Here is a 113,134-nt window from a genome sequence, read left to right as displayed (position 1 = left end):
CGAAGCTGACGCTGTTCTTCTTCGCGTTCCTCCCCCAGTTCGTCCCGGCGGGCGAACCCGGTTCCGTCCCCCGGATGCTGCTGCTGAGCGGGGTGTTCATGCTGGCGACGTTCGTGGTGTTCAGCCTGTACGGCGTCCTCGCCGCCGGCGTGCGCCACCACGTGATCTCCCGGCCGCGCGTCCTCGCCTGGATGCGGCGGATCTTCGCCGGTTCCTTCGCCGCGCTCGGCGCCAAGCTCGCGTTCACCACCCAGTAGACAGGTCTCGTATGCGACTCCAGCATCATCCCGACGTCCGCGCCGAGCACCCCGGCCTCGCCGTCGGCACGCTCCTGGCCACCGGTATCACCCCGGAACTACCCGTCGACCTCGAGAAGTTCATCGCGCGGGCGACGCGACGGCTCGCGGACGGCCCGGAATCGGAGTTCCCCGAGATCCAGGCCTGGCGCCGGGCGTTCGCCAAGATGGGCCTGAAGCCGACGCAGTACCGTTGCGCGTCGGAGTCGCTGCTGCGCCGGCTGCGGAAAGAGGGCGCGCTCCCCCGGATCCACCCGGTGATCGACCTCTGCAACGCGGTTTCGGTCGCCTACGCCATCCCGGTCGCGGTACTCGACGTCGCGAAGATCAGCGGTTCGCTCGAAGTCCGCCACGCACGGGGCGACGAGAAATACGTGACCTTCGCGGGCACTGTCGAGCATCCGAACCCGGGCGAGGTGATCTTCGCCGACGAAGACGGTCAGGCCCACGCACGGCGGTGGACGAACCGGCAGAGCGGGCACTCCGCGGTCTCCGCCACGACGTCCGACGTGCTGATCGTTTCGGAGGGGCTGCACGCGACGGCCGCCGAGGACGTCCGGCTGCTGATCGAGGCGATCGCGGGCGAACTCGCGGGGTTCACGAAGCCTTGAGCGCCTTTTCCAGCTTGGCGCGCGTCATCTTCGAGCGTCCCTTGATGTCGCGCTCCCGCGCCAGCTTGTCCAGGTCCGCCTTCGACAACGAGGACAGGTCCTTCTTCTTGGCCTTCCCGCTCTCCACGCTCTTCGAAAGCGCCTCGAACAGGTCGACGACCTTCGTCGGCTCACCCGGTTCGGTGGCGGGCGTGATGGTCTTGCCCTTCTTCTTGGCCTTGATCAGCTTCCGCACGCGATCGGTGTAGGTGTCGCGGTACTCCTCGGGCCGCCAGTCGTCGCTCATCGCGTCGATCAGGTTGACGGCCATGTCGAGTTCCTTGCCGCGCGCCTTGGCCTTGGCGGGCAGGTCCGGCAGCTGTTCGGCGGGATCCCGCAGGTCTGCGGCGAAGTGCAGGGTGTTGAGCACCATGACGCCCGCACCCGACCGGACGAGCGCCAGGTACTCGCGGCCGCGCATGACGAACTTCGCGATCCCGGCCCTGCCCGACGAGCGCATCGCTTCGAGCAGCAGCGCGTACGGACGTTCGAACTCCTCTTTCGCGGGCGCGAGCCAGTACGTCTTGTCGAAGAACATCGGGTCGATGGCGTCCAGTTCGACGAAGCTCTCGATGTCGAGCGACTTCGACCGGCCTGGGGCGATCTCGTCGAGTTCGTCGGATTCGACGACCACGTACTCGCCGCTGTCGAGCTCGTAACCCTTGACGATGTCGTCGTAGTCGACTTCCTTGCCGGTGCGCTCGTTCACCCGGCGGTACCGGATGCGGTCCTCGGTGCCGCGCTGGAACTGGCGGAAGTGCACCGTGTGGTCCTCGACCGCGCTGTACAGCCGGACCGGGACCGTCACCAGACCGAGCGAAAGCGAACCACTCCAGACCGGGCGCATGGGCGCACTCCTCTCCTCCACCCCGCTGGTACCCGGAACCACGGCCGATCACACCTGGTCAGAGGCTGAACGCGACACCATCGGCTCACACCGGGCGGACCGTTCGTTCCAGTGCCGCGCTTTGCCGGGAGCTACCGGGGAAAGAAAAAAAGGGGGCTACCAGGGCGGTTGGCCACCCCCAGTTCGAAGGCCAACCGCCGCGGAGCCCCTACACGGTTCGGCGCGCTGCCCCGTCGCGCCGATCCCGCCAGCTGATGTCTTCAGCTTTCCAAGGCCCTGCATCGGAATTACATCGGCTCGCCACTGCCTGGTATCCGCGCAGTTCAGGGGCTGCCGGGCGTAGAATCGGACCGGTTTCGAAGCAGGAACCCGCCCGCCTGTTAGGCCGAATGCAGCAAGGCGAACCCGCGCTGATCCGGCTGGAGTGGGTTAGGGTGCCGGACACCTGGCGAACGGACTGGGAGGTAGTGCGTGAGCACGCTCACGGTCTCGGACGACATAGTCGCATATGACCGCCGATCGTTTATCTGAATCGGCGGGATCGCCCGAGACGGCCGGCGATCCGAGACACCCCGGCCAGCGATCCCAGCTCGGTTTCTCCGTACTCGGCCCGCTCGAAGCCGAGGTCGACGGCGTCCCCGTCCGGCTGGGCGGACGCCGTGAACAGCGCCTCCTCGCCTCCCTGCTGATCAACGCGGGCAGGCTGGTACCGGTGTCGTACCTGATCGGCACGATGTGGCCGGAAAGGCCGCCGAAGACCGCGGTACGCCAGGTCAGCAACGCGATCGCGCGGCTGCGGCACGATCTCGGCGTGGCGCGGTCCGCCGTGGTCACCACCGGCTCCGCCTACCGTGTCGTGATCAGCAGCGCCTCGCTCGACTCGGCCCGGTTCGAAGCGGACTATCGCCAGGGCGCCGAACTCTTGGCCGCCGGGCTGCTCTCCCAGGCCGCGGCCAAACTCGCGGAAGCGCTCGCGCTCTGGCGGGGCCCGGCCTTCGACGGTCTCGAGGGCGATGCCATCGAGCAGACGGCTCGACGGCTCGACGAAGAACGCCTCGCCGCCTGTGAACTCCTGATCGGCGCCAGGCTCCGGCTCGGCGAGACCGAAGCGGCGGCCCGCGAAGCTTTCGATCTCGCCGCCTGGCATCCCACGCGCGAGACCCTCCAGGTCCTCACCATGCTGGCGCTCTACCGGGCAGGCCGCGGCGCCGACGCGCTCCGCGCGTTCGACCGGACCAGGACCGCGCTCGCCGAGGAACTGGGCGTCGACCCGAGCGCCGAGCTGAGCGCGCTCCACCAGCAGATCCTGCGCACCGACGCCGAACTGGTGCAGGACGGCGCGCTCGTCCGGTACGGCGTCGGCGGGCTCCGGGCCGGAATGGACACCGGCGGGCGGCGCGAGGACGCGAACGCGCAGAAGGCGCTGTTCCCCCGCCCCGCACAGCTTCCCGCCGACCTGCCCGCGTTCGGCGGGCGCGCGGCCGAACTGCGGACGGTCCTCGAAATCGGCCAGGACGAATCCTCGGCGGGGCCGAGGCTGATCGCGATCGACGGCATGCCAGGTGTCGGCAAGACCGCGCTGGCCGTCCACGCCGCGCACCGGCTCGCACCGCTGTTCCCCGACGGGCAGCTCTTCGTGAACCTCGAAGGCTTCTCGCCGGCGGGTGATCCTGTCGACCCGGCGACCGCGCTGGAGGCGCTGCTGCGGTCGCTCGGCATCCAGGGTTCGGACATCCCCGCCGGGACCGGGCAGCGCGCGGCGTTGTTCCGCAGCTGCCTCGCGGGCAAACGCGTGCTCCTGGTGCTGGACAACGCCATCGGGGCCACTCAGGTCGGCCCGCTGTTGCCCGGTTCGGTGAGCTGCTGCGTGCTGATCACCAGCCGGACCCGGCTCGCGGACCTCGACGGCGCCGAACTGCTCTCCCTGGAACCGTTCAGCCGGGCGGACGCGGTGGACCTGCTCGGCCGGATCGTCGGGCCGTCCCGGCTGAAGCGGGAATCCCCCGACGCGGCCGACAGGGTCGCGAGCCTGTGCGGTGATCTCCCGCTCGCGCTGGCCGTGACGGCGAGCCGACTGCGGGCCCGGACGTCCTGGACGCTCGACTTCGTCGCCCGGCAGCTGCGCGACGAACGGAACAGGTTCGGCGAGCTCACCGCCGGGGAACGCGACGTCGCGGGCGCGTTCCGAGTGTCCTATCTGAACTTGTCCGAAGCCGAACGCCGGGTGTTCCGGCGGTTGAGCCATCATCCCGGCGCCGCGTTCGACCTCCATTCGACGGCGGCCTTGGCGGAAGTGGACCTCGGCGAGGCCCGCCGCCTCGCCGAACGCCTCGTCGACGTGAACCTGCTGCGGCAGCCGTCGATGGACCGGTACGAGATGCACGACCTCCTCCGCAGCTACGGCCGGGAACTCCTGCTCGCGGAGGAGCCCGAACACCAGCGTGAAGCGATGATGCGGCGGCTGTTCGACTACTACCGCAGCACCGTCGCGGCCGCGATGGACTTCATCGACCCGGATTCCGAAGAGGAGCCGGGCGGCCTCGAAGTCCCGAAGAGCGAGTTCGGACAGTCCTTCGCGGACTACGACCAGGCCGCGCACTGGATGGACGCCCAGTGGCAGAACGTCCTGCCGGTGGCCGTCGCGATGAACAACCACCAGCACTACTCGGACCTCGTGCCCTTCTGCTCGGCGGTGTGGCGCTACTTCGACAACCGCGGCTATTACCGCCAGGCCAGGGAACTGGAGACCCTCGCCCTGTCCGCCGCGCGGGTGACCGGGAACGTGGTCCTCGAGTACCAGGCCCTGCACATGTACGCGCTGACCCTGTGGCGGCTCAACGAGTTCACCGAAGCGAACCGGCTGTTCAACGAGGTGTTCGAACTGGCCTCGACCACCGGCGACGTCCGGATGCAGTGCCGGGCAAGGGGCAATTCGGGCGTCACTCACTGGCTCAAGGGCGAGTCGGACGAGGCGATCGAACATCTCGGCTGGGTACGCGAGACCGCCCATGCCCACGGCAGCGTGCTCATCGAAGCCCGCGCCCGGCATCGCATCGGACTGATCCACACCGAGAACAGGCGATATCCGGAAGCCGCCGCGGAACTCGACCAGGCACTGAGGCTGGCACACGAGAACGAATCGCCCGATCTCGAGGCGGAATGCTTTCTGGCGCTCGGGATCAATTCGCGCGAACTCGGCGACGCCGCACTCGCGGTCGGCCAGTTCACCACCGCGGTGGAAGTGCTCGAATCGACCGGGAATCGCAGCATGCTCCCCATCGCCCACAAGGAGATGGCGACCGCTTTCGACATTCTCGGTAAGCACCTGAATGCGGAACGTCATCGCCGGTTCGCTTTGCGGCTGTACACCGATCTCGGCGTTTCGGAGTCCCCCGAGGTACACGAACTCAAACAGCACTTGGACGATTACTCGGCGTAATTTGTCGCCCCTCTCCGGTACTCTGTTGGCGTAGGCATATTCGCTTGACCGGAGTAACCGCTCACGGAGAGGATTGGGCGCATGCACGATGAGGACGAAGACGAGTTCTTGTACGAGCTTGAAGCCGAGTACAAGGCACAGAGCACCTGGGGCGGGTTCGAGCCGCCGCCGAACGGCGGGCCTCCTTTCCGTTCGCGACGCTGAATGACCTGACGTATTCGGAAAGTATTACTGGGGACTGGGGCGCAAGACATTCGATGCTGGTAAGGGTTTCCACCTGCGGAACGCTCTATTGGTCCGATGGTGACGTCGTCTGGGACGACCACCTGGGGCACCGCCAGCTCAAACTCGCCGAAGGAACCGAACGCGTCCTGCGATGGTTCAGTTCTTGGCGAGAACCGGAATCGATCCGCGAAGCGGGCGAAAACCCCGAGACCGGGGAAAGACTCGTCCGAATCGCGCGAGCGATGATCCGGTACGACGTGCTGGTGGTCAAAGGTTCTTCCCGGCAACAGCGGGAAGAAGAGATCCTTCGGGATTGGGGTCCTTGGGGAACGTCCGCGCGGGCGTTTCACTTCGGCACCCGATCCTTGCGTGAGACCGAGTTCACGACCAGCGAAATGACCGCGAAAACCTTGCTGGAGAAGGCGAAGGCGAGCCCTCCGCCTTCTCCGGTGAGGCCATCGGGCGAGTACGAAGCGATAGCGCTACCCGAGCCGTCGTCGGAACCGCTGAACGCGATCGGGCTCGGCGACGCGCTGAACCAGCGCAGAAGCACCCGCGAGTTCGGCGAAGAACCCTTGCGGCTAAGGGATTTGAGCACGCTCCTTACCGCCGCCCGCCCGACAAGGCCGGAAACGCATCCCGACATCCCGGCCACCGGCAACGTCTTCAAGACGAGCCCGTCAGGCGGCGCGAGGCATCCGACAGAGGTGTACGTCTACGCGAGGAACGTCGAGGGCCTGGATCAGGGGATCTACCACTACGACGGATTCCGGCACGGGCTCACCCCACTGGACGGCAAGATCGACGACGACGAACTCGTCGCGCTCGCCGGCGACCAGCACTGGACCGGGAACGCCGGCGCGCTGCTGATCTACACCAGCGTCATCGAACGGAACCAATGGAAGTACCCGGTGAGCCGGACTTACCGAGTGCTGCTGATGGATGTCGGACATCTCAGCCAGACCGTGTACCTGCTGGCGACCGCACTCGGGCTGAACGTCACCTTCACCGCGGCACTGCGCGACGAACTGGTCGAGGACCTCCTCGGCTGCGACCCGGCGAACGAACTGGTGCTCGGCATGTCGGTGGTCGGCACCCGCTTGTGAGGCCTGCTCTGTCAGTTGCGCGCCGCGATGGCAGTCACCACTACGCGACCTCCGCGGGGAAGCCCGACCCCACAACCAGGCCGTAGCCGTTTTGCGGTAATGAGTGCCGGGAAGCCCGGGTGCGGGGTCGGGTTGCAGCGACGCCAGTCGCCACTGCGGAGCTTCGGATGAAGGCTCCACTAGGGCAAGGCATCGCCGCTCAGCGGCAACGGCTCGGAACAGCGGCGGGCTCACACGCCAGTCGCCACCAGGCGGCCCCATGGAGAAGCCCGAACCCACGATCAGGCCGTAGCCGTTTTGCGGCGACGGCTCAGAACGGCGGTGGTTCGTCAGCCGGGCGGGGTTCATGCAATGGCGGCGGCGTGCTGTCGTAGGACTGCCCGGTAGGCGTGGTGATGGTCAGGGTGCCGTCAGCCGCAAGCCGATAGACCCACTCAGGCTCATCCTTCAACCGATGATCACGACGGCACAGATCGATCAGCTCATCGGCATCGGTATGGCCCCCGAATTCCCACGGCACCGCATGATCGAGATCGCAGGCCTGCGCCGGACGGTGACAACCAGGTCTTCGGCACTCACGGTCGCGAACCCGGACGAACTCGTCGAGGCCCGCAGTGGGACGGTATCGGTCGCGGCCGAGGTCGAGTACTTGCCCGGACAACGGATCGGTGATGATCCTGCGCAACACCGTGCCCGCCCCGGTCGCGATCTCCCGCGCCAACGTGGCCGGAAGATGACCATGCCCAGCCAGCTCCGCCGGATCATCCTTCACCCCCAGATACGTGAACAAATCCATGTACAGGAACACTTCCGCCCGTTCACTCTTCCCGCCCTGACCACCCAACAGCAGATCGAGCGCCACATCCGCCCGCAACTGGTCCAGAGTGCGAGTCTCACCACCGGTCTTCAACGCCCGAGCCTCACGATCAATCCGCACATAGGCGGCGGTGACCTTCTCCACCGGGCCGTCCTCGACCTCGATCGACGCCACCCCCGTCTCACCCTGCCTCACGGTGAGACGGCGCCCCTCACGATGCCGCTCCACCCGCCGAGCAGCACCGTCACGATCGACCGACAACGCCGCATGACCCGCAGCCTTCCGAATCTGATCGGAATTCTTTCCCGGCAGCCGATCCTCCAACAACGCATCGGCGGCGAGCGCGTTCTCGTCCGATAGCCACGCCGTCGCCGCCGCGACCTTCATCGCCCCGGACCCACTCAGCTTCCCCTGATCCATCAACCCCAAGGTCCGCGGAAGACGGGTAGTCAAGGCTTCGGCCGCAGCGACCATCGCACCCGCATGACCGTCCACAACAGACAACGCGAAAGCGACCTCCTGCACCACACTCCGCGCACCCTCCCGATGCCGAGACAACTGCGCGACCGCCCGAAACCGCACCGCCTCCAACCGCGCGATATCAGCCGACACAGCCTGCGCCAACGCGACACACTCCTCGTCACCCAACGTGCGAGGATCAGGAAATTTCTTCAAGGGAGCCATAAAGGCTTCAGCAGTAACCACCCGACGAACCTACAACCAGCCACCGACAGTTTCCGGAAACCGGAAGCACCAAGCAACAAATCTTCGAACCACCCCAAGACAAGAACTGCGTCACCGCAACAGAAGCCTCACCCGAAAACTGCTCCCCCCAACCAATATGCCTCCCTGTCAAGGAATCCGACGACCCCTTCCACCGAAACCTCGCGAACCCCGCTCCCTGCGAGCAACCTCCGAAACCCGCGCGCCGCCCGGGGCGCGGTGATCGCCGAAGCGCGGGCACGCACGATCTCCCGTGTCAGTGCCGGATGCACAGAATCGATCACCAGCGCCTCCCATTCGTGCCCGGACAGCACGATCCGGCCACCCGGAACCAGAACCCGCCGCGCCTCCGCGAGAGCGAGCTCCGGCTCCGCCAGTTCGTGGAAACCTTGTCCGCCCGGTACCCCGCGAACCCCGCCGTCCACGGGCAGCGCGTAAGCGTCTCCGACCCGAAAGTCCGCCTCAGGAGACCGCCGTCGGGCCTCGTCGACCATCTCGGGAGAAAGGTCGACACCGACGACGGAATCCGTCGGCCTCCGCAAGCCCGCGCGGAACAAGGATTTCACCCGGTGCGCGCACTTCCGGGCGGCGGTGGCGCGGGCCGGCTGACCCGCGCCACCGTCTTACTCAGCCGAGCAGTGCCCGCATCTCGGTGATCTCGGCCTGCTGACCGTCGATCACCTTCTGCGCCAAGGCTTTGACCTCGGCGTCGCTGCCCTGCTGCAGCGCGGTCTTCGCCATCGCGAGCGCACCCTCGTGATGCTTGACCATCATCTCCAGCCATTGCTTGTCGAAGGCGGCATCTTTGGCTTTGCCGAGTTCCGCCAGATCGTCGTCGGCCATCATGCCGTGCCCGGAGTGCCCGCCCGACGGCGTCACTCCCCAGCCTTTCAGCAATCCGGTCAACTGCTGGATCTCCGGGTCCTGCGCCTTTTGGATCCTCGCGGCGAGATCGACGATCTTCGCGTTGCGAGTACGTCCGTCGACGAGTTTCGCCATCGAGAGCGCCTGTTCGTGGTGCGGGATCATCCCTTGCGCGAAGGTGACGTCGGCCTCGTTGTGCCCCGCTTGCTGCGGGTTCGGCACATTCATCGTGGACATGGCGTGCCCGCTGGAGGCGGTGTCGGAACTGGCGCATCCGGTGAGCACGACAAAGGAGGCCAGGGCGGCGAGCGCCGCCCCGACCAGTTTCCTGCTGGTCATGGTTTCTTCCTCGAGTAAGTGTCGGGCAGGGCGAGACGTGCTCGCCTGTCACACCCGCAGCACGCAGAGGAAGGACAATCGCTGAGGAACCGGTCTCCAGCGCGGAGGATCACGCCCCGGCGCCGCACCGCCACCCGGCCGCGAACTCCACGTCGCCATGGTCCGTCCACTTCGGACGAGCAGCCAGGTGACGATCAGCAGCGCGGCCGCGGCGAGCACCGCGAGACACAGGTGCAGTCCACTGTGTCCACCGTCGTCGTGCGAAGGCGTGTCCTCGCAACAGGGATCCGCCATCGCGACGGCGGAGTGCCCCGCGCCGTGACCGGTCTCGGCGATGACGTGATGCATGCCGACCAGTCCCAGCGCCACCACGCACAACAACAGCCACCGCAGGGCGGCCGGGTACGAGGACTGGGTCACGACCCCACCGTAGCCGGATTCAGCGTGCCGCCGGCCGGTGGGGTTTCCCCGCCGAATGCAGCGCGGGGATGTCGCGGTCGATGTGGTCGGCGTGGAACAACGCCTGTGCGAGCAGGCCGCGGACGTGGTCGTTGGCCGCCGAGTAGTAGACGAACGTCCCCTCGCGACGCCCCTTGACCAGCCCGGCGAGCCGCAGTTTCGCGAGATGCTGGCTGACCGCCGTCGGCGCCGCGCCCGCCAGTTCCGCGAGGCAGGCGACCGAGGACTCACCTTGCAGAAGCGCCCAGAGGACCTTGATCCGAGTCGGATCGGCGAGCAGCCGGAACGTCTCCGCGGCCAGGTGGACCTGTTCCTCGGTGGGCATCTCGAAATCCGGAACCGACTCGTGCATCCCCGGAGGATACCCGTTACCCTTCTACCTGCGTATCTGCATGACTGCGCAGGTAGCATGACAGTGAGGCGGGGAAATGACCGGGCACGGACACAGTCATGGCCACAAGCCGGGGAAGAGCCGTCTCCGCCATCTGCTGACCCCGCACAGCCACGACAGCGCCGACCGCGTCGACACCGCGCTGGAGACCAGCAAACGTGGTGTCCGGACGCTGATCTGGTCGTTCGCCGCCCTGTTCGTCACCGCCGTCGCCCAGCTCGCGCTCGTGCTGGTCACCGGTTCGGTGGCGTTGCTCGGCGACACGATCCACAACTTCGCCGACGCGCTGACCGCGGTCCCGCTCGGCATCGCCTTCCTGCTCGGCCGCCGCGCGGCCACCCGCCGCTACACCTACGGGCTCGGGCGGGCCGAAGACCTCGCCGGAGTGCTCGTCGTCCTGCTCATCGCCGCCTCGGCCGTCCTCGCCGGGTACGAGTCGATCGAGCGGCTGCTCGATCCTCGCCCGGTCCGGCATCTGTGGGTGGTCGCCGCGGCGGGGGTAATCGGCTTCGCGGGCAACGAACTGGTGGCCAGGTACCGGATCACCGTCGGCCGAGAGATCGGGTCCGCCGCGCTGGTCGCCGACGGGCTGCACGCGCGGACGGACGGCTTCACCTCGCTCGCGGTCGTGCTCGGCGCCGTCGGGGTCGGCTTCGGGTTCCCGCTGGCCGACCCGATCATCGGCCTCGCCATCACGGTCGCGATCCTGTTCGTCCTGCGTGACGCCGCCAAGGAGGTCTTCCGCCGCCTGATGGACGCCGTCGACCCCGCCGACGTCGATCGCGCCGAACGCGCGGCCGCCGAGGTACCCGGCGTACTCGGCACGCGCGACCTGCGGATGCGCTGGATCGGCCACAGCCTGCGCGCGGAGCTGGCGATTTCGGTCGGGGCGGAACTGACCGTCACCGAGGCGCATCACCTCGCCCATCTCGTCGAGCGACGACTGCGCCAGGTGCTGCCGCGGCTCGCGGAAGCGGTCGTGCACACGGAACCGGCGCACGCTCATGAGATCGTCAGCGGGTGACGCTGTCCGACAACGACATCCGCGCCGTCCGCGCCCGCGCGCAACGGCTCGATTCCCCCGCCGGCGACCTGCTCGCCGTGGCCAGGTCCCTCGCCGCGATCCAGGCGCAGTCGAGTCCCGCCGCCAGGCTCGCGGTCCGGGTCCGCAGCCGGGGCCTGATCGCGCCGGACGTCGACGCGTCCCGCGAAGTGGCGCGCACCTGGCTGATGCGCAAGACGCTCCACCTGGTCCCGGCGGCGGATCTCCGCTGGCTGAACCGGCTGTTCGGCCCGCGCAACGCCCAGTCCGGCCAGGGACGCCGAACGCAACTGGGCCTCACCGGAGAACTCTGCGAACGCGCGCTGAAACACCTCCAGGATCTCTTGCGAGGCAAGGCACTCACCCGCCGGGAGATCCTGGACGGCCTGGCGTCCGACGGCATCGCGCTCGACGCGAAATCCCAGGCGCCCGCCCACCTCCTGGCGTACGCGGCCAACCGCGGGTTGCTCTGCCGGGGCCAGGACGTCGGATCGGAACCGACGTACGTGCTCCTCGACGAGTGGATCACCGAGGACGACACCCCGGACGACCCGCGGGCGGAACTCGCCCGCCGGTACCTGACCGCGTACGGCATCGCGACGGCCGAGGACTTCGGCGCCTGGTCCGGGTTCCCGCTCGGGCTCTGCCGCGAGGCTTTCGACGCGCTGGATCTCGTACCCGCCGGGAGCGGCTTCGCCCTCGCGGAGACCGAGCTGACCGCTCCCCCGTGTCCCCCGCGCCTGCTCGGCGCCTTCGACACGTATCTGCTGGGCTACCGCGACCGCGATCTGCTTCTCGACCCGGCCGAAGCGAAGCGCGTCAACTCCGGCGGCGGGATGATCGCGCCCACCGTGCTCGTCGACGGCCGGATCGCCGGAACCTGGCACACCAAACGGACCGCGAAGCAGACGAAGGTCGTCATCGAACCCTTCGCCGCGCTTTCGCGATCCGCCATCACCGGGTTGGAGTCCGAAGTGGACGATTACGGCCGCTTCCTCGGGGAAGCGGCCGTCCTCGTCATTTGAGCGACCGGAAGAACTCCCGCACGTCCGCGACCAGGATCTCGGGCGCCTCCAGCGCCGCGAAATGCCCGCCGCGATCGACGTCGGTCCACCGCACGATCGTGTGCGCGTCCTCCGAGTACCGCCGGATCCCGACGTCGTGCGCGAAGATCAGCGCCGCCGTCGGCACCCCGGAGTTCTTCTCGACGGCTCCCCAGGTTTCCGCCTGCGCGTACCCGACGTACGCGGACGACGCGGCCGTGCCGGTGAGCCAGGTGAACATGACGTTGGTCAGCAACCGGTCCCTGTCGATGATCTCCTCCGGCAGCGTCGGGCGCGGATGGGTCCACTCGCGGAACTTGTCCATGATCCAGGCCAGCTGCGCGACCGGGGAATCGATCAGCCCGTAGCCCAAGGTCTGCGGACGCGTCGACTGGATCGAGATGTACCCGAACTCCTCCTGCATAAAAGCGCCGATCCGCCCGAGGCGATCGCGTTCGATGTCGGTGAGCGAGGCGAGTTCCTCCTCCGGCAACGACATCGGGGGCATCGGGCTGAGTCCGCCGTTGACGTGCACTCCGATCACCTTGTCCGGCGCCACCCGGCCCACCTCCGGCGAGACGGAAGCGCCGAGGTCGCCACCCTGGACGCCGTAGCGTTCGTAGCCGAGCCTGCGCATCAGCTCGGCCCAGGCCCGGCCGATCCGCGGCATGGTCCAGCCGGAATCCGAGACGGGGCCCGAGAAACCGAAGCCGGGCAGCGACGGGATCACGAGGTGGAACGCGTCCCCGCTCTCGCCACCGTGCGCCTTCGGGTCGGTGAGCGGGCCGATGACGTCGAGGAATTCCACCACCGAACCCGGCCAGCCGTGCGTGAGGATCAGCGGTGTCGCGCCGGCTTCGGGCGAGCGGACGTGCAGGAAATGGATGTTCTGCCCGTCGATCTCCGTCGTGAACTGCGGGAACCGGTTGATCTCGCGTTCGGCGGCGCGCCAGTCGTAGCCGTCGCGCCAGTACTCGGCGAGTCCGCGCAACCAGGACACCGGCACCCCTGTGTCCCAGCCGTCGCCGGGGAGCGGAGCCGGCCAGCGCGCGCTGTCGAGCTTCGCGCGCAGTTCGTCCAGCTGCGCCTGGGGGACGTCGAGGCGGAACGGGCGGATCTCGGTGTTTTCCATGACTCCTACGCTAAAGAGCATTGCGGACAGGTTCTGTCCTCGATCGAAAAGGGTTCACGGATACGGGAAGATGCGCGGGTGAAGGACAAGTACTTGGCCTACGGCAGGCTCATCCGCGACGGGAAGATCCTGTTCATCCGGCGACGGCCCGGCTCTTTCCTCGGCGGTCATTGGGAACTGCCGGGCGGCACCGTCGAGCCGGGCGAGCGGCAGGCGGAGACCGTGGTCCGGGAGTTCGCCGAGGAGACCGGGCTGACCGTGCGGGTCACCGGCGAGAACGGTGCTCACAGCTGGGACGACGTCGAGGGCAGGCCGATGCGGATCCACGCCACGGTGTTCTCGCTCGCCGAAGAGGAACCGCGCGAAGTCGTGCTCGATCCCGAGGAACACGACGCCTTCACTTGGTACACCAGGGAAGAAGCCGCCGGGCTCGACCTCGCCGAGCACTTCCGCCGGGCGATCGAGGACTGAGGCCGGGACCCGTCCCGGGTGGGCCTCCCTACCCTGCCCGGCATGCTTCGACGCCTTGTAGTGCCCCTCGCCACCCTCCTTCTCGTGGCGGGCTGCGGTCCGGACTCACCCGAGCCGCCGAAACCCGCCGACGGCGGTGATCTCGCCGCCTGCTCCGACGGGATGTGCGAGGTCAGCGCGCCGGTGGGCGGCAAGATGACGCTTCCCGAGCGGACGAGGGTCGAATCGGTGACCGTTCAATCAGTCGAAGGCGACACCGTCGTGCTGGTCGCCCGCGGTATCGGGCCAAGGCAAGGCGGAAGCTGCACCGGCAAGAGGTGTGAAGCCTCAGCCAAGGGCCCCGACTTCAAGGCCGCGCTCGGGCCGGGCAGCGGCGTCACCTACAACGACCTCGCGATCGACCTGCTGGGCATCGGTGACGGCGCCGCCGTTCTCCGGATCAAACCGCTGTGAGCTCCGCTCCGCCCAGCGGACCGCTGGCGCGGTGAGCGCGCCCGCCAGCAGGAACAGGCCGCCCAGCACCACCCAGCCCGCCTCGCCGCCCACCAGGATCAGGCTGGTGAGCAGCACCGGGCCGAGCATGCGGGCGATGGCCGTCCCGGCACCGAAGAGCCCTTGGTACTGGCCCTGTCTGCCCTCGGGCGCCAGGCCGAAGCCGATCTCCCACGAGCCCGCCGCCTGAGCCATTTCCCCCACCACCTGCAAGGCGGCACCCGCGAGCAGGACCAGCGCCGCCGTCCAGGCGGAGGCGCTCATCGCGGAGAACGAGAAGACCAGACAGGAGACGAACAGCAGCGAACCCGCGTACCGGGCGTACCGGGAGGCACTGCGCAGGCCGGTCACGCCCCGCGCCACCCGCACCTGGAAGACCACGACGCTCGCCGTGTTGAGCACCAGCATCGCCGACACCAGCCAGCCGGGGGCCGCGGTCCTCGTCGAGATCCACAGCGGCAGGACCAGGCTGAACAGCGGCATGTAGAGCAACATGATCATGTTGAGCAGCGCCAGCAGCGCGTACGGGCGGTCGCGGAGAACGGCCACGGACGGCTCGCCGGTCCGCACCGGCGCCGGGGCCACCGATGGCAGCTTGCGGAGCACGAGAGCCGCGGTGACGAAACTCAGCGCGTCGATGACGAAGACGGTCAGGAAGGCCTCTCGCGTCCCGAGCGCCAGCGCGATTCCGCCGAGTGCCGCGCCGAGCGCGATCCCCGCGTTGGACATCGCCTGCAGCCGGGCGCGGAACGTCGTGCGCCCGGCCGGGTCGATCAGGCCGGCGAGCAGCGCCTGCCTCGCCGCGCCGAGACCGCATTGGAAGCAGGCGTAGACGCAGGCCGCGATCACGAACGCGACCACCGAGTTGACGAAAAGGAAGGCCGTGACCGACGCGGCCGTGCCGAGTCCCAGCACGACGGCCGTTCCCTTCGGGCCGCGACGGTCGGCCAGCTGCCCCAGCGCGACCCCGGCCACCGAGCCGACCGCCCAGCCGACGGTGAGGCCGAGGCCCACGTGCGCGGGCGAAAGCCCGACGATCAGGGTGAAGTACAGGGCCGAGCTGACGTAGTAGGCGCCGTCGCCGACGGAGCTGATCAGCTGGGCCAGCGCCAGTCTCTTCGTGGACTCCATGGAGCCAAGCTAAGCGCCGGATTGGCCACATCCCAGTTCCAATAACCGGCATTCTGATTGGGCCAATATAGGCTCGGAGCGTGCCGTTCCACATCAGCCTCGACGGTCATACCGACCTGGCCGCGCGGATCTACCGCCAGCTCCGCGACGGCATCCTCGACGGGCGCCTGCGCTCTGGAGAACGCCTGCCGCCGACCAGGGAGCTGGCCCGCGAACTCGATGTCTCGCGCAACACCGTCGCGGTCGCCTACGAACGCCTCACCGCGGAGGGCTTCCTGAGCAGCCATGTCGGACGCGGGACGTTCGTCAGCGCCGATCCCGTGGGCCGGGCGGATCGCGCCGCGCCGTCGGGCGCCGGAGTGTTGCCGTCCGCGCACTGGCGTTCGCTTCCGGCCCCGCTCGGCGCCGACCGCTCCGCGCCCGCCTTCGACTTCCGCGTCGGCGTCCCCGACCCGGCCCTGTTCCCGCTGAGCACCTGGCGGCGGCTGGTCAGCCAGGCGCTTCGGCCCTCGTTGCTGCCGCCGTCGGGCTACGCCGACCCGGCCGGGCTCGAAGGCCTGCGGGTGGCGATCGCCCGGCACATCGGCGCCGCCCGGTCGGTGCGGGCGAGCGGGGAGGACGTCCTCGTCACCCAAGGGGCGCAACAGGCCCTCGACCTGATCGGCCGGGTCCTGATCGAACCCGGCACGCGGGTCGCCGTCGAAGACCCCGGCTATCCGCCTGCGGAACGGCTTTTCGCCGCCCTCGGCGCCCGGGTCGTGAAGGTGCCGGTGGACGCCGAAGGCCTCGACGTCACCGCCCTCGCGCCGGGCATCCGGCTGATCTACACGACGCCCTCGCACCAGTTCCCGCTCGGCACGCCGATGTCACTCTCCAGGAGGACGGCGTTGCTGGCGTGGGCGGAGCGCCACGACGCGGTGATCGTCGAGGACGACTACGACAGCGAGTACCGGTTCTCGGACCGGCCGCTCGAGCCGCTCCAAAGCCTGGACCGCGACGGCAGGGTGCTCTACGTCGGGTCGTTCTCGAAGACCTTGCTTCCCTTGCTGCGTCTAGGTTTCCTCGTCGCTCCCGCTTCGCTGCGGCCGGCGTTGCGGCAGGCGAAGCAGCTGATGGACTGGCACGGTGACCTCGTCACCCAGTCGGCGTTGGCGAGTTTCATCGACGAGGGCCTGCTCTCCCGTCACGTACGCAAGGCCACCCGGGAGTACTCGGCGCGGCGGGACCGGATCCTGGCCTTCGTCCGCGACGAACTGCGGGACGAGCTGGAGATCGTTCCTTCGAGCGCCGGGCTTCACCTGTGCGCTCTCCTCTCTCCACATGCGACGGTCACTGTGGACGGTGTCGTCGCGGAAGCGGCGCGAGCCGGGGTGGCCGTCGAAAGCCTTTCCACGTACGGGGGAACGCGCGGCGGGTTGGTCCTCGGCTACGGACTGGTCGGCTCCGATCGGATCGACGAAGGGCTTTCCCGGCTCGGGGAGTGCTTTCCGGCCGACGGGATGTCATGAAAGGGGCTTTCAAGACAGCTTTCGTCTTGAAAGCCCCTTTCATGACATCCGATCGCCACGGGACGCCCGAAACTGTCGTACCCCGGTGGTCTCCTTTTCCCCGGCGACAGCGGGCCCCGGCCGGGGCCCGCGCGCGGAAGCGAGGAGGCAAGTCCCATGGCCGGAGAAACGGTGCTCACGGTGGTCGGAAACCTGACGACCGACCCGGAGCTGAGGTTCACCCCGTCGGGAGCGGCGGTCGCGAACTTCACGGTCGCGTCGACGCCGCGCGTGCTGGACCGCGAGAGCGGGGAATGGCGCGACGGCGACCCGCTGTTCCTGCGCTGCTCACTCTGGAAACAGGCCGCGGAGAACCTGACCGAGTCACTCACCCGCGGCACCAGGGTGATCGTGCAGGGCCGGTTGAAACAGCGATCCTTCGAAACGAAGGAAGGCGAGAAACGGACGGTGGTGGAACTCGACGTCGACGAGATCGGCCCGTCGCTGCGCTATGCCACGGCGAAGGTGAACAAGGCGGGCCGCAGTTCGGGCGGCACCCCGGCGGACGGCGCGTGGGAGCGGACGCCGGTGGCCGCCGGGAGTCCGGAACCGCCCTTCTGAACCGGCGATTTCCCTCTCGGGAGGGACCGGTCTCCCCCGCCCGCGCCATGCGGTCCCGTGCCCTCGGCTCGGATGCTGGAGGTCGTGAACACGACCACGATCATCACGGAACTCGGGCTGGATCCGGCCGACGAGCGGCACTCGGCCTTCTCCGCCGAGCTCCGCTCCGGCCTGTCCCTGGTCGAAGACAGACTTCAGGAGGTGTTGCGCAGCCCCGGTTATCCGTATCTCACCGAAGCGGCCACCCATCTCGTCCGCGCGGGCGGGAAGCGGCTCCGGCCGTTGATGGCGCTGGCCGGAGCGTCGTTCGGCGACGGGCGGGACGAGGCGATCTCGGCGGCGGTGCTCGTCGAGCTCGTCCACGTCGCGACGCTCTACCACGACGACGTCATGGACGAGGCGCCGATGCGGCATGGGGTGACGAGTGCGAATTCCCTGTGGGGCAACAAGAAGGCCGTCTTGATCGGAGACTACGTGCTCGCTTGCGCGGCGCGGGTCGGTGCCGGGCTCGGCGATTACGCGTTGCGGTCGCAGGCGAAGACGTTCGGCAGGCTCGTCCGGGGCCAGTTCCTCGAAACGACCGGGCCGTTCGAGGACTGCGGCCGTCACGCGCCCTACGAACACCACATCCAGGTGATGGCCGACAAGTCCGCGTCGCTGATCGCGATGGCGGGACGGCTCGGCGGCCAGGTGGCGGGCGCCGACGAGCGGATCATCGAAACGTTGGGCCAGTACGGCGAACTGATCGGCGTCGCGTTCCAGATCTCCGACGACGTCCTCGACATCTCCGCGTCCACCACCGACCTCGGCAAGTCGGCGGGCACCGACCTCCGCGAGGGCATCGTCACCCTGCCGATGCTCCACGCGCTCGACGACGAGGGTCCCGGCGCCGCGCGTTTGCGGGAGATCATCGGGCACGGGCCGGTTCCCGACCCCGCGCTCCGGGACGAGGCGCTCGGGCTCCTGCGCGGCTCCGCCGGTGTCGATCGCGCCCTGGCGGAAGCTCACGGTTACGCCGCCAAAGCACGGGACCTCGCGCTCAGCCTCCCCGACCGTCCGGCCCGAGCGCTGCTGATCGGTCTTTCGGCGTTCGTGGTCGACCGCGGCGAATAGGCCCACGGCGGCCGTGACCGGGGTCAAGGTGGCGGGATGACCAGCGACCATTTCATCACCGAGTGGCTCGAATAAATTCTGTCGGACGCAAGAAAACCCTTTCCGGGGCTAGAATCCGACGATGTGCTCGTGGCCGGCGGGCACCCGAGACGACGGGAACCGGGAACTGTGACCGACGTGGCGGACCGCAGCGGTGACCACACCCGCCAGGTGGACAGATTCGATCAACGGCGCGCGCAGCTGGCGATGTCGGCGCTGGTCACGCTGTCCGAACTGGGCTACGCGCGCACGAGCCTCCGGGAGATCGCGCAGAACTCCGAGTTCTCCCACGGGGTCCTGCACTACTACTTCCGGAACAAGGTCGAGCTGATCACCTACTGCGTCAAACAGTACAAGGCCGAATGCGTCACCCGGTACGACCGGATAGTCGAGACCGCGGAAACGGCCGAAGAACTGAAACAGGCCTTCGGCGCCGCGTCGGCGTCCACCCTGCGCGAAGACGCCAGGCTGCATCGGCTCTGGTACGACCTGCGCAACCAAAGCCTGTTCGAGAAGGTGTTCCGGGCCGACGTGCTCGCCATCGACGAGACACTCGAACTGATGATCTGGCGGATCGTCGCCCGGTACGCGGAGCTACTGGACAAGCCGCTGGATCTCACGCCGTCGACGACGTACGCGCTCTTCGACGGCCTGTTCCAGCAAGGCCTGCTGAAACACCTCGCCGGCCGGGAGGACGCGGCGAGGTGCCTTCAGGATTCGGTGGAGCAGGTACTGGCGCGCCTTTTCACCACGTGATCGTCGGGTACCAGATGACGCCGGTCCGGCCCAGTACCCGCAGGTCCCAGTACAGCAGCGTGAACGTGCCCGCGACCAGCAGCGCGGCGCCGGTCACCACGGCGATCCTGGCGGGCTTCGCGAGCATCCACCGCTGCAGCCGCCCGCCCGTGCCGTGCGTGAGCAGCAGGAACAACAGCGCCATCACCAGGATGTTGCCGACCGACTGGAGGGCGAACGCGGCAGCGCCGTAGAAGACGTTGTGGCTTTCGGCGGCGCTGCGGAACATCATCCGGAACAGCGGGAACGGCCTGCCGATGAGGAATCCGCCGATGAGCACGCCCATCAGGACGAGCGGCGCCGGCGGGAACCGGCGGGTGAGGCCGGCGATCGGGTTGCGGACGATGCCGACGGAAGCGAGGCCCAGCACGATGAACACGATCCCGATCACGCCGTAGACGATCATCGACTGGATGTTCCGCGGTGTGAGCCCGCCCGGCGACGAAGCGGTGGAGAACTGCGGCATCCGGGTTCCGACGAGGGCGACGATGACGCCGTACACCACGGAAACGGTCAGCATGCCCGCCGCGATCCAGGCCAGCGGCTTCAAGGTGTCGACGAACTTCGGCCGCCCGGAGGTCTCTCCGCCGACAAGCGGGGCGACCGCACCGAACGCGGCGATGTTGCACGCGGTGAACGTACCGGCGAGCCCCGAAACGAACGCGAAGAACGTCCCGGCGAGCACACCGCCGATCGGGGTCTCCTTGGCGTTGTGCCCCAGGAGAGTGTTGGCCACGCTGTCACCGATCACACTGTCCACAAAGGGTGCCGACCAGATCACCGTCAGCGCGAAACCGGCGAGGACGGACCAGCAGACCACACGCCACCGGTGTTCCGGATACGGTCCGGAGCCGAGAAAGGTCGATCGCGGGGAAACGGGGACGCGTTCGGTGATCGACATTCGTACCTCCAGCGAAGGACTCCCCCAGGACTCGTGCTCATCGTTGTTCCGCGGAAGGGGGTGCGCCACCTCCAAAGTGCCGATCCACCCTTGGTCCGATCGGCTCCGGGTAATCCGGAGTGCGGGCGGCTCCGCTCGTGCGGCGTCGATCCATCGGATCCTGACAAACAACCTCGAAAAGATGAGAGCGCCGAAGTTTCGTGGGATCCTCGTCGGACGAGGTTTTCGGCTACGGACCCAGCGGAGGACGATGGAGTTCGACGAGGTCGCGGACGAGCTCTACGCGGGCGATCCGGCCGTTTTCGTGTCGGTGCGCAATCAGCGGGCGAAGGAGGCCAAGGTCGCGGGCGACGCCGCCTTGGCCGAACGTATCCGCGCGCTCCGGAAGCCCACGCTCGCGGCCACCATCCTCAACCGCCGGGCCGGTTCCCCCGAACTGGAGGAGCTGGCCCGACTCGGCGAGGATCTGCGGCGCGCGCATTCGGCGCTGGCGGGCGCGGACCTGCGCAAGCTCACCCGGCAGCGTCAGGACCTGGTGAACCGGATCCTGCGGGGCGAACGCGCGATGAGCGAGCCCGTCGCCCGTGAAGTCGAAGCGACCCTCGAAGCCGTCGTCGCGGATCCCGAGGTGGCCGCGCTCGCGCTGGCCGGGCGGTTGAGCAGCGGCGCGGACAGTGCCGGCGACCAATGGCTGACCAGTGGGTTCACCCCGCAACCGAGGCGAGAACCCGCGCCGGAGCGGGAAAAGCCCGCCACCGTGTCGCATTTGGACGATCGGCGGAAGGCGAAACGGAAGGCCGCCGAAAAGGCCGAGCAAGAGCGCACCGCCAAGGCTCGAGAGGAGGCCGAACGCGAGCAGAAGCGGGTGGCGGAGTTCAACCGGCTCCGGCGCGAGGCGGCCGATCTCGCGAAGGCCTGCAAGCAGGCCGAAATCGACCTCGCCCGCGCAGAACGCCGGGCCGAGAAGGTCACGGAGAAGGCGAACGATCTCCGGCAGCGGCTCGCCGACGCCGAACTCGAGGAAGAGGCGGCGAACGGTGACACCGCCGCCGCCCAGACCACCCTGGACGATCTGCGCGGCGAAGCGGCGCGGATCGACGAGGCCCTCGAACAGTTCTAAACAGGCTGGCGTTCGCGGACCCGCGTGGCGGTCACCCGGCGTCCGTAAGCCGTCTTCCCGCCTGGCTTGTACACCGACAGGACGGTCATGGTCAGGTACATCGTCGTGGACACGATGATCGGATAGAACCCGTCCACGCGACGGCCCAGGTCGACGAACGCACCGTCCATAGTGGACTCGGCGGCCGCCGCCAGTTCCCGGAGTCCCGGCAGCAGGGAGAACACCGTCAGCCCGACCGCGATCAGGGTCAGCACCAGTTTGATCGCGACCCACTTGTACCGGACCAGCCCCCACTTCGTGCCGACGCCGAGCACGATCCCGCTGACCAGGGCGGTCAGGCTGACCGGCAGCAGGAGATAGCCGCCGACCTGGTCCATCATCAGGATGGCCGCGTGCTGGCGCCGGGGATCGTCGGTGAACACGGAGGTGAAGGTCAGCACCGTGTTCACCATGGTGATCCCGAGCCAGCCGAGGGACGAAACGACATGGACGACGAGGACGAGTTTCCGCCACCGCGGGGTGAGCGTCGTCGGCGGTCGCCGCACTGTGGAAGTACTCATGCGACCAGTGTTTCCGCGCGCGGCGCTCCCGTCGTCCGTCGAGGAGCGGCACCTCGCCTACGTATCGCGGAGTACGAGCCCCCGGACGTACGCGGCCTGCCCGGCGTGCTGGAGGTCGCCGGAAAGCACGCTGACCAGGCGAACCCCGAGGGTGACGGGCGGATCCCACGCGTCGTCGACGATCCGGTCGAGGTCGGCTTCGCCGAGGACGGCGGCCCAGGACGTCGTCGCTTCGTGCACCGCGTCGTAGTACCCGGTCAGCAGTCCGGCGGAGTCGGCTCGCGACCAGTTGCCCGGCGTCCAGGCCCTCGACCGCCTCGTGCACGACCTCCTGGACACGGCCGAATCCGTCGGCCACCACTTCGGCCGGTTTCATCGATTCCCCTTCCGACGTCTGGGGCCCGCGATGCCACCGCGAGGTGACCTCAGCCTTGCAACCTTGACTTATATAAGCCCAGGCCGTGATAGTTGCCGGATGCACGCGTTCGACGTCCTGGGGGATCCGGTGCGCCGCCGGATCCTGGAACTGCTGGCGGGCGGGGAACTGAGTTCCGGCGACGTGACCTCGGTGGTCCGCGCCGAATTCGGGATCTCGCAACCCGCGGTCTCCCAGCATCTGCGCGTCCTGCGCGAGAACGGCTTCACCACCGTCCGCGCCGAGGGCGCGCGACGGCTGTACTCGGTGGATCCCGGCCCGCTCAAGGAGATCGACGGCTGGCTGGAGCAGTACCGGCGATTCTGGACCGGTCCGCTCGACGCGCTCGCCACCGAGATCGCGCGCGGTCGCCGCGAACGACGCAAGGCCGCCGAAGAGACCGGATAGTCTGCCGCCCATGCGCAAGGGCCGGGGGCGCGCGGCGGTGATCGCCGTCGCGAGCATCGTCATCGTGCTGAGTCTCGTTTTCGCGGTCACGGCGCGGAGCGGGCATGGCAAGGCGACGACGCTGTGGCTCTCCTCGGAGCCGCCCCCGTGGATCACACCGACGACACCGGCGATGCCGTCCTATTCGACCGCCGCGCCCCCGCCCACGACGCGGCCGACGTTGACCGTCGACAGCGGTTGCCGTCCCGGTCGGGGCCCGGCCCTCGAACCGGTCCCCGAAGCCGTCACCCGCCGGGTGGATGCCGCCTGGGACCGTGTCGAACGGTGGCTCAGGGCCAAGGCGCCGACGTCGGCAGCGAGCCTCCGCCCGCCCGCGACGATCGAGCGGATCGCGGAGACGCAGAAGCGGGTCGGCGTCACCCTCCCCGCCGAGCTCATCGCCTCGCTTCTGCGGCACGACGGCGTCACGGACATCGGCGAAAGCTTCAGTCTTCCGCCGTTCAACTACCCCGCTTCCACGGAAACCGTCGCGGGCCAGGCGAAGGTCATGTGCGAGGTGCTGCAGTCGACCGGGGACGAGAGCGTCGGCCACTGGTGGCACGGGCGATTCGTGCCCGTCGCCGTCAGCGGCGGCGGCGACGGGCTGTTCCTCGACCAGCGCGCCGGCACCGGTCGGCTCGGCGAGTGGGACCACGAGGGATCGGTGAACTTCGACCGGTGGCCCGCCACCCTGACCGAACTGCTGGAGCAGACCGCGACAGCACTCGAAACCGGCGGGACGGTCGTGGGCGGCTACCGGCCGGTCGTCACCGAAAACCGGGCGCTGGACTGGGACTTCCCCCGCTGAGGTGCGCGGCCGCGTCGACTGTCGGACCCCGCCCCTAGAATCGTCCGGGTGGCAGCCCCCGACATCGGTACCTCGGAAGCCCTCGAAACGCTGAACCGCGTCTTCGGCTATGACGACTTCCGCGGTGACCAGCACGCCATCGTCGAACACGTCATCGCAGGCGGTGACGCGCTCGTTCTCATGCCCACCGGCGGCGGGAAGTCACTCTGCTACCAGATCCCCGCCCTGGTACGGCCGGGTGTCGGCGTGGTGATCTCACCCCTGATCGCGCTGATGCAGGACCAGGTCGACGCGCTGCGGAACCTCGGCGTGCGCGCGGGATTCCTCAACTCGACGCAGGATTACGCCGAGCGCAACCGGGTCGAGGCCGCGTTCCTCTCCGGTGAGCTGGATCTGCTGTATCTGGCGCCGGAACGGCTTTCGGTCGAAGCGACCGTGCGGCTGCTCGACCGCGGCAAGATCTCGCTGTTCGCGATCGACGAAGCGCACTGCGTCTCCCAGTGGGGCCACGACTTCCGGCCCGACTACCTGATGCTGTCCGCGGTGCACGAGCGCTGGCCGGACGTGCCGAGGATCGCGCTCACCGCCACCGCCACCGCCACGACACACGCCGAGATCGCGTCCCGGCTCAACCTCGAGGACGCGCGGCACTTCGTCGCGAGCTTCGACCGGCCGAACATCCAGTACCGGATCATCGGCAAGAACTCGCCGCAGCGCCAGTTGCTCGAACTGCTGCGCACCGAGCACAAGGGTGACGCGGGGATCGTCTACTGCCTGTCCAGGAACTCGGTCGAGAAGACCGCGGATTTCCTGGTGGAGAACGGGATCCCGGCGGTGCCCTATCACGCCGGGCTGGACGCGCGGACACGCGCGAAGCATCAGTCGCGCTTCCTGCGCGAGGACGGGCTGACCGTCGTCGCGACGATCGCGTTCGGCATGGGCATCGACAAGCCGGACGTGCGCTTCGTCGCGCATTTGGACCTGCCGAAATCCGTCGAGGGCTACTACCAGGAGACGGGCCGCGCGGGCCGTGACGGGCTGCCGTCGACGGCGTGGCTGGCGTACGGGCTCCAGGACGTCGTCCAGCAACGCAAGATGATCGACATGTCGGAGGGGTCCGAGGCGCACAAACGATCGCAGAGCGCCCATCTCAACGCGATGCTGGCGCTGTGCGAGACGGTCGAATGCCGTCGTGTGCAGGTCTTGAGCTACTTCGGGCAGAAGAGTGAGCCGTGCGGCAACTGTGACACCTGCCTGGCACCGCCGGAGACCTGGGACGGCACGATCCCGGCGCAGAAGCTCCTCTCCACCATCGTCCGGCTGCAGAACGAACGGCGGCAGAAGTTCGGCGCGGGGCAGATCATCGACATCCTGCTCGGCAAGTCGACGCCGAAGGTGACCCAGCACCGGCACGATTCCCTGAAGGTCTTCGGGATCGGCACGGAATTGAAGGAGCCCGAGTGGCGGGCCGTGGTCCGGCAGCTGCTGGCGCAGGGGCTCGCGGCGGTCGAGGGCGACTACGGCTCGCTCGTGCTGACCGAGGGCAGCTCCGAGGTGCTGAACGGGCAGCGGAAGGTCCAGCTGCGGCGGGAGCCGGAGCGCGCGGCGAAGGCGTCGGCCCGGTCCAGTGCGAAGAAGGCGGCGGCCGCCGACATGCCCGCCGAGGCGGCGCCGGTGTTCGAACTGCTGCGCTCGTGGCGAGCCGCGACGGCGAAGGAGCAGGGGGTTCCCGCGTACGTGATCTTCCACGACGCGACCCTGCGCCAGATCGCCACCAAACGGCCCGCCACGCTGCAAGAACTCGGGACGGTCAGCGGCGTCGGCGAGAACAAGCTCGCGAAGTACGGCGAGCAGATCCTCGAGACGCTTTCAGCGGAGAGCTAGTGGTCGTAGGGCCGGCGGGGCGGCCGTCCGGTCATCCCGTCGACCTTGCGCACCGCACCGTCGATCTGGTTGTGGTACTTGCCCTTGGTCTTGCCGTCGACGAAGGTCGCCGCCTTGTTCACGACCTTGGAGACCTTCTCGGGATTTTTCCGCACGTAGGCGCGCACGGCCCCGGCGGTGCCGGCCAGGGCGGTCAACTTCCGCAGTAGAGCCACGATGGGTCCCTTTCCTCGGGGTCGTCTGTGTCCTGCTCAACGACCGGTGGTGGTCACGGGGTTCCCCGTAGCGCGCCAAATCACTCATTTCGGATACCCGCGCTGCTCAGCGTGGTGGAAAACCGCGAGCGCGGCCCGGCGGCGCCCGCTAAGTTCGGGCTCATGCGGGATCTTTCGCAGCTGCCCAAGGCGCATCTGCACGTTCACCTCGAAAGCACCATCCGGCCGGACACGCTCCGTGACCTCGGCGAGGCGAACGGCATCGCCGTACCCGCCGAACAACCCGTTTTCGATGGGTTCCGCGCGTTCGGCGACTACAACGGGCTGCTGCGGTCCTGCCTGCGGCGGCCGGAGGACTTCGATCGGGTGGCGCGCGAGTTCTGCGAGGACCAGGTCGCGGACGGCGTCCGCTACGCCGAGGTCACCTTCACCGCGGCGGCGCACGGCGAACGGCTCGGCGAGCCGGACATGCCGCTGGTGTCCGTCCTCAAAGGACTCTCGGCCGGTGCCGCCGAACACGGGCTCCACTGGCGGGTACTCCTGGACCACTCCCGCCGCCGGTCCGTCGAACGCGCCCGGCTCACCCTCGACCTCGCCCGCCGGTACGCCCAGGACGGGGTGTTCGCGATCGGCCTCGCCGGGGAGGAGAAGTACCCGCTCGCGCCCTTCGCGGGAATCTGTGACGAGGCCGCGGAGGCCGGGCTGCGCCTGATCCACCACGCAGGGGAGGACGCCGGACCGGCCAGCATCCGCGAGGCGCTCGAACTCGGGCACAGCGAGCGGATCGGCCACGGCATCCGGATCCTGGAGGACGTCGCGCTGGTCGCCGAAGTGCGGGAACGCGGCATCGCGCTGGAGGTCTGCCCGTCCTCGAACGTGACGCTCGGGCTCGTGCCGTCGTTCGAGGAGCACCCGCTCCCCCGGCTGGTCGACGCCGGGCTCGTGGTCACTCTCAGCACCGACGTCCCCTCGGTCACCAGGACCACGCTCACCGACGAGTTCCTGCGTACGCGGGAGGCGTTCGCCTACGACGACCTCGCGCTCGCCGGTCTCGCCAGGGCCTCCGTCGACGCGTCCTTCGCGACCGCGGAACTCAAGCGCGCGATGCACCAGGAGATCGACGCCTGGCTCCGCTGACGCCGGAGGGGTGGCCCGGCTCACCCGGGAGGCGGGCTCCACAAGATCTCCACATCCGTCACGTACCGTGGAGCCGGTGACCGCTTCGTCCCCTTCGACCCTGGATCTCATGGACCAGTGGCAACCACCGCCCAAGAGACGCGGCCCGCGCGGCTGCGTGATGCTCGCGCTCCTGGTCGTGGGTGCCTTGGTGGCCGGTGCCGTCTGGGTCGTGGTCAGCCTCAACGACCGTGAGCCGGTGCCGGTGAAGCCGGAGTTCGTGGTCCCCGCGCTCAAGCCCGCACCGCGGTCGGCGATCCCCGGCGACGCCGGGCCGCTGCCCGCGGAGCCCGCGAAGGACGCCTGGATCGCGAAGGTGTCGGAGAACACGGACATCCCCCGACGTCCGCTTCGGGCGTACGTGAACGCGGCCGAAAAAGCGCCCGCACGCTGCGACATCACCTGGGCGACCATCGCCGGGATCGGGCGGACCGAGTCCCAGCACGCCCGGCACGACGGTTCCCGTGCCGGCGAGGACGGCATCGTGACGCCGCCGATCATCGGCATCCCCCTCGACGGCTCGCCCGGTGTGCTGGCGGTCGTCGACACCGACAAGGGCGCTCTCGACGGCGACGCGAAGTGGGATCGCGCCGTCGGGCCGATGCAGTTCTTGCCCGCCACGTGGAAGCGGTACGGCGTCCGCGCGAGCGGTGACGGTGCCGCGCCGGACCCGCAGAACATCGACGACGCCGCGATGACGACGGCGCGGTACATGTGCGCGCGGGGCGGCGACCTCGGCAAGCCCGCCGGCTGGTGGTCCGCGGTGCTGACCTACAACAACTCCGCCCAGTACGGGCAGGAAGTGTTCAGCAACGCCGACGCCTACGGGAAAGCGGCTCTGAAGCCCTAAGCGGGCAGCAGCCGGGTGACCAGTTTGGTCAGCTGGTGCACGTTCCGGCATTCGTGCATCTCGACGACCTCCGCGTAGGCGTGCGCCTCGGAGTCGCCGGTGGACCACAACGCCGTCCGTTCGGGGTTGAGCCAGTACGTATGCCGTGCCGCGGAAGCGATTCCGCGCACGGCGGCCAGATTCGGGTCGCCGCCGTTGGTCCGCGCGTCGCCGAGGATCAGCATGGACGTCTTGGGCCCCACGGCGTCCGCGTAGCGCTCGGCGAATTCGCCCAGCGCGTTCCCGTAGTCGCTGTGCCCGTCCCAGCGGGTGAGTTCGGCGTCGGCGAGGATGCGCGCACCGAGGTCCTCCGGATCGGCGGCGCCGGTGTCGACGAGGTGCGTGATCTCGTCGCACGCGTCGATGAACGCGAACACCCGCACCTTGCTGAACTGGTCTCGCAACGCCTGGACGAGCAGCATGGTGAAGTTCGCGAACCCGGCCACCGAACCCGACATGTCGCACAGCAGCACGATTTCCGGCCTTCCCGGCCGGTGCCGCCGGTACGACGGCCGCATCGGGACACCGCCGGTGGACAGCGAGCGGCGCAACGTCCGGCGCAGGTCGATCTGCCCGCGCGCGTGCCGCCGTCGCCGGGCGGCCAGCTTGGTGGCGAGCTTGCGGGACAACGGCTGCACGACCCGGCGGAGTTCGGCGAGTTGCGCGCGGCTCGCGAGCAGGAAGTCGACGCGGTCGGCGGCGGGCGGGACGGCGTGGCGCGAAACCCGTTCCCTGCCACGGACTTCCGCCACCCGGCGGCGTGCTTCGGTGCGCACCAGGCCGCGGAAACCCTCGACCCGGCGGCGGACGTCGTCGCGTTCGAGCCGGTCGGTGAAGTCCTCTTGCACGCCCGCTCGGATCGCATCGAGCACGCGCACCACGAGCGTCTGCGGCTGGAGCCGGTCCAACGTCTGATGGGCCGACCAGCCACCGCTCCCCGCCGTGCCGCCGTACTCCCCCAGCATGTCGACGGCGAGCCCGGCCAGTTGCGTCAGCTCCGCCTGGTCGTTGGCGGCCAGCGCCGAGGCCAGCCGGTCACGCAACGCGGCCAGATCGTCGACCGGGTCCTGCGTCGGCGCGCCGACGCCGAGCGGGAAGTAGATGTCGAACGTCGCGTCGAACACCGCGCGCTGACCGCCGCGCCGGACCAGCGCCGCCGCGAGCCCTTCCCGCATCTGCTCGCGAGAGGCCAGGCCCAGCACCTCGAGTGCCGCGGCGGCGTCGACCGTCTCGCTGGGACCACACGGGATCCCGTGTTCCCGCAACGCTTCCACGAACTCGACGAGCCTGCCCGGCACGCCGCTCACGAGTCGAGGACCTTGCCGAGTTCCAGCCGCGCGTCCGCCTTCACGATGTCGTCCTGGTGTTTGAGGATGACGCCGAGGCTCGCGCGGACGACGTCGTCGCCGAGGCTGTCGGCGCCGAGCGCCAGCAGGGTCCGCGCCCAGTCGATGGTTTCGGCGACCGACGGCGCCTTCCGCAGTTCCATCGCCCGCAGCGCGGTGATCACCTTGATCACGGACGCCGCGAGCGCGTCGTCGACACCCGGCACCTTGAGCCGCACGATGCGCTGTTCCAGTGCCGCGTCGGGGAAATCGATGTGCAGGAACAGGCAGCGCCGCCGCAGCGCCTCGGAAAGTTCCCGCGTCGCGTTCGAAGTCAGGACCACGAACGGCTTGCGGCCGGCGGTGATCGTGCCGAGCTCCGGGACGGTGATCTGGAAGTCGCCGAGCACCTCCAGCAGCAGACCCTCGATCTCGACGTCGGCCTTGTCGGTCTCGTCGATGAGCAGGACGGTCGGCTCGTCGCCCTTGATCGCCGTCAGCAGCGGCCTGGCCAGCAGGAACTCTTCGCCGAAGATGTCGTTGCGGGCTTCGTCCCACGTCTCGTCCTTGCCGGCGGTGATCCGGAGGAGCTGCTTCGCGTGGTTCCACTCGTACAGCGCGCGGGACTCGTCGACGCCTTCGTAGCACTGCAGCCGCACGAGCCGGGATCCGCTCGCCTCCGCGACCGCTTTGGCCAGTTCGGTCTTGCCGACCCCCGCGGGGCCCTCGATCAGCAACGGCTTACCGAGGGCGTCCGCGAGGAACACCGTGGTGGCGACGGCCGCCGAAGCCAGGTAGCCGGTGTCGGCGAGCTTCGCCGTCACGTCTTCGACGGAAGTGAAGTACCCGGTCCCAGCCACGCGGCCTCCCAGCTCGATCGCCTACCCGGCCGACTCTACGTCGCGGATCCGCTTGGGCAGCAGGAACCCGACCGCGAAGGTGAGCAGCACCATCACCGCGACCACCCAGAACGTCCGCTGGACGGCGCCGGTCGGATCGGTGGTGCCCGCGTCGAAGAACACCGTGCCCAGCAACGCCATCCCCAGCGCGCCGCCGACCTGCTGAAGCGAGGTCAGCGCGCCCGACGCCGAGCCGGCCTCCGACGGTTCCACTCCGGACAGCGCGATCTCGAAGTACGGCCCCATGATCAGCCCGGAGCCGATCCCGACCACGAGCAGCGCGGGGGCGAGCTGCCACGGACCGGTCTCCGGGCCGAGGATCAGCAGCAGGGCGACCACTCCGGCGGCCATGATCAGCGCGCCGGTGTGCAGCACCTTGCGGCCGTGTTTGCGGACGACCTGCACCAGGCCCATCCCGACGATCATGCCCAGCGACATCGGCACCCCGGAAAGCCCGGCCTTGAGCGGCGAGAAACCGAGTCCGAGCTGCAGGTACAGCGCGAACACGAAGCCGAAGCCGGAGAACGCCGCGAAGTAGATCGTCCCGGTCGCCATCCCGGCGAGGAAGCTGCGCTTGCGGAACAGGCCGGGTTCGACCAGCGGGTCACCGCCACGACGGCTCTTGCGCTTCTCGAACCACGCGAACACGCCGAACACCACGACCGAGGCGGCCATCATCGCGAAGATCCACAGCGGCCAGCCGTACTCGCGGCCCTGCACCAGCGGGAAGACGATCAGCAGGGCACCGGTCGTGGCGAGCAGCGCGCCGGGGATGTCGAGCTTGAGCGAGGCGCCCGGCCGGTTGGCTGGCAGGAACTTCAGCGCGGCGAACACGGCCGCCGCGCCGATCGGGAGGTTGATCAGGAAGATCATCCGCCAGCCGGTGCCGAAGAGGTCGGCGTCGACCAGCGAGCCCGCGAGGATCGGCCCGCCGACCGCGGCGAGCCCCATGACCGGGCCGAACATGCCGAACGCGGACTGCAGTTCCTTGCCGGAGAACATCTCCTTCATCATGCCGAGGCCCTGCGGGACCATCGCCGCGCCGAACAGGCCCTGCACCACCCGTGCGGCGATGATCATCTCGGGGTTCACCGCGATCGCGCAGAACAGCGAACCCACGACGAACCCGATCGCGCCGATCACGAACATGCGCTTGCGGCCGAAGATGTCGCCGAGCCGTCCGCCGGTGAGCAGGCCGGACACCATCGCGAGGGTGTACGCGACGCCGAGCCACTGGATCATCGCCGTGCCGCCGCCGAGCGAGGCCTGCATGACCGGTCCGGCGATGCTCGTGACGGTCATGTCGAGCAGTTCCATGACCGAACCGGTCAGGATCACGAACAGCGCGGGCCAGCGCCAGCGGTACGGCTTCTCCGTGAGGGCGTTTTCCGAGGTCACGCCGCTCGGGGTGTCCAGTGTCATCGTCATGAGGACAACGCTAAAGTCAATTCCGGCCACTTTCTGACCGGAATCGGAGCGAATCTGGATCCATGGCGAACACGAGTGCGCGGATGCTGCGGCTGCTGTCCCTGCTGCAGACACACCGCTTCTGGTCGGGGATCGAACTGAGCGACAAGCTCGAGGTGAGCGAGCGGACCCTGCGGCGCGACGTCGAACGGCTGCGCGAGCTGGGCTATCCGGTCAACGCGAGCCGCGGCGTGGCGGGCGGCTACCAGCTGAGGTCGGGCACGGTCATGCCGCCGCTGCTGCTGGACGACGAGGAGGCCGTGGCGATCGCGGTCGGCCTGCGGACGGCGGCGGGCGGCTCGGTGGAGGGCATCGAGGAGACGTCTGTCCGCGCGTTGACCAAGGTCGTCCAGGTGATGCCGCCCCGGCTGCGCAGGCGGGTCGACGCGCTCCAGGCGTACACGACGCCGGCGGCCGTCACCGGTCCCCGGGTCAACGCGGCCAGCCTGACGGTGATCGCGCAGGCCTGCCGGGACGACGAAAGGCTCAAGTTCGACTACGCGGCACGAGGCGGCGAGGAGTCCGCGCGGCTGGTGGAGCCGCACCGGCTCGTCTCACTCGGACGTCGCTGGTACCTGGTGGCGTGGGACCTCGACAGGGTGGACTGGCGCACCTTCCGCATCGACAGGCTCACCGAGCCGCGGACGACCGGAGCCCGCTACCGGCCGCGCGAGATCCCCGGCGGTGACGCGGTCAAGTTCGTCGAAGCCCAGATCAAGGCCAGGCCGACCACGCATTCGCTGGTCGTCCGGGTCGGGGCGCCGAAGGACCGGGTCGAGGCGGCGGTGCGGTACATCGGCGGCGCGCTCGAGGCGATCGACGAGACCTCCTGCCGCCTGACGATGAACGTCGACACCTTCGACTGGCCCGTGCTGATCCTCGCCGCCATCGGGGCGCCCTTCGAGGTCGAAGCGCCTTCGGCGTTCAAAGATCACCTCGCGTCCGTCGCCGCCCTCTTCACGGCGGCTTCCGGCGGCTAGCATCGGGCCCGTGAGCACCTATGTCGCGGCCGAGGGCCGATACGAGAGCATCCCTTACCGCCGCACCGGGCGCAGCGGCCTGAAGCTGCCCGCCATCTCGCTGGGCCTGTGGCACAACTTCGGGCACGACAAACCGCTGGGCACGCAGCGGGACATCGCCCGGCGGGCGTTCGACCTGGGCATCACCCATTTCGACCTCGCCAACAACTACGGCCCGCCCTACGGCTCGGCCGAGGAGAACTTCGGCAGGCTGCTGGCGTTGGACTTCAAGCCGTACCGTGACGAGCTGGTCGTTTCGACCAAGGCGGGCTACGACATGTGGCCAGGCCCGTACGGCGAATGGGGCTCGCGCAAGTACCTGCTGTCCTCTTTGGACCAGTCACTCGGCCGGATGGGACTGGACTACGTCGACATCTTCTACTCGCACCGCTTCGACCCGGAGACCCCGCTCGAGGAGACCGTCGGCGCGCTCGACACCGCCGTCCGCTCGGGACGCGCGCTGTACGTCGGCATCTCGTCGTACTCGTCGGAGAAGACCGCCGAAGCCGCGCGTCTCCTGCGGGAACTGGGCACGCCGCTGCTGATCCACCAGCCGTCGTACTCGATGTTCAACCGCTGGCTCGAAGGCGACAAACTGCTCGACACCCTCGAGACCGAAGGCGCGGGCTGCATCGCGTTCTCGCCGCTGGCACAGGGCATGCTGACGAGCCGCTACCTCGACGGCATCCCGGACAACTCCCGTGCCGCGCAAGGGAAGTCGCTGAACCCGGACACGATCACCGAGAACACGCTCGGCAAGATCCGGGCGCTGAACGAGATCGCCCAGCGGCGTGGCCAGACGCTGGCGCAGCTCGCGCTCGCGTGGGGCCTGCGCGACCCGCGGATGACGTCGGTGCTGATCGGCGCGAGCAGCGTCGCCCAGCTGGAGGACAACGTCGGCGCGCTGAAGAACCTGCACTTCACCAACGAAGAGCTGACCGAGATCGACCGCTACGCCACCGAGGCCGACATCAACCTGTGGAAGCGATCGACCGACGGCGCCTAGACCGCACGTTCGGGGGCAGGTCCCGAAAACGCGTTGCCCCATCGGGCGGCCGGGCCGAGACTGCGGACATGACGTTCGAAGAGCTGCTCACCGAAGGAGAGGCCGTCCCGGTCGAAGGCTGGGATTTCTCGTGGTTCGAAGGCCGGGCCACGGAGGAACGGCCGCCTTGGGGTTACTCACGGCTGCTCGGCGAACGGATGGCGACGGCGAAGGCCGGGCTGGACCTGCAGACCGGCGGCGGCGAGGTGCTCGCGGGCATCCCGAAGCCGCCGCCGGTCCTCGCAGCCACCGAAGGCTGGCCCCCGAACGTCGAGGTCGCCCGGAAAACCCTCGCGCCGTTGGGCGGCGAGGTGGTCGAGGCGGAGTTCGACGCGCCTTTGCCGTTCCCCGACGAGTCCTTCGACGTGGTGAGCAGCCGCCATCCGATCGAGAATCCTTGGCGGGAGATCGCCCGGGTCCTGCGACCGGGCGGAACCTTTCTGTCGCAACAGATCGGCGCCGGGACCGTCCGCGAACTCAAGGAGTTCTTCCTCGGCCCGCAAGACTACGGCGGCTGGACGCCCGAAGTGCTGCGCGCCGAGGCGGAAGCCGTGGGGCTGCGGGTGGACCGGCTCGAACCGGCGAAACTGCGGATGGAGTTCTTCGATCTCGCCGCGATCGTCCACTTCCTCCGGAAGGTGATCTGGATCGTGCCGGGGTTCGAAGTGGACAAGTACCGCGACAAGCTCGCGCAACTCCATCGGATGATCGAGGCCGACGGGATGTTCGTAGCGCACTCACGGCGGGTGCTCGTGGAGGCCGTCAAGCCTGGCCACACGTTCGAGTGATCACCGGCGCCGGGGCTTGAGGCGGGCCGCTCGCGGATGCGATACCTGCGAGCGTGTCCAGCTCCGCACCGCGCCAGCTGGCGCTCACTTCCGCCGCGCAGATCCTCGCCATGGGGCTGTGGTTCTCCGCGTCGAGCGTCGTCCCCGCCTTACGTATCGAGTGGGCACTGTCCACTCAGGGCACGGTGCTGCTCACCGCCTCGGTGCAGGTCGGCTTCGCGGCGGGCGCACTCGTCTCGGCCGTCGCCAACCTCGCGGACCGGCTCCGCCCCGAGCGGCTGCTGGCCGCGAGCGCCGCGACGGGCGCCCTCCTGACGCTGCTCTTTCCCTTGTGCGGTAACCATTTCTGGCTCGCGATCCTGTTGCGGTTCGGCACCGGGATGGCGTTGGCCGGGGTCTATCCGGTCGGGATGAAGATCGTCGTGTCCTGGTTCCCGGAGAGCCGCGGCCTCGCGCTCGGCGTGCTGCTGGCCGCGCTCGCGCTCGGTTCGGCGTCACCTCATCTGCTGGCCGGGAACCTTCCGGACTGGCGGACGGTCCTGGTCGTCGCCGCCCTTCTCGCCCTCGGCGCGGCGGCGCTGTCCGCGCTCTTCGTCCGCGTCGGCCCGGCCGCCCGGCGTTCACCTCCTTGGGAACCGCGCTACCTGCTCACGATGGCGAGCGACCGGCGGCAACGGCTGATCGCGCTCGGCTACTTCGGCCACATGTGGGAGCTCTACGCGTTCTGGACCTGGATCCCCGCCTACGCCGCGGCCGCGTCACAAAGCTCGGTGAGCCTGCTCGCGTTCACCGTCATCGGCGTCGGCGGCGCGGTCGGCTGCCTGCTCGGCGGCGCGCTCTCGGACCGGTTCGGGCGGATCGACGTCGCGCTCGTGGCGCTGGCGGTCAGCGGTGCGTGCTGCCTGCTCTCGGCGTCCGTCTTCGACGCCCCTCCCGCGGTACTCGGCACACTGCTGTTCGTCTGGGGAGTCGCCGCGATCGCCGACTCCGGCCAGTTCTCCGCCGCCTTGAGCGAAGCCGCGGATCCCCGCTACGTCGGCACCGCGCTCACCGCGCAGACGGCGATCGGTTTCCTGGTCAGCGCGCTGACCATCCAGGGCCTTCCGGTGCTCGCCGACGCCGTCGGCTGGCGGGCGGCGGCACCGGTGCTGGCCATCGGGCCGCTGCTGGGCGTGGCCGCCATGGCCAAACTTCGCCGCCCATCGCTTGACCAAATTTCAAAATCAGTCATAAACTAGCTTCGTGACCGAGGACAGGCAGGAACGCGCCGAACGCATTCTCGACGCGGCCGCGGAGCTGCTCCTGCGCCACGGCTACCGCCGGGTGACCGTGGAAGACGTCGCCGAGCACGCCGGCGTCGGCAAGGGAACCCTTTACCTGCACTGGAAAACCCGCGAACAGCTGTTCCTCGCGGTGATGCTGCGCGAAGCGGCGCGATCCATCGAGAACCTGGCGCAGGCGATCGAAGACGATCCGGAGCTCACGCTGCTGCACCGGATGACCCGCACCCAGTTCCTCAACGTCGTGCGCAGGCCCCTGCTCCACGCGCCGTACCTCGCCGACTCCGGCGTGCTGGGCAAGCTCGCGGCCAAGCTCCACGACAACCAGGATCCCCGGCACCACGAGGCGTTCCTGGACTACCTGAAACTGCAGGCCGAACACGGCCTGATCCGCACCGACCTCGAGGTCGAAGACCTGGCGACGGCGTATCAGGCCGTCCTGCACGGTTTCCTGCTCGCCCCGGCGGCGGACCCCGAGGCCGCCGCCGACCTGCTGGCCGACACCGTCGCCCGTGCCTTCCAGCCGACGGCCACTCCGCCAGCCGCGAAGGTGCGCGCGGCGGCACCGGGCGCCATCGCCCTCTTCCGCGCGACCGCGGAAATCGACCGCGCCAACCTCCGGCGCGCTTACTGACGGGAGCCGCGCATGCGGACCGGAATCCTCCTCGACGAAATCGGTGTCCCCTTCGGCGACGTCGTCACGCAAGCGAAAGAAGCCGCGCGGCTCGGCTACGACTCGATCTGGCTCGCGCAACGCGGCGGCTGGGACGCGCTCACCGCGTTGACGGCGCTGAGCGCGGCCGCCCCCGGTCTCGCGCTGGGCACCTCGGTGGTCCCCACTTACTCGCGTCACCCGATTTCCTTGGCGGCACAGGCTTTGACGCTGCAGGCCGCCACGGGGGCGCCGGTCTCGCTCGGTGTCGGGCTGAGTCACCGGCCGATCATCGAAGGCCAGTACGGCTATTCCTTCGACCGTCCGGTCCGGCATCTGCGCGAGTACCTGCAAGCGCTCGACCCGTTGCTGCACCACGGAAAGGCCGACGTGCACGGCGAGACGCTGACCGCCGTCGGCACCGTCGAGGCACCCGGCGCCGAGCCGCCTTCGGTCCTCGTCGGTGCGTTGAGCCCGCTGTCGCTGAAGGTCACCGGCGCCCACTCCGACGGCGTGGCCTCGACCTGGGCCGGACCGCGCTCACTGGCGGAGTACATCGTCCCGACGCTGACGAAAGCGGCGTCGGACGCCGGGCGCGCGGCACCGCGGATCGTCACCGGGCAGCTGATCTCCGTCACCGACGACCCCGACGGGCCACGGAACTGGGTCGCCGAGACCTACGGCATGGCGGCGAACATCCCGGCGTACCAAGCGATTTTCACCCGGGACAGGGTCGACGGCCCCGGCGGGACGGTGATCGCCGGAGACGAGGAGTTCGTCCGGGCGCGGATCCGCGAACTGGAAGAGGCCGGTGCGACGGAACTGATCGTGATGCCGGTCGGAACGCCCGAGGAGCAGGCGCGAACCCGGGAACTGTTCGCCTCGTGAGTGGCGTTCGAGTTCTATCGAGGGTAAGGCAAAGGTGGCGACTTCGCGGGCGGATCGGCAGTGGGCCGAAGGCTCCTTTGCCGCGTCCGATGCCGAGCGACCGCCACCGAACACGCTACTTTTGACCTTCCTCAACAACCCGAATCACCACTCACGAGCCCAAGCGATCCAGGTGCTCGGCTGTCAGCGTGACCTCGGCGGCGGCGAAGTTCTCCTCCAGATGCGCGATCTTCGCCGTCCCCGGGATCGGCAGGATCACCGGCGACCGCGCGAGCAGCCACGCGAGCCCGACCTGCGCCGTCGTCACCCCGAGTTCTTCCGCGACGGCGGCGATCCCGGCGGTGGCGTTCGACGCGGCGCCGAGCACCGGACGCCAAGGCAGGAAAGCGATCCCGGCCGCCTCACACGCGTTCAGCACCGCTTCGTACTCCCGGTCCACGAGGCTGTAGCGGTTCTGCACGCTCGCGATGTCCACGATCTCCCGCGCCCGCGCGAGTTCGTCCACGGTGACCTCGGACAGCCCGATCCGGCCGATCTTGCCTTCGTCGCGCAGCTCCCGCAGCGCGCCGAGCTGGTCGGCCAGCGGGGTTTCGGGGTCGATCCGGTGCAGTTGCAGCAGCTCTACCCGCTCGACGCGCAGCCGCCGCAACCCCTCGTCCACTTGCACGCGCAGGGATTCCGGTCGCCCGTCGTACTTCCAGTCGCCCCCGGTCTGTACGACGCCGACCTTGGTGGTGACCACCAGATCATCCGGATACGGGTACAGAGCTTCGGCGAGCAGTTCCTCGTTGGCTCCCCCGCCGTACAGATGCGCGGTGTCGATCAGCGTGATGCCCAGTTCGACCGCCCGCCGGGCGACCGCGATCGCGTCCTCGCGCCCGGGACCTGATTCGGTCGGCAGGCGCATGGCGCCGAAGCCGAGGCGGTGTACGGGCAGGTCTCCGCCGATGGCGAACTCGTCCATGAGGGAAACCTAGCGCAGCGGATCCCGCGGAGAGGGCAAATGCGAAGTGTCCGGGAACATGTGGAGCGCGCGCAGGGCGGCGCCGAGCTCGGCGATGTCGGCGGGATCGGTCAGCGAACGGCCCAGTTCCTCGGTGATCCGCTTGAGGCGATGCCGGATCGTGTTGGGGTGGCAGAACATCCGCTCCGACGTCAGTTTCGTGGAGCCCTGGCATTCGAACCACGCCCGCAACGTCAGCAGGAGCACGTTCCGGTCGTCGCCGGGCAGGTCCAGGATCGGCCGCAGCACGTGGTGCGCGAGCTGGACCGACGCCTCCGGCGCGCTGGCGACGAGACCGGCGAGCGGGGATTCGTTGAACTGCACCATTCCCGTCGTCCCCGGTGTCATGCTGGAGAGCGCGACCCGCGCGAGGTGCAGCGCGCGGGAGGTGTTCCCGAGACCGGTGAACACCGGGCTGACGCCGATGCGGCCGATCGAGTTCTCCCGCAGCAGCTCGATGATCACCTGGGACGCCGACGGATCCCGCATCGACACGACGCCGACCTGAAGATCCGGGGTGAGCCGCCAGGCGGACGCGTGATGCCGGTCGCGGAGCCGGTTTTCGATCTGGGGCAACGGTTCGTGTCCGACGCGCGGGGTCTCCGCCGCGACGACCACATAGGTCCCGTCGAGCGAGAGTTCCAGCACGCGCGCGATGTCCCACAGCGTGCCCTCGGTCGCGGCGCCGCCGGCGAACAGCGCCTCGACCAACGCGGAGCGCCGGCTTTGGTGCGCCAGCATGACTTCGGCGGTGGTGTCGCGATAGGTCGTCGTCAGCGCCTCGGCGTAGTCGTCGATCAGCGCCCAGATCGCCGACGTCGCGGCGACGAGGCCGCGAAGATCCTGGTGTTCGCCCGAAGCGGTCAGTTCGACGAACCGGTTCCACACCTCGGTGAGGCCGATCCGGTACGCCCGCAGGAGTTCCGGCAGCGGCGCGCCCTGCAGCGCCCGCGCGCGCCCGGTCGCCCGCGCCTGCGCGAGGTCGGGTTCCTCCGAGCCGCGCAGGGTCCGCATGACGAACTCGAGGTTGTTCCGCACCGAGGTCCGCAGTTCGGCCAGGGAGACGAACTGCGCGTCGTGGTACACCGGCATCTCGGCGCGGATCTGCCCGACGGTGCTGTCGATCAGCCCTGGCAGCTGTTTTTCGACCTCGACGGCCAGTTCGGCGACGACGGCGGCCGAACCTTCGCGGAGCACTGTTCTGTAGTGCATGGGCGTCCTCCGGGGCAGGGACTCCTCGTCGAGCCCCTGGGGAGGTCATCTAACACGACTCACCCGGAAGTGGCCTGCCGAAGCCGAAAAGCTCCGCCGGTGCGGCGAAAATATCTGCTTTTCGCCGCACCGGCGGTAATTCACATCTTCGCGGCCGCGCTCTTGATGGCCTCGCGGATCCGGAAGTAGGTGCCGCACCGGCAGACGTTCTGGATCGCGTCGATCTCGGCGTCCGTCGGATTCTTCGTCTTCTTCAGCAACGCCACCGCGGCCATGATCTGTCCCGGCTGACAGTAGCCGCACTGGGCGACGTCCTGCTCCAGCCATGCCTCCTGCACCGGATGCAGGTCCTCACCGTCGGCGAGGCCTTCGATGGTGGTGACGTCCTTGCCCGAGCAGTCGGACACCGGCGTGACGCACGGGTTGAACGCCTCGCCGTCGAGGTGACTGGTGCAGGCCTTGCAGACGTTGATCCCGCAGCCGTACTTCGGGCCGCGGACGCCGAGCTTGTCCCGCAGCGCCCACAGCATGGGCAGATCCGCGGGAGCGTCGACGGTGACGGTCTTCCCGTTCACCGTGAAGGTGTAATTGGGCATCGGAACTCCTTGGCGGGGAAGGAAAGTCAGCGGGGGAAGGGCTCGAAGTCGATCGGGAAGTTGATCGGGAAGCTGCGCGGTTTGATCCCGGTCGCCCGCGCGTAGGCGTTCGCGATCGCGCCGACCGGCGCGGGTACGCCGAGTTCCCCGGCGCCGCCGATCTCGCCCGTCTCGGGCATGACGAACACCTTGACGTCCTTCGGCGAGTTCTTCTGCCGCGCGTAGTGGAACTGCGAGTAACTGCCCTCCAGCGGCAGCCCCTTGTCGATGTGCAACCCGGCGGTCAGCGTCGTGGAGATGCCGTCGGTCAGGCCGCCGAGCATCTGCGCCTCGATACCGCGCGGGTTGATCGGCTTGCCGACGTCGACCGCGATGGTCGCCTTGGTGACACGCGGGTTCTTCGGGTCGCGAGCGTCCATTTCGACCAGGCAGGCGGTGTACGACTTGTACTCGCCGTGCACGGCGACGCCCTGCGCGAAACCCTTGGGCATCTTCTTGCCCCACTCGCCGAGTTCGGCGACCTTGTCCAGCACCGCGCGCTGCCGCTCGTTCTTGATGAACTCGCGCCGGAACGCCACCGGGTCCTTGCCGAGCTTCGCGGCGATCTCGTCGACCATGATCTCTTCCGCGCCGCGCGTGCTCGACGAATACACCGACCGCCAGGCGCCGGTGTGGAAGTCCACCGGGACCTCGTTGAGCAGCTGCGTGGTGACACCGAAGTTGTACGGCGACTTCACCGTCAACAGGAACACCGTCTGCGCGAAGCTCAGGTTCCCGGCGACCGGCAACTGGGCGGCGAACGCGGTGAGAACCTCGCCGAGCCCGTGTCCCCAGTCGGTCTCCACGCTGGCGACCCGGTGTTCGAAGCTGAGCACCTGGCCGAGCGCGAAGGTGGCGCGGATCTTGTGGTGGCTCGCGGCGCGGGCGCGGCCGTGGCGCATGTCGTCGATCCGGCTCCACATCAGCCGCACCGGACGCTTCATCGCCTTCGAAATCCGCGCGGCTTCGATCGCGCCGTCGGAGAACAGCCTGCGGCCGAACGACCCGCCCGCCTGCTGGACGTGCACGGTGACCTTGTTCACCGGCAGGCCGAGTTCCGCCGCGATGTTCTGCTTCGCCAGGATCGGGACCTTCATCCCGGACCAGATGGTGGCGCCGTCCGCCCGGACGTCGGCGACCGCCGAGTTGGTCTCCAGCGGCGCGTGGCTCGCGAAGGCGAAGTCGAACTCGCCGTCGACGTACTGGGTCAGCAGCGGCGGGACGACGAACGGCAGCGCCGCGGCCTGCAGCTTCTTCTTGATCGTCGCGTTGTTCTCGCCGTCGACGGTGCCGCCGTTCCAGGTGACGTCGAGGGCGTTCTTGCCGTCGAGCGCCTGGCCGAAGGTCTCGGCCAGCACCGCTACACCGGTCTTGATGACGGCGATGTCGATGATGCCCGGCATCGCGCGGACGGCGGCCTCGTTGTTGACCTTCTTGACCGTGCCGTTGATCGTCGGCGGGCGGCGGACCATGGCCGGCTTCGCGCCGGGGATGTCCAGGTCGAGCGTGTACTTCAGCTGCCCGGTGACCATCGCGCGGGCGTCCTTGCGCGACTGCGGCGTGCCGACCAGCTTGTGCGCGGACTCGGCTTTCGGGGTCACCGTGAGCTTCCCCAGATCGGCGCGGGCGGCGGGCCTGGACAGCGCGCCGTATCCCATCCGGCGGCCGTCGGGCGCGATCACCGAACCATCCCTTGTGGACAGACGATCGGCCTGGGCGCCCCACTGCCGCGCCGCGGTCGCGACCAGGCGGGCACGGGCGGCGGCCGCCGCGATCCGCACCGGGGTGTACAGCGAACGCATCGTGTTGGAGCCGCCGGTCAGCTGGTTGAACAGCAGTTCCGGACGGGCGTCGGAGAGCACGACGTCGACGCGGTCGAGCGGCAGGTCCATCTCTTCGGCGACGAGCATCGCGTTCGCCGTGGTGATGCCCTGGCCGACCTCGGTCCGCGGCAGTTCCAGCCGCACGCGGCCGTCTTCGCGGACTTCGAGCACGAGCAGACCGGCGGTGGGGGCGTTCGAAAGGATCAGGACGTCGCCGAGGTCGAGGATCTCGGCCGGTCCGGGAAGGGTCGGGATGACCGCTTCGGCCTCTTCGGGGGCGAAGCCGTCGATACCGATCTTCGTGGCGATCGTGAGGGTGGGCGCGGCGACGAGGAAGCTCAGGAACCGGCGGCGGCCGAGGCCGCCGGGGTCCTGCTCTTGGGTTCCAGTGGTGGGACTGGCCATCGGGAAGATCCCTTCGAGAGCGCGCGGTGAAGGCGGGGACCCTCGCGCGGCCTGGGGTCGGATGGCGACACGCTAGGCATCGGCATTCGGCCTAGTCAACGCGGAGTAGTCGTGTCAGCCCATCTGTGTGACGAGGTGACAGCGGAGGGCCCCAAATGTGTGCCGCGCCACAGCGAGACCCGCAATCAGTCCTCTGGTTGCGGTACTTGCGGGGCGTTAGATGGAGTCGCGCTCCCGGCCTGCTTCGAGCAGGTCTTCGCGGGCGCGGGCGATGCGCGAGCGCACGGTGCCGACCGGGCAGCCGCAGATCTCGGCGGCCTCGGCGTACGAAAGCCCCAGCACCTGGGTGAGGACGAGGACCTCACGCCGTTCCGGGTCGAGCCCGTCGAGCAGCATCCGCAGCTCCACGAGGTCTTCGAAGCCCGCGACACCCTCCGCCTGACGGGCGCCGCGGCGCTCGGCGGTGGCTTCCCAGTCGACGTCGGCGAGCTTCGGACGAGCCGAAGCCGCCCGGATGCGGTCGACGACCACGCGGCGCGCGATCGAAAGGAGCCAGGTCCGCGAGGAGGACCGTCCGGCGAACCTGCGCAGGCTGCCGAAGGCGCGCAGGTACGTCTCCTGGGTGAGATCGTCGGCGGCACTGACGTCGGCGAGGTGCGCGACGAAGCGCCAGACGTCGGCCTGCGTGGCCCGCACCCAGTCCTCGAGCGCCCGCCGGTCACCGCGGGCGGCGTCGAGAGCGAGCGCGGTCACCCGCTCGTCGTCGTGGTTGCGCGCCCCGGCCATACGAGAAACGTAGCAGCGTCCCGGGAACCGGGGCAGGCCCGCGCCCGACAAGTGAGACGTGAAGTGCGAGACCTGCCGCGAGGCCCTGTCGGCCCGGCTCGACGGCGAAACCGAACCCGCCCCGCCCGAGGCGGTCGACCGGCACGTCGCCGGCTGCGCCGCCTGCCGTTCTTGGCTCGCCCGCGCCGAACGGCTGCACCGGACGCTGCTGGTCCGGCCCGCTCCCCCGGTCCCGGACCTCACCGCCCTCATCATGGAGCGCACGCCCGCCCCGCCGAGCGAGGGCTGGCCCGCCAGGATCGCGCTCGCCCTGGTCGCGATCGCGCAGCTCGGCCTCGCCTTCGCCCAGCTGCTGGGGGTCGAAGACCACGGCGCCGGGCACGGTGCGGAAACCCTGGTCGGGCACCTTTCGCACGAGAGCAGCGCGTGGAACCTCGCCGTCGGCGTCGGACTCGGCTGGGCGGCCTTCCGCACGAAGGCCGCCGCCGGGCAGCTGCCGGCGCTGACCGGTTTCGTCGCGCTGCTGCTGGCGTTGTCGGCGGGCGACCTCGTCACCGGGCAGGTCACCGCCGGGCGCGTGCTGACCCACGGCCTGGTCGTCCTCGGCCTGGTGCTGCTGTTCGTGGTGAACCGCCAGCACCGCCTGCGCACCCGCCCGAGCCCCGCGACGACGGCCGACAGCCCCGATTCGTACTCCACGGAGACGGACCACGAGACCGGCGAAGCCCCCGAACGACCCCGCCAGCACAAGGGATTCCGCCGCCCGGCGAGCCGCCACGTCGCCTGACCGGAGGTTGACCCGCTTGGTCTAGACCATTGCCGGTCACTGGGAGCACCCGTCCGGACACCGGGTGAATCACCGGATTTCGCGCGCGGCGTGCGCGAGTTGCGACCCGGACACGTTTACTGTCACCGAGAACCACTGAATGTAAACCTTCTTGCCCTTTTCGGGCCGGACCCGATTACTTTGGTGGGAACACTTTGGTTCGACAGGAGGCGAAGCTCGTGGTTGGCGCAGAAAGTCCGCCCGTCGGCACCCCCGCCGGGATGCGGAAGATCAATCAGCGCGCCGTGCTGGACCTCCTGCGCCGCAGCGGCCCCGCGACGCGGCCGCAAGTCGCCAAGGACACCGGTCTTTCGAAACCCACGGTGAGCCAAGCTTTACTGGCGCTCGAAGCGGCCGGTCTCGCCAGGGCGACCGGGCACACCTCCACCGGCACCGGCCGGTCCGCCGTCCTCTACGAAGCGGATCCCACGGCCGGTTACGTCCTCGGTGTCGACATCGGACGCGAGCATCTCCGCGTCGCCGTCTCGGATCTCGGCCACACCGTGGTCGCCCGGCGTGACGAGCGGAACACCTCGCGTTCGGGCACCGCGCTCGTCAGCGCCGTGGGCGCCCTCGCCGCGGCGACGGTGCGCGAAGCGGGACTGAGCCAGGCCGACATCGTCGTGCGCGTCCTGGGCTCCCCCGGCGTCGCGGATCCGGCGAAACGCTGCTTCCGGCACGCGCCGAACCTGCCCGGCTGGGGCAAGGCGGGCCTGCTCGACGAGCTCGAAGGCGTCCTCGGCCCGGACCTGATGGTCGAGAACGACGCGAATCTCACCGCCGTCGGCGAATGGGAACGCGGTGCCGCGCGCGGCGCGTCCGTTTTCGGCTGCATCACCATCGGCACCGGCGTCGGCATGGGCGTGATGGTCAACGGCGAGGTCTTCCGCGGCGCGACGGGCGCGGCGGGCGAAATCGGCTACCTGCCTTACGGCCAATCGCACGCGGCGGACGCCCCGCCGGTCCGCGGCCACCTCGAAGAGGCGACGGCGGCACAGTCCGTGGTCCGCGGCGCGCGCGAACTCGGCCTCGGCACGGCGAAATCGGCCCGCGAGGTCTTCCGCCTCGCCCGCGACGGCGACGAACTCGCCCTGCGCGCCGTCGAGGCGGAAGCGGACAGGCTCGCCTACACGGTGGCCTCGGTGGCCGCGGTGATCGACCCCGAACTGATCGTGCTCGGCGGCGGTATCGGCACCGCGGCCGATCTGCTGCTCGACCCGATCGACCGCGCCCTGCGGTCCTTCACCCCGCTCGTCCCGTCGGTCGTCCAGGGCGAACTGGGCGACGACGGCGTGCTGACCGGCGCGATCAGCGTCGGGCTGCGCGCCGCCGAGGGCCTGGTCTTCGAACGGAAGGTCGGCGCGGCCTAGGACCGCCGCCAGGCCTTGCCGCCCGCGCTGAGCCTCCACGGCGTCAGGCGCAGGACGGTGAGGCCCGGGTCGAGCGGGTCTTCGCCACCCATGATCTTCGGGTCGAAGCCCAGCGGTTCCGGCGTTTCCGACGCCAGCCGCCACAGGTGCCGCCGCGTTTCCTCGTCGTCGGCGTAGCCGGCGCCGCATTCGGCGACGGCGACCTCGTGCGCCGGATCCCAGTACGAGCACGAGACGAACGGCGTCCGCGCCAGATGCGCTTTCTTCAGCGGCGTCGGCCGGGTGAACAGGTGCCCGACGAGTCCGCCGTCCCGCTCCTCCCAGATCGGGTGCACCACCCGCGACCTCGGCCTGCCCTGCCTGTCGACCGTCGCGAGCGTGCACCAGACGACGCGATGCGCGACGCGGACGAACTCCGCCACCACGTCCGGCGGCGGCGTGCTAGATTCCACAACCATGGTTGTGGATCCTACGCCGTCGAACCTCGACCTGTCACTCGTCTCGCTGTTCGCGGGCTGGGCGATGGGCGACGAGATCCAGCGGCGGCTGACCGCCGACGGACTCGGCGAGCCGCGCTTCAACGACGGCGTCGTGTTCCAGCACGTACTCGCGGGGCCACTGTCGATCTCCGCGCTCGCCGAACGGATGGGCGTGACCCAGCAAGCGGCTTCGAAGGCGGTCGCCGATCTGGAACGGCGGGGCCTGCTACGGCGCGAGCCCGATCCGGCCGACGCGCGGACCCGGCTGCTGCATCTGACGGAACAGGCCGAAAACACCGTCGAAGCGGCACGGAAACACCGGGCCGCACTCGAAAAAGAACTCGTCGCGGAGTTCGGCGAAGTACGGATCGCGGACGCGAAGGCCTTGCTGGCGGGAATCCTCGGCCGTCACGGCGATCCGGAAGCGATCCGCGGCCGCCGGATCCGCCCGCCGCGGTGAGCCATTACCTCCGCGGTAATCGACGACGGCGAATCCGCGCGGAACGATACCCACATGACCACAGCCAAGAAGATCGTCCTCGACTGCTTCGAGAACCTGTTCGTGCACAAGGACTTCGCCGCCGCGGGCGCGAACGTGCACCCGGATTTCCGCACCCACAGCCCGGGTCTCCCCTCCGGCCGTGACGCTTTCGTCGAAGCGATCCGGAATTCACCGCTCGCCGGCGCCGACGTCACCGTCAAACGCGTGATCGCCGACGACGATCACGTCGTCGTGCACCTGCACGTCGTCCCGGCAGGCGACGAACGCGGCGCGGCCGTCGTCGACATCGTCCGGGTGGCGGACGGGCTCATCGTGGAGCACTGGGACGTCAAGCAGCCGGTCCCGCCCGGCGCCGAGATGTTCTAGGGCTTGATGATCAGGCAGGTGCTCGACGCGGTCGCGAGCACCTTGCCCTGCCCGTCGCGGATGTCGCCCTCGGCGAACGCGACGCGCGAACCGGCCTTCACGACCCAGCCGTGCGCGCGGATCTCCCCCACCGAACCGGAAATGGCGCGCAGGTAGTTCACCTTCAGCTCGACCGAGGTGTAGCCGACCCCGGCGGGCAGGGTCGAATGCACCGCGCACGCCACCGCCGAGTCCAGCAGGGTCGCCGCGACACCCCCGTGCACGGTCCCGATCGGGTTGTACAGCGACTCGTCCGGCGTCGCCGCGAGCACGACGTCGCCTTCGGCCACGCTCACCCAGCGCATGCCGAAATGCGCCGAGATCGGCGGCGGCGGGATCCGCCCTTCGGCGATCCCCGACAGGTACTCCAGCCCGGAAAGTTCCAGCCCGAGCCTGGCGGTGGGCAGCGGATCCTGCCAGGTCACGGTCTTCTGCCTGGTCTCCCCGGTGACGTCGACGGTCATCCGTACCTCCTAAGACGATCGTCCTAGACTTGACCAAGACGGTCGTCCTAGTCAAGGACTATGCTGGGCGACGTGTCCGACACCACCACCCGCGAGCGGATGATCTCGACCGCGATGGAGCTCTTCCGCCGCGAGGGTTACCAGGCGACCTCGTGGCGGCGGCTCGTCGAGCAGGCGGGGACGCCGTGGGGGTCGGCGTACCACCACTTCCCCGGCGGCAAGGAGCAGCTGGCGGTCGCCGCGATCGAACTCGGCACCGCCGTCGTGTCCAAGACGGTGCACCGCGCCTTCGAGCGCAACGAGACCGTCGAGGACGCCGTGAGCTGGTGGTATCGCAAGGCGGCCGAGGCGCTGGCCGCCGACGACTACCGCGGCGGCTGCCCGCTCGCCACGATCACGCTGGAGATGGCGCACGCCTCGCCCGCGATCACCAAGGCGTGCCAGAACGCGTTCGCCGCCTGGCACGTGCTGCTGGTGGACCTGCTCGGCGGCCACGATGTCGGGGACGCCGACGACCTCGCGGCGGCCATCGTGAACAACCTCGAAGGCGCCCTGCTGGTCAGCCGGATCCGCCGGTCACCCGATCCGCTGGAGCGGGCAGCGCGGCACGTCGCACTCGTGGTCCGCGCCGCCTAACATCGCGAAGGTGAGCATCGAGCCGGACCGCGTCGACGCCGCCGTCGCGGGCATGGGCGACCGCGAGGCGATCACCGAATGGGCACAACGGTTCTCGCTCGTCGCGGATCCGTCGCGGCTCGCACTGCTGGTCTCCATCCACTACGCGCGCGAGATCAGTGTCACCGATCTCGCCGCCGCCACCGGGATGACCGACACCGCCGTCTCGCAGGCGTTGCGACTGCTGCGCGCGCACGGTCTGGTGACGGCCCGGCGCGACGGCCGGATCGTCCGCTACAGCCTCGCCGACGCGACCGTCCACGAACTGATCCACCTGGTGCGGCCGCATCCCGGAAGCTGAGCGGGCACCGGCGGGCGCGGGTAGCGTGCGGAGGCATGATCGGTCTGCCCGACACCATCACGGCCTGCCTCTTCGACCTCGACGGCGTGCTGACCGGCACCGCGGCCCAGCACCGCGAAGCGTGGAAACGCACGTTCGACGAGTTCCTGCGCGCCCGCGACGGTGACACCTTCTCCCCGTTCACCGACACCGACTACGCCGCCTACGTCGACGGAAGGCCGAGGGCCGACGGCGTCCGCACCTTCCTCACCTCGCGCGGGATCGAACTGCCCGAGGGAAAACCGGACGACGGGATCGACGCCGCCACCGTCAACGGCGTCGGGAACCGCAAGAACCAGCTGGTCCTGAAGATCATCGACGAAGAGGGCGTCACCCCGTACCCGGGTTCCGTGCGCTACCTGGAAGCGGCGAAAGCGGCGGGCCTGCGCATCGGCGTCGTCACCTCGTCGGCCAACGGCGCGAAGGTGCTCGACGCCGCCGACCTGACCAAGTTCGTCGAAGCGCGGATCGACGGGATCGTGCTCGCCGAAAAGGGACTGCGCGGCAAGCCCGCCCCCGACTCGTTCCTCGCCGGCGCCGAGGCGTTCGACGTCGCCCCCGAGAACGCGGCGGTCTTCGAGGACGCGCTCGCGGGCGTGCAGGCGGGCAAGGACGGCGGTTTCGGTTACGTGGTCGGGGTGAACCGCGCGCATCAGGCCGGGGAACTGCTCGAACACGGCGCCGACGTCGTGGTGGACGACCTCGCCGAACTCCTGGAGGATCGCAAGTGACCGAATCGCGTCTCCACGGCTACGAGGTCTCGCCCTGGGAACTGCGCTGGCACGGCATGGACGTCGATGCCCTGCAGCGCACCGAATCGGCCTTCGCGTTGTCCAACGGGCACATCGGGCTGCGCGGCACCCTGGAAGAGGCCGAACCCCGCGGCCTGCCGGGCACCTACCTGAACGGTTTCTACGAACAGCACGACCTTCCCTACGCGGAAACCGGTTACGGCTACCCGGAAGAAGGACAGACCGTCGTCAACGTGACCGACGGCAAGATCATCCGGCTGCTGGTCGAGGACGAACCGCTCGACATGCGGTACGGCCAGGCGACCGAGCACGACCGCGTCCTCGACTTCCGCAAGGGCACGCTCACGCGCGAGACCGTGTGGTCCTCGCCGACCGGGCGCCGGGTCCGGGTGCGGACCGAACGCCTGGTCTCGTTCACCCAGCGGGCCGTCGCCGCGATCCGGTACGAGGTCGAACCGCTCGACGACGAACTGCAACTGGTGGTGCAGTCGGATCTGCTCGCCAACGAGCCGATCGAATCCGACACCCGCGATCCCCGGGTCGCGGCCGCTTTGGAGTCGCCGCTGGTCGCGGAGTACCAGCACGCCGAGGCCTATCACGCCGTGCTGGTGCACCAGACCCGCCGGTCCGGGCTGCGGATGGCGGCGGCGATGGACCACAAGATCGACGTCAACGACGGGGTCCGCACGCATATCGAGGCCGAAGAGGATCTGGCGCGGTTGACCGTCGCCGTCGACGTGCCCAAGGGCGGACGGCTGCGGATCACCAAATTCCTCGCCTACGGCTGGTCCGCGCAGCGTTCGGTGCCCGCGGTACGCGCCCAGGTGGAGGCCGCGCTGGCGGGCGCGCGGCAGACCGGCTGGAAGGGTTTGCTCGCCGAGCAGAAGGAGTTCCTCGACGATTTCTGGGAGACCTCGGACATCGAAATCGACGGCGACCCGGAACTCCAGCAGGCGGTACGGTTCTCGCTCTTCCATCTCCTGCAGGCCGGCGCCCGCGGTGAGGCGAGGGCTTTGGCGGGCAAGGGGTTGACCGGCCCCGGCTACGACGGGCACGCGTTCTGGGACACCGAAACCTTCGTCCTGCCCGTGCTCACCTACAGCATGCCGGACGCCGCGCGCGACGCCCTGCGCTGGCGTCACTCCACTTTGGACAAAGCAAGGGAAAGGGCGACGCAGCTGGGTTTGCGCGGCGCGGCGTTCCCCTGGCGGTCCATCAACGGCGCGGAATGCTCGGCGTACTGGCCCGCGGGCACGGCGGCGTTCCACGTCAGCGCCGACATCTCGGACGCCGTCGTGCGCTACCTCAACGCCACCGGCGACAGTGAGTTCCTGCGGACCTGCGGCGCGGAACTGCTCCTCGAAACCGCGCGGATGTGGTCGTCGCTGGGCCATTTCGACCGCCAGGGCCGGTTCCGGATCGACGGCGTCACCGGACCGGACGAGTATTCCGCGGTGGCGGACAACAACGTCTACACGAACCTGATGGCACGCCGGAACCTCTTCTACGCCGCCGAAATCTGCGGGCAGCACGAAGACATCGCGACCGCGTTCGACGTCCACGCGGACGAGGTCGAGTCGTGGCGCAAGGCGGCCGAGTCGATGCTGGTGCCCTACGACGAGGACCTCGGCGTCCACCCGCAGTCCGAAGGGTTCCTGGAACACGACGAGTGGGATTTCGAGGCCACGGACGCGGACTTCTACCCCCTGCTGCTGAACTTCCCGTACTTCGACCTGTACCGCAAACAGGTGGTCAAGCAGGCGGATCTGGTGCTCGCGCTGCACCTGTGCGGCGATTCCTTCACCCCGGAGGAGAAAGCGCGCGACTTCGCCTACTACGAGGCGCGGACGGTGCGGGATTCGTCGCTGTCGGCGGGAACGCAGGCCGTGGTGGCGGCCGAGGTCGGCCATCTCGAACTGGCCTACGACTACCTCGCCGAGGCCGCGCTCACCGACCTGCACGACGTGCACAACAACGTCCGCAACGGCCTGCACCTCGCCTCGCTGGCCGGCGCGTGGCAAGGCACCGTCGCCGGGTTCGGCGGCCTGCGTGACCACGGCGGACGGCTGACCTTCGCGCCGCGGCTGCCGCCGCAGCTACGGCGGATCGCGTTCCGGCTGACCTTCCGCGGCACGCGGTTCCAGGTCGAGATCGACGGCGAGGGCGCGACGTATCACGTGATCACCGGGGAGCCGCTGGAACTCGCGCATCACGGCGAGACGTTCACCGTGAACTCCGAGCCGGTGCGGCTGCCGATCCCGGCGCTCGATCCGGGTCCGGCGCCGGTGCAGCCCGCGGGCCGGGCCCCGGTGCGGCGGCGCCCCAAGGACGCGTGAGCGGCCCCGCGGCGGACGCTCAATCCGGAGGTTCGACCGGGACTTCGCCGCTGCCCGGCACGCCGTCGACCTCCTCGGTGCCGTGCGGGCCGATGTCGCGGTTGGGCGCGCTCGGCACGTCGGTCTTCGGCTGGGTCTTCCGGAGGTCCTCGAGGTCTTCTTCGTCGTCCTGCCCGAAGCTCTTCTTGCTTTCCCTCATGTGTCCGGGGTACCCGTTCGCGAGCGGATACGCCAGCTTTCAAGTGGATTTGTCAGGCGGCTTTCGCCGGTTTTCCCTCCGGCGTGACCAGTCCGTCGAGCATGCCGAGCAGCAGACCGTCCCTGGTGGACCAGGGGCAGATGGCGACCTGGCCACCGGAAAGCGTCAGCAGCGCCTCGGCGACGATCGCGCCCGCGAGCGCCTGGTGGGAGCGCTGGCGCGAGATGCCGGGCAGTTCGGCGCGGCGTTTCGCGGGCAGCTTCGCCAGCCGCGGGATCCACGCGCGGAGGTCGTCGAGGTGCAGTTCCCGTGCGCGGGACGGCCGGTCGCCGGCGAGCCGGGCGAGTTGCCGCAGCACCTTGGAGCAGCCGACGGCGCGGTGGTCGCGGATCTGCGGCAGGACGTCCTGCATCGCGTCGCGGACCTCGTCGAGGACGTGTTCCCGCATCGCCCGGACGACCTTGGGCGACGGGCATTCGGTGGCGAACCAGTCCCGCGTCAGCGAGCGGGCGCCGAGCGGCAGCGAGTGCGCGAACTCGGCTTCCTCCGCCTCCCCCGCGGCGAGTTCGACGGTTCCGCCGCCGATGTCGAGCACCAGCAGCCCGCCCGCCGAGGCGCCGTACCACCGGCGCGCGCCGACGTAGGCCAGTTCGGCCTCGCGGCGGCCGGTCAGGAACCGCAGTTTGACCCCGGTGGCCTTCGCGACGTCGCAGACGACCTGCTTCACGTTGGCCGCGTCGCGGATCGACGAAGTGGCGAGCGGGTACACGTCTTCGACGCCGTGCTTGGCGGCCATGGTCATGCCCGCCTCGACCGCCGACGCGACCGCGTCGATGCCACGCCGGGTCAAGTTCCCGTCGTCATCGAGTTCCCTGTCGAGCCGCAGGCGCGTCTGGTGGCTCAGCACGGGGTCGAGCGGCGAACCGCCCTTGGCCAGAACCACCAGCCGTGCACTGAACGACCCGACGTCCAGGACCGCGGCGGACGGCTCCCCGATCTGCTTGCGCACGCGAGGCACCTCACCTTCGTCGCGAACGGATTCCCCCGAGGTCTCGCTTCCACTCCTGATAATGGCGGATTTTCCGGCCGTTCAGGCGTGGTTTACGTTCTCTTTCCACCGGGAGGCCGTTTTTTGACCACGATGGGGGTACACCGGCGCAGGTCAAGTATACCGTATCGATACAGGTGAGAGGTTCGACTCCTTCGCGCGGCTAACCAATGAGTTCGCGAAGCTTCGAAACCTGGGCGACGCGGGCCTCGCGGCCGGGCAGCAACGGGTTGACCACCAGCGTGGTCGCGCCCGCCTCGCGGAAGGCGGCCAGCCGCTCCTTGACGTAGCCCTCGGGCCCGATCAGCGAGATCGCCCTGATCAGTTCCGTCGGCACGGCCGCGGCGGCTTCCTCCTTCTTGCCGTCCAGGTAGAGGTCCTGGATGAGCTTGGCTTCGGCTTCATAGCCGTAGCGCTGCGCGAGGCTGTTGTAGAAGTTCTTACCCCGCGCGCCCATTCCGCCGATGTACAGCGCCAGCATGCCGCGCAGGTGGTCCAGCAGCCCTTCGACGTCGTCGCCGATCGCCAGCGCGGTGCCGACGAAGGTGTCCAGCTCACCCAGCGACGGGTCGCGCTTCGCCTTGCCCTCCGCGAGCGACGCGCCCCAGACGTCGGCGGCCTTCTCCGGGTGGAAGAAGATCGGCTCCCAGCCCTCGGCGAGTTCGGCGGTGAGCGCGACGTTCTTCGGGCCGATCGAGGCCAGCAGGATCGGGATCCGCGAACGCACCGGGTGGTTGATCAGCTTCAGCGGCTTGCCGAGGCCCGTGCCCTGCTCCGGCGGCAGCGGGATGTTGTAGTGCGTGCCGGAGTGCACGACCTTCTCCCGCCGCCACACCTGACGGCAGATGTCGATGATCTCGCGGGTCCTGCCGAGCGGCGCGTCGTACTTCACGCCGTGGAAACCCTCGATCACCTGCGGACCGGACGCGCCGATGCCGAGGGTGAACCGGCCGTCGGAGACGAAGTCGAGTCCGGCGGCGGTCATCGCGGTCAGCGTCGGCGTCCGCGTGTAGATCTGGAAGATGCCGGAGGCGATCTGGACCCGCTCGGTCTTCGCCGCGACGTAGCCGAGCTGGCTGACCGCGTCGAACGAGTAGGCCTCGGGGACGAAGACGATGTCCAGCCCGGCCTTCTCCAGCTCGACGATGTCCGCCACGCTCTCGGCGAAGCCACCGGCGTAGCTGATCGCGGTTCCGATCCTCATCCGTATCTCCTCACAAGTTACTGAGCGTTCGCTTAGCGATAGTATGCCCGGTGCAGGGTCGCCGCGAACTCCAGAACGATGCCACCATCTTCGTGCATTCGCCGGGCTCCCTCCAGGAACCGGCGGCGGAACTCCACACCGCGCTCGGACGGCAGCGCCGAGATCATCTCGGCCAGCCCCCGCGGCATCATCCAGTCCAACAGGTCGTCCGGACCAGCCAGTGGTTTGGGCAGTTCGACGGTTTCCCTCGTCAGGTCTTCGAACCCGGCCTCGACGAGCAGCGCGTCGAGCTGGTCGAACGTCATCGGGCCGGGCTGCGCGGCCTTCGGCTCGGCGGCGCCGCCGGGAGCGAAGAACTCCAGGCTCAGATCCTGGAACCACGCCAGGCGGCCGACGGACTGCCGTTCCAAGGACAGCGCGACCGTGCCGCCCGGCGTCAGCACCCGCCGGAATTCGGTGAGCGCGGCGAGCGGGTCGTCGAGGACCTGCATCACGAAACCGGCGGTGACCAGGTCGAACGACCCGTCCGCGAACCCAGTCCGGTAGAGGTCACCCTCGCTCGCGGAGATCTCCGGGTGTTCTTCGGCCAGCCGTCGCATCATCAACGGTGACGCGTCGATCGCGGTGACGGCGCAGCCCTTGGCCAGCGCCGCCCTCGCGACCGCCCCTCGCCCGGCCCCGACGTCGAGCAGCCGGGTGCCGGGCGCGGGATCCGCGAAAGCGACGAGGTCCCTCCCCACATCGGCGACGTAGAAGAAGATGTCCTCGTAGCGGTCCACGAGCTGGTCGTACTTGGCCTTCGCCTGGGCTGCGGTCACCATCGGGCGAGGGTATTTACGCTTCCCAGCGCCGAGATACCGCTATTTGTGTGCGGCCACCCACTCCTTCACCACGTTGTCCAGCACTCGCAGCGGCAGGATCCCGTTGCTCAGCACGACCTCGTGGAAGCCCTTGATGTCGAACCGGTCCCCGAGCGCGGCCTCGGCCTCGGCCCGGATCCGCTCGATCTCCAGCCGTCCCACCATGTACGACAGCGCCTGCCCCGGATACGCGGCGTACCGGTCGATCTCGGCCTCGATCTCCACGCGCGCCATCGGCGTGTTCTCGACCAGATAGTCCACCGCCCGCTGACGGCTCCAGCCGAGCGCGTGCATCCCGGTGTCGACGACCAGGCGGCCGGCCCGCATCGAGTCCTGCGTGAGCATGCCGAACCGGGTCAGCTCGCTGGAGTACAGGCCCATCTCGTCGGCGAGCCGCTCCGAGTAGAGACCCCAGCCTTCGACGTAGGCGTTGACGTCGGCGTGGCTCCGCAGCATCGGCAGCCCCTTGAGGTGGTGCGCGATGCAGATCTGGAAATGGTGCCCCGGAACGGCTTCGTGGAACGCGATCGCCTCGCTGGTGTGCTTGGGCCGCTGATCCGCTTCGTGGGTGTTCGCGTAGTACGTGCCCGGACGGGAACCGTCGAGCGCGGCCTCCAGGTAGTACGCGAGCGTGCCGCCCGGCGCCTCCGCGGGCGGCACCGGCTCCACCTGGCACTTTTCCTCGGGAATGGTCGAGAACCACTGGGGGGCGACGGCTTCGGCACGGGCGATGGCGTCACGCGCGGCGTCGAGCAGTTCGTCGCCGTCGCGCCAGCGCAGGGCCGGGTCGGTACGGAGCCGCTCGAAGATCTCGCCGAGATCCTTGGTGTCGAAGATCTTCTCGCCCAGCTCGCGATACTGGTCAGTCAGTTTCGCGATCATGTCGAGACCGGTGTCGTGCAGGTCCTGCGCGGTGCGTTCGGTGGAGGTGTGCGCCCGGATCAGCGCGGCGTACTTCTCCTGCCCGCCCGGCAGCGCGCACAGTCCCGGCTCCTCCTCGGGCTTCGCGAGGGGACGCAGTTCGCCGTCGAGGAAGTCGCGGTACCGCCGGTACGCGGGCCGGACCACCTCGGCGAGCAACCGGTCGCGCTCGGTTTCGTAACCCTCCACGGAAACGGACGCGGTGAGTGCCAGCGGGTCACCCGCCTCGTCACCGAGATACCGCTCCACGTAAGCGACACCGCTCTCGACGAGGAAGCCGGGCGGCACCAGCCCTTCGGCCGCCGCCGCGCGCTGGCGCACGATCAACGCGTCCAAATAGGACCCGAGTCCTTCCAGCCGTTCGAGATAACCCCGGACCCGTTCCTCGTCGGTCAGCGCCAGCATCGCGAGTTCGTTGAGGACCGACAACGCGGGCGAGGCCAGCCCGTCGCTGACCGAGATGTCCGCGGAGCGGGAGTCGGCGAGGTCGATCATCGCCTTCGCCTGCTGGATCACGACCTCGAGGGTGACCGCCTCGGTCGCGGAAAGTCCTTCGACGGCGAGGGCTTCGGCCCGCTCGGCGATGGCGGCCGCCGACGCGCGCTGGGCCGCCACGGCCTCGGTGCTCGGGTCGGGCAGTGAACCGTCGTGACCGGGCAGCCCGAGCAGGGACCGCCACAGCGGGTACTCCTCGAACTTGAGCTCCATCAGCTCGCCGGCGAGGCTGTTCGGGGTGTCGCCGTGACCGGCGACCCAGTCGCGGACCACGCCGTCCAGCACCGAAAGCGGCAGTGAGCCGCCGCCGAGCACGACGTCGTGGAAGGCCTTGATGTCGAACCGGCCGCCCAGCGTCAGCTCGGCTTCCTCGCGGATGCGCTGGATCTCCAGCCGCCCCACCATGTACGACAGCGCCTGACCGGGGAAGGCGATGTAACGGTCCACTTCGGACTCGATCTCGACCAGCGCCATCGGCGTGTTCTCGGTGAGGAAGTCGATGGCCTGGCGGCGGCTCCAGCCCAGCGCGTGCAGGCCGGTGTCGACGACCAGGCGCCCGGCGCGCATCGAATCCATGGTCAGCATGCCGAGCTTCGCGACGTCGTCGGAGTACAGGCCCATCTCGTCGGCGAGGCGCTCGGTGTAGAGGCCCCAGCCCTCGGCGTACGCGTTGAAGTCTCCGATGCGGCGCAGCAACGGGAGTTCGGAGAGTCCCTGCGCGAGACTCAGCTGGAAGTGGTGCCCGGGAATGGCCTCGTGGAACGCCGTCGCCTCGGCCGCGTGCCGGAACCGCTCCTCGGCCTTGTGGGTGTTGGCGAAGTAGATGCCCGGCCGGGAGCCGTCGATCGCGGGCCACATGTAGTACGCGGCGGGCGCGCCGGGCGCCGATTCGGCGGGGACCGCCTCGACCTTCCACGGCTGCGGCGGGATCCGGCCGAACCACTTCGGCGCCTCGGCCTCGGCCCTGGTGATGGCCGCGCGGGCGGAATCGAGCATCTCGTCGGCGTTGGACCAGCGCAGCGCCGGGTCGGTGCGGAGCTTGCTGAAGATCTCCGCGAGGTCGGTGGTGCCGAAGACGCTGGAGCCGTACTCGCGGTACTCGGCGGCGAGGTTCGCGATCACGTCGAGCCCGGTCTGGTGCAGCTCACGCGGGGTGCGGACGGTCGTGGTGTGCAGTTCGGCGAGCAGGGCGTAGATGCGCTCGCCGTCGGGCAGCCAGCAGACGCCGGGCTTGTCCTCGGGGCGGCCGTGCGGCGCGATCTCCTTCGCGAGCACCTCGCGGTACTCCGCGATCGCGGGCCGGACGACGTCGCGCAGCAGGTCGGCGCGCCGGGTCTCGAAGTCGTCGTCGGGCGCGGGCTGGCGCAGCAGCGGGTCGGCCGACGGGTCGGCGAGGTGCCGGTCGAGGTACGCGACGGTGGATTCGACGAGGTACGCGACCGGGACCAGGCCGCGGGCGACGCCGTCGCGATGCCGCTGAGCGGCCTGCCGGAGGAATTCGGGGATCGCGGCGATCCGCCCGAGGTGGGCCTCCGCCTGCGCGCCCGTGCCGACCGACATCATCGGCAGCACGGTCAGCACCTCGGCGGCGGGCGAGATGAACAGGTCGCTGATGGTGAACTCGACGAACCGTGAGTCCAGCAGCGCGATCTTCGCCCGCGCCGACGCGATCAGGACGTCCCGGGTGGTCTTCTCCTCCGCGCTCAAGCCGTCGGTGCCGAGCGCTTCGGCCCGCTCGGCGAGGCCGGCGAGCTTCGCGCGGAAGACGTCTCCCGCGGCCTCGCTGAGATCGGTGAGCCCGGTCGATTCCGGACGAAAGCCCTGCAAAGCGGGCGTGACCGGCTCGGCGTCGAAGAGGACTTCGACGAACTCGTCGGCGAGGGCGGAGACTTCGCTCATGTTTCTTCCCCAGGGGTCGGTGGAGGCGGTATCCCCGACCCTAATGGAGACCACGACCTACCGAAGCCGGGTTTTGCGGCACGCGGGCGGGCACTCCCGCGGCGCCGGGGGCGAGGCGGTAGCGTTCCCGGACGTGGCCGTGACCGATCCCGTGGATATCCGTCTGCTCGCCGCCCTCGCGGACCTGGGCAAGGCGGCCGTACACGAACTCGCGGCCAAGGTGGGGATGGATCCGCGCGAGGTCGCGTACCGGCTCGTCGCCCTCTCCGGCAGCGGGTTGCCGCTGCTCGTCGGCGTGGAAAGCGACCCGAACGGGCTACGCGCCGCCATCGCGAGCTCGCCGCCTTCCTGGGCACAGCAGCAGCCTCAGCAGCGTCCGCCCGCGCAGGGATCCGGACCGCACAACGTCCAGGGCACCCCCTCGGGTCCGTACAACGTCCAGGGGACGCCGTCGGGGCCGTACAACGTGCACGGAACGCCGTCGGGCCGCTACCCCGGCCCGCCGTCGGCTCCGGTCCGTCAGCCGATGGCACCGCCCCAGCAGCAGCGGCCGCCCGCCCCTCAGCAGCAGTTCGCCGCTCCCCCGATGGCGCCCGCCGACCCGGTGATGAGCACCTGGGGCGTCCCGCAGACGGCGTCGTGGGCCCGCGGCGACGAGCAGCAGCCCGCGCCGCGGCAGGTCCCGGAGGGCAAGAAGGGCAAGACCGGCGACGTCATGGAGACCCAGGGCCTGGAGGGCGAGCAGCTCACCGTCCAGCTGCTCGAAGTCCAGGATCCGGCGGACTACCTGTTCAGCGCGGCGGGCTACTCCCTGGAAGCCGGGGAACGGTCGGTCGTGGTGCACACCGAGATCACCAACCGCGGGAACATCCCGTTCGTCTCGCTGCCGGACAACTACCTCGAACTGCTCAGCGCGGACGGCAAGCCGATCACGAAGGCGCCGGTGTCCCTGACCTCGCGGCCGCCGCACAAGATCGGCGTCCGGCCCGGCGAGACCCTCGGCGGCCACACCGTCTACGTGCTGCCGGACGCCACCCGCGTGGTCGCCGTGCGCTGGTCACCGAGGCCGGAGCCCGACGAGCGCACGCTGACCTGGTCGATCGACGACTAGCCCGGCTAGTTCTCGTCCTGCAGGATCCGCAGCGCGTTGGCCAGGTCGTCCGGGTACTCCGACTCGAACTCGACCCAGCGCCCGTCGGACGGGTGAGCGAAGCCGAGCGTCTTCGCGTGCAGCCACTGCCGGGAAAGCCCGAGTTTGCGCGCGAGCACCGGGTCTGCGCCGTAGGTCAGGTCACCGACGCACGGGTGCTTGAGGGCCGAGAAGTGCACGCGGATCTGGTGCGTGCGGCCGGTCTCCAGCTTGATCTGGGCCAGCGACGCGGCACGGAATGCCTCGACGACCTCGTAGTGCGTGACGCTGGGCCGTCCGCCCTGGACGACGGCGAACTTGTAGTCGTGCCGGGGGTGCCGGTCGATCGGCGCGTCGATGGTGCCGCGCGTCGGATCCGGGTGGCCCTGGACGATGGCGTGGTAGCCCTTGTCGACGGTGCGTTCCTTGAACGCCCGCTTGAGCACGGTGTACGCGTGCTCGCTCTTGGCCACGACCATCACGCCGGTGGTACCCGCGTCCAGCCGGTGCACGACGCCCTGGCGTTCGGCCGCGCCCGACGTCGCGATCCGCAGCCCGGCGGCGGCGAGACCGGCGACGACGGTCGGCCCGTTCCAGCCGGGGCTCGGGTGCACGGCGACACCGACCGGCTTCGAGATCACCACGATGTCGTCGTCGTCGTGCAGGATCTTCATCCCGTCGACGTGTTCCGCGACGACCTCGATGGGCGAGGCCGGATCGGGCAGCGTCACCTCGAGCAGCCCGCCCGCGGCCAGCCTGTCCGACTTCCCGGCGGGCCTGCCGTCGAGCAGGATCTCGCCGGATTCGGCGAGTTCCGCCACGACCGTGCGGGAAAGTCCCAGTAGTTTCGCCAGCCCCGCGTCGACGCGCATGCCGTCGAGCCCGTCGGGAACGGGCAACATCCGCGCGCTCATGCGCTCGCCGCCTTCTTCTTGTCCTTTGTAGACGATCCGTCGTAGTCCTTGCCCAGCAAGGAAAGAATCACGATGAGCACCCCGCCGACGCAGATCGCGGAGTCGGCGACGTTGAAGATCGCCCAGCCCTGCCCGTTCGGCGCGAACGCGGAGATCATGTCGACGACGTGTCCTTGCAGCGGGCCGGGGGCCCGGAAGATCCGGTCGGTCAGGTTGCCGAGCGCGCCCGCCAGCACCAGGCCGAGGCCGATCGCCCAGCCGACCGAGCGCAGCCGCCGGGCCAGCCAGACGATGGCGACCACGACCGCCACCGCGACCAGCGCGAGCACCCAGGTGAGCCCGGTCGCCATCGAGAAGGCGGCACCGGGGTTGCGCACCAGCTGGAAGTACACCAGCCCGCCGAGGAACTCGACCGGCTGCTTGCCCTCCAGCGTGGACACCGCGATCTGCTTGGTGAGGAGGTCGATCCCCCACAGCACCGCGGCGACGGCGAACACCACGGCGACGCGCTTCTTGGGCAGCGGCGGCGCCGGTGGCGCGGTTTCGGGCTCTGTACTCACGCCCCCATTGTCCACGGAGCGTGCTCAGGTCTCCTCGGCGGCTGTCTTCGGCCTGCTCAGCAGGGCCGCGAACGCCCCGGCGAGCGCGACCAGCGACGACAGCACCAGCGCGAGCTGTCCCTGGGCGAGCACGACGGCGCAGAGCACGAACGCGGCGGCGGCGACCAGCACCAGCACGCTGCGGTCCAGCCAGGCGAGCAGGACCAGGCCCAGCGTCACCAGGATCGCGCTCCGCGCGTCGCCGTCCATGTCGAGTTCCCAGTAGCCGACCAGATCCGCCAGCACGATGGCGACCAGCCCGCCGAGAGCGATCGCGAGGACCTTCCACCACGGCAGGCGCCTCGACCGGAAGGCATAGAAGAGCACGGTGCCGAGGTAGACCGCGAACACGGCGAACAGCCAGTCGTCCATCCGGCTCCTGCCGACGACCGAAACGGCGGACACGGCTTCACGGCTCATCTCCACGCTGTGGACGGAACCGAACAGGCCACCGTTCCCGTAGGCCGTGTAGTCGACCGGACTCGTGCCGACGGACAAGGCCACCACCGTCAGCTGGGCGAAACCCAGCAACGCCAGCGGAAACCAGTAACGCGGTCGCTCGCTCCCCATGCGAGGGGAGAGTAGTGGGTCAGGCGCAGAACGGGGGAAGCTCCCGCGGGTCGTTCTCCGGCACCCAGCGGCCTTCCGGCTTCTCGTACTGCCAGCGGGCGCCGCGGGCGACGATCTGGCGCAGCGCCAGGACGAGCCGGTCCACGTGCTCGGCGGTGCTGCCGAGGCCGAGGCTGACCCGGACGGCCTGCTGGCCGGTCGAACCGGCGGCGGAGATGAGTCGTTTGGTCGCGATGTGCGCGCAGAACGCACCGTCCCGCACGCCGATGCCGTACTCCGCGGACAAAACCGCGGCGAGCCAGCCCGGGTCGAAGCCGTCGACGACGAAGCTCAGCGTGCCGACGCGGTCGACGGGCGCGTCGAACAGCCGCAGCTCGGCGAAACCGGGGACACCGGCGAGACCACGGCGCAGCCGTGCCAGCAACTCGTCCTCGTGGGCGACGATCGCGTCCCAGTTCCCGGCCAGCGTCTCGCAGGCGACACCGAGCGCGTAGACGCCGACGGTGTTGGGGGAACCGGCTTCGTGCCGCTCGGCTCCGGCGTTCCAGACCACGCCGAAGTCTTCGGAGTCGCGGGTGACGAGTTTCGTCGCGCCGCCACCGGCGAGGTACGGCTGGGCGGCGCGCAGCCAGTCGGCGCGGCCAATCAGCGCACCGGCACCGAAGGGCGCGTACAGCTTGTGCCCCGAGATCGCGATGTAGTCGACGTCCAGTTTGCGCAGGGAGATCTTGCGGTGCGGCGCGAGTTGCGCGGCGTCGAGCGCGATCCGGGCGCCGTGCCGCCGCGCGACGGCGGAGATCTCCTTGACCGGCAACAGTTCCCCGGTCACGTTGGACGCGCCGGTGATGACGACCAGCCGCGGGCCCTGAGGGCAGTCCGCGAGCGCTTCGTCCACAGCGGACACCGCGGCGAGGCGGGTGCGCGGGGTCTGGATCCGGCGGACGTTCGGGCCCTTCCACGGCAGCAGCGCGGCGTGGTGCTCGGTGTCGAACACGACGACCGACGTGTGCTTCGGCAGGCTGCGCGCGAGAAGGTTGAAGGAATCGGTGGTGTTGCGGGTGAACACGACGGTGTCGGTCGACCGCGCGTCGACGAAGTCCCGCAGGATTCCGCGCGTCCGCTCGTAAAGCTTGGTGGAGACCTGCGAAGCGAACCCGGCGCCGCGGTGGACGCTGGCGTACCAGGGAAGGAACTCGTCGACGGCGTCGCGCACCTTGTCCAGGCAGGGAGCGCTCGCCGCGTGGTCGAGGTTGGCGTACCCGATGTCGCCGCCGGTGACCAGCGGGACCCGCAGATCGGCACACGCCACGGCCGGGATTTCGCGGGTGGCAACGGTTTCCGCGACAGTGGCGGAGGGGGTGGCGGGGGTGCTGGTGCGTTCGAGAGCGAGAGTCATCGTCATCCTCCGGGCCTGGGGACCCGACGAGGATCCCGCGCTTGCCCGCCGCACCACGCGACGAGCCAGGTCCTCACCCGGGGCACCCCACCGCGGAAGGAGGGTTGCCGGTCAGCTAGCCGGGGCTTGACGCTGACACTCGTGACCTACGAACGAAGTTAGCGGATGCACCCGCGATCGAGCCACCCCTCGTCCGGATGTTGAGACGCCGGTCACGCCTTCCGCGACCGAGGAGAACCCCCGCGTTTCGTCCTCCGGTTGCGGTACTTGCACGCGCAACTACCGCATCCAGAGGACTGATCGCGGGAGGTCAGACGCGGAATCGGCCGGGCAGGGGGATGGTCGCGCGGGACGAGACCTCGGTGGCCGTACCCGAGTACTGATCGGTGCCCGCGGCGAACTGCCAGCCGCCGAAGGTCTTGCCGTCGACCGCTTCGCCGTAGGCCTCGGCGACCTTGGTCGAGACCTCGTCGTAGGACATGCCGTTCCAGTTGCCCGCTCCGACGCCGAAGTCGCGCGAGTCACCGCCCTTGGCGACGGCGGGCAGGGTCCACAGGGTGAAGTGCACGTGGGCGCCGGTGCTGCTGCCGCCGCAGGGCAGCGCGTTGCCGGTCCGGCCGAGGGCGTCGCCCGGGACGACCCGCTGGCCGTCGGTGACCGAAATGCCCTCCATGTGGTAGTACCCGGTCCGCCAGCCGCCGTCGTGGTCGACGGTCACCCAGTCGCCGCCGTCGCAGTGCTGGATCCGGACCGTCCCCGCGAGCGGGGCGCGAACGGTCTTGTCCCCCGGACTGAAGTCGATGGCGTTCTTCACGCCGGAGGTCCCGTTGTCCGAGTGAATCCCCGCCGAATAGACCGCCTGACCGGTGTCGAACGGCAAGCCGAACGCCGGGAACGCGCCCGCGGCCGCGGCCGGCGTCGAGAGAACCACCCCGACGAGGACGGCGGCGGCCCCCAGACCGGCGAACCGCACAGGAAGTTTCGTCACCTTGCGTACTCCTTACCCCGTGACACTCACCCATTCGATGGAGTGGATTGCGGGGAAAGTAATCCAAAAGGAGTACAAAAGGGAACAACTCGTAGTGAATTTTCTGAGATCAACCGACGAAAGGCTGGTGCGATCTCGTGACCTATTGGCCGGATTCGCCCTTCCACCTGGCGAGGCGTCCGGCACGGTCGACGGCCCGGAGGCGTCGTTCGGCCGCGTCACGGGCGTCGGACGTGGTCACGACGAGTAACTGATCGCGTTCCTGGAGCCGGGTGTCCTTGTTGGGCGTGAAGCCGATGCCGTCGCGCACGAGCAGGCTGATCGTCGCCCCGATCGGCAACCGCAGCTCCGCCAGGTAGACGCCGTGCATCTTCGACCCGGGATTGATCCGGACCTGCAACAGGTCGGCGCCCATCTCGTCGAGCGGCGCGGAGTCGACGTCGATCTCGTGCGCTTGGGCGTGCTGGGTCAGCCCGAGCACTCTCGCGAGCGGGCTCAGCGTCGCACCCTGGAGCAGGGTCAGCACGATGACCAGCACGAACACGGCGTCGACCAGCTCCTGCGCACCGGGCACCCCGGACGACAGCGGGATCAGCGCGAGCACGATCGGGACGGCCCCGCGCAACCCGGCCCAGGACAGGAACACCTGTTCTCGCCAAGGGATCTTGAACGGCAGCGCGGACAGCACCACCGACAGCGGACGGGCGAGCAGCAGCACCACGGCGCCCGCGACGAGCCCCTGGATCAGGCTCTCGAAGATCCTGCTCGGCGAGGCGAACAGGCCCAGCAGGACGAACAGCCCGATCTGCGCGAGCCAGCCGAGCCCCTCCGCGAAGGACAGCGTGTCGGACCGGTGCGGCAGCTTCGAGTTCCCCAGCACCAGGGCCGCGACATAGGTGGCGAGCAGGCCGGAGGCGTGCGCCAGCTGCCCGCTCGAGTACGCCACGACACAGACGGCGACCGTGGCCAGCGGATACAGGCCGGTCGCCGGCAGCGCGGCCCGTCGCAGCGCGTGCGCGCCGATCCAGCCGAAGGCCAGGCCGATGACCAGCCCGGCGGCGAGTTCGTAGACCACCAGCAGCGGCAGCGACCAGTCGATGGTCGTGCCCTCGGCCAGCACGACGACGGCGATGTACGCCGGGGCGTCGTTGATGCCCGACTCGATCTCCAGCGCGCCGACGAGCCGCTTCCCGACCCCCGCCGATCTCAGCACCGAGAACACCGCGGCGGCGTCGGTCGAGGCGAGCACCGCGCCCCACAGCAACGCCATCCGCCAGTCGAGGCCCAGCAGCCAGTGCAGGGCGGCGCCGGTGACCGCGATACTCACCGCGACGGCCACTGTGGACAGTGCGATTCCGATGCCCAGCGAGGGTTTCACGGCCGTCCACCGGGTGGTGAGACCACCTTCGGACAGGATCATCACCAGCGCGGCGAGGCCGAGCGACTGGGTGAGCTCGGGATTGTCGTACTGGATGCCGAACCCGGCTTCGCCGAGCAGCACCCCCATGCCCAGGTAGAGCAGTAGCGAGGGCAGACCGACCCGGATCGACACGCGGACGGCGATCACGGCGACGAGCAGGACGGCACCACCGGTACCGAGAATGAGCGGGAGCTGCTCCATGTCGCCTCCCGTCCGGTCGCCGTGAGGGCTCCAGAATAGTGAGGCGGTGGTCGTCACTCGTTCGTGTACCGGTCGAAAACCGTCCGGATAGCCTGTGTTACAGACTGTCCTTTACGGACTCCGCAGGGCCACCAGGTCCACCCCGAGTTCCGCGAACGGTTTCTCCGCCGCGGGCAGGACTTTCACCGCGCGGTTGCCCTCACGGGACAACCAGCCGGCGCTCACTCCGTGAGACAGTAACGCCGCGGGGACCCGGCCCGCCAAATGATCACGGCGCACTGTCCAATCGAGACAGTCACGCAGCATCGGACGGCGACTTTCGGCGATCTCCACCCCGAGGGCGCCGAGCACCTCGCGTCCGCGAGCGGTCAACGTCAGGCCGTCGGCCTCGTCGATCAGCCCGGCGGTGAGCATCCCGTCCCGCAGCGCGACCCCGACCGTCCCGGCGAGGTGGTCGTAGCAGGTCCTGGCGAATTCGAGCCGCTTCACCCGGACCGACGAGCGCAACCCCTTCACCGGGCGATGCTCGGCGTGCTGCGCCAGATGCTCGATCAGCTCCGCCACCCGGGGGTCGGCGATCCGGACGTAGCTGTGCCGCCCCTGTTTGACCCGCACGACGAAGCCTGCCTCGGTCAGCTTCGTCACGTGTTCGCTCGCCGTCGACGCGGCCACTTCGGCCACTCCGGCCAGCTCGGTCACCGTCCAGGCACGTCCGTCGAGCAGCGCGAGGCACATCGACGCGCGGCTCGGATCGGCGAGCACGGCCGCGACCTCGGCCAAGGCGATCGTTTCCATGAGTTCACCGTAGAAGACGCACGGTTCGGCGAGGGCCGAAACGTCAGCCCACCAGGAACTTCGCCGCCAGCCGGACCGCGGGCCCGGAATCGTTGGAGCCCTCGAGCATGACGGCGAACGCGACGTCGCCGCGATACCCGACGAACCAGCCGTTGGCGTCGGCACCCGAGCCGAACTGCGCCGTCCCGGTCTTGCCGAAGACGGCGCCGCTGCCCTTCAGCGCCTTCGCGGTCCCCGTCGTGCAGACCTCGCGCATCATCGCCCGGACCTGGTTCAGCACCCCGGCGGGCGGGGCCTGGTAGCCGGTGTTGACCTTGGTCTCGAGCCCCTGCCACAGCTTCGGCACCACCGGCTTCCCCGTGGCGACGGTGGCGGCCATGAGCGCCGCGCCCAGCGGGCTGACCTGCACCCTTCCCTGCCCGATCCCGGCCTCGACCTGCTCGTCGCCGCCCGCCGACGGCTCCACCTTGCCGGTCTCGGTCGCCAGTCCCGGGATCTCGAAGTCGGCGTTGAGGCCGTACTGGCTCGCGGCCTTCGCGAGGCCGTCCGCGGGCAGTTGCCCGGCGAGCCGCCCGAAGGTCGTGTTGCACGAGGCGGCGAAGGCCGTCTTCAGCGAGACGGTCCCCAGGTCGAACCCGTTTTCGTTCTTGAGCGTGCGGGTCCCGATCTGCTCACTGCCCGGGCAGGCCACCGGCGAGTCGGCGGAGATCCCGCCCTTCTGCAGCGCCGCGGTCGCCGTGGCGATCTTGAAGGCCGAACCCGGCGAATAGAGGCCGTTGAGCGCCTTCGGCTGGTTCCCGGCCGCGCCGTTCTGCGCGACGGCCAGCAGTTCGCCCGAAGTCTTCATCGCGACGATGATCGCCGGCCCCTGGAAGCCGTCGACGGCCTTCTGCGCGGCGCTCTGGGAAGCCACGCTCAAGGTCGAAGCCAGCGGTTTGTCACTCTCGCCCGCCTGCCCGAACAGCGTTTCGACCGGCTTGCCGGAGGCATCGACCCGCGACACGGTGACGGTGGCGGGCGTCCCGGAGCCGCCGTTCTGCTCGGACGCGACCTTCGACAGCGCCCCTTGCAGGATCGGCGCGACACCCGCCGCGTCACCGCCGACGAGGGCTTTGCCGTCCCTGTCGGCCACGACCGGCTTCGCCGAAACGGGAGCCACGGAAAGCTGCTGACCGGCTTCGAGCTTCGGGTGGATCACCGACATCGCCCAGCGGACGACCCATTTCCCCGAGTTGCGGACCAGCTCCAGCTTGCCTTCGTACTTCCAGACGCTGTTGCCCGTGAACGTCCACGAAGCGTGGAAGGTGGCCGACGTCGTGGTCGCGTCCCCCGGCGTCGTCGGAACCTCGCCCAGGGACGTCTTGACCGGCGCCCCGCTGAGCGCGGCGCGCGCCGCGGACAGGGCCGCCGTGCCCGCCGCCGGATCGTCGACCGGCGCACCGGTCAGGTCACCGGTGTCGAACTGCCGCAGGAACCGGGCGGCGACCTGGGCGGGGCTTTGGCTCGCGCTCTCGGTCGGCTCCCCGGGTCCGCCGGTGGCGGCGGGCGCCGGATCCTCCTTGACCAGCAGCACCACCGCGGCCACCACGATGGCGACGACCGCCAGCGCGGCGCCGATCAGGATCCCTCTTTTCCGGGCAGGACTCATGGACTCGCTCTCCCCCAGTACGGCGCGTACTTCGCGCGCCCCGGGCCAGCCTGCCGATTTCCCCCGCGCGAGGCGGCGCGGCGGCGAGAAAGCGACGGTTCCGAATCCTTTTCGTGATCCCGGTGATCGGGACCTCCCCGGACGCAATGAAGGGGACTTTCATTGCAAATTTTGCAATGAAAGTCCCCTTCATTTCACTCGCGGTCAGGCTTTGGCGACCGCCACGGTCACCTTGGTGCCCTCCCCGACCGTTCCGGCCGAGCCGTCGGCGACGGCGCCGTAGGCCACCGAAGTCGCCAAGGTCTCCGAAGCGATGAACTCTTCGTGCGTCTTCGCGGCCGTGACCACGTCCTCCGGCGCGTCGACCGTCAGCGCGATCCGGTCGGCGACGTCGAGACCGGCGTCGCGGCGGGCCTGCTGGACGACCCGGACCAGGTCGCGGGCCAGGCCCTCGGCCGCCAGTTCGTCGGTGACCTCGGTGTCGATCAGCACCAGCCCCGCCCCGCCGGGCAGTTCCGCGGCCGCGCCGCCGCCCTTGGCGACCAGGCGCCGGTCGTACTCGCCCTCGACGAGCTCGATCCCGGCGGCCACGACGGCGCCGCTCTCCGACGTCGTCCACTCGCCGGCCTTGACGGCCTTGATCACCGTCTGGACGTCCTTGCCCAGCCGCGGCCCGGCCGCGCGCGCGTTGACCGCGACCTCGAAACCGCCGTGCGCCGCGACGTCCGCGGTCAGCTCGACCGACTTGACGTTGACCTCGTCGCGCAGGATGTCGGTGAACTCGCGCAGCGAGCCGGCCTCGTGCGCGGCGACCACCAGCTTGGCCAGCGGCAGCCGCACCCGCAGCTTGTTCGCCTTGCGCAGCGAAAGCGCCGAGGACGCCACCTGCCGCACGCGGTCCATCGCCGTCACCAGCGCCGCGTCGGCGGGCAGGTCGAGCGAGTTCGGCCAGTCGGCCAGGTGCACCGAACGGCCGCCGGTCAGGCCGCGCCAGACGACCTCGGTGGTCAGCGGCAGCAGCGGCGCCACCACCCGGGACGTCACCTCCAGCACGGTGTGCAGGGTGTCGATCGCGTCCTGCTCGCCCGCCCAGAACCGGTCACGCGAGCGACGCACGTACCAGTTCGTCAGCACCTCGAGGAAATCGCGGACGGTCGAGCAGGCACCGGCGACGTCGTAGGTGTCGAGCGCGTGCTCGACGTCGGTCACCAGTTCGTGCGTCTTCGCCAGCACGTACCGGTCGAGGACGTGCTTCGAATCGGTGCGCCACTGCCCTTCGACACCCTCGGCGTTCGCGTAGAGCGCGAGGAAGTAGTACGAGTTCCACAGCGGCAGCACCGCCTGGCGGACGGCGTCGCGGATGCCCTTGTCGGTGACGACCAGGTTCCCGCCGCGCAGGATCGGGCTCGCCATCAGGTACCAGCGCATCGCGTCGGAACCGTCGCGGTCGAAGACCTCGTTGACGTCCGGGTAGTTGCGCAGCGACTTGGACATCTTCTGGCCGTCCGAGCCGAGCACGATGCCGTGCGAGATGCAGGTCCGGAACGCGGGCCTGTCGAACAACGCGGTCGCCAGCACGTGCAGCAGGTAGAACCAGCCGCGGGTCTGCCCGATGTACTCGACGATGAAGTCGCCCGGGTAGTGGTGCTCGAACCACTCGGTGTTCTCGAACGGATAGTGCACCTGGGCGTACGGCATCGAACCCGAGTCGAACCAGACGTCGAACACGTCCTCGATCCGGCGCATGGTGGACTTCCCGGTCGGGTCGTCCGGGTTCGGCCGGGTCAGCTCGTCGATGAAGGGCCGGTGCAGGTTGTCCAGCCGCACACCGAAGTCGCGCTCGAGCTCTTCGAGCGAGCCGTAGACGTCCGTACGCGGGTACGCCGGGTCGTCCGACTGCCACACCGGGATCGGCGTGCCCCAGTACCGGTTGCGGGAGACCGACCAGTCGCGGGCGTTCTCCAGCCACTTGCCGAACTGGCCGTCCTTGACGTTCTCCGGGTACCAGGTGATCTGCTGGTTCAGCTCGATCATCCGGTCCTTGAACTCGGTCACCGCGACGAACCACGACGAGACGGCTCGGTAGATCAGCGGGTTCCGGCAGCGCCAGCAGTGCGGGTACGGGTGCTCGTAGGTCTCGTGGCGCAGCAGGACCGCGCCCTGACGGCCGGCGGAACCGGTGCCGTTCTTGAGATCCTTGATGATGTTCGGGTTGGCGTCGAACACCTGCTGGCCCGCGTAGTCCCCGACGGTCGCGTCGAACTTGCCCTGCGCGTCGACCGGCGTGACCGGCACGATCCCGACGGCGTCGGTGACGGCCTTGTCCTCTTCACCGTAGGCGGGCGCGATGTGGACGATCCCGGTGCCGTCTTCGGTGGTGACGTAGTCCGCGGACAGCACGCGGTGCGCGTTCTCGTGTCCGGCGAAGTACGGGAACGGCGGGGCGTAACGGGTTCCGAGCAGCTCGGTGCCCGTGTAGTGCCCGACGACAACCGGCTCCTCGCCGAGCTCACGGGCGTACGAGGCGACGCGCGCTTCGGCGAGCAGGAACCGCTTGCCCTCCTGCGCCTCGGATTCCACGACGACGTACCGGACGTCGGGGTGCACCGCGGTCGCGAGGTTGGACGGCAGCGTCCACGGGGTCGTCGTCCAGATCAGCAGGTAGGTGCCGTCGAGCTCGTTGTCGTTGCCCTCCAAGCGGAAACCGACCGTGACGGCCGGGTCCTGACGGCTGGCGTAGACGTCGTCGTCCATCCGCAGCTCGTGATTGGACAGCGGCGTCTCGTCGCGCCAGCAGTAGGGCAGGACGCGGTAGCCCTCGTAGACCAGGCCCTTGTCCCACAGCTGTTTGAACGCCCAGATGACCGATTCCATGTACTTGACATCGAGCGTCTTGTAGTCGTTGTCGAAGTCGACCCAGCGGGCCTGGCGGGTGACGTAGTCCTGCCATTCGCCGGTGTAGCGCAACACGGACTCGCGGCACGCGTCGTTGAAGACGTCGATGCCCATGGCGTCGATCTCGGCCTTCTCGGTGATCCCGAGCTGGCGCATCGCCTCGAGTTCGGCGGGCAGGCCGTGGGTGTCCCAGCCGAAACGGCGCTCGACGCGCTTGCCCTTCATGGTCTGGTAGCGCGGCACCAGGTCCTTCACGTATCCCGTGAGCAGGTGACCGTAGTGCGGGAGACCGTTCGCGAACGGCGGGCCGTCGTAGAAGACGTACTCGTTCGAGCCGTTGACGCCGGGGTCGCGGGCGTCGATCGAGGCCTGGAAGGTCCGATCGGATTCCCAGTACGCGAGGACGCGCTTTTCCGACTCGGGGAACGAAGGCTGCGACGGGACGCCGGTCTCGCCGTCCACCTGTGCCTTGGGATACATCTTCGGTGCTCCTCGCGGTTCGTCTCACTCGTACGGGCTTTCACCCACACGGGGACGAGACGGCCGTTTCCGGCGCGTTCCGCGGTACCACCCCGCTTGCCCTTCCGGTGGTGTTCCGGCTGGGCCGCTCATTCGACGGCTGTGACGGGCCGTACCCGTCCGGTTCTACTGGGGGCGCGAGCCCTGTTCTTCCGGAGGCTCCCCGGTGATAGCCGGATCGGTGCCAGTTGACTCAAGGGTAGCGCGCGGGGGCAACCGGGTTGTCCGGGGTGGTGGCTCAGCCCTCTTCGACAGCTTCTTCGACGGATTCTTCGACAAGCTGGACCAGACCGACCCAGGCCGAATCACCACTCGTGCGGACCGCGCGGATGGCGAAACGCCCCCTTTCGACCTCGACGCGAGCCTACTCCGGGAGATAGCAGGTGGTCGCGGGTTCGTCGCCGATGATCGGCCCCTGCACTCCGCCTTCGCCGATCGAGACAGCGCCGGCGAGCGCGTTCACCGCACACGCACGGTCGTAATCGTCTTCGCCTCCTTCCAGGATTGGGGGCCGACAGTTTTCCGGCTGAGATTCGGCAGGGTCAGTGGGCATACTTCCGCCATGACGCGGAACGACTTCACAGCGCTACGCGGCGAGCGCATCGAGGCGTGGGCCGGAGTGGAGATGGCGCTGCGCGAGGACGTGACGGGAACCGGCCCGCACTTCGCGGACCCGGACGTCCCTTGCCTTCAGCTGTACAGCCTCCAGGCTTGGCTTGACGACGGCGGCGCGGTGGATATCGGCACCTATCAGGACAACGAAGGGTTCGGCCTCTGCAGCCGGTCGTCGACCAGATCCCACGACGACGGACGTTGGGGCGGGCTCTATCGCTGGAGGTCCTTTCCCGAGCTACCGGTCGGCTTGGTCGAGCATGTGGCCGTTTTCCATGAGGAGGACATCCTGGCCGAGGCACACTTTCGGATCGGGACTCAGCCACTGGTACTGCTCGCGGGCGAACTGGAAGAAACTCACGGCGGCGGCCTGATCTTCCAACGGCTCGACGAATCCGTCCTTGCCTTCACTGATCCCGGCGCGGTTGATCATTCCCCGTGGAACACGGCGCGCCGGATCCGCCAAGTGGTTTGCGAAACCCCGGACGTGTAGGTCGTTATACAGCGGGGTCGGCCTATGTCCTGAGGTGCATGGTGTTGCGTCGGGGTTCTCCGGTGGGGTCGAGGTAGGCGGGGGCGGTGAATTCCGGCAGGCCATCCTGAGCGATGGCCACTTTCCCTTGGCCGTGGTGGATCAACCGGTGGTGAGTCGGCGGCGGGAACTTCCCCCGCCGCCGCTCTCAGAACCGTGCGTGACACTCTCGCGTCACACGGCTCCCGTTGTCGAACCTGCCGGGAGTGCTCCGTGTCGCCAATGTACGAACATGCCCCGGTATTGGCTGGCGATCTGGGCGATGCGCTTCCGGGCTTTCGCTGGCCACCGGTGCAGGTGTTTGAACTTCCGCATGGCCCACCGGACCAGATGGGGATTGATCCGGTCGGCGAACGATGCCGAAGGACCTACCTTCATCTCCGATACAGCATTGCTTTCAAGCGACTCTGGCTTCTACATCAGAACCTCTCAATCGCATTCGAGACACACGGTGCTTCGTGCACAGCAGAACCAGGTTGTCGATCTTTGTTTCGCCGTGGTGTCGCCAGAAACAATATGGTGAGCCGTGCAACGGGGCACGGGCATGTCGCAGCCGGGGAACGCGCAGCCACCGTCGCGGATGGTGAGCGCGTACTTCTGGGCCAGTGACACGGTGCGTTTCGACCGGCCGATATCCAAGGGTTCGCCACCAGATCCAGATGAGCCTCACCCAAGTCATTGGTCAGGTCCTCGTAGGACATGGTGATGAGGATGTGCGTGGCCTCGCCAGCCTGGCCGGGAAGGTTCCGGCTGGTGGTCTTGAGCCGGACGTAGTCGGTGAAGGCATCGCCGTAGCGTTCGTCCTGGGTGCGGGAGTCCCGGACTCCGTCTGTGGCTTTATGGGGTTTGGCCATCGGGTCCAGGTCGGACTTCAACCGTGCGTAGGTCTCCAGGTCGAGCGTGCCCTTCAAACCCAGCGCGCCGTTGCGGTGTTTGACGAACCGCAACTCCGGACGCGTGTCCTTCGGGTTCTCGTCGCGGGGTTCTTTCCCATCGGGATCCAGCTCGTCCGGCAACCGCCGACCGGCCTGGTTGATCTGACGGGGCCTGGAGTATCGGGCGAGGTCGACCAGGATCTTCGCTCCGCCCCGCACGCCCTCTTCTGGGTTGTAGGACGGGATCCTCGCGAAGGTGCGGATGATCGCGTCGATCTGCGAGCCACCGATAGCGCCATCTTCGGCGGCCTCGGCGGTCAAGGGAGCCAGCGGTGGCACTCGGTCACCGCCCACCGCCACCCCGGCATGCAAGGCGAGAACCCGGTCGGCGCGGTCATCGGCTTCCTTGCCGGTGACGTGGAAGTCCTCGAAAATCATCGCCGACAACGTGGAATGACCCGAACATCCTCGAACCCCGCGGATATTGATTTCCGCGAGGATCGCGTTCTGCTCGGCGTCCAGTTGGCGTTTGAGGACTTCGAGTTCTTGCTTGCAGGCACGCAATGTGGCCGTGTCGACGCGCCACCACTCGGCAGGTGTCGTCCGGAGTCTGTCATCGCTGGCCACGGCATTAACAATACTCGCAGTCGAACACCTGTGCTATCACACGTTTATGTGACACGGCAGGATCGAGAGAAGATCGCGAAGAGCTCTTAACGGCGCGAAGGTCGCTAAGAGCTCGAGGAGACAATGGGCCGGGGTGGTTATCGAGGGTAGGGCAAACGTGTCCCTGCCGGGTGGCGTGTCCGTGAAGGCCCCGCTCAGCCGAGGAAACCAGGGCTTCAGCACAGAGAGGCGTAACCACGCCACGCTTGCCTTCCCCTCAATAGAAGAACAAGGACAAAGGCGTCCGGTCGCCGGTGGGGTGATGGCGCCCTTCGCCTCTCCTGATGCAGCGAAGGGCCCCTTCGGCCCCTGGCCGTGAGTGGCGAGCATGGCCACCACTCACCCCAACCTCGAGTTGCCGTCCCGCCCATCGCCTCTAGGTTGACGGGTATGTCGATCAGCGAGGCCCGATGAAAGGGCCCGGACTCCTCGTCGTCGTACTGGTGGTCCTCGGCGGTGTCAGCGGGCTCGGGTTCCTGCTGGGGCTGGGCAACGCGGCCATCCTGGCGGCCCTCACCGCGCTCTTCTGTCTCATCGCGGCGGTCGGCGGGCCGCTCTGGGCGGATCTGCGGCTGCTGGCGTGGTTCGCGCCCGCGATGGTCCTCGCGGTCGGTGTGCCACGGCTGCTGGGGGCGGTGTCGCAGTGGGCCGCGATCGGCCTGCTGGTGGTGATCGTGGTGTTCGCCGGGTTGCTGCCCGCGCTCGGGGCGCGGTTCGTCACGGTCGGGCTGGGGCTCGGGATGGCGTCGCTGTTCGGGTACGGCTTCCAGTTGACGGGGACGGCGTCGGCGGGGCAGGTGCTCGGCGCGCCCGCGCTCGCGGTGGGGGTCGTACTTCTGTTGCGGGTGCTGATGGGCGCGAGGGATCCGGCCAAGCCGACCCGGGAAGCGCTGGCCGACGCGCTCGCGGCGGGCACTTCCGAAACGCAGGAGCGGGCGGCGAGGCTCTGGCTCGCGGACCGTCCTCGGCGCTGGACGGCCGGGGTGCTCGGCGGCATGTTCCGGTACCGGGCGGCGACGGGGTTGCTCGAGATCCGCGGGAAACGGTTGGACAACCCGGAAATCGGTGAAACCCTCGACGCCGCCAGGGAAGAAGCCACCAGGCTCGCCGACGCGGTGCGCTCGGCGCGGGCACCGGAAGACGTCGAGCCGGTGCGGCGCAAGGAACCCGCCGAGTTGCCCGGTGCCACGGCGAGGCTCGTCACCGCGCTCTGGGACTCTCTCGAAACCGTCCGGGCGGCGGCGACCGAGCGCGACGAGTCGCGTGTGGACGTTCCGAAGGGACTTCGGAAGGAGCTGCGCCGAATCGAGCTGAGCGGCGCGTTTTCCTGGCAGTCACCGCAGTTCCGGCACGCGATCCGCTGTGGGCTCGGGGTGGCGCTGGCGCTCGTCGTCGCGAGTTTCCGGCCCGGTGACCCGCTCACCGTGTCCTTCCTGCTCGGCACTTTCGCCATCATGCAACCGGAATGGCGTGACAGCCTCAGCAAGGCCTGGCAGCGCATCGGCGGATCCCTCGGCGGGGCCGTCGTGCTCACCCTCGTCCTTTGGCTTCTGCCGCAAGGGTTTCTGCTGCCGATCGGGCTCGTCGCACTACTCGGCGGATTCTCCGTCATGCGGACGCGCCCGGCGGTGTTCAACGGTTGCATGGTGCTGATGTCGGTCGGCATGAACGCGACGACCAGGCATCTCGACCCGCGTTACGTGCTCGTCGAGTACCTGCTCTTGATGGTCCTCGCCGGCGCCATCGCCCTGCTCTTCGGATTCGCCGCGATCCCCGGTGTGCCGAAACCCGGTCCGGCGGAACGCTTCGGGACCGCGGTCGGCGCCACCCGCGCCCTGCTCGGCTCGGTCGGGCGGAAACTGCGCGGCGAGGACGTCGACCCGCGGACGCTCGGTCGCGAGTTCCGCGCCGCCGCCATCGCGCATCACGGCTTGCTCGCCGCGGAGCCGGGCACCAAGGAACCCGCGCCGGGGCAACGGGACGCGTTGGAGAACGCGGCCGAGGCCTTGCGCGGCCTGTCCGTCACGGCGTCGTCGCTCTTGCTGCGTCCCGGAACGGCCGGAGCCGCGGACGCCGTCGAAGAGGCGGCACGGACACTCGGGACCGAAGAAGCGGCCGAAATCCCTGTGCCGCGGGATGCCGACGAAGAACAACGGCTGGTGCTCGACACGATCGCCGCCGACGTGGTCTCGGTCGGCGAGGCGGCTCAGACGCTCAAAAGCGCCTAGCTGTCCGCTTTGGTCTTGTCGCGGTGCTGCCCGGCGATCTCGGCGTCGGGCGCGCACAGCGCGCACGGGGTGAACCCGAGCTGGCGCGCCTCGCCGATACCGAGCGGGATCGTGTCCCGGGTTTCGAGCCACGCGCAGGTCGTCACGTGATAGCGCGGGTATTCGTCCACGACGACGACCTCGATTTCGAGGTCCGAGACGATCGCCACATCCGCGGGATCACTCTTCTCCTCGCCGGGGTCGCCGTTGCGCTGAGGCTCCGGAGCTTCGTCCGTGTCGCTCAGCTCACCGGCGGTGGGCATCAGGACGGTCTGCTCGGCGTCCTCGGGCTTTTCTTCTTCGTCCGGCTCGCTCTTTTCGGCTGACGCCGAATCGTCGGCCTCTTCCGAGTCTTCCGGTTCTTCGGACTCGGCGGGGGCGGCGGCCCGCTTCTTCCGGCGGCGCAGCCAGTCGAAGACGAGCAGCAACCCTGCGACGACGGAGAGGCCGATGGAGATCCAAGCCCACAGGGAGTTCGCGGTGATGAGCGCCGCGACGAGCAGCCCCAGAGCCGCCAGTACCAGTACTAGGACGATGTAGAGCACGGTGAATTACAACACGAGGGGCAAGCGAAACGGCCCCGACCCTCCGGAGAGTGCCGAGGCCGTTCCACTGTGTAGAAATTCATGCGGTAGAAAATCGAGCAGTGCAGAAATCAGCCCGCTTCGGCCCGAGGACCGAACGAGTAGCCCTGTCCGCCGCCCGAGGACGACGCCGGCTGTCCCGAGTTCGACGAAGACGCCGAGGCAGGAGCGGCCGAACCACGGTCGTCGAGCTCACGCAGCTGGGACTCGAGGAACCCGCGCAGCCTCGTGCGGTATTCCCGCTCGATCGTGCGCAGCTCTTCGATCTTCTTGCCCAGCGAGCCCTTCTCCGCGTTCATGTTGTTCATGGTCTCGGTGTACTTGCGCTGAGCCTCGCGCTCCATGGTCGTCGCCTTGTCGCGCGCCTGGCGCTCCAAGGTCTCGGCACGGGTTCGCGCGTCGTTCAGCATGGTCTCGGCACGCGTACGCGCCTCGTTCACCATCGAGTCCGACTTGGACCGCGCGTCCGAAAGCAGCTGCTCGGACTTGGTCCGGGCTTCGGCGAGCATGCCGTCCGACTCGGTCTTGGCCTCGGCGGTGAGCCGGTCGGCCATTTCCTGCGCCAGTCCGAGCACCTTCGCGGCCTGGACGTTGGGCTCCCCGTTGTCCGGCACCATCGAGTGGGCCTGGGTCTGCTCCATCGCCGACTGCGGCGGCGGCACCGGGGCCAGGCGACGCGACGGCTCGTCGCGCACCTGTGGCGGCGGGCCGACTGGTCCCGCCTTGGCGTTCTCGAGCTCACCACGGGTGGTCTCGAGCTCGTTGTCGAGCTGTTCGACCTGCTGCCGCAGCTCGTTGTTGTCCTCGATCAACCGGGCAAGCTCGGTCTCCACCAGGTCGAGGAACGCGTCCACCTCGTCCTCGTTGTAGCCCCTTTTGCCTATGGGCGGCTTGCTGAACGCGACGTTATGCACGTCAGCGGGGGTCAACGACATCAGATCACCTCACGCACTCCATGGCCTGCAGGTCCACCCGGGCTTCCCCGAAAATCACCCTGGCGTTGCCAGCTGCATCGCAAAGAACACAACCAACAGCAGCACCATAATCGATAAGTCCAGTCCGACGCCGCCGATTCGTACGGTCGGGATGATTCGTCTGAACAGACGAACCGGTGGGTCGGTCACTGTGTAGATGGTCTCGAGCGTTACCGCAACCCCTCCGGCAGGACGCCACTCGCGAGCGAAAGCACGCACGAGTTCGACGACGATCCGTGCCGTCAGCAGGAGCCAGAAAGCGAACAGCACGTACCAGACGACCAGCAACACAGCATTCACGTAACCACTCTGCCATGCCCCGCGTCAAAAGACGCAGTTGACGGCCTCGAGATGCCGATGAGTCGACAAAATCACATCCGGCTGCGCTCAGCGGTCACCGGGTGATCAGCCGCGCAGGAATAATCCGCCTTCGGCAATCCGCCGACGGTCCTCCGCGGTGACGTCCACATCGGGCGGTGAGAGAAGGAACACCTTGTTGGTGACCTTGTCCATCGATCCGCGCAACGCGAAAGCGAGCCCCGCGGCGAAGTCGACGAGACGCTTCGCGTCCGCGTTCTCCATCTCGGTGAGGTTCATGATCACCGGGATGCCTTCGCGATAGTGCTCGCCGATCGCCCGCGCCTCCGCGTAGCTCGTCGGGTGCAGCGTCGTGATCCGGCTCAGCGGGTCACGGACGGCCGGACGGACCGGTTCCGTCACCGGACGCAGCCGTGCGACCGGTTCGGGCTGGCGATCCATCGCCAAGGCCCCGTGGACCGCCGGCTCCGGACTGGGCACGGAGCGTGACCGAGTCCGGGCGACAGGCTCGTCATAAGTGTCATCGACTTCCCGGTAGCGTCCACCCCGCGACCGGGCAGGCGGCTCATCGTCGTAGTCGTACTCGTCTTCGGCGTAACCTCGCCGGTAGTCATCCTCGACGTCATAGCCGTCTTCGTCCGCGGGCACCATCCCGAAGTAGGCCTTCAGCTTCTGCAGCGCGCTCATGCCTCTCCCTAGCCTTAGCCGCGTCCCGCACCGTGCTCCCCCGCCCTCGCCACCACTCCCCGTAACGACGAGACGGTATTCCCTAGGGCGAGGCTAAACCGCGTCCACCGAGCAACGCGGTTCCGACACGCACACAGGTCGAGCCGTGCGCGATCGCCTGCTCGAGATCATTGCTCATTCCGGCGGAGATCTCACGGGCATTTGGGTGATCTGCCCGAAGACGTTCCGACGCACGAGCGAGCTTCTCGAACGCCTCTGCCGGGTCAATACCCAGCGGAGCGACCGCCATAAGCCCTCGGAGGCGAATATCACCCACATGGGCTATTCGCTCCGCCAGCTGGTCCAACTCGTTCACCCGAGTGCCCCCGCGCTTCGGATCGTCATCGAGGCTTACTTGAATGAGGACGTCCAACGGCTGATCGCGTTGCCCGGAATCGAGCGCCGACCTGGTCGCTTTCGCGAGCGCTTCGGCGAGGCGTTCGGAGTCGACGGACTGCACCTCGTCGGCCCAGCGCACGACCGAGCGAGCCTTGTTCCGCTGGAGACTGCCGACCATGTGCCAGCGGACGCGGGCGTCCGGGCGCAGCCCGGCGACCTCTTCGGCCTTCGCGCCCGCCTCCTGATCGCGGTTCTCGGCGAGGTCGAGCGCGCCGAGGTCGGCGAGCAGCGCGGCGTCGAGCGCGGGAAAGGTCTTGGTGACCGCGAGCAACCGGACGTCGTCGCGGTCCCGGCCGGCGGCCTTGCACGCGGCGCCGATCCGTTCTTCCACTTCGGCAAGGGAGGCGGCGAGTTCCGCCTTTCGCGCGTCACTCACGACGCGTCCAGCCACGTGATGCCCGCGATCCGGCCGGTGGTGCCGTCGCGGCGGAAACTGAAAAGCGTCTTGTCTTCGTTGGTGCAGCGCGGATCGACGCCGATCTTGCCGACGCCGAGGTCGGCGAGCTGCCGCCAGAGCCCGGCGCGGAGATCGAGACCCGGGGTGCCCTTCCGGGTTTTGCAGGCACTGCCGGGCACGTGCTTTTCGACGTCGGCCGCCATGTCGGCGGGAACTTCGTAGCAGTCGCCGCAGATCGCGGGGCCGAGCAGTGCTTCGGTGCGGGCCGGGTCGGCGCCGAGCGAGCGCATCGCCTCGACCGCGGCGGGGACGACGCCGACGCGAGCACCGACGCGGCCCGCGTGCACGGCGGCGACCACACCGGCTTCGACGTCGGCCAGCATGAGGGGAACGCAATCGGCGACGAGCACCACGAGGGCGAGACCCGCCTCGGCGGTGACGAGAGCGTCGGTCGCTTCGGCGGCGGAAGTCTCGGAGCCGTCGACGACGGTGGCGGTACGGCCGTGGACCTGCTCCATCCACGCCAGCCTGTCCTCGGCGAGGCCGAGTTCGGTGGCGAGACGTTTGCGGTTGGCGAAGACGTCGCCCGCGTCGTCACCGACGTGATCACCGAGGTTGAAGGTGTCGTAAGGCGGCCGGGAAGCCCCGCCGGCCCTTGTCGTGACGACCCGCCGTACCCGCAAGACTTGCCTCCAAGCTGTTGAAGGGGACTTTCCCCGCATCTCACGCAGTGAAGGGGACTTTGCCCGCATGACATGCGGGCAAAGTCCCCTTCAGCTCACCGTGAAATCTTACCGCCGCATGAACGGGGGAACGTCGACTTCGTCGTCCGACGGGTCGTCGTGCACCGGGGTGGCCCGGCTGGGCAGGCTGCCGTGGGTCGAGTTCGACCCGATCGGCGAGTACCCGCGCGAACCGCCGCCGGACTGCGGAAGCCCGCCGGTCAGCGAGCCGTTGCCCTCGTTGCGGGAGGACGGCATCGGCGTGTGCGTGCGCGGCGGCGCGACCGGGTAGCCGTTCGAACCCGTCGACGGCACCGGCGTGGCACCCGAGGGCGGGCTCTGCACCGGCGTCGCCCCGCCACCGTTGACCTGACCCGCCTGGGCGGACGCGGTCGAGTTCGACCGGGAACCGAAGGTCGACGGGTCGAGCTTCTTGTGGGTCGGCGTGCCGGCGTCGAAACCGGCCGCGATCACGGTGACCCGGACCTCGTCGCCGAGCGAGTCGTCGATGATCGTCCCGAAGATGATGTTCGCGTCGGGGTGCGCGGACTCCTGCACCAGCGACGCGGCTTCGTTGATCTCGAACAGGCCGAGGTCCGACCCGCCCGCGATCGACAGCAGCGCACCGTGCGCCCCGTCCATCGACGCTTCCAGCAGCGGCGAGTTGATCGCCTTCTCCGCCGCCTGGATAGCCCGGCCTTCGCCACGCGCCGAGCCGATGCCCATCAGCGCGGAGCCCGCGCCGGACATGACGCTCTTGACGTCGGCGAAGTCCAGGTTGATCAGACCCGGCGTGGTGATCAGATCGGTGATGCCCTGGACACCCGAAAGGAGGACCTCGTCCGCCGAGCGGAAGGCGTCCATCAGCGAGACGCCGATGTCGCCCAGCTGCAGCAGCCGGTCGTTCGGGATGACGATCAGGGTGTCGCATTCGTTGCGCAGCTGCTGGATGCCGTCTTCGGCCTGCTTGCTGCGGCGCTTGCCCTCGAAGGTGAAGGGGCGGGTGACGACGCCGATGGTCAGGGCGCCGAGTTTGCGGGCGATCTGGGCGACGACGGGAGCGCCACCGGTGCCGGTGCCACCACCCTCACCCGCGGTCACGAACACCATGTCGGCGCCCTTGATGACCTCTTCGATCTCTTCGCGGTGGTCTTCGGCGGCCTTCTGCCCCACCTCGGGGGCGGCGCCGGCACCGAGGCCGCGGGTCAGTTCCCGGCCGATGTCGAGCTTGACGTCGGCGTCGGACATGAGCAGTGCCTGTGCGTCGGTGTTCACCGCGATGAACTCGACACCCTTGAGGCCGACCTCGATCATGCGGTTCACGGCGTTCACTCCGCCGCCGCCGATACCGACGACCTTGATCACCGCAAGGTAGTTGTGCGGGGGCGTCATCGGAGCCGCCTTCCTGATCGTGTGTGCTCGTGCTGCCCGCCGGTCGCTGAGCCTGGGCCGAACCCTCGATCTGAACCTCAGAGTGAGAGTTATGTCAACTGCCGACGTTGAAGCAGGACGGTATGCACCAGGCAGGCTCGAATCCAGTAGCCACGCCGTGTGTCGCAAAGGTGTTTTGCCACAACATCTTCCCGGGCGCAAGAGTGAACCCCGGAGGAAGCGCCGGACGGCGGCCTGCTAAGGACCGGAGATCAGGTCGGCATGGACATGACCATGACGACGTCCTGCGACGGTGATCCGGTCGGTGATCCGCCCGCCTGCTCGACGCTGAGTGCGAACTGCTCGGCCCCGCCGAGTCCGTCGGCGACCAGCAGCGCACCGTCCTGACCACCGGAAATGAGCCCGGCGGGCTTCGGCGCGGCACCCGGGGACATGAACCAGGCCTGGTAGGTCCGGCCCGGGTCGTTCCTCCGCAGCTGGGCAGCCATGAAGACGAGCCGGTCCTTCGAGCGCGACATCATCACCGTCCCCCCGCCCCCGACGGACGCGTCGGCGTGGCCGGTCCGGAGATCGGCGGCCGCGAGGACGTCGGCGACCGGCGCGTACCGATCCGCGGCCCGCGCCGCCTGTTCCCGCGCGGCGGTCAGCTGCGTGTGGTTGTCGTAGGCGATCCCGCCGAACACGGCGGTGCCCGCCAGCCCGACGATCGCCGCCGCGGCCGCGGCGATCGCCCAGCGCGGGGCGCGGCGGCGGTCCTTGACTCGCTCTCCGGTTTCGAAGCGGGTCTTCGGCGGCTGCTGCCGGGTCGCCATCGCCTCCGCGAGCACGCGGCGCTTGAGCTCGGGCGGCGGGTCTTCGGCCAGGGCGGCACCGAGCCGGGTCGCGGTCATCTGCAGTTCGAGGACCTCTTGTGCGCACGAAGCGCACTCGCCGAGGTGCCGCTGGAACTGGGCACGCTCCAAATCGGACAGTGCGTCGACGGCGTAGGCCCCGGTGAGCGTGTGCATTTCGGGCATCGTCATGCCGTCACCCCCAAACAGTCCCGGAGCCTGATCAGGCCGTCCCGGAGTCGAGTCTTGATGGTTCCGTGCGGGGTCTGCAGCACCTCTGCGACCTCGCGATAGGTATAGCCCTGGTAGTAGGCGAGCAACACGGATTCCCGTTGCAGCTCGGTCAGGCTGGTCAGGCAGCGGCGCACCTGCGAACGTTCCCAGCGGGCCGCGACGGCCTCGGCCACCTCGTCGAAGGGCCGGGCCCGTGCGGCTTCGAAGGTCGCCTTGACCTCGCGGTCCGAGCTGGCCCGAGCCGAACGGACACGGTCGACGGCGCGGCGGTGCGCGAGCGTCATGGCCCAGTTCAGCGCGCTCCCCCGCTCCGGGGAGTAGCGCGCGGCAGTGCGCCACAGCTCCACCATGACCTCCTGAGTGACCTCTTCGGACTGCGCGACGTCACGGAGGATTCGCCGCACCAGGCCGAGGACCGGACCGGCGAGCCGGTCGTACAGCACGTCGAAGGCCCTCTCGTCCCCCTTCGCGACCCGGACGAGCAGCTCCTCGGACGTCGGGCCCGCCGGTTCGCCGTCCGTCGCGGGAACGGGCGCCATCCGGCGTGGACGTGCCGATTCATCCATCAAGCCTGCCTCCGGCCGTCTGTGGCGTCCGCCGGGTCAGCGGCGCCTTCTTCAACCACAGTTTGACCCCGTGCCGCCGGATCAGCGCGGAGACCCGGTGCGGCATGAGCGGACGGGTGATCAGCATGTGCACGAGCCATTTGGCGGTGGCGGGGCGCCGCACCCCGCGCAGCGACGCTGTCAGCGGCGTCTCCCCGCCCTGGCGGAGGGCGATCTTGACCGAGAGCAGCGACTCCGGCCGCGGCACCTCCATCCGGTACTCGCCGTCCATCGACTGGAACGGCGAGACGTAGAACTCCTTGTCCGCGTGGGCGTTCCCGTCGGCGTCGGGACGCAGGAGATACGCGTGCCTGCCCCGGTAGGTGTTGTGGACCTCGGCGACGACGCATTCGAGTTCGCCGTCGGGCCGGTGGCACCAGTAGAGGGTGATCGGGTTGAAGTTGTGCCCGAGCATGCGCGCGCCCGCCAGCATCAGCACCCGGCCGCCTTGGAGATCGACGCCGCGCGCCGCGAGCCAGCGGTCCAATTTGGACCGGATGCTGGAGGTGTCTTCGGGCGCGAAGTGGTCTCGCGAGTCGAAGCGGGCGAAGGGCTGGAGCCACTTCGGAAGCTTCGGAGGCGCGTCGAGGTCGATGAGCCACAAATAGACGCGGTGGGCGAACGAGATCGGCGGATCGTTGCGCCGTACATGCGCCACCGTGGAGTCGTAGAGCACGGCCATGACGGTCACCATCGCACCCCGAAGTTCTCGGCCGCGCGGACACCGGACGCGCAGCCGTCCTCGTGGAATCCCCACCCATGATAGGCGCCCGCGAAGGCGACCGTGTCGTCGTTCAGCTCGGGCAGGCGGCGCTGGGCGGCCACCGATTCCGGGGTGTAGACGGGGTGTTCGTAGGTCATCTTGGCCAGCACCGAACCGTCGTCGGGGGCGGTGCCGGGGTTGAGCGTGACGACGTAGCCGGTCGGCTCGTCGAGCCGCATGAGGCGGTTCATGTCGTAGGACACCTGGACCGCGCCATGGTTGGCACCACAGAACGGGGTGGCGTAGTTCCAGCCCGCGCGCGCCGCTTCCGCCGTCGGGAGCACACCGGTGTCGGTGTGCAGCCAGGCCTCGTTGCTGGAATACCGGAACGAGCCGAGGACGTCGCGCTCGGCCTCGGTCGGCGACGCGAGCAGCTTCAGCGCCTGATCCGCGTGGGTGGCCAGGACGACCTTGTCGACCCGGTGCCGGGTGTCGGCGTCGTCGCGGACCTCGATCCCGCGCGCGGTGCGCTTGACCGAGCGGACCGGCGTCGACAGGTGCACGGCCGTCAGCTGCTTGGCGGCGAGATCGACGTACTCGCGGGAGCCGCCGACGACGGTGCGCCAGCTCGGGGACCCGCCGACCGACAGCATCCCGTGGTTGCGCAGGAATTCGAACAGGTAGCGCGCGGGGTACTTGAGCGTGTCGTTCCGGTCGGCCGACCAGACGGTCGAAACGACCGGGAGCATGAAGTGGTCGACGAAGTACTTCGTGTACCCGCCGATCGCGAGGAACGCGCCGAGGGTGACGTCTCCGGCCTCGGGAGAGTCGAGGACGCGCTTCGCGTGCAGGTGGAAGCGTTTGACGTCGGCGAGCATCCGCAGGTAGCGCCCCCGGGCGACGTTGCGCGGCTGGGCGAACAGGCCCTTCAGGCCCTTGGCGCCGGCGTACTGGAGGCCACAGCCGTCGCAGCGGATGCTCATCGACATCTCGGTGTCGCGGGTGGCGACGCCCAGTTCGGCGAACAGCCGGAGCAGGTTCGGGTAGGTGCGCTCGTTGTGCACGATGAACCCGGAGTCGACGCCGACGGTGCCGCCGTGCGCGCTCGGGACGTCGTGGGTGTGCGCGTGCCCGCCCAGCCTGTCTTCGGCTTCGAACAGCAGCACTTCGTAGCGGCGTTGCAGCAGGTAGGCGGCCGTGAGGCCGGCGACGCCGCTGCCGATGACTCCGATGCGTTGACCCTTGGTGTGCACGAAAGGGATTCGGAACAGGGGCCGGGCCGGATTGGACCGGGTGAACCGGGGCATCATCCGACCCATCCTTTACCTGTCCGGGGTCGAATGACGACTATGCCGAACAGTCCCGCGTCTCGCCTAGTCCCGTTCGTCGAGCGGCTCCTCGGTGGCTCCCTCCCGGTCGGTCTCCGCACCTGGGACGGCGTGCGCGCCGGGCCGCCGGACGCCCCGACCGTGGTGCTCCGCAACCGGCGCGCCCTGCGCCGTCTCCTCTACTCCCCCGGTGAGCTGGGTCTCGCGAGGGCCTATGTCTCCGGTGATCTCGACGTCGAGGGCGACCTCGCCGACGGATTCCGCCGGATCTGGGCGCTGACCCGGTCGGGCGCCGTCCGCGGCGCGAAGCTCGGGCCCCGTGACTGGGCCGAAGCGTTCCGGCTCGCGGTGAGCCTCGGCGTCGTCGGGCCGCCGCCCAAACCGCCCGCCGAAGAGGCCCGGCTCTCCGGAAAGCTGCACACGCTGCTCCGCGACAAGTCGGCCATCGCGCACCACTACGACCTCAGCAACGCCTTCTACCAGCTGCTGATGGACGAATCGATGGCCTACTCGTCGGCGTACTGGACGTCCGAGGAGGAGGGTTACGGCCTCGAACAAGCCCAAGCGGACAAGCTCGAGCTGATCTGCCGCAAGCTCGGGCTGCGGCCGGGGATGCGGCTGCTCGACGTCGGCTGCGGCTGGGGCTCGCTCCTGGTCCACGCGGCCAAGCACCACGGCGTGCACGCCGTCGGCATCACGCTTTCGGCGGAACAGCTGCAGCACATCCGCGGCCGCCTCGCCCAGCACGACCTGGAGGATCGCGTCGAGGTCCGGCGGCAGGACTATCGCGAGCTGACCGACGAGCCGTTCGACGCCGTCGCCACCATCGAGATGGGTGAGCACGTCGGCGAAGAGAACTACCCCGAGTACACGCGGACGCTGTACCGGATGCTCAAGCCCACCGGACGGCTGGTCCTGCAGCAGATGTCCCGCGGCGCGGTGGCCCCGGGCGGCGGGGCGTTCATCGAGCGCTACATCGCCCCCGACATGACGATGCGGCCGCTGAGCCGCACGCTCGGGCATCTGGAGACGGCCGGGTTCGAGATCCGCGACGTCCACGCGCTGCGCGAGCATTATGTGCGTACGGTCCGGGCATGGGAGAAAACGCTCGAGAGCAACTGGGACGACGTCGTGGCACTGATCGGTGAATCCGGCGCGCGGGTCTGGCGGCTCTACCTGGTCGGCGGCGCGCTCGCGTTCGAGGAGAACCGGATGGGCGTGGACCAGATCCTCGCGGTCCGCTCATCCGAACAGGGTTTGAGCGCGCTTCCCGCCACCCGGGAGTGGTCCTGATGTCTCTCGGGGGGACCCTGCTCGTCACCGCCGGGGTGACCCTGCTGGCGGTCGCCGTCACGTTCGGCATCGCGCTGGCGCGCAAGCGGTACGACACCATCGACACGTTCTGGGGGCCGGGCTTCGCGCTCGTCGCCCTGGTCGCGGCCCCGCTCGGGGACGGGTCGGTGGCGCTGAGAGTGGTCGCCGCGGCACTGACGGCGATCTGGGGCGTGCGCCTCGGCGTGCACCTCCACCTGCGCAACCACAAGCTGCCCGAAGACCCGCGCTACGTGCGGATGGTGGAGAACGCCGGCCCGAATCCGGCGCTCAAGCTGTTCGTCCGGGTGTACCTGCTCCAGGCGGTGGTGCTCTGGTTCGTCTCGCTGCCGGTCCAGTTCGCGATGTACGGCGATTCCTTCGGCGTGACGGCGTGGCTGGGTGTCGCGGTGTGGCTGGTCGGTTTCGGGTTCGAGACGATCGGCGACGAGCAGCTGCGCCGGTTCAAGGCCGACCCGGACAACAAGGGAAAGGTCCTCGACAGCGGACTGTGGCGCTACACCCGGCATCCCAACTACTTCGGGGACGCGTGCGTGTGGTGGGGCCTGTACCTGCTGGCCTGTTCGAGCTGGGTGGGGGCGGCGACGATCCTGTCGCCGATCGCGATGACGTACACGCTGGCCAAGGGCACCGGAAAACCCTTGCTGGAGAAGGGTTTGCAGCGTTCCCGGCCGGGATACGCGACGTACGTCGAGCGGACCAGCGGGTTCTTCCCGCTGCCCCCTCGCCGAATTACTCCCCCGTAAGCCCGTCGATCGATTCGCGCAACAGGTCGAGGTGGCCGGCGTGCCTGCCGGTCTCCTCGATCATGTGCGCGACCACGAAGCGGACGTTGACCTGGCGATCGCCGCGGAAGGCGACCTGGTCGTCCAGCCCCATCCGCGCGACGACCTTGCGGCTCCGCTCGCACTCGGCCTCGTAGGCGGCGATCAGCTGCTCGATCGGGGTCTTCATGGCTACCCGGAACTCGGCGTCGGGGTCGGCCTCGAGCGCCTCCTTCCAGAGGTCCTCCTGGCCGTCGAGCACCACGTTGAACCAGTACTGCTCGACCAGGGTCAGATGCCCGAGCAACCCGGCGATGGTGGTCAGCTCGCTGGGCACGAGCGGCCGCCTGGCCTGCTCGTCGGTGAGGCCGGAGCACTTCCACACGACAGTGGCGCGGAGGAAGTCGAGAAAGCCGTTCAGCTGGGTGCGCTCGTCGCCGGTGAGCGGCGGTTCGGGGCGCTTCGGTTCGTCGGTCATGGTGCTGCAGTCTGCCGGTTTCCTCGGATGATCCGCTAACGAGTTACCCGCGCCGGGCTGTCCGCCATCTGCCGCACGGCCGTGGTCCATGTCCGCGCGGGGTCCCATCGTTCGAGTGAAACCGACGGTAGTTAGCGCCCCCGAAACATGACGACCACCCGCTCGTCATGTCAGGCTGGTGCAGTTGTGCACATCGCCCCCGGTTCCGAGAAAGGTCACTGATGTCAGGCCCCCAGCTGAGCGCACTCGATGTCGCTTTCCTTTGCATGGAAAGCGAAACGACGCCCATGCACATGGGCGCGGTGGTCACCTTCCGTCCGCATGGGCAGGTGCACGCGCGTAAGCTGACCGCGCTGCTGGCCGAGCGGGCCGCACGGATCCCGAAGCTGCGTCAGCGCCCCCGCACCGCGCTGTTCCCGCCCGGCGCCGCCGTCTGGGCGGACGACCCGGGTTTCGTTGCCAGTGAACATATTTCACATCACCACCTGAGCTCCCTGTACGAACCGGATCCGCTCTCCGCCTACGCGTCGCGCTGGATGGGACGACCGCTCGACACCGGAAAACCCTTGTGGGACTTGCATCTCGTCACCGGCCTGCCGGACGGCGAGTTCGCGTTGCTGTTGAAACTGCACCACGCGCTCACCGACGGGGCGGGCGCGTACGCCGTCGCCGCGGGCCTGCTCGACGCGGTCCCTCGCGCCGTCAGGCGCCCGCACAGCGGTGCCGTGCCTCCCGCGCCGCGGTCCCCTGTGGACGCCGTCAAGGACGCCTTCGGTTCCACCCTCGCCCAGGCGGGCGAGTCGGCGGGGATCGCTTCGTCGGTCGTCCGCGCGACCCGTTCGCCGCTGTCCCCGATCAGCGCGCCGCCGTCGACCGAACGACGGCTCGGCCTCGTCCGGCTGGACACCGGCGAGATCCGGCGGATCCGCCGGACCCACGGCGGGACCGCCAACGACGTCGTGCTGGCGATCCTCGCCGGCGCGCTGCGCGAATGGATGATCAACCGCGGCCAGCGGGCCGACGACCGGACCCTGCGGGCGCTCATCCCGGTCAGCGTGCGCGGCCGGTCCGCCGAGCAGCTGGGCGGGAACAAGCTGTCCGGCTACCTCTGCGATCTGCCGGTCGGCCTCGACGATCCGGTGAAGCGGCTGCTGGCCGTCCAGCGCGAGATGAGCCGGAACAAGGCCGCGGGTCCCGGCCGGGGCGCGGGCGCGTTCCCGCTGCTCGCCGACCGGATGCCGCCGATGCTGCACCGGCTCGGCAGCAGGGCCGCCGGGCTGGCCGCGCCGCTGCTGTTCGATCTCGTGGTCACCACGGTGCCGGTGCCGCCCAGCCGGCTCACCCTCGACGGGACGCGGCTCGAAAGCGTGTACCCCTTCGTGCCGCTGGCGCCGCGGCAGGCGGTCGGGATCGCGGTGGCGACCTACCGCGACTCCGTCCACATCGGACTGCAGGCGAACGGGGCGGCGGTTTCGGACGTGGGCTCGCTGCGGGACGGCGTGCTCAAGTCCGCGGCGAGGCTGCTGGACACGGCGAGCTGACGCGATCGTGAAGTGAGATGAAAGTCCCCTTCATTGCAAATTTTGCAATGAAGGGGACTTTCATAGCGTTAAGGGACCGCCGTCAGCCGCGCAGCATCTCCGCGACCAGGAACGCCAGCTCCAGCGACTGCTGGGTGTTCAGCCGCGGGTCGCAAGCGGTCTCGTACCGGCCCGAAAGGTCCAGATCCGAGATCTCCTGCGCGCCGCCGAGGCATTCGGTGACGTCCTCGCCGGTCAGCTCGACGTGGATGCCGCCGGGGTACGTGCCGAGCTTGCGGTGCACCTCGAAGAAGCCCTGGACCTCGTCCACGATGCGGTCGAAGTGCCGGGTCTTGTAGCCCGTCGACGCCTCGTGGGTGTTGCCGTGCATCGGGTCGCACTGCCAGATGACCTTGTGCCCGGACGCCTCGACCTTCTCGACGATCGCGGGCAGCACCTCGCGGACCTTGCCGTTGCCCATCCGGGCGATCAGCGTCAGGCGGCCGGGCTCGTTGCGCGGGTCGAGCCGCCGGACGTATTCGACGGCCTGTTCGGGCGTGGTCGTCGGGCCGATCTTGAGGCCGATCGGGTTGGCCAGCAGTTCGGCGAACGCGATGTGCGCGCCGTCGAGCTGCCGGGTCCGCTCGCCGACCCACAGGAAGTGCGAGGACAGGTTGTACAGCTTCGGGTTCGTCGCGTCCGCGCGATCCATCCGCAGCATGGAGCGCTCGTAGTCCAGCAGCAGCGCCTCGTGGCTGGCGAAGATCTCGGTGGACTGGAGCGAGGTGTCGGTGACGCCACAGGCCGACATGAACCGCAGGCCGCGGTCGATCTCCGCGGCCAGCGCCTCGTAGCGCTCGCTGGCGGGCGAGGACTTCACGAAGTCCTTGTTCCAGTCGTGCACCTGGTGCAGATCCGCCATCCCGGCGCCGGTGAGCGCGCGGACGAGGTTCATCGCGGCACCCGCGTTGGCGTACGCGCGGATCATCCGGCCGGGGTCGGGCACGCGGAGTTCGGGCTTGGCGACGAGCGAGTTGATGATGTCGCCGCGGTACACCGGCAGGCCGAGCGCGTCGGTGGAGGCCGAACGCGGCTTCGCGTACTGGCCCGCGATCCGGCCGACCTTCACCACGGGCAGGCTCGCGCCGTAGGTGAGGACGACGGCCATCTGCAGCAGGGTGCGCAGGTTGGCGCGGATGTGCGGTTCGGTGTTCGACTCGAACGTCTCCGCGCAGTCACCGCCCTGCAGCAGGAACGCTTCGCCGCGGGCGACCATGGCGAGCCTGTCGGAGAGCCTGTCGATCTCGGCGGGGACGGTGATCGGCGGCACACTCTCCAGCACGCCGCGTACGCGCCTCGTCAGCTCGGGGTCCGGCCATTCGGGCTGCTGCGCGGCGGGCCGGGAAAGCGCGTCGTCGAGCCGGTTGCGCAGCTCGGGCGGCAGAGGAGGCAGTTCGGGGAGCGTGTCGACGGGAACGTCCACTGTCCAGTTCACCGGCCCAGGATATGCCGAGCCGAAAGCCGCCCGCCCACCGGGACAAAAGTCCCAAACGGTGGACGGGCGGCGGCGAAGATCAGGCGGCCTGCGCCTTGTTGTAGAGGTTCTGCGCGTCCGTGCCGAAGTACGGACCGAACATGTACCCGGGCAGGAAGGTGTAGCCGAAACTGTTCACCGACGCCTGGACGCCGGTACCGGTCGCCTCACTGAAGTTGAGGAACCACGGGCCGCCGCTCGAACCGCCGGTCATGTTGCAGTTCATGCCGTGGTCCTTGGTCAGCAGGAAATCGGTGAACGTGCTTCCGCTGCAATAGATCAGCTTCGTGCCGTCGTACGGCGCCGCCGCCGGATATCCGAACGTGTACATCGACTGGTTGCGCGCCTGGTTGAACGCGATCCCCTGCGCGCCGACGACGTCGGTCAGCTTCTGCCCGTTGAGCGGGTTGACCACGGCCGCGCCGATGTCGTAGTTCATGTCCTCGCTCGCCTCCCACTGAGGAGTGGTCAGCGTGCTCTTCGCAGCCCAGGTGCCGTAGGGCGTGTTGCCGTTGTCGTAACCGGGCGCGAAGGTCCAGTTGGTGTGCCAGGCACCCTGGTACTTCACGCAGTGCCCGGCGGTGATCACGACACTGCCGTTCGTGCTGGTGACCGCGTCGCCGGAGCACGAAGCGTTGCGCCCGCCCATGGTGAAGAACACGCGGCCGGCGGTCTGGACGACCTTGCCCGCCCCCGTCCACGCGCCGCCGCCGTTGGGAATGCTCTGGATGATCGTGCTTTCACCCTTGGCGACGTCCTTGGGCGAAAGGTTCGGGGCCTTCACCAGCTGCTCGATCGGCACCGCCGACCGCATCCGCTCGGGCGTCCAGTAGGCCGCCACCGTCTGTGCGTCGACAGCCGCTTGATGGTGGACCGGTCCGGCTTGGGCGGGACTCGCGACCGCTGTCAGCGCCGTCACCGCCAGCCCCACGAGCGCCCCCAGGATCCCCGTCCGGGAAACCGTCCTCTTCATGGCGTACCACCTTTCGCCACCGGTGAATTGCCGTATGACCTGTACGGCATTTCGAAAGTATTTGTCCGGCTACCGGGCGTACAAGGGACCGTTCGGCCGCATCCGGGGCGGTGTATGGGCCGTTCGGCCCAGCACGGCGAACGCCGCGGGCGAGAACGTGAATCCTCACCCGCGGCGTTCGGGAACGGCGCTATCCGACGCGGTGCCGGTCCTGCCTCAGCAGTTCGAGGTCGGCAGGCGTCGAGGTCGCGGAGAATCGTGACGGCGGCCGGGACGACGATCGCGAGTACAGCCCACGATTCCATGATCGTCACCTCCAGTCGGTTCGCTCATGCGGAGTACTCGCGACAGGCCGCTTGGGCGTCTACATCGTCACTCGAAAGAGTTAGGCTGACTGGTGGGGATTTCACGGAACGACTTCGCCCGGCTGGGCACGAAAGTCCTAACACCGTGGGTATGGATACTTCTGACGGCGATCGTGGTCGTCGTGGGCGACACCAGGGGCATGGCCCGCCTGTCGCTCCTCGCGCTGGCCATCACGACGCTGCTGGCCCTCGGGGTGGGTTCGCTGACCACCTACGGTTTCGGCTTCAGGATCTCGCCGCACGTGACGGCCACGTCCGCCGCGGTCATCCTGCTGACGTTCACCTTCGGGCCGCTGCTGCTGCTCGGCGGGCTCCTGGTGGCCTGGGCGTGCTGGTCGCGCATGAAGCTGGGTGAAGACAGCTACCCCGAAGCCGCCGCGGGAGCCATGCTGGGACTCCTCGCCGGCGGCGTCGGCTGGCTGGGCTTGATCTTCGTGCTGTTCTCCTGATCAAGCGGGGCAGTGCGAATCGGCGGCGGGAAGGACGCCGTCCCGCAGGTACCGGACGACGACGTCGTTCCCGCACGCGTTCTCCTTGGTGAAGACGCCGTGCCCGCCCGCGTCGACGGTGACGAACCTCGCCCGGCCGCCCAGCGCCGAGCGCAGTTCCCTCGCCCCTACCAGCGGTGTCGCCGGGTCGCGGAGGTTCTGCACCAGCAGGATGTTCGACGGTCCACGGTCGGTGATCCGCACGGGACGTTCGCGGCGCTCCACCGGCCAGAACGCGCAGGGGGTGATGTTCGCGGCGGCCGGGCCGAACATCGGATGCGTCACGTGAGCGCGTTCGACGGCTTTTTGGTACCAGCGCACGCTTTCCGGCCAGTCGGAGTCGTTGCACAGCACCTGCAGCTGGAGTGCCGCGTGGTTGTCGCCGTCGAGCGGCCCGCCCTGTGCCGACGCGGACGGAGTGGCCCATTGCTTCGCGAGGACGGGGAAGTTCGCGTCGTCGTACAGCGCACCCCACGTGTCGGTCCGGATTCCCGGGCCGCGTTCTTCGGCCAGCTCGAAGAACTTCGCCGTCACTTCGGCGGGTGTCCGCCCGAGGTGGTAGACGTCGTCCCGCGCCGCCGCCCAGGCCGCGAAATCGCCGAACCTGTCGTCGAAACCGTCCGCGAACCGTTGGTGCGCCTGGACGTCCAGCCCCTTCGGCCCGACAAGGCTGTCCAGCACGATCCGGTCCGTCTTCGCCGGGAACATCGACGCGTAAGCGGCGCCGAGATAGCTCCCGTACGAGACGCCGTAGAACGAGATCTTCCGTTCTCCCAGCGCTTCGCGGATCCGGTCCAGATCGCGGGCGGTGTTCGCGGTGGTCATGTGCGGCAGGAGATCCGCGGTCTTCGACGCGGCGCATTGCTCGGCCACCACCCGGGATTTCGCCGCCTTCCCGGTGACGTCACGGGGGCCGTCCGCATACGGGCCGACGACGATGAACCGCTGTTCCCCGGTCAGGTCGCAGGTCACCGGCGTGCTGTAGGTGGTGCCGCGCGGATCGAAACCGATGACGTCGTAACTGTCGAGCAGGCCGCTGTGTCCCTGCCGCTGCGCGAGTTGCGCGGGCATCGCCAGGCCGGGGCTCCCGGGCCCGCCGGGGTTCATCAGCAGCACGCCCCGGCGTTTCGGCGAGGTGCTCGCCTTCCGCGAAACGGTGAGTTCGATGGTCCGCCCGCCGGGGTCGGCGTAGTCCAGCGGGACCTCGAGTTTCGCGCATTCGAGGCCCGCCGTCGGCGAGGGTGTCATGCCGTAGTCCGGGCAGGGTGACGTCCAGCGCAGAGCCGGAGCCGCTTCGGCGGTCGACGGAACGGCCACGGCGAGTGGGAGGAAAGCCAGTATCGCCAGCGTTTTTCTCATGCGGGAGAGCCTGGCGCGCGAGGCCGCCCTACCGCGTCGGCCCCGGGACGGATCCTGACCCTCCACCTTGGGTTGGAGGAACGCGCCGACGACGCTGTCGGCGCGAACCGGCCTCAGACGACGGCGAGTGGAAGCGCCGTCGGGTGCACCGGCGAGGGCAGGTCCGAAGCGCCGGTGAGGTAGGCGTCGACGGCACTCGCCACCGAACGTCCTTCGGCGATCGCCCACACCACCAGCGAGGCACCGCGGTGCGCGTCGCCGCAGACGAACACGCCCGGCGAGGAGGTCTGCCAGTCCACGCCGCACGAGAGCGTGCCGCGTTTGGTCAGCGAAAGCCCGAGCCCGTCCAGCAAAGGCATGTGCTCGACACCTTCGAACCCGATCGCGAGCAGCACGAGATCGGCGGGCAGTTCCTCGATCTCGTCGTTGACCGGGAGGACCTCGCGGCGTCCGGTCTCGCGATCCTTCTGGACCTTGACCTGCTGGAGTTCGACAGCGCGCACGTTGCCGTTCTCGTCGCCGACGAAGCGCTTGACCGCGACGGCGAACTTGCGCTCGCCCGCCTCCTCGTGCGCCGGGTAGGTGCGGAGGATGTACGGCCAGGTCGGCCACGGTGAGCGCTCGTCGTCCCTTGTGGACGGTGGCGTCGGGTACTGGTCCAGCTGGGTCACCGAAAGCGCGCCCTGCCGGGTCGCGGTGCCGTACGAGTCGGCCCCGGTGTCGCCGCCGCCGATGATGACGACGTGCTTGCCCGCCGCGTCCACCGGCGACGGGCCGTCGCCCTCGACGTACTTGTTGGCCGGGACCAGATGCTCCATCGCCAGGTGGATCCCGGACAGCTCGCGTCCGGGCGTCGTCGTGTCGTCGCGGCCGCGCAGCGCGCCCACGGCGAGCACCACCGCGTCGTAGCCCGCCCGTAGTTCCTCGACGGTCAGATCGACGCCGACCTCGCAGCCGGTGACGAACTTCGTGCCCTCCTTGCGGAGTTGCGCGAGCCGCCGGTCGAGGACCTTCTTCTCCATCTTGAACTCGGGGATGCCGTACCGCAGCAGGCCGCCTAGCCGGTCGTCCCGTTCGTAGACGGTCACCTCGTGACCGGCGCGGGTCAGCTGCTGCGCGGCGGCGAGCCCGGCGGGACCGGAACCGACGACCGCGACCCGCTGTCCCGACGACACCGCCGAGACCTGCGGCTGCACGTAGCCCGCTTCCCAGGACTGGTCGGCGATCGTCTGCTCGACCCGTTTGATCGACACCGGACCGCCGGACAAGGGCGAGATCGACAGGACGCAGCCCGCCTCGCACGGCGCGGGGCACAGCTTCCCGGTGAACTCGGGGAAGTTGTTCGTCGCGTGGAGCCGGTCGCTCGCCGCGGCCCAGTCGCCGCGGCGCACCAGGTCGTTCCACTCCGGGATCAGGTTGCCCAGCGGGCAGCCGGAACCACCGGAGTGACAGAACGGGATGCCGCAGTCCATGCACCGCGAAGCCTGCTTGCGCACCTTTTCGTTGCGCTCGGCGGGTTCCACGTCGGCGTAGACCTCGCCCCAGGTGGCGAGACGGTCCTCTTTGGACTTCTTCTTAGGCTCTTCGCGTTCGTGCTTGAGGAAACCCGTCGGATCAGCCACGAGCGGCCTCCATGATCGCTTCGTCGACGTCGCGGCCCGCGGCACGCGCCGCCTTCGCCGCGTCAAGGACACGCTGGTAGTCGCGGGGCATCACCTTGGTGAACGCCGCCGAGCGACGCGGCCAGTCGCCGAGCAGCGACGCGGCCACGGCCGAACGTGTGAGGTCGTAATGCTTCTGCACGGTCTTCTTGAGCCAGGCGAGATCCTCCGACGACGGCGTCAGGAGGTTGACCATCTCTTCGTTGACCCGGCCGCGGTCGAGGTCGAGCACGTAGGCCTCGCCGCCGGACATACCGGCCGCGAGGTTGCGCCCGGTCGGGCCGAGCACCACGGCCTGCCCGCCGGTCATGTACTCGAAGGCGTGGTCGCCCACGCCCTCGGCGACCACCACGGCGCCGGAGTTGCGCACGCAGAACCGCTCGCCGACCTGGCCGCGCAGGAACATCTCGCCGCCGGTCGCCCCGTAGGCGAGGGTGTTCCCGGCGATGGTCTGGCCTTCCGCGGCGAACTTCGCGTCCGGATGCGGGCGCACGATGATCCGCCCGCCCGAAAGCCCCTTGCCGACGTAGTCGTTCGCGTCGCCGACCATGTCGAGCGTGATGCCGCGCGGCAGGAACGCGCCGAGCGACTGCCCGGCGGAACCGGTCAGCAGCACGTGGATCGTGTCCTCGGGCAGGCCCTCACCGCCGTAGCGGCGGGTGATTTCGGAACCGAGCAGCGTGCCGACGGTCCGGTTCACGTTCCGCACCGGCAGTTCGATACGCACCCGATGCGCGTCCTCCAGCGCCGCCTCGGCGAGCTGGATCAGCGTCCGGTCGAGCGCGTGTTCCAGGCCGTGGTCCTGTGTCCGCGTGCGCCGCTTCGCCCCGCCGTACGGGGTCTCTTTCGGCATCTCGAAGATCGGCGACAGGTCGAGCCCGGAGGCCTTCCAGTGCTCGATCGCCTTGTCGGTGTCCAGGATCTCGGCGTGGCCGATGGCCTCGTCGAGCGTGCGGAAACCGAGTGCCGCCAGCGTTTCCCGTACTTCTTCGGCGACGAACCGGAAGTAGTTGACGACGTGGTCGGCCTGGCCGGTGTACCGCTTGCGCAGATCCGGGCTCTGGGTCGCGACGCCGACCGGGCAGGTGTCGAGGTGACAGACGCGCATCATGACGCAGCCTTCGACGATCAGCGGCGCCGTCGCGAAGCCGTACTCCTCAGCGCCGAGCAGCGCGGCGATGACGACGTCCTTGCCGGTCTTCATCGCACCGTCGACCTGCACGGTGATCCGGTCACGCAAACCGTTGAGCAGCAACGTCTGCTGGGTCTCGGCGAGCCCGATCTCCCACGGCGTGCCCGCGTGCTTGAGCGAGTTCATCGGGGAGGCGCCGGTGCCGCCGTCGTGGCCGGAGATCAGCACGACGTCGGCGTGCGCCTTGGACACGCCCGCGGCGACCGTGCCGACGCCGAGCGAGGACACCAGCTTCACGTGGATGCGGGCGTTCTCGTTGGCGTTCTTGAGGTCGTGGATCAGCTGGGCGAGATCCTCGATCGAATAGATGTCGTGGTGCGGCGGCGGCGAGATGAGCCCGACACCCGGCGTCGAGTGCCGCGTCCGCGCGATCCACGGGTAGACCTTGTTCGGGGGCAGCTGCCCGCCCTCGCCCGGCTTCGCGCCCTGCGCCATCTTGATCTGGATGTCGTCGGCGTTGACCAGGTACTCGCTCGTGACGCCGAACCGGCCGCTCGCGACTTGCTTGATCGCGCTGCGCCGGGTCGGGTCGTAAAGCCGCTCGGGGTCTTCCCCGCCCTCGCCGGTGTTGGACCGGCCGCCGATGCGGTTCATCGCGATCGCGAGGGTTTCGTGTGCCTCGGCCGAAATCGAACCGTAGGACATCGCGCCGGTGTTGAAGCGCTTGAAGATCGCCTCGACCGGCTCGACCTCGTCCAGCGGGACGGGTTCGCGCGCGCCCTCGCGGAAGGCGAACAGCCCGCGCAGCGCGCCGCCCTGGCGGTAGAGACGGTGGACCTCGTCGGAGTACTGCTTGTACACCTCTTCGCGGCCGGTCTTCGTCGCGTGCTGCAACAGGAAGACGGTCTCCGGGGTGAACAGGTGCAGTTCGCCTTCCCGGCGGTACGCGTACTCGCCGCCGGTCTCGAGTCCACGGTGGACGCGATCGGTCGGGTTGTCCGGGTACGCGCGACGGTGGCGCGTGGCGACCTCTTCGGCGAGCACGCCCAGGCCGACGCCGCCGAGTTTGGAGGACGTCCCGGTGAAGTACTCGTCGAGCAGATCCTGGCTCAACCCCAAGGATTCGAAGACCTGCGCCGCGGTGTACGCGCCGACGGTCGAGATGCCCATCTTCGACATGATCTTCAGGACGCCCTTGACGAGCGCCTTGACGTAGTTCTGGATCGCCTTGGCGGGCTCGATACCGGTGATGGCACCGGTCGAGATCATGTCCTCGATGGTCTCGAAGGCCAGGTACGGGTTCACCGCGGCGGCGCCGTAGCCGAGCAGGACGGCGACGTGGTGGACCTCGCGGGCGTCACCGGTCTCGACGACCAGCGCCACGCGGAGCCTTTCCTTGGTGCGCACCAGATGGTGGTGTACCGAGGACACCAGCAGCAGCGACGGGATCGGCGCCATGCGGTGATCGGAATCGCGGTCGGACAGCACGAGCGTGCGCGCGCCCGCCGCGATCGCCTCGGAGGCCTCGCGGCGGACCCGTTCGATCGCGGACGCCAGCGCGTCGGCGCCGCCGTCCACTTCGTACAGTCCGGAAAGGACACTGCACGCGAAGCCGGGCAGGTCGCCGTCGTCGTTGATGTGGATCAGCTTGGCGAGTTCGTCGTTGTCGATCACCGGATACGGCAGCTGCACGTGGCGGCAGGAGGCCGGGCCGGGGGCGAGCAGGTTCCGCTCGGGGCCCATGATCCGGCTCATCGAAGTGACGAGCTCTTCGCGGATCGCGTCCAGCGGCGGGTTGGTGACCTGCGCGAAGTTCTGCTTGAAGTAGTCGTAGAGCAGCCGCGAACGCTGTGACAGCACCGCGGGCGGGGTGTCCGAGCCCATCGAGCCGATCGGCTCCATGCCCTTGACCACCATCGGCGCGAGGAGGATCTTCAGCTCTTCTTCGGTGTAGCCGAAGGAAAGCTGGCGCCGCAGCACGGAATCGTGGCTCTGCACGATGTGGTCGCGGTCCGGCAGATCGGCGATCTGCAGCAGCCCGGCGTGCAGCCAGCCCTCGTACGGGAGTTCCTTGGCCAGCTCCGACTTGACCTCTTCGTCGTCGACGATCCGGCCCGCCTCGGTGTCCACCAGGAACATGCGGCCGGGCTTGAGCCGCCCCTTGGCCACGATGTCCTCGGGCGCGACGTCGAGCACGCCGGCCTCACTGGCCAGCACGACGCGGTCGTCGGCGGTGCGCCACCATCGGGCGGGGCGCAGGCCGTTGCGGTCCAGCACCGCGCCGACGAGCGTGCCGTCGGTGAAGGTGACACAGGCCGGGCCGTCCCACGGCTCCATGAGGCTGGCGTGGAACTGGTAGAACGCACGACGCTGGGCGTTCATCCCGGCGTGGTTCTCCCACGCCTCGGGGATCATCATCAAGACCGCGTGCGGCAGCGACCGCCCGCCGAGGTGCAGCAGCTCCAGCACCTCGTCGAACGAGGCGGAGTCCGACGCGTCGGCCGAGCAGATCGGGTACAGCCGGGTGAGGTCGCCGGTGATGAGGTCCGATTCCAGCAGCGCCTCACGGGCGCGCATGCGGTTGCGGTTGCCGCGGATGGTGTTGATTTCGCCGTTGTGCGCGACGAACCGGAACGGATGCGCCAGCGGCCACGACGGGAAGGTGTTGGTGGAGAACCGGGAGTGCACGAGCGCGATGGCGCTGGCGAGCCGGGTGTCGGTCAGGTCGGTGAAGAAGAGCGGGAGCTGCTCGGGGGTCAGCATTCCCTTGTAGACGATCGTCCGCGAGGACAGCGAAGGGAAGTAGGTGCCGCAGCCTGCGGTCACACTCTCGTTCTCGACGCGCTTGCGCAGGCAGAAGGCCAGGCGATCCAGTTCGAGCCCGCCGGGGCGGCTTCCGCCCGCTTCCTGGGCCGCGACGAACACCATCACGAAATGCGGCATGACCGAACGCGCCGTCGGGCCGATGTCGGCGCGATCGGCGTCGACCGGGACCTCGCGCCAGCCGAGGACGTCGAGGCCCTCTTCGGTGGCGATGCGCTCGATCAGGGCGACGGCCTTGCCGCGCTCCTCGGTGTCCGAGGGCAGGAAACCGATCCCGGTCGCGTAGGTCTGCTGACCGTCGGCGCCCGCCTCGGGGAGGGTGAAGTCCACTTCCGCGCGCAACAGCTCGTCGGGCAGCTGCACCAGGATGCCCGCGCCGTCGCCACTGGTCGGCTCCGCGCCCGCGGCACCGCGATGGTCGAGATTCGTCAGCGCGGAAAGACCGTCGGTGACGATGCCGTGCGACCTTCGTCCGCGGACGTCGGCCACCATGGCCACACCGCAGGAGTCCTGTTCGGATTCGGGATCGTAAAGACCTTGTTTGCCGGGAATGGCGGAGAAGATCATGAAGGGACCTCCTTCGTCGTCTGTGCTCAGCGGCCGGACGGGCCGGCCGGGGGAATGCGCACGGGACGACGATGGCCCGTTCGTTAGCGCGACTTTAACACCTAGGAAACATGTGGGCATCAGTTCATCGGACGAGAAAGCCCGCTGATGGTAACGATCTGGATGCCCGGAACGACACAGTTCCTGATGGGGTCACGGTAGTTCGTTCCGCTAAGTATATGTCCTGTTCCGGGATGCCACGAGACGCGGTGAAGCGACCCTAGTCACTCCGGGCCGACCCCGCACGCCGAGGCTCGATAAATAGAACGTGTTACAGTTCCGCGCATGATCCCGGACCGTTTCCGGCTCACCGACCAGGTCGCCGTGATCACCGGCGCCGGACGCGGGATCGGCGCGGCGGCACCGTCCTTACTGGAGGCGGGCGGCTCGATCGTCGAAGTCGACGCATGCCTGCAGGCCCCGAACCTGGAACCGGGCCTGCCCGATCTGTAGGAGGCGAACGCCGTGCGCGTGGTCCAGTGGAGTACCGGGAACGTCGGCCGTCACGCGCTAGCCGGGATAGCCGCGCGACCCGATCTCGACCTCGCCGGGGTCTGGGTTTCGAGCGAGGCCAAGGCCGGTGTGGACGCGGGGGAACTGGCCGGGCTCGGGCGTTCGCTCGGTGTCGCGGCGACCACCGACGCGGACGCGCTCATCGCGCTGAAACCGGACTGTGTGCTCTACACGGCGATGGCCGACGACAGGCTCGTCGAAGCCGTCGAGGACCTGAAACGGTTCCTGCGCGCGGGGATCAACGTGGTCTCCAGCAGCCCGGTGTTCCTCCAGTACCCCGAAGGCGTCGTCCCGGCGGAGATGATCGAGCCGATCCGCGAGGCGGCCAGGGAAGGCGGCGCTTCGCTGTGGGTCAACGGCATCGATCCCGGTTTCGCCAACGACTGGCTGCCGCTGGTGCTCACCGGCGTGTGCGAACGGATCGACGAGGTTCGCTGTCTGGAGATCCTCGACTACTCGACGTACAACCAGGCCAAGGTCCTGTTCGACATCATGGGCTTCGGGCGGGAGATGGACGACCTTCCCTTGCTGCTGCAGCCCGGAGTGCTGTCGCTGGCCTGGGGCAGCGTCGTGCGGCAGCTCGCGGCGGGGCTGGACGTCGAACTCGACTCCGTCGAGGAGGTCTACGAACGGCTTCCGGCGCCCGAGACGTTCGAGATCGCCTCGGGGACGATCAAGGAGGGCACGGCGGCGGCGCTGCGGTTCGAGGTGCGCGGCATGCGCGGCGGACGGGCGGTGTGCGTGCTGGAGCACATCACGCGGCTGCGCGGCGACCTCGGCCCGGACTGGCCGCAGCCGTCCGGGCAGGGTTGCTACCGCGTCCAGGTGACCGGGGAGCCCAACTACGTGCTGGACCTTCGGCTGGTCGGGACCGACGGTGACCACAACACGGCCGGGCTGAAGGCGACCGCGATGCGGCTGGTGAACGCGATCCCGGCGGTGGTGGCGGCTCCGCCGGGGCTGCTGACGGCGCTGGACCTGCCTTTGGTGACCGGACGGGGCCTGGTCTCCCCCTGACGCCCCGCGCGTGCCGTGAAGGCCTCCTTCCCTACTTTGAGGGTAGGGAAGGAGGCCTTCACGGACTTGCGTGACCCCGGCCTGCCGGAGGTACGCGTGGGGGAAGCGGAGCGCTACTTCTCGGAGTCGGGTTTCGGGTCCTCGGTCGCCTTGTCGGCGGCCGAGTCCCGGACGGTGTCCGGAGCCGCCCCCACCTCCGCGTGCTCCTCGTCCTTGGCCTCGGCAGGCGAAACGGCATCGTCGGAAGAGGAGGCAGTGTCGGCAGAGGAGGCTGCGGCAGCGGAGTCCTCGCGTGGCACGTCCTTGCTCCACAGCGTTTCCGGCGCTTCCCGCGGCCCTCGCTTGGCGGCCACCACGAAGTAGGCGATCGCCGCGGCGAACAGCAGGATCGACGTCCACACGTTGACCCGCAGGCCGAGGATGTGGTTCGCGGTGTCGGTCCGCATCATCTCGATCCAGAACCGGCCCGCGGTGTACCCGGCGACGTACAGCGCGAACACGCGGCCGTGGCCGAGGCGGAACTTCTTGTCCGCCCAGATGACCAGAAGCGCGACACCCAGGTTCCAGATCAGCTCGTACAGGAACGTCGGGTGCACCGGGCTGTCCGGCAGCGGGACGTGCCCGATGGCGATGCCGTTCAGGAAGTCGTCCGGGTTGGTCGGGTTGTAGCGCTGGTAGATCTCCAGGCCCCACGGCAGGTCTGTGTGCGCGCCGTACAGCTCCTGGTTGAAGTAGTTGCCGAGCCGCCCGATGGCCTGCGCGATCACGATCCCCGGCGCGAGCGCGTCCGCCATCGCGGGCAGCGGGATGCCCCGGCGGCGGCAGGCGATCAGCGCGCCGACGGCGCCGAGCGCGATCGCGCCCCAGATGCCGAGGCCGCCGTCCCAGATCTTCAGCGCGTTGATCGGGTTCTTGCCCTCGCCGAAGTACAGCTGGTTGTCGGTGATGACGTGGTACAACCGCCCGCCGACCAGGCCGAACGGGACCGCGAAGACGGCGACGTCGATGACGGTGCCCTTCGTGCCGCCGCGGTTCATCCAGCGCCGTTCGCCCAGCCAGATCGCCACGATGATGCCGGCGATGATGCAGAGCGCGTAGGCACGGATCGGGACCGGCCCGATATGCCAGACGCCCTGGTCGGGACTGGGGATGGTCGCGAGGAACGCTGCCGAGGCGGTATTCACGGAGGCCACCGTAGCGCTTCATCCACTTCTTGGGGGCGTCAGCCCTCGACGGCGGCCAAATAGCCCGCGATCAGCGCCGAAGCGACGTGCCCGACTGCGGCGTCCGGCGGCAGGAAGACCTCGTCGTGCAGGCTGGGCGCGCCCGCGGTGTCGCCGAGGCCGACGAACATCATCAGCCCGCGCGCCACCCCGCGGTAATGGGCGAAGTCGTCGGCGCCGAACGACCGGAACTCGGTGTCCACGCCCGCCCCGGCGCGGACCAGCCGCCGGTGCGCGTGCTGGGTGAGCCCGGCGTCGTTGTGCAGCACCGGTTCGCACGGGCTGATCTCCAGTTCCGCCCGGCAGCCGTGCGCCTTCGCGGTGCCGTGGACGACCTCGGCGAGCCCCTCCAGCGCGAGGTCACGGTCCTCCGCGCGCATCAGCCGCAGCGAGCCCGACAGGCGGGCCTCGTTCGGCACGACGTTCGCCGTGGTCCCCGCCTCGATCCGGCCGACCGAGCAGACCGCGCCGAACACCGGGTCGACCCGGCGGCTCGCGAGCTGCTGCAGGCTCACCACGATCTGGCTGAGCGCGAGGATCGGGTCCCGCAGCAGATGCGGGTAGCCGGCGTGCCCGCCCTGGCCGCGGACGACCACGTCGAACTCGTCGGTGGAGGCGTTGACCGGTCCCGGTACCGCCGACACCACGCCCGCCGCGAGCCGCGGCTGGACGTGCGCGCCGATGACCGCTTCGACGCCGTACTCGGTGAGCACTCCGGACTCGACGATGTCCAGCGCGCCGGACGGCGAGGTCTCTTCACGCGGCTGCAGGAGGGCGAGGATCGGCCGCGGCACCCCCACGACGGCCGCCGCGCGGCAGGTGGCGACGAGCGCGGCCATGTGCACGTCGTGCCCGCACGCGTGCATGAGCGGCGTCTCCGAGGCCCACGGGACCCCGGTCCGCTCGGTGACCGGCAGCGCGTCCAGTTCGGCGCGCAGCGCGACGGCGGGCCCCGGACCGGTGCCGGGGAACAGCACGGCACGCCCGGTTTTGGCGACCCGCACCCCTTCGCCGACGCCCAGTGCCTCGATGAGAACCCGTGCGGTGTCCTCTTCGTCCCCCGACGCGCGAGGATCGGCGTGCACCCGGTGCCGCAGCCCGATCGCGGACGGCAGCTCCGCCTCGACGGCCGCCTCCCACCGGTCCTGCAGTTCGTCCAGTTCCGTCATATCCCCTCCAGTCCGTACACCCGTTCGGCGTTGCGGTGCCCCACCAGGGCCGTGATCCGACGTGCGTCCACTTCGGACAGTACGTCCGCGGTGAGCCCCGCGTACAGGAAATCCGACAGTCCTCGCCGGAACAGGGCGGTGCCGAGGTGGTACAGCTCGGCGAGCCCGAACGCGTCGGTGGAGAACAGCAGTTTCCCGAACGGCACGATCTCCATTGTCTCCGCGATGATCGCGGGCGCACGGTGACCGGCGTTGTGCGTCGCGAGACCCACGTCGATGAACACGTGCTCGAACACCTGCGCCAGATACGCGGCGTTCCGGTGGAAGGGATAGTTGTGCAGCAACATGATCGGCACCCCGTGTGACCGCGTCGCCCGCAGCAGCCCGGTGAGCAGCAGCGGATCGCAGCGGTGCAGGTCCACGTCGGAGTCGCCGAAACCGACGTGGAACTGGACCGGGAGGGCCAGGTCGAGCCCGGTCCAGATCAGGAACCGGTGCAGGACCTCGTCGGCGAGCCGGACCGGTTCGCCCGCCTCGATCCTGGAGAGCCAGCGGCCCGCCGCCTCGGTGACCTCGGCGTCCGTGGGGCGCTCCCCCGCCAGGTCGAGGCCGACGCGGTAGGCGGCGATGGACTTGAACCCCACCGCCGTCGTGGCGCGTTTCGCCAGTTCCGCGGTGAAGGCCGCGGCGAATCCCGCGGCCGTGCTGGACTCCACGACGGCTTCGGCGACCTGTTCGAGCCGGACGATGTCCCGCGCGCGGGCGGCGGACAGGGCCGCGAACTGCTCGGTCGTGGTCAGCGTGTCCGGCAGGAAACCGCCGTCGAGCAGGAACTCGGTCGTGCCGGTGGCGCGCAGGAACCGCGCGTTGACCTCGGTGGCGCCCAGTTCGGCACGCCGGGCCAGATAGACCTCGGCCGGGACGTGTGAAGGCAGGTCGAGCACCGGCGCGCAGCGGGCACGGACCGCGAGCCCGATCAGCGAGTCGAACAAGGTCGTGCCCAGCGACGAGACGGTGTCGGCCTCGGTGAGCATCTGCTCGAACTCGATCCGGCCGAGATCGCCGGTGACGACACCGTGGCAGTGATGGTCCACCAGCGGCATCTCGGCCACGAACGGCAGAATTCCGGGTCCCGGCATGGCGCGTCCCTTCCGGTGATCGACGAATGCGCCTCACCCTAGGGCCGGAGCCGGACGTGGCAAGGGGCTCGCGATGAGGCCAGGATGAGGAACCATGGTGAACCGGGAAGCACTGACCGCCCGCGCGACCGCCCTCACCGGGGAACTCCGGGCACGGGGTGTCGAACTCGTGGCGCTGACCTTCGTGGACAACGCCGGGATCGCGCGGGTCAAGGCGGTGCCGCTGCGCAAGCTGGCGTCCGCGGCCGCCTGGGGTGTCGGCGCTTCGAATTCCTTCGACTTCTTCGGTTCCGACGACGGCATCACCGGCGGTGAGCATTCGCTCGGGCCGGTCGGTGATCTGCGCCTGCATCCGGATCTCGACGCGCTGACCGTGCTCGCCGGGCAACCCGGCTGGGCGTGGGCGCCGGTGACGAAGCTCGACCAGGAGGGCGAGCCACATCCGCAGGATCCGCGCGCCCTCCTCATGACCGCGGTCGACAGGCTCGCCGCACGCGGTCACCGGGCGATGATGAGTTTCGAACTCGAATGGGTGGTCACCAGCGCCGACGCCCCGGACGATCCGATGTCGGCCACCGCGGGCCCGGCCTACGGCTACGCCCGGCTTTCCGAGCGCGCGGACTATCTCCGCGCGCTGGTGTCCACTTTGGACCAGCAGGGCGCCGGGGTGGAACAGATCCATCCCGAGTACGCCGACGGACAGTTCGAACTGTCCGTCACCGCCGCCGATCCGGTGCGCGCGGCCGACGTCGCCGTCCTGACGAAGGAGACGATTCGCGCGCTCAGCCACCGGCACGGGGTGAAGGCGTCCTTCACCCCGAAGTTCGCGCCCGCCGGCGTCGGTAACGGCGGCCATGTGCATCTGAGCGTCTGGGACGGTGCCCGGAACCTTTTCTCCGGCGGGGAAAGGATCTTCGGGCTGACGCCGGTCGCGGAATCCTTCAGCGCGGGCATCCTGCGGCGGCTTCCCGCGCTGCTCGCGATCGGGGCGCCGTCGGTCGTCAGCTATCTGAGACTGGAGCCGCACCATTGGGCCGGGGTGTACGCCGCGTGGGGGCTGGAGAACCGGGAGACGCCGTTGCGGCTGGTGCGCGGGGTCGCCGGGAACCGGGACGCGGCGGCGAACCTCGAGGTCAAATGCTTCGATCTGACCGCGAATCCGTACCTGCTGGCGGCCGCCCTGCTGTTCGCCGGGATGGCCGGTGCCGACGAGGAGGCGTCACTGCCGGAACCGGTGGACGTCGACCCGGGAACGCTCACCGACGAAGAACGCGCCGCGCGCGGGATCGAGCGGCTGCCGGTGAAACTGGCGGACGCCGTCGCGGCGTTCGAAGCGGACAAGGATCTGACGGCCGCGTTCGGCGCGCCTCTGGCCACGACGATCGTGGACATCCGGCGGGCGGAGATCGAGCGGTTCGCGCACGCGAGCGCGAAGGAGATCACCGAGGCGCAGCGGTGGCGGCACTGAGCTGAAGGGGACTTTCCCCGCGTCAGATGCAGCGAAGGGGCCCTTCACCGCATCTCATGCGGTGAAGGGCCCCTTCAGCCCACATCAGATCAAGCGGGGGCGACGGTCTTCCGCACCCCGGCGGACAGCTCGGCCGAGAGCTCGCGCACCGCGTCGAGCCCGCTCGCCGCGGCCGTCACCAGCGCCGAGCCGACGATGACGCCGTCCGCGAACCCGGCGACCTGCGCCGCCTGAGCGCCGGAACGGACACCGAGACCGACGCCGATCGGCAGCTCGGTGTGCGCGCGAGTCCGCTCGACGAGGTCCTCGGCGTGCACGCCGACCTGGTCGCGAGCGCCTGTCACACCCATCACCGCGGTGGCGTACACGAAGCCCGAAGAGGCCGCGACGGTCTTCGCGATCCGCTCCTCCGAGGAGGACGGCGCGACGAGGAAGATCCGGTCCAGACCGTGCTGCTCGGACGCGGCCATCCACTCGTCGGCCTCGTCCGGGATCAGGTCCGGGGTGATCATGCCGAGCCCGCCCGCGGCGGCGAGATCCCGCGCGAAACGGTCGACGCCATAGCGGTGCACCGGGTTCCAGTACGTCATCACGACGGCCTTGCCGCCGCGCGACGACACCGACTCGACGACCTCGAACAGGTGCTTGAGCTTGAAGCCGCCGGAGAGCGCGCTCACCGACGCGGCCTGGATGGTCGGGCCGTCCATCACCGGGTCCGAGTAGGGCACGCCCACCTCGACCAGGTCGGCGCCGCCCTCGACCACCGCGGCCAGCAGGTCCTTCGAGCCGTCGACCGTGGGGAACCCGGCGGGCAGGTACCCGATCAGTGCTCCGCGGCCCTCGGCGCGAGTCTTCGCGAAGACCTCGTCCAACCCACTCATGCGTTCTCCACCAGGCCGAAGTACTTCGCGGCGGTGTCCATGTCCTTGTCGCCACGACCGGACAGGTTCACGATGATCAGCCCCTCGGGGCCGAGCTCACGGCCCAGCACGAGCGCGCCGGCCAGCGCGTGCGCCGACTCGATCGCCGGGATGATGCCCTCGGTCCGCGAAAGCAGCTTGAAGGCGTCCATCGCTTCGGCGTCGGTGACCGGCCGGTACTCGGCGCGGCCGCTGTCCTTGAGCCACGAGTGCTCCGGGCCGACGCCCGGATAGTCCAGACCGGCCGAGATCGAGTGCGACTCGACGGTCTGGCCGTCCTCGTCCTGCAGCAGGTACGTCATCGCGCCGTGCAGGTTGCCCGGGGTGCCCTTGGTCAGCGTGGCGCCGTGGCGGTTGCCCTCGATGCCTTCGCCGCCCGGCTCGAGACCGACGAGGCGGACCTCGGGGTCGTCGATGAAGCCGTGGAAGATCCCGATCGCGTTCGATCCACCGCCGACGCAGGCCGCGACGGCGTCCGGCAGGCGCCCGGCCTGCTCCAGGATCTGGACGCGGGCCTCCTCGCCGATGATCTTGTGGAAGTTCCGCACCATCATCGGGAACGGGTACGGGCCCGCCGCCGTGCCGAACAGGTAGTGCGTGGTGTCGGCGTTGGTGACCCAGTCGCGCAGCGCCTCGTTGATCGCGTCCTTGAGCGTGCGCGAACCGGTCTTCACCGGGATGACCTCGGCGCCGAGCAGCTTCATGCGGGCGACGTTCAGCGCCTGCCGCTCGGTGTCGACCTCGCCCATGTAGACGATGCATTCCAGGTCGAGCAGCGCGCAGGCGGTGGCGGTGGCCACGCCGTGCTGCCCGGCCCCGGTCTCCGCGATGACCCGCTTCTTGCCCATCCGCTTGGTGAGCAGCGCCTGGCCCAGCACGTTGTTGATCTTGTGCGAACCGGTGTGGTTCAGATCCTCGCGCTTGAGGAAGATCCGGGCGCCGCCGGCGTGCTCACCGAAGCGCTTGGCCTCGGTGAGCAGCGACGGACGACCGGCGTAGTCGCGCAGCAGGCGCCGGAACTCGTTGACGAACTCCGGATCGGTCCGGGCCTTGTCGTACTCGGCCGCGACCTCGTCGACGACGCCGATCAGCGCCTCGGGCATGAACCGGCCGCCGTACGGGCCGTAGTAGCCCCGGTCGTCCGGGTCGTGCTCGCCGTGCGGTGTCTCGGTGTACTCAGTGGTCATCGAGAAGGCCTCGGGCACGCGGGGTGCGAACCGGCGGTGACCAGCTTGACCAGCGCGCCCTTCGGGTCTCCGGAGGCGACGAGCCCTTCGCCCACGAGGACGGCGTCGGCGCCGTGACCCGCGTAGGACATCAGGTCGCCGGGGCCGCGGACACCGGACTCGGCGATCTTGAAGACGTCCATCGGCAGGCCGGGGGCCAGCCGCGAGAAGACGTCCCGATCGACCTCGAGCGTGTGCAGGTTGCGGGCGTTGACGCCGATCACCTTCGCACCCGCCTCGAGGGCCTTGTCGGCCTCTTCGGCGTTGTGGATCTCGACCAGCGCCGTCATCCCGAGGGATTCGACGCGGTCGAGCAACGCGATCAGGGCGTTCTGCTCCAGCGCCGCCACGATCAGCAGGACCATGTCCGCGCCGTGCAGCCTGGCCTCGTGGACCTGGTACGGGCTGACGATGAAGTCCTTGCGCAGCACCGGGATGTCGACCGCCGCGCGGACCGCGTCGAGGTCGGCGAGCGAACCGCCGAACCGCCGCTGCTCGGTCAGCACGCTGATCACCCGGGCGCCGCCGTCGGCGTAGTCCTTCGCCAGCGCGGCCGGATCCGCGATCTCGGCCAGCTCGCCCTTGGACGGGCTGCGCCGCTTCACCTCGGCGATGACGCCGATGCCGGACTCGCGCAGGGCGGCGAGCACGTCACGGGGAGGTGCGACCTGGGTCGCACGCTTCTTCAGTTCGTCGAACGGCAGAACCGCCTCGCGCTCGGCGAGATCGGCGCGGACGCCGGCGACGATGTCTTCGAGCACGCTCACCGGAGTCCCTCACCAGCCGTCGTACTCACGGATTCCTTCGCAAGGTCGCTCACAAAAACCTTCCCCTTCCCGCCGAAACGATGCTAACCCCCGCACGAATACGGCCTGGTTCCGGGTATGTCCGTTACTCCGAATGCCAACCGTGTCATCTTTGCCGGGAAAGATCTCCGAAACCCGCGAAATCCGCGGTCGTCACCGGGTCGCGGTGGGATCTTCGCCTTCGGACAGCGCCTCCCACAGCTCGGTCTCCGGATCCTTCGCGGCCCGCTTCTTCGTCCCCGGCGCCGCGTACTTCGCGCCGAGGCGTGGCATCCGGCCCGCGCCCTTGATGGCTGCCAACCCGCCCGCCGCCACGAGAATTCCCCCGAGGATCGCGAGCCCGCGGGCTCCCACCATCTGGGCGACGGGCAGTCCGTCGGCGAATCCGCCGAACGAGCCGCCCGCGACGCCGATCCACACCGCCGCGACGCCGGACACGGCGAGTACCACGCCGAGCACCCGGCGTGGCCAACCGCCGGTGGCGATCAGCCCCGCCGTGCCCGCGAGCGCCAGCAGGGCGAGCGGAACCAGCGCAACCGCACGCTGTGAACCGGTTTCCGAGTACAACACGGTGCCGCGCACCCCACCGTCACGGAACTCCGCGAACCACACGAGCCGGGAGGACCCCCACAACGCGGCCGCGCCCAGCAGCAGGCCCACCACGGCGATCCACAGTGGGCGCTTGGCCTTCCTGGCCGGCGGAGCCGTGTCTTCCGGCGCTTCAGACACGAGCGCTGTCACCCGCCGGGTCGAGCTCGTCCGCCGCGATCATCGTCTGCGCCGCCGCGACGGCGGAAAGCACCGTGCGGGCCTTGTTGAGCGACTCGGTGTCCTCGTAGTCGGCGACCGAGTCGGCGACTACTCCCCCGCCCGCCTGGACGTACGCGGTGCCGTCCTTCATCAGCGCGGTGCGGATGGCGATCGCAGTGTCGGCGTCGCCCGCGAAGTCGAGGTAGCCGACGACACCGCCGTAGAGCGCCCTGCGGGTCGGCTCCAGCTCCTCGATCAGCTGCATGGCACGGACCTTCGGCGCGCCCGAGAGCGTCCCGGCCGGGAAACAGGCGGTGACCGCGTCGAAGGCCGTCTTGTCGTCGAGGAGTTCGCCGGTGACCGTGGAGACGATGTGCATGACGTGGCTGTAGCGCTCGACGCCGAAGAAGTCGACGACGCGCACGGTGCCGGGCTTGCAGACCTTGCCGAGGTCGTTGCGGCCGAGGTCGACGAGCATCAGGTGCTCGGAGCGCTCCTTCTCGTCCGCGAGCAGGTCCTTGGCCAGCTGCGCGTCCTCTTCCGGATCGGCGCCGCGCCAGCGGGTGCCCGCGATCGGGTGCGTGGTCGCACGGCCGTCCCGGACGGTGACCAGCGACTCCGGGCTGGACCCGACGATGTCGAAGCCGTCCAGGCGCAGCAGGTACATGTACGGGCTCGGATTGGACGTGCGCAGCACGCGGTAGACGTCGAGCGCGTCGGCCTGGGTCTCGATCTCGAACCGTTGCGACGGCACGATCTGGAACGCTTCGCCCGCCTTGATCGCCTCGACGGCCTTCTCGACGGCCGCGTGGAAGTCCGGCTTGGAACGGCGGCGGGTGAATTCGGGCGCGGGCCGGTCGAAGACGGCGGCCGTGGCCGGGGCCGCGACGTGCAGCTGCTTGGTCATCGCGTTGAGCCGCGCGACGGCGTCGTCGTACGCGGCGTCGACCCGCTCGGCCGAGTCGTCCCAGTTGACCGCGTTGGCGATCAGCGTGACCGTGCCCTCGTGGTGGTCGAAGGCGGCGAGATCGGTCGCCAGGAGCATGGTGAGCTCGGGGATGTCGAGGTCGCGCTCGGCGAGCTCGGGGAGCCGTTCGAGCCAGCGGACGGCGTCGTAGCCGATGTAACCGACCATCCCACCGGTGAGCGGCGGCATTCCGGGCAGCTGCTCGGTGTGGAGCGCGGCGACGGTCTCGCGCAGCACGGTGAGCGGGTCGCCCTCGGTCGGCAGGCCGACCGGCGGGGTGCCGGTCCAGACGGCCTTGCCGTCACGCACGGTCAGCGCGGCGGGGCTGTCGACGCCGATGAACGACCATCGGCTCCAGGAAGCGCCGTTCTCCGCCGATTCGAACAGGAACGTCCCCGGCCGGTCGGCGGCGAGCTTGCGGTAGACCCCGATGGGGGTCTCACCGTCGGCGAGCACGCGACGGACAACGGGGATGACGCGACGGCCCTCGGCGAGCGCGCGGAAATCTTCGCGCGAAGGGCTGACCGAGCCGAGCCCCGACGGGCTGGCATGTGCGGCGCTGACCATGCCACCCATTGTGCTGCAACGGCCGGGCGGCCGGGGACCGGGGGATGAATTCAAGTCTTGTTGAATTTTGCGCCGGTCCCGTTCATGATGGCGCCATGGCTGGTGAAGACACTACCGCGCGCCGCCGGGGACGGCGGCCCGGTGGACAGGACACGCGCGTCGCACTGATCGAAGCGGCCCGCGCAGTGTTCGGCGAGAGCGGCTTCGACGGTGCGACGGTGCGCACGATCGCGACCCGCGCCGGCGTCGACGCGGCGATGGTCAACCACTGGTTCGGCAGCAAGGAGGGGCTGTTCGCCCAGGCCGTCCTGAAACTGCCGTTCGACCCGCACGAACTGCTCGCGGAACTGACGAACGGCCCCGACGACGAGTTCGGACGGCGGATCGTGCGGACCTTCCTCACCCGCTGGGACGGCGCAGGCGGTGAGGTCTTCCAGGCACTCGTCCGCAGTGTCGCCGGGCACGAGCAGGCCGCGCTGGTGCTGCGCGGCTTCTTCCAGAACTTCTTCACGAAGATCATCGCCGGACTCGGCTCGGACCGCGTCGAACTGCGGACTTCGCTCTGCGCTTCGCAACTGGTCGGGATGGGACTGGTGCGGTACGTCGCGAAATTCGAGCCGATGGCGACGAGCGAGATCGAGCCGCTGGTGACCGCGATCGCGCCGACGGTGCAGCGCTACCTGACCGGGGACATCGACTGAAAGCCGCGGTCAGTGCGGGGCTCTCGTGAGTGGTAAGGGCGGTTATTGAACGGCAAGGCAAGGTGGCGTGTTCGCGGGCGGATCGGCGGTGGGCCGAAGGCTCCCTTTGCCGCGCCCTGATTGTCCACACAGGACAGTTCCAGGCGACTGGATGTCTGATCGATACCCATATGCGCGCTTTGCGAAGGGGTCGTGAGTGACAATGCCGGTTCTATTGAGGGGTAAGTCAAATGTGGCGTGACCGAGCCCCTGCGGCGAAGGACTCCTTCGCTGGCTTCAAGGTTAAGAGGTGGCCTTCGTGGCGTGGTTCCGGACCGGTCTGCGGGAGCCAGTCGTTCCTTGAGTGTCCACAAGGGACACTTTCTGGCGACTGAATGTCCGATTGATGATTATATGCGCGGTTTTCGAGGGGGTCGTGAGTGGCAAAGAGGGTTAGAACCCGCTTTGCCACTCACG

The 113,134-nt window shown here is 69.1% G+C and carries 106 protein-coding genes and 1 riboswitch (1 of these 107 cut by a window edge); of the genes, 43 read left to right on the top strand and 63 right to left on the bottom strand.

What is annotated here, in order from left to right:
* Positions 1-257, top strand: partial view of a LysE family translocator gene (locus tag ACLJRM_RS32910; RefSeq protein WP_101613366.1) — the end only. The gene continues 355 nt to the left of window position 1, outside the view; 257 of the gene's 612 nt are visible here — the last part of the coding sequence; the start codon falls outside the window, past its left edge; its stop codon occupies positions 255-257.
* An 11-nt stretch (positions 258-268) separates the two neighbouring features.
* Entirely contained in the window at positions 269-907 is a 639-nt protein-coding gene (locus ACLJRM_RS32905) for a B3/4 domain-containing protein (RefSeq protein WP_101609332.1), read from the top strand.
* On the opposite strand, the gene ACLJRM_RS32900 is transcribed toward ACLJRM_RS32905, so the two are convergent.
* Positions 894-1,793 carry a Ku protein gene (locus ACLJRM_RS32900; RefSeq protein WP_101609333.1) on the bottom strand — a complete coding sequence of 300 codons (900 nt, stop codon included), beginning with the start codon at positions 1,791-1,793 and terminating at the stop codon, positions 894-896. The genes ACLJRM_RS32905 and ACLJRM_RS32900 overlap by 14 nt on opposite strands.
* A 508-nt stretch (positions 1,794-2,301) precedes the next feature.
* On the opposite strand from ACLJRM_RS32900, the gene ACLJRM_RS32895 reads away from it, so the two are divergent.
* The 3 genes from ACLJRM_RS32895 to ACLJRM_RS32885 all read left to right on the top strand — a co-directional run bounded on the left by ACLJRM_RS32895 (position 2,302) and on the right by ACLJRM_RS32885 (position 6,563).
* A complete protein-coding gene (locus ACLJRM_RS32895; protein WP_410665263.1) occupies positions 2,302-5,232 on the top strand; it encodes an AfsR/SARP family transcriptional regulator in 2,931 nt (976 codons plus the stop codon).
* An 81-nt stretch (positions 5,233-5,313) separates the two neighbouring features.
* Complete coding sequence (locus ACLJRM_RS32890; protein ID WP_255414900.1) at positions 5,314-5,436, top strand: hypothetical protein; 123 nt, start codon at positions 5,314-5,316, stop codon at positions 5,434-5,436.
* A gap of 53 nt (positions 5,437-5,489) precedes the next feature.
* Positions 5,490-6,563 carry a SagB/ThcOx family dehydrogenase gene (locus tag ACLJRM_RS32885; RefSeq protein WP_101609335.1) on the top strand — a complete coding sequence of 358 codons (1,074 nt, stop codon included), beginning with the start codon at positions 5,490-5,492 and terminating at the stop codon, positions 6,561-6,563.
* 310 nt (positions 6,564-6,873) lie between these two features.
* On the opposite strand, the gene ACLJRM_RS32880 is transcribed toward ACLJRM_RS32885, so the two are convergent.
* The 5 genes from ACLJRM_RS32880 to ACLJRM_RS32860 form a co-directional block, all read right to left on the bottom strand.
* Positions 6,874-8,064 carry a DUF222 domain-containing protein gene (locus tag ACLJRM_RS32880; RefSeq protein WP_410665399.1) on the bottom strand — a complete coding sequence of 397 codons (1,191 nt, stop codon included), beginning with the start codon at positions 8,062-8,064 and terminating at the stop codon, positions 6,874-6,876.
* A gap of 128 nt (positions 8,065-8,192) precedes the next feature.
* Entirely contained in the window at positions 8,193-8,669 is a 477-nt protein-coding gene (locus ACLJRM_RS32875; RefSeq protein ID WP_410665262.1) for a methyltransferase domain-containing protein, read from the bottom strand.
* A gap of 61 nt (positions 8,670-8,730) precedes the next feature.
* Positions 8,731-9,306 (bottom strand): DUF305 domain-containing protein, encoded by a 576-nt coding sequence (locus ACLJRM_RS32870; protein WP_410665261.1) that lies wholly within the window; start codon positions 9,304-9,306, stop codon positions 8,731-8,733.
* Between the two features lie 48 nt (positions 9,307-9,354).
* Positions 9,355-9,726, bottom strand: coding sequence for a DUF6153 family protein (locus tag ACLJRM_RS32865; protein ID WP_101609337.1), 372 nt, complete (start codon positions 9,724-9,726; stop codon positions 9,355-9,357).
* A 19-nt stretch (positions 9,727-9,745) separates the two neighbouring features.
* Entirely contained in the window at positions 9,746-10,117 is a 372-nt protein-coding gene (locus ACLJRM_RS32860; protein WP_007030039.1) for an ArsR/SmtB family transcription factor, read from the bottom strand.
* Positions 10,118-10,193: 76 nt separating this feature from the next.
* Here ACLJRM_RS32860 and ACLJRM_RS32855 point away from each other — a divergent pair, with 76 nt between their 5' ends.
* Together ACLJRM_RS32855 and ACLJRM_RS32850 are read left to right on the top strand one after the other, a co-directional pair.
* Entirely contained in the window at positions 10,194-11,180 is a 987-nt protein-coding gene (locus ACLJRM_RS32855) for a cation diffusion facilitator family transporter (protein ID WP_174720437.1), read from the top strand.
* Positions 11,177-12,223 (top strand): winged helix DNA-binding domain-containing protein, encoded by a 1,047-nt coding sequence (locus tag ACLJRM_RS32850; protein ID WP_410665260.1) that lies wholly within the window; start codon positions 11,177-11,179, stop codon positions 12,221-12,223. The genes ACLJRM_RS32855 and ACLJRM_RS32850 overlap by 4 nt, the downstream gene beginning before the upstream one ends.
* Here ACLJRM_RS32850 and ACLJRM_RS32845 read toward each other — a convergent pair.
* The gene (locus tag ACLJRM_RS32845) at positions 12,216-13,373 is read right to left on the bottom strand and encodes an epoxide hydrolase family protein (RefSeq protein ID WP_410665259.1); all 1,158 of its coding nucleotides are present in this window, start codon (positions 13,371-13,373) and stop codon (positions 12,216-12,218) included. The genes ACLJRM_RS32850 and ACLJRM_RS32845 overlap by 8 nt on opposite strands.
* Before the next feature lie 78 nt (positions 13,374-13,451).
* Between ACLJRM_RS32845 and ACLJRM_RS32840 the strand changes: the two genes are divergently transcribed.
* The gene (locus ACLJRM_RS32840) at positions 13,452-13,844 is read left to right on the top strand and encodes an NUDIX hydrolase (RefSeq protein ID WP_101609340.1); all 393 of its coding nucleotides are present in this window, start codon (positions 13,452-13,454) and stop codon (positions 13,842-13,844) included.
* 327 nt (positions 13,845-14,171) lie between these two features.
* On the opposite strand, the gene ACLJRM_RS32835 is transcribed toward ACLJRM_RS32840, so the two are convergent.
* Positions 14,172-15,467 (bottom strand): MFS transporter, encoded by a 1,296-nt coding sequence (locus tag ACLJRM_RS32835; protein WP_410665258.1) that lies wholly within the window; start codon positions 15,465-15,467, stop codon positions 14,172-14,174.
* A gap of 80 nt (positions 15,468-15,547) precedes the next feature.
* On the opposite strand from ACLJRM_RS32835, the gene ACLJRM_RS32830 reads away from it, so the two are divergent.
* The 4 genes from ACLJRM_RS32830 to ACLJRM_RS32815 all read left to right on the top strand — a co-directional run bounded on the left by ACLJRM_RS32830 (position 15,548) and on the right by ACLJRM_RS32815 (position 19,483).
* Complete coding sequence (locus ACLJRM_RS32830) at positions 15,548-16,975, top strand: PLP-dependent aminotransferase family protein (RefSeq protein WP_410665257.1); 1,428 nt, start codon at positions 15,548-15,550, stop codon at positions 16,973-16,975.
* Between the two features lie 156 nt (positions 16,976-17,131).
* Positions 17,132-17,575 (top strand): single-stranded DNA-binding protein, encoded by a 444-nt coding sequence (locus ACLJRM_RS32825; RefSeq protein ID WP_101609343.1) that lies wholly within the window; start codon positions 17,132-17,134, stop codon positions 17,573-17,575.
* Positions 17,576-17,659: 84 nt separating this feature from the next.
* Positions 17,660-18,688 (top strand): polyprenyl synthetase family protein, encoded by a 1,029-nt coding sequence (locus tag ACLJRM_RS32820; RefSeq protein ID WP_410665256.1) that lies wholly within the window; start codon positions 17,660-17,662, stop codon positions 18,686-18,688.
* 168 nt (positions 18,689-18,856) lie between these two features.
* Positions 18,857-19,483, top strand: coding sequence for a TetR/AcrR family transcriptional regulator (locus ACLJRM_RS32815; protein ID WP_101609344.1), 627 nt, complete (start codon positions 18,857-18,859; stop codon positions 19,481-19,483).
* Here the strand turns inward: ACLJRM_RS32815 and ACLJRM_RS32810 are convergent.
* Positions 19,473-20,423: a hypothetical protein gene (locus ACLJRM_RS32810; protein WP_410665255.1), complete on the bottom strand. Its 951-nt coding sequence runs from the start codon at positions 20,421-20,423 to the stop codon at positions 19,473-19,475. The genes ACLJRM_RS32815 and ACLJRM_RS32810 overlap by 11 nt on opposite strands.
* A gap of 250 nt (positions 20,424-20,673) precedes the next feature.
* Here ACLJRM_RS32810 and ACLJRM_RS32805 point away from each other — a divergent pair, with 250 nt between their 5' ends.
* A complete protein-coding gene (locus ACLJRM_RS32805; protein ID WP_410665254.1) occupies positions 20,674-21,543 on the top strand; it encodes a hypothetical protein in 870 nt (289 codons plus the stop codon).
* On the opposite strand, the gene ACLJRM_RS32800 is transcribed toward ACLJRM_RS32805, so the two are convergent.
* Both ACLJRM_RS32800 and ACLJRM_RS32795 read right to left on the bottom strand, forming a co-directional pair.
* Positions 21,540-22,103 carry a hypothetical protein gene (locus ACLJRM_RS32800; protein ID WP_410665253.1) on the bottom strand — a complete coding sequence of 188 codons (564 nt, stop codon included), beginning with the start codon at positions 22,101-22,103 and terminating at the stop codon, positions 21,540-21,542. The genes ACLJRM_RS32805 and ACLJRM_RS32800 overlap by 4 nt on opposite strands.
* Positions 22,104-22,160: 57 nt before the next feature.
* Entirely contained in the window at positions 22,161-22,442 is a 282-nt protein-coding gene (locus ACLJRM_RS32795; RefSeq protein ID WP_410665252.1) for a DUF664 domain-containing protein, read from the bottom strand.
* 136 nt (positions 22,443-22,578) lie between these two features.
* Between ACLJRM_RS32795 and ACLJRM_RS32790 the strand changes: the two genes are divergently transcribed.
* Genes ACLJRM_RS32790 through recQ form a run of 3 tightly spaced genes read left to right on the top strand, consistent with a single transcriptional unit; the run spans position 22,579 to position 25,657 of the window.
* Entirely contained in the window at positions 22,579-22,926 is a 348-nt protein-coding gene (locus tag ACLJRM_RS32790; RefSeq protein ID WP_101609348.1) for an ArsR/SmtB family transcription factor, read from the top strand.
* A 10-nt stretch (positions 22,927-22,936) separates the two neighbouring features.
* Positions 22,937-23,773: an SMI1/KNR4 family protein gene (locus ACLJRM_RS32785; protein WP_101609349.1), complete on the top strand. Its 837-nt coding sequence runs from the start codon at positions 22,937-22,939 to the stop codon at positions 23,771-23,773.
* Between the two features lie 48 nt (positions 23,774-23,821).
* Positions 23,822-25,657 carry a DNA helicase RecQ gene (recQ, locus tag ACLJRM_RS32780; protein ID WP_410665251.1) on the top strand — a complete coding sequence of 612 codons (1,836 nt, stop codon included), beginning with the start codon at positions 23,822-23,824 and terminating at the stop codon, positions 25,655-25,657.
* Here recQ and ACLJRM_RS32775 read toward each other — a convergent pair.
* Entirely contained in the window at positions 25,654-25,872 is a 219-nt protein-coding gene (locus tag ACLJRM_RS32775; protein ID WP_101609351.1) for an antitoxin, read from the bottom strand. The genes recQ and ACLJRM_RS32775 overlap by 4 nt on opposite strands.
* Positions 25,873-26,034: 162 nt before the next feature.
* Between ACLJRM_RS32775 and add the strand changes: the two genes are divergently transcribed.
* Positions 26,035-27,009 (top strand): adenosine deaminase, encoded by a 975-nt coding sequence (gene add / locus ACLJRM_RS32770; protein WP_410665250.1) that lies wholly within the window; start codon positions 26,035-26,037, stop codon positions 27,007-27,009.
* A 76-nt stretch (positions 27,010-27,085) separates the two neighbouring features.
* Positions 27,086-27,898, top strand: a complete 813-nt coding sequence (locus tag ACLJRM_RS32765; protein ID WP_233223686.1) for a lytic murein transglycosylase — start codon at positions 27,086-27,088, stop codon at positions 27,896-27,898.
* Here the strand turns inward: ACLJRM_RS32765 and ACLJRM_RS32760 are convergent.
* The 3 genes from ACLJRM_RS32760 to ACLJRM_RS32750 are packed head-to-tail and all read right to left on the bottom strand — an operon-like array spanning position 27,895 to position 31,589.
* Positions 27,895-29,244, bottom strand: a complete 1,350-nt coding sequence (locus ACLJRM_RS32760; RefSeq protein ID WP_101609353.1) for a vWA domain-containing protein — start codon at positions 29,242-29,244, stop codon at positions 27,895-27,897. The genes ACLJRM_RS32765 and ACLJRM_RS32760 overlap by 4 nt on opposite strands.
* A complete protein-coding gene (locus ACLJRM_RS32755; RefSeq protein ID WP_101609354.1) occupies positions 29,241-30,122 on the bottom strand; it encodes an AAA family ATPase in 882 nt (293 codons plus the stop codon). The genes ACLJRM_RS32760 and ACLJRM_RS32755 overlap by 4 nt, the downstream gene beginning before the upstream one ends.
* 21 nt (positions 30,123-30,143) lie before the next feature.
* Positions 30,144-31,589: an MFS transporter gene (locus ACLJRM_RS32750; protein WP_410665249.1), complete on the bottom strand. Its 1,446-nt coding sequence runs from the start codon at positions 31,587-31,589 to the stop codon at positions 30,144-30,146.
* A 62-nt stretch (positions 31,590-31,651) separates the two neighbouring features.
* Here ACLJRM_RS32750 and ACLJRM_RS32745 point away from each other — a divergent pair, with 62 nt between their 5' ends.
* The 6 genes from ACLJRM_RS32745 to ACLJRM_RS32720 all read left to right on the top strand — a co-directional run bounded on the left by ACLJRM_RS32745 (position 31,652) and on the right by ACLJRM_RS32720 (position 37,300).
* Positions 31,652-32,608, top strand: a complete 957-nt coding sequence (locus tag ACLJRM_RS32745; protein ID WP_410665248.1) for a helix-turn-helix transcriptional regulator — start codon at positions 31,652-31,654, stop codon at positions 32,606-32,608.
* Between the two features lie 10 nt (positions 32,609-32,618).
* Positions 32,619-33,653 (top strand): L-glyceraldehyde 3-phosphate reductase, encoded by a 1,035-nt coding sequence (gene mgrA, locus ACLJRM_RS32740; protein WP_410665247.1) that lies wholly within the window; start codon positions 32,619-32,621, stop codon positions 33,651-33,653.
* Between the two features lie 68 nt (positions 33,654-33,721).
* A complete protein-coding gene (locus ACLJRM_RS32735; protein ID WP_410665246.1) occupies positions 33,722-34,480 on the top strand; it encodes a class I SAM-dependent methyltransferase in 759 nt (252 codons plus the stop codon).
* A 53-nt stretch (positions 34,481-34,533) separates the two neighbouring features.
* On the top strand, positions 34,534-35,718 hold the full coding sequence (locus ACLJRM_RS32730; RefSeq protein WP_410665245.1) for an MFS transporter: 1,185 nt from the start codon (positions 34,534-34,536) through the stop codon (positions 35,716-35,718).
* A gap of 4 nt (positions 35,719-35,722) precedes the next feature.
* A complete protein-coding gene (locus tag ACLJRM_RS32725) occupies positions 35,723-36,394 on the top strand; it encodes a TetR/AcrR family transcriptional regulator (RefSeq protein WP_410665244.1) in 672 nt (223 codons plus the stop codon).
* Between the two features lie 12 nt (positions 36,395-36,406).
* The gene (locus ACLJRM_RS32720; protein WP_410665243.1) at positions 36,407-37,300 is read left to right on the top strand and encodes a TIGR03564 family F420-dependent LLM class oxidoreductase; all 894 of its coding nucleotides are present in this window, start codon (positions 36,407-36,409) and stop codon (positions 37,298-37,300) included.
* A gap of 151 nt (positions 37,301-37,451) precedes the next feature.
* Here ACLJRM_RS32720 and ACLJRM_RS32715 read toward each other — a convergent pair whose 3' ends face one another.
* The 5 genes from ACLJRM_RS32715 to sigC all read right to left on the bottom strand — a co-directional run bounded on the left by ACLJRM_RS32715 (position 37,452) and on the right by sigC (position 43,164).
* Entirely contained in the window at positions 37,452-38,264 is an 813-nt protein-coding gene (locus ACLJRM_RS32715; protein ID WP_410665242.1) for an aldo/keto reductase, read from the bottom strand.
* A gap of 9 nt (positions 38,265-38,273) precedes the next feature.
* A complete protein-coding gene (locus ACLJRM_RS32710) occupies positions 38,274-39,515 on the bottom strand; it encodes a PucR family transcriptional regulator (protein WP_101609362.1) in 1,242 nt (413 codons plus the stop codon).
* A 140-nt stretch (positions 39,516-39,655) separates the two neighbouring features.
* Positions 39,656-40,111 (bottom strand): (2Fe-2S)-binding protein, encoded by a 456-nt coding sequence (locus ACLJRM_RS32705; protein ID WP_005155104.1) that lies wholly within the window; start codon positions 40,109-40,111, stop codon positions 39,656-39,658.
* A gap of 26 nt (positions 40,112-40,137) precedes the next feature.
* Positions 40,138-42,378: a molybdopterin cofactor-binding domain-containing protein gene (locus ACLJRM_RS32700; RefSeq protein WP_410665241.1), complete on the bottom strand. Its 2,241-nt coding sequence runs from the start codon at positions 42,376-42,378 to the stop codon at positions 40,138-40,140.
* A 216-nt stretch (positions 42,379-42,594) separates the two neighbouring features.
* Entirely contained in the window at positions 42,595-43,164 is a 570-nt protein-coding gene (sigC, locus tag ACLJRM_RS32695) for an RNA polymerase sigma factor SigC (protein WP_101609364.1), read from the bottom strand.
* 58 nt (positions 43,165-43,222) lie between these two features.
* Between sigC and ACLJRM_RS32690 the strand changes: the two genes are divergently transcribed.
* Both ACLJRM_RS32690 and ACLJRM_RS32685 read left to right on the top strand, forming a co-directional pair.
* On the top strand, positions 43,223-43,951 hold the full coding sequence (locus tag ACLJRM_RS32690) for a zf-HC2 domain-containing protein (protein WP_410599868.1): 729 nt from the start codon (positions 43,223-43,225) through the stop codon (positions 43,949-43,951).
* A gap of 218 nt (positions 43,952-44,169) precedes the next feature.
* Positions 44,170-45,360, top strand: a complete 1,191-nt coding sequence (locus tag ACLJRM_RS32685) for an ROK family protein (protein ID WP_101609366.1) — start codon at positions 44,170-44,172, stop codon at positions 45,358-45,360.
* Here ACLJRM_RS32685 and ACLJRM_RS32680 read toward each other — a convergent pair.
* Positions 45,357-45,818 carry a pyridoxamine 5'-phosphate oxidase family protein gene (locus tag ACLJRM_RS32680; RefSeq protein ID WP_410665240.1) on the bottom strand — a complete coding sequence of 154 codons (462 nt, stop codon included), beginning with the start codon at positions 45,816-45,818 and terminating at the stop codon, positions 45,357-45,359. The two genes, ACLJRM_RS32685 and ACLJRM_RS32680, sit on opposite strands and share 4 nt — an antisense overlap.
* Here ACLJRM_RS32680 and ACLJRM_RS32675 point away from each other — a divergent pair.
* Both ACLJRM_RS32675 and ACLJRM_RS32670 read left to right on the top strand, forming a co-directional pair.
* A complete protein-coding gene (locus ACLJRM_RS32675) occupies positions 45,817-46,299 on the top strand; it encodes a MarR family winged helix-turn-helix transcriptional regulator (protein WP_101609368.1) in 483 nt (160 codons plus the stop codon). The genes ACLJRM_RS32680 and ACLJRM_RS32675 overlap by 2 nt on opposite strands.
* A gap of 54 nt (positions 46,300-46,353) precedes the next feature.
* Entirely contained in the window at positions 46,354-46,707 is a 354-nt protein-coding gene (locus tag ACLJRM_RS32670) for a nuclear transport factor 2 family protein (protein WP_101609369.1), read from the top strand.
* On the opposite strand, the gene ACLJRM_RS32665 is transcribed toward ACLJRM_RS32670, so the two are convergent.
* Entirely contained in the window at positions 46,704-47,210 is a 507-nt protein-coding gene (locus ACLJRM_RS32665) for a PaaI family thioesterase (protein WP_101609370.1), read from the bottom strand. The genes ACLJRM_RS32670 and ACLJRM_RS32665 overlap by 4 nt on opposite strands.
* 72 nt (positions 47,211-47,282) lie before the next feature.
* Here ACLJRM_RS32665 and ACLJRM_RS32660 point away from each other — a divergent pair, with 72 nt between their 5' ends.
* From ACLJRM_RS32660 to ACLJRM_RS32645, 4 genes are read left to right on the top strand one after another with little or no spacing between them, the layout of a single operon-like run.
* Entirely contained in the window at positions 47,283-47,846 is a 564-nt protein-coding gene (locus ACLJRM_RS32660) for a TetR/AcrR family transcriptional regulator (protein ID WP_410665239.1), read from the top strand.
* Between the two features lie 52 nt (positions 47,847-47,898).
* Positions 47,899-48,186, top strand: a complete 288-nt coding sequence (locus ACLJRM_RS32655; RefSeq protein WP_101613373.1) for an ArsR/SmtB family transcription factor — start codon at positions 47,899-47,901, stop codon at positions 48,184-48,186.
* 35 nt (positions 48,187-48,221) lie between these two features.
* Entirely contained in the window at positions 48,222-48,956 is a 735-nt protein-coding gene (locus ACLJRM_RS32650; RefSeq protein WP_101609372.1) for an HAD family hydrolase, read from the top strand.
* A 56-nt stretch (positions 48,957-49,012) separates the two neighbouring features.
* On the top strand, positions 49,013-51,313 hold the full coding sequence (locus ACLJRM_RS32645) for a glycoside hydrolase family 65 protein (RefSeq protein WP_410665398.1): 2,301 nt from the start codon (positions 49,013-49,015) through the stop codon (positions 51,311-51,313).
* A 19-nt stretch (positions 51,314-51,332) separates the two neighbouring features.
* On the opposite strand, the gene ACLJRM_RS32640 is transcribed toward ACLJRM_RS32645, so the two are convergent.
* The 5 genes from ACLJRM_RS32640 to ACLJRM_RS32620 all read right to left on the bottom strand — a co-directional run bounded on the left by ACLJRM_RS32640 (position 51,333) and on the right by ACLJRM_RS32620 (position 57,939).
* Positions 51,333-51,512, bottom strand: coding sequence for a hypothetical protein (locus ACLJRM_RS32640; RefSeq protein WP_101609374.1), 180 nt, complete (start codon positions 51,510-51,512; stop codon positions 51,333-51,335).
* Between the two features lie 52 nt (positions 51,513-51,564).
* Positions 51,565-52,521: a Ppx/GppA phosphatase family protein gene (locus ACLJRM_RS32635; protein WP_101609375.1), complete on the bottom strand. Its 957-nt coding sequence runs from the start codon at positions 52,519-52,521 to the stop codon at positions 51,565-51,567.
* A 202-nt stretch (positions 52,522-52,723) separates the two neighbouring features.
* Positions 52,724-53,764, bottom strand: a complete 1,041-nt coding sequence (locus ACLJRM_RS32630) for an LLM class F420-dependent oxidoreductase (RefSeq protein WP_101609376.1) — start codon at positions 53,762-53,764, stop codon at positions 52,724-52,726.
* A 32-nt stretch (positions 53,765-53,796) separates the two neighbouring features.
* A complete protein-coding gene (locus ACLJRM_RS32625) occupies positions 53,797-54,585 on the bottom strand; it encodes a class I SAM-dependent methyltransferase (protein WP_410665238.1) in 789 nt (262 codons plus the stop codon).
* A 39-nt stretch (positions 54,586-54,624) separates the two neighbouring features.
* Entirely contained in the window at positions 54,625-57,939 is a 3,315-nt protein-coding gene (locus ACLJRM_RS32620) for a DUF885 domain-containing protein (RefSeq protein WP_410665237.1), read from the bottom strand.
* 133 nt (positions 57,940-58,072) lie between these two features.
* Here ACLJRM_RS32620 and ACLJRM_RS32615 point away from each other — a divergent pair, with 133 nt between their 5' ends.
* A complete protein-coding gene (locus ACLJRM_RS32615) occupies positions 58,073-59,050 on the top strand; it encodes an AsnC family protein (protein ID WP_101613374.1) in 978 nt (325 codons plus the stop codon).
* A 5-nt stretch (positions 59,051-59,055) separates the two neighbouring features.
* On the opposite strand, the gene ACLJRM_RS32610 is transcribed toward ACLJRM_RS32615, so the two are convergent.
* The 10 genes from ACLJRM_RS32610 to ACLJRM_RS32565 form a co-directional block, all read right to left on the bottom strand.
* Positions 59,056-59,982 carry an RluA family pseudouridine synthase gene (locus ACLJRM_RS32610; protein WP_101609379.1) on the bottom strand — a complete coding sequence of 309 codons (927 nt, stop codon included), beginning with the start codon at positions 59,980-59,982 and terminating at the stop codon, positions 59,056-59,058.
* A complete protein-coding gene (lspA, locus tag ACLJRM_RS32605) occupies positions 59,979-60,542 on the bottom strand; it encodes a signal peptidase II (RefSeq protein ID WP_101609380.1) in 564 nt (187 codons plus the stop codon). The genes ACLJRM_RS32610 and lspA overlap by 4 nt, the downstream gene beginning before the upstream one ends.
* A 24-nt stretch (positions 60,543-60,566) precedes the next feature.
* On the bottom strand, positions 60,567-61,151 hold the full coding sequence (locus ACLJRM_RS32600) for a hypothetical protein (protein WP_101609381.1): 585 nt from the start codon (positions 61,149-61,151) through the stop codon (positions 60,567-60,569).
* Positions 61,152-61,170: 19 nt separating this feature from the next.
* Positions 61,171-62,547 (bottom strand): aminotransferase class V-fold PLP-dependent enzyme, encoded by a 1,377-nt coding sequence (locus ACLJRM_RS32595; protein ID WP_410665236.1) that lies wholly within the window; start codon positions 62,545-62,547, stop codon positions 61,171-61,173.
* A 32-nt stretch (positions 62,548-62,579) separates the two neighbouring features.
* Positions 62,580-62,694, bottom strand: a riboswitch (SAM riboswitch).
* Positions 62,695-62,857: 163 nt separating this feature from the next.
* Positions 62,858-63,535, bottom strand: a complete 678-nt coding sequence (locus tag ACLJRM_RS32590; protein ID WP_101609383.1) for a M23 family metallopeptidase — start codon at positions 63,533-63,535, stop codon at positions 62,858-62,860.
* A gap of 142 nt (positions 63,536-63,677) precedes the next feature.
* Positions 63,678-65,156, bottom strand: coding sequence for a potassium/proton antiporter (locus tag ACLJRM_RS32585; RefSeq protein ID WP_101609384.1), 1,479 nt, complete (start codon positions 65,154-65,156; stop codon positions 63,678-63,680).
* A gap of 111 nt (positions 65,157-65,267) precedes the next feature.
* The gene (locus ACLJRM_RS32580) at positions 65,268-65,951 is read right to left on the bottom strand and encodes an ArsR/SmtB family transcription factor (RefSeq protein WP_410665235.1); all 684 of its coding nucleotides are present in this window, start codon (positions 65,949-65,951) and stop codon (positions 65,268-65,270) included.
* Positions 65,952-65,994: 43 nt separating this feature from the next.
* Positions 65,995-67,599: a penicillin-binding transpeptidase domain-containing protein gene (locus ACLJRM_RS32575; protein WP_410665234.1), complete on the bottom strand. Its 1,605-nt coding sequence runs from the start codon at positions 67,597-67,599 to the stop codon at positions 65,995-65,997.
* 204 nt (positions 67,600-67,803) lie between these two features.
* Complete coding sequence (ileS, locus tag ACLJRM_RS32570; RefSeq protein WP_410665233.1) at positions 67,804-70,974, bottom strand: isoleucine--tRNA ligase; 3,171 nt, start codon at positions 70,972-70,974, stop codon at positions 67,804-67,806.
* A gap of 403 nt (positions 70,975-71,377) precedes the next feature.
* Complete coding sequence (locus ACLJRM_RS32565; protein ID WP_410665232.1) at positions 71,378-71,566, bottom strand: Imm21 family immunity protein; 189 nt, start codon at positions 71,564-71,566, stop codon at positions 71,378-71,380.
* A gap of 9 nt (positions 71,567-71,575) precedes the next feature.
* On the opposite strand from ACLJRM_RS32565, the gene ACLJRM_RS32560 reads away from it, so the two are divergent.
* Complete coding sequence (locus tag ACLJRM_RS32560) at positions 71,576-72,118, top strand: hypothetical protein (protein ID WP_410665231.1); 543 nt, start codon at positions 71,576-71,578, stop codon at positions 72,116-72,118.
* A 458-nt stretch (positions 72,119-72,576) separates the two neighbouring features.
* Here ACLJRM_RS32560 and ACLJRM_RS32555 read toward each other — a convergent pair whose 3' ends face one another.
* Positions 72,577-73,659, bottom strand: a complete 1,083-nt coding sequence (locus ACLJRM_RS32555; protein WP_410665230.1) for a DUF222 domain-containing protein — start codon at positions 73,657-73,659, stop codon at positions 72,577-72,579.
* Positions 73,660-74,108: 449 nt separating this feature from the next.
* Between ACLJRM_RS32555 and ACLJRM_RS32550 the strand changes: the two genes are divergently transcribed.
* Entirely contained in the window at positions 74,109-75,926 is a 1,818-nt protein-coding gene (locus ACLJRM_RS32550) for an FUSC family protein (RefSeq protein ID WP_410665229.1), read from the top strand.
* Here ACLJRM_RS32550 and ACLJRM_RS32545 read toward each other — a convergent pair.
* The 11 genes from ACLJRM_RS32545 to ACLJRM_RS32495 form a co-directional block, all read right to left on the bottom strand.
* Positions 75,923-76,510 (bottom strand): hypothetical protein, encoded by a 588-nt coding sequence (locus ACLJRM_RS32545; RefSeq protein WP_410665228.1) that lies wholly within the window; start codon positions 76,508-76,510, stop codon positions 75,923-75,925. The genes ACLJRM_RS32550 and ACLJRM_RS32545 overlap by 4 nt on opposite strands.
* Positions 76,511-76,620: 110 nt before the next feature.
* The gene (locus ACLJRM_RS32540) at positions 76,621-77,484 is read right to left on the bottom strand and encodes a DivIVA domain-containing protein (RefSeq protein ID WP_101609392.1); all 864 of its coding nucleotides are present in this window, start codon (positions 77,482-77,484) and stop codon (positions 76,621-76,623) included.
* 54 nt (positions 77,485-77,538) lie between these two features.
* Complete coding sequence (locus ACLJRM_RS32535; protein ID WP_005155180.1) at positions 77,539-77,814, bottom strand: YggT family protein; 276 nt, start codon at positions 77,812-77,814, stop codon at positions 77,539-77,541.
* Between the two features lie 114 nt (positions 77,815-77,928).
* The gene (locus ACLJRM_RS32530) at positions 77,929-78,528 is read right to left on the bottom strand and encodes a cell division protein SepF (RefSeq protein ID WP_101609393.1); all 600 of its coding nucleotides are present in this window, start codon (positions 78,526-78,528) and stop codon (positions 77,929-77,931) included.
* A gap of 82 nt (positions 78,529-78,610) precedes the next feature.
* Complete coding sequence (locus ACLJRM_RS32525; protein WP_101609394.1) at positions 78,611-79,342, bottom strand: YggS family pyridoxal phosphate-dependent enzyme; 732 nt, start codon at positions 79,340-79,342, stop codon at positions 78,611-78,613.
* A complete protein-coding gene (pgeF, locus tag ACLJRM_RS32520; RefSeq protein WP_410599890.1) occupies positions 79,339-80,046 on the bottom strand; it encodes a peptidoglycan editing factor PgeF in 708 nt (235 codons plus the stop codon). The genes ACLJRM_RS32525 and pgeF overlap by 4 nt, the downstream gene beginning before the upstream one ends.
* 108 nt (positions 80,047-80,154) lie before the next feature.
* Positions 80,155-81,477, bottom strand: a complete 1,323-nt coding sequence (ftsZ, locus tag ACLJRM_RS32515; protein ID WP_101609396.1) for a cell division protein FtsZ — start codon at positions 81,475-81,477, stop codon at positions 80,155-80,157.
* Between the two features lie 251 nt (positions 81,478-81,728).
* A complete protein-coding gene (locus ACLJRM_RS32510) occupies positions 81,729-82,499 on the bottom strand; it encodes an anti-sigma factor domain-containing protein (RefSeq protein WP_101609397.1) in 771 nt (256 codons plus the stop codon).
* The gene (gene sigK, locus ACLJRM_RS32505) at positions 82,496-83,107 is read right to left on the bottom strand and encodes an ECF RNA polymerase sigma factor SigK (RefSeq protein ID WP_410665227.1); all 612 of its coding nucleotides are present in this window, start codon (positions 83,105-83,107) and stop codon (positions 82,496-82,498) included. The genes ACLJRM_RS32510 and sigK overlap by 4 nt, the downstream gene beginning before the upstream one ends.
* Positions 83,100-83,840, bottom strand: coding sequence for a DUF1365 domain-containing protein (locus ACLJRM_RS32500; RefSeq protein WP_101609399.1), 741 nt, complete (start codon positions 83,838-83,840; stop codon positions 83,100-83,102). The genes sigK and ACLJRM_RS32500 overlap by 8 nt, the downstream gene beginning before the upstream one ends.
* The gene (locus ACLJRM_RS32495) at positions 83,834-85,159 is read right to left on the bottom strand and encodes an NAD(P)/FAD-dependent oxidoreductase (RefSeq protein ID WP_174720438.1); all 1,326 of its coding nucleotides are present in this window, start codon (positions 85,157-85,159) and stop codon (positions 83,834-83,836) included. The genes ACLJRM_RS32500 and ACLJRM_RS32495 overlap by 7 nt, the downstream gene beginning before the upstream one ends.
* A gap of 39 nt (positions 85,160-85,198) precedes the next feature.
* Here ACLJRM_RS32495 and ACLJRM_RS32490 point away from each other — a divergent pair, with 39 nt between their 5' ends.
* The gene (locus tag ACLJRM_RS32490) at positions 85,199-86,470 is read left to right on the top strand and encodes an SAM-dependent methyltransferase (protein ID WP_101609400.1); all 1,272 of its coding nucleotides are present in this window, start codon (positions 85,199-85,201) and stop codon (positions 86,468-86,470) included.
* Positions 86,470-87,255 carry a DUF1295 domain-containing protein gene (locus ACLJRM_RS32485; RefSeq protein WP_101613375.1) on the top strand — a complete coding sequence of 262 codons (786 nt, stop codon included), beginning with the start codon at positions 86,470-86,472 and terminating at the stop codon, positions 87,253-87,255. The genes ACLJRM_RS32490 and ACLJRM_RS32485 overlap by 1 nt, the downstream gene beginning before the upstream one ends.
* On the opposite strand, the gene ACLJRM_RS32480 is transcribed toward ACLJRM_RS32485, so the two are convergent.
* Positions 87,242-87,751 carry a DinB family protein gene (locus ACLJRM_RS32480; protein ID WP_410665226.1) on the bottom strand — a complete coding sequence of 170 codons (510 nt, stop codon included), beginning with the start codon at positions 87,749-87,751 and terminating at the stop codon, positions 87,242-87,244. The two genes, ACLJRM_RS32485 and ACLJRM_RS32480, sit on opposite strands and share 14 nt — an antisense overlap.
* A gap of 221 nt (positions 87,752-87,972) precedes the next feature.
* On the opposite strand from ACLJRM_RS32480, the gene ACLJRM_RS32475 reads away from it, so the two are divergent.
* Complete coding sequence (locus ACLJRM_RS32475; RefSeq protein WP_174720439.1) at positions 87,973-89,292, top strand: wax ester/triacylglycerol synthase family O-acyltransferase; 1,320 nt, start codon at positions 87,973-87,975, stop codon at positions 89,290-89,292.
* Positions 89,293-89,374: 82 nt separating this feature from the next.
* On the opposite strand, the gene ACLJRM_RS32470 is transcribed toward ACLJRM_RS32475, so the two are convergent.
* Positions 89,375-90,766 (bottom strand): class II 3-deoxy-7-phosphoheptulonate synthase, encoded by a 1,392-nt coding sequence (locus ACLJRM_RS32470; protein WP_168214365.1) that lies wholly within the window; start codon positions 90,764-90,766, stop codon positions 89,375-89,377.
* Positions 90,767-90,845: 79 nt separating this feature from the next.
* Positions 90,846-91,778 (bottom strand): trypsin-like serine peptidase, encoded by a 933-nt coding sequence (locus tag ACLJRM_RS32465; RefSeq protein ID WP_410665225.1) that lies wholly within the window; start codon positions 91,776-91,778, stop codon positions 90,846-90,848.
* A 397-nt stretch (positions 91,779-92,175) separates the two neighbouring features.
* On the opposite strand from ACLJRM_RS32465, the gene ACLJRM_RS32460 reads away from it, so the two are divergent.
* On the top strand, positions 92,176-92,592 hold the full coding sequence (locus ACLJRM_RS32460; protein WP_233223722.1) for a hypothetical protein: 417 nt from the start codon (positions 92,176-92,178) through the stop codon (positions 92,590-92,592).
* Here ACLJRM_RS32460 and ACLJRM_RS32455 read toward each other — a convergent pair whose 3' ends face one another.
* The 3 genes from ACLJRM_RS32455 to gltB form a co-directional block, all read right to left on the bottom strand.
* Positions 92,593-93,990 (bottom strand): alpha/beta hydrolase, encoded by a 1,398-nt coding sequence (locus ACLJRM_RS32455; RefSeq protein ID WP_410665224.1) that lies wholly within the window; start codon positions 93,988-93,990, stop codon positions 92,593-92,595.
* 113 nt (positions 93,991-94,103) lie between these two features.
* Positions 94,104-95,612: a glutamate synthase subunit beta gene (locus ACLJRM_RS32450; protein ID WP_101609405.1), complete on the bottom strand. Its 1,509-nt coding sequence runs from the start codon at positions 95,610-95,612 to the stop codon at positions 94,104-94,106.
* Positions 95,605-100,173, bottom strand: coding sequence for a glutamate synthase large subunit (gltB, locus tag ACLJRM_RS32445; RefSeq protein WP_101609406.1), 4,569 nt, complete (start codon positions 100,171-100,173; stop codon positions 95,605-95,607). The genes ACLJRM_RS32450 and gltB overlap by 8 nt, the downstream gene beginning before the upstream one ends.
* A gap of 324 nt (positions 100,174-100,497) precedes the next feature.
* Here gltB and ACLJRM_RS32440 point away from each other — a divergent pair, with 324 nt between their 5' ends.
* Both ACLJRM_RS32440 and ACLJRM_RS32435 read left to right on the top strand, forming a co-directional pair.
* A complete protein-coding gene (locus tag ACLJRM_RS32440) occupies positions 100,498-100,665 on the top strand; it encodes a hypothetical protein (protein ID WP_410665223.1) in 168 nt (55 codons plus the stop codon).
* A gap of 12 nt (positions 100,666-100,677) precedes the next feature.
* A complete protein-coding gene (locus tag ACLJRM_RS32435; protein ID WP_101609407.1) occupies positions 100,678-101,742 on the top strand; it encodes a diacylglycerol kinase in 1,065 nt (354 codons plus the stop codon).
* Positions 101,743-101,855: 113 nt separating this feature from the next.
* Here the strand turns inward: ACLJRM_RS32435 and lgt are convergent, their stop codons facing one another.
* Genes lgt through ACLJRM_RS32420 form a run of 3 tightly spaced genes read right to left on the bottom strand, consistent with a single transcriptional unit; the run spans position 101,856 to position 105,273 of the window.
* Positions 101,856-102,935, bottom strand: a complete 1,080-nt coding sequence (lgt, locus tag ACLJRM_RS32430; protein ID WP_410665222.1) for a prolipoprotein diacylglyceryl transferase — start codon at positions 102,933-102,935, stop codon at positions 101,856-101,858.
* 29 nt (positions 102,936-102,964) lie between these two features.
* Positions 102,965-104,134, bottom strand: coding sequence for a M20 metallopeptidase family protein (locus ACLJRM_RS32425; RefSeq protein WP_410665221.1), 1,170 nt, complete (start codon positions 104,132-104,134; stop codon positions 102,965-102,967).
* Entirely contained in the window at positions 104,131-105,273 is a 1,143-nt protein-coding gene (locus ACLJRM_RS32420; RefSeq protein WP_101609408.1) for an amidohydrolase family protein, read from the bottom strand. The genes ACLJRM_RS32425 and ACLJRM_RS32420 overlap by 4 nt, the downstream gene beginning before the upstream one ends.
* Positions 105,274-105,367: 94 nt before the next feature.
* Here ACLJRM_RS32420 and ACLJRM_RS32415 point away from each other — a divergent pair, with 94 nt between their 5' ends.
* Positions 105,368-106,741 (top strand): glutamine synthetase, encoded by a 1,374-nt coding sequence (locus ACLJRM_RS32415; RefSeq protein WP_410665220.1) that lies wholly within the window; start codon positions 105,368-105,370, stop codon positions 106,739-106,741.
* Between the two features lie 89 nt (positions 106,742-106,830).
* On the opposite strand, the gene trpA is transcribed toward ACLJRM_RS32415, so the two are convergent.
* The 5 genes from trpA to ACLJRM_RS32390 all read right to left on the bottom strand — a co-directional run bounded on the left by trpA (position 106,831) and on the right by ACLJRM_RS32390 (position 111,977).
* Positions 106,831-107,622, bottom strand: coding sequence for a tryptophan synthase subunit alpha (trpA, locus tag ACLJRM_RS32410; protein ID WP_101609410.1), 792 nt, complete (start codon positions 107,620-107,622; stop codon positions 106,831-106,833).
* Positions 107,619-108,848: a tryptophan synthase subunit beta gene (gene trpB, locus ACLJRM_RS32405; protein ID WP_101613381.1), complete on the bottom strand. Its 1,230-nt coding sequence runs from the start codon at positions 108,846-108,848 to the stop codon at positions 107,619-107,621. Before trpB ends, trpA begins: the two co-directional genes overlap by 4 nt.
* Complete coding sequence (gene trpC / locus ACLJRM_RS32400) at positions 108,845-109,654, bottom strand: indole-3-glycerol phosphate synthase TrpC (protein WP_101609411.1); 810 nt, start codon at positions 109,652-109,654, stop codon at positions 108,845-108,847. The genes trpB and trpC overlap by 4 nt, the downstream gene beginning before the upstream one ends.
* Positions 109,655-109,846: 192 nt before the next feature.
* Positions 109,847-110,422 (bottom strand): Trp biosynthesis-associated membrane protein, encoded by a 576-nt coding sequence (locus ACLJRM_RS32395; RefSeq protein WP_168214368.1) that lies wholly within the window; start codon positions 110,420-110,422, stop codon positions 109,847-109,849.
* Positions 110,415-111,977, bottom strand: a complete 1,563-nt coding sequence (locus ACLJRM_RS32390; RefSeq protein WP_101613382.1) for an anthranilate synthase component I — start codon at positions 111,975-111,977, stop codon at positions 110,415-110,417. Before ACLJRM_RS32390 ends, ACLJRM_RS32395 begins: the two co-directional genes overlap by 8 nt.
* Positions 111,978-112,072: 95 nt before the next feature.
* Here ACLJRM_RS32390 and ACLJRM_RS32385 point away from each other — a divergent pair, with 95 nt between their 5' ends.
* Complete coding sequence (locus ACLJRM_RS32385; RefSeq protein ID WP_101609412.1) at positions 112,073-112,678, top strand: TetR family transcriptional regulator; 606 nt, start codon at positions 112,073-112,075, stop codon at positions 112,676-112,678.
* Positions 112,679-113,134: the final 456 nt, after the last annotated feature.

Origin of the sequence: Amycolatopsis sp. lyj-84 (assembly GCF_046549075.1) — a bacterium.
In the GTDB taxonomy this organism is placed as follows: Bacteria; Actinomycetota; Actinomycetes; order Mycobacteriales; family Pseudonocardiaceae; genus Amycolatopsis.
The sequence above is the reverse complement of the archived record's forward strand: the minus strand, read 5'-3'. Positions and strand labels throughout refer to the sequence as shown.

Excerpts from the sequence above, each read along its gene's own strand:
- ACLJRM_RS32905 (WP_101609332.1), top strand. The coding sequence starts at position 269 with ATGCGACTCCAGCATCATCCCGACGTCCGCGCCGAGCACCCCGGCCTC.
- ACLJRM_RS32900 (WP_101609333.1), bottom strand. The coding sequence starts at position 1,793 with ATGCGCCCGGTCTGGAGTGGTTCGCTTTCGCTCGGTCTGGTGACGGTC.
- ACLJRM_RS32895 (WP_410665263.1), top strand. The coding sequence starts at position 2,302 with ATGACCGCCGATCGTTTATCTGAATCGGCGGGATCGCCCGAGACGGCC.
- ACLJRM_RS32890 (WP_255414900.1), top strand. The coding sequence starts at position 5,314 with ATGCACGATGAGGACGAAGACGAGTTCTTGTACGAGCTTGAAGCCGAG.
- ACLJRM_RS32885 (WP_101609335.1), top strand. The coding sequence starts at position 5,490 with ATGCTGGTAAGGGTTTCCACCTGCGGAACGCTCTATTGGTCCGATGGT.
- ACLJRM_RS32880 (WP_410665399.1), bottom strand. The coding sequence starts at position 8,064 with ATGGCTCCCTTGAAGAAATTTCCTGATCCTCGCACGTTGGGTGACGAG.
- ACLJRM_RS32870 (WP_410665261.1), bottom strand. The coding sequence starts at position 9,306 with ATGACCAGCAGGAAACTGGTCGGGGCGGCGCTCGCCGCCCTGGCCTCC.
- ACLJRM_RS32860 (WP_007030039.1), bottom strand. The coding sequence starts at position 10,117 with ATGCACGAGTCGGTTCCGGATTTCGAGATGCCCACCGAGGAACAGGTC.
- ACLJRM_RS32855 (WP_174720437.1), top strand. The coding sequence starts at position 10,194 with ATGACCGGGCACGGACACAGTCATGGCCACAAGCCGGGGAAGAGCCGT.
- ACLJRM_RS32845 (WP_410665259.1), bottom strand. The coding sequence starts at position 13,373 with ATGGAAAACACCGAGATCCGCCCGTTCCGCCTCGACGTCCCCCAGGCG.
- ACLJRM_RS32835 (WP_410665258.1), bottom strand. The coding sequence starts at position 15,467 with ATGGAGTCCACGAAGAGACTGGCGCTGGCCCAGCTGATCAGCTCCGTC.
- ACLJRM_RS32825 (WP_101609343.1), top strand. The coding sequence starts at position 17,132 with ATGGCCGGAGAAACGGTGCTCACGGTGGTCGGAAACCTGACGACCGAC.
- ACLJRM_RS32810 (WP_410665255.1), bottom strand. The coding sequence starts at position 20,423 with ATGTCGATCACCGAACGCGTCCCCGTTTCCCCGCGATCGACCTTTCTC.
- ACLJRM_RS32805 (WP_410665254.1), top strand. The coding sequence starts at position 20,674 with ATGGAGTTCGACGAGGTCGCGGACGAGCTCTACGCGGGCGATCCGGCC.
- ACLJRM_RS32800 (WP_410665253.1), bottom strand. The coding sequence starts at position 22,103 with ATGAGTACTTCCACAGTGCGGCGACCGCCGACGACGCTCACCCCGCGG.
- ACLJRM_RS32790 (WP_101609348.1), top strand. The coding sequence starts at position 22,579 with ATGCACGCGTTCGACGTCCTGGGGGATCCGGTGCGCCGCCGGATCCTG.
- ACLJRM_RS32785 (WP_101609349.1), top strand. The coding sequence starts at position 22,937 with ATGCGCAAGGGCCGGGGGCGCGCGGCGGTGATCGCCGTCGCGAGCATC.
- add (WP_410665250.1), top strand. The coding sequence starts at position 26,035 with ATGCGGGATCTTTCGCAGCTGCCCAAGGCGCATCTGCACGTTCACCTC.
- ACLJRM_RS32750 (WP_410665249.1), bottom strand. The coding sequence starts at position 31,589 with ATGACGATGACACTGGACACCCCGAGCGGCGTGACCTCGGAAAACGCC.
- ACLJRM_RS32745 (WP_410665248.1), top strand. The coding sequence starts at position 31,652 with ATGGCGAACACGAGTGCGCGGATGCTGCGGCTGCTGTCCCTGCTGCAG.
- ACLJRM_RS32735 (WP_410665246.1), top strand. The coding sequence starts at position 33,722 with ATGACGTTCGAAGAGCTGCTCACCGAAGGAGAGGCCGTCCCGGTCGAA.
- ACLJRM_RS32720 (WP_410665243.1), top strand. The coding sequence starts at position 36,407 with ATGCGGACCGGAATCCTCCTCGACGAAATCGGTGTCCCCTTCGGCGAC.
- ACLJRM_RS32715 (WP_410665242.1), bottom strand. The coding sequence starts at position 38,264 with ATGGACGAGTTCGCCATCGGCGGAGACCTGCCCGTACACCGCCTCGGC.
- ACLJRM_RS32710 (WP_101609362.1), bottom strand. The coding sequence starts at position 39,515 with ATGCACTACAGAACAGTGCTCCGCGAAGGTTCGGCCGCCGTCGTCGCC.
- ACLJRM_RS32705 (WP_005155104.1), bottom strand. The coding sequence starts at position 40,111 with ATGCCCAATTACACCTTCACGGTGAACGGGAAGACCGTCACCGTCGAC.
- ACLJRM_RS32700 (WP_410665241.1), bottom strand. The coding sequence starts at position 42,378 with ATGGCCAGTCCCACCACTGGAACCCAAGAGCAGGACCCCGGCGGCCTC.
- sigC (WP_101609364.1), bottom strand. The coding sequence starts at position 43,164 with ATGGCCGGGGCGCGCAACCACGACGACGAGCGGGTGACCGCGCTCGCT.
- ACLJRM_RS32675 (WP_101609368.1), top strand. The coding sequence starts at position 45,817 with ATGGTTGTGGATCCTACGCCGTCGAACCTCGACCTGTCACTCGTCTCG.
- ACLJRM_RS32680 (WP_410665240.1), bottom strand. The coding sequence starts at position 45,818 with ATGGTTGTGGAATCTAGCACGCCGCCGCCGGACGTGGTGGCGGAGTTC.
- ACLJRM_RS32670 (WP_101609369.1), top strand. The coding sequence starts at position 46,354 with ATGACCACAGCCAAGAAGATCGTCCTCGACTGCTTCGAGAACCTGTTC.
- ACLJRM_RS32665 (WP_101609370.1), bottom strand. The coding sequence starts at position 47,210 with ATGACCGTCGACGTCACCGGGGAGACCAGGCAGAAGACCGTGACCTGG.
- ACLJRM_RS32655 (WP_101613373.1), top strand. The coding sequence starts at position 47,899 with ATGGGCGACCGCGAGGCGATCACCGAATGGGCACAACGGTTCTCGCTC.
- ACLJRM_RS32650 (WP_101609372.1), top strand. The coding sequence starts at position 48,222 with ATGATCGGTCTGCCCGACACCATCACGGCCTGCCTCTTCGACCTCGAC.
- ACLJRM_RS32645 (WP_410665398.1), top strand. The coding sequence starts at position 49,013 with ATGGACGTCGATGCCCTGCAGCGCACCGAATCGGCCTTCGCGTTGTCC.
- ACLJRM_RS32640 (WP_101609374.1), bottom strand. The coding sequence starts at position 51,512 with ATGAGGGAAAGCAAGAAGAGCTTCGGGCAGGACGACGAAGAAGACCTC.
- ACLJRM_RS32630 (WP_101609376.1), bottom strand. The coding sequence starts at position 53,764 with ATGAGGATCGGAACCGCGATCAGCTACGCCGGTGGCTTCGCCGAGAGC.
- ACLJRM_RS32625 (WP_410665238.1), bottom strand. The coding sequence starts at position 54,585 with ATGGTGACCGCAGCCCAGGCGAAGGCCAAGTACGACCAGCTCGTGGAC.
- ACLJRM_RS32620 (WP_410665237.1), bottom strand. The coding sequence starts at position 57,939 with ATGAGCGAAGTCTCCGCCCTCGCCGACGAGTTCGTCGAAGTCCTCTTC.
- ACLJRM_RS32610 (WP_101609379.1), bottom strand. The coding sequence starts at position 59,982 with ATGAGCGCGCGGATGTTGCCCGTTCCCGACGGGCTCGACGGCATGCGC.
- ACLJRM_RS32600 (WP_101609381.1), bottom strand. The coding sequence starts at position 61,151 with ATGGGGAGCGAGCGACCGCGTTACTGGTTTCCGCTGGCGTTGCTGGGT.
- ACLJRM_RS32595 (WP_410665236.1), bottom strand. The coding sequence starts at position 62,547 with ATGACTCTCGCTCTCGAACGCACCAGCACCCCCGCCACCCCCTCCGCC.
- ACLJRM_RS32585 (WP_101609384.1), bottom strand. The coding sequence starts at position 65,156 with ATGGAGCAGCTCCCGCTCATTCTCGGTACCGGTGGTGCCGTCCTGCTC.
- ACLJRM_RS32580 (WP_410665235.1), bottom strand. The coding sequence starts at position 65,951 with ATGGAAACGATCGCCTTGGCCGAGGTCGCGGCCGTGCTCGCCGATCCG.
- ACLJRM_RS32575 (WP_410665234.1), bottom strand. The coding sequence starts at position 67,599 with ATGAGTCCTGCCCGGAAAAGAGGGATCCTGATCGGCGCCGCGCTGGCG.
- ileS (WP_410665233.1), bottom strand. The coding sequence starts at position 70,974 with ATGTATCCCAAGGCACAGGTGGACGGCGAGACCGGCGTCCCGTCGCAG.
- ACLJRM_RS32565 (WP_410665232.1), bottom strand. The coding sequence starts at position 71,566 with ATGCCCACTGACCCTGCCGAATCTCAGCCGGAAAACTGTCGGCCCCCA.
- ACLJRM_RS32560 (WP_410665231.1), top strand. The coding sequence starts at position 71,576 with ATGACGCGGAACGACTTCACAGCGCTACGCGGCGAGCGCATCGAGGCG.
- ACLJRM_RS32550 (WP_410665229.1), top strand. The coding sequence starts at position 74,109 with ATGAAAGGGCCCGGACTCCTCGTCGTCGTACTGGTGGTCCTCGGCGGT.
- ACLJRM_RS32540 (WP_101609392.1), bottom strand. The coding sequence starts at position 77,484 with ATGTCGTTGACCCCCGCTGACGTGCATAACGTCGCGTTCAGCAAGCCG.
- ACLJRM_RS32530 (WP_101609393.1), bottom strand. The coding sequence starts at position 78,528 with ATGAGCGCGCTGCAGAAGCTGAAGGCCTACTTCGGGATGGTGCCCGCG.
- ftsZ (WP_101609396.1), bottom strand. The coding sequence starts at position 81,477 with ATGACGCCCCCGCACAACTACCTTGCGGTGATCAAGGTCGTCGGTATC.
- ACLJRM_RS32510 (WP_101609397.1), bottom strand. The coding sequence starts at position 82,499 with ATGACGATGCCCGAAATGCACACGCTCACCGGGGCCTACGCCGTCGAC.
- sigK (WP_410665227.1), bottom strand. The coding sequence starts at position 83,107 with ATGGATGAATCGGCACGTCCACGCCGGATGGCGCCCGTTCCCGCGACG.
- ACLJRM_RS32500 (WP_101609399.1), bottom strand. The coding sequence starts at position 83,840 with ATGGTGACCGTCATGGCCGTGCTCTACGACTCCACGGTGGCGCATGTA.
- ACLJRM_RS32495 (WP_174720438.1), bottom strand. The coding sequence starts at position 85,159 with ATGATGCCCCGGTTCACCCGGTCCAATCCGGCCCGGCCCCTGTTCCGA.
- ACLJRM_RS32490 (WP_101609400.1), top strand. The coding sequence starts at position 85,199 with ATGCCGAACAGTCCCGCGTCTCGCCTAGTCCCGTTCGTCGAGCGGCTC.
- ACLJRM_RS32485 (WP_101613375.1), top strand. The coding sequence starts at position 86,470 with ATGTCTCTCGGGGGGACCCTGCTCGTCACCGCCGGGGTGACCCTGCTG.
- ACLJRM_RS32480 (WP_410665226.1), bottom strand. The coding sequence starts at position 87,751 with ATGACCGACGAACCGAAGCGCCCCGAACCGCCGCTCACCGGCGACGAG.
- ACLJRM_RS32475 (WP_174720439.1), top strand. The coding sequence starts at position 87,973 with ATGTCAGGCCCCCAGCTGAGCGCACTCGATGTCGCTTTCCTTTGCATG.
- ACLJRM_RS32465 (WP_410665225.1), bottom strand. The coding sequence starts at position 91,778 with ATGAAGAGGACGGTTTCCCGGACGGGGATCCTGGGGGCGCTCGTGGGG.
- ACLJRM_RS32455 (WP_410665224.1), bottom strand. The coding sequence starts at position 93,990 with ATGAGAAAAACGCTGGCGATACTGGCTTTCCTCCCACTCGCCGTGGCC.
- gltB (WP_101609406.1), bottom strand. The coding sequence starts at position 100,173 with ATGATCTTCTCCGCCATTCCCGGCAAACAAGGTCTTTACGATCCCGAA.
- ACLJRM_RS32440 (WP_410665223.1), top strand. The coding sequence starts at position 100,498 with ATGATCCCGGACCGTTTCCGGCTCACCGACCAGGTCGCCGTGATCACC.
- ACLJRM_RS32425 (WP_410665221.1), bottom strand. The coding sequence starts at position 104,134 with ATGACGGAACTGGACGAACTGCAGGACCGGTGGGAGGCGGCCGTCGAG.
- ACLJRM_RS32420 (WP_101609408.1), bottom strand. The coding sequence starts at position 105,273 with ATGCCGGGACCCGGAATTCTGCCGTTCGTGGCCGAGATGCCGCTGGTG.
- ACLJRM_RS32415 (WP_410665220.1), top strand. The coding sequence starts at position 105,368 with ATGGTGAACCGGGAAGCACTGACCGCCCGCGCGACCGCCCTCACCGGG.
- trpA (WP_101609410.1), bottom strand. The coding sequence starts at position 107,622 with ATGAGTGGGTTGGACGAGGTCTTCGCGAAGACTCGCGCCGAGGGCCGC.
- trpB (WP_101613381.1), bottom strand. The coding sequence starts at position 108,848 with ATGACCACTGAGTACACCGAGACACCGCACGGCGAGCACGACCCGGAC.
- ACLJRM_RS32390 (WP_101613382.1), bottom strand. The coding sequence starts at position 111,977 with ATGGTCAGCGCCGCACATGCCAGCCCGTCGGGGCTCGGCTCGGTCAGC.
- ACLJRM_RS32385 (WP_101609412.1), top strand. The coding sequence starts at position 112,073 with ATGGCTGGTGAAGACACTACCGCGCGCCGCCGGGGACGGCGGCCCGGT.